The sequence below is a fragment of the Streptomyces sp. NPDC058289 genome, from assembly GCF_042880975.1.
GTDB lineage: Bacteria > Actinomycetota > Actinomycetes > Streptomycetales > Streptomycetaceae > Streptomyces > Streptomyces stoeckheimensis.
The window spans coordinates 1-107227 of the sequence record NZ_JBHVYI010000020.1 but is presented as its reverse complement, the minus strand read 5'-3'; the positions used below and the strand labels follow the sequence as shown (position 1 = coordinate 107227).

The following is a 107227-nucleotide window of genomic DNA, read 5'->3' as shown; positions in this document are numbered from 1 at the left end:
CGCTTCCCGTTCGAACTGACCAAGAGCGGCGTCCTGGAATCGATGAAGGGCATCAAGCCCGAGGAGATCGTCGGCGACTCCGTGATCATCGGCCGCCGCATCTACCCCGTGAAGCAGGTCGGCCAGGTCCTCACCCGCCAGGATCGCCGCGACTTCAGCGTCGGCGAAGTCCTCCGGGCCATGACCCAACTCGGCTTCACCTGCCGCGGACTCCCCCGGGCCGCCGTGCCCGCGGCCACCCTCAGTCCGATCCAGCAGGCATCCGCGATGCTCGGCGTCCCGATGGCGGTCTGACCGACCGGACCGGCGCGAGCCGACACCCGAACAGCGAGAAGGGCCCGACCGGCATGCCGGTCGGGCCCTTCGGCGTACGCAGGGCCTCCTACGTGGCCGCCCGGTCAGTGGCGCCGATTACCTCCCTCTCAGCCACAGGAAAATCTATCTTGGCTGGAGTAGACATTGAGCAGTGGCGTGGCTATGATTTCTCTCATACCAGAGAGACGGCAGGGCCCGGCAGAGACGAACTGCCGGGCAGCGGTACCCGCAGTACACGTAGTAGTCAGTGAGAGCAGCACCCAGAAGGCAAGCAGTTGATCACTGAGGGAAGAACGGAGGATCCGAGCACCATCGGGATCGCCCGGGTAGAAGTCTGAGCCCGGGTACCGCAGGACATCGACAGTGAGGTGATCTCCGGTCAAGCAACCGCGATCCCCGCATTCCCGGCAGCATCTCGGCCGGGTCGGCGGAAACACGAGGTCGGCGCAGTATCAGGGCCGGCAGATGGTGTATTAGTTCCTTCGGGGCCCTGGTGCCATAGGCGCCAGGGCCCCTCCACGCGTTCCATGAGAGAGGTGCAATGACAGCAGACGATTCGTTCGGCCGGCTTGACGACGACGACTACCCCGCCTACACGATGGGCCGGGCCGCAGAGATGCTCGGCACCACGCAGGGTTTCCTCCGTGCACTCGGCGAAGCCCGCCTCATCACCCCGCTCCGATCCGCCGGCGGCCACCGCCGCTACTCCCGCTACCAGCTGCGCATCGCCGCCCGCGCGCGCGAGCTCGTCGACCAGGGAACTCCCATCGAGTCCGCCTGCCGCATCATCATCCTCGAAGACCAACTCGAAGAAGCACAGCGCATCAACGCCGAATACCGCCGCGCCGCCGGATCGTCCGCGCCGCCGACTTCGACCTGAGCCGAAGTGCCCGTCCGGGCCGGCGGCCGTGCGACCTCGAAGCACTTCGGAGCTACGCCGCCCGCTGTTCCGGCTTCGAGACCGGTTCGAGGTCCGCCCCGGCTTCAGTACTGCGCGGCCCGGTAAGGGCTGTGCAGGCCTGCCGCCCGGCCGGTTCACCCGCGCGGCAGGCGCAGGACCCTGCTCGGGGTACGTCACCGGAGTCGTGTGCTTACGCGGTGGGAACCGGGGCACCCGGATGGGACCGTACAGGCCGGGGATGCCGATGGCCCGGCATCCCGGGTAGCCGAGGACGAGGAGACGAGCCGTGAGCGGTGTGTGGACGTACGCGCAGGAGAGTGGCTACACGTCGCAGCAGTCACTGGCGGGTTTCACCGTGGAGGCCACGGACGGTGTGATCGGCCATGTGGACCGCCAGCAGGACCAGCCCGGCAGGCAGCACCTGGTGGTCGACACCGGCGTGTGGGTGTTCGGCAAGAGCGTCCTGATCCCGGCCGGCGCCGTCACCGCCATCGACACGGACGCGCGAACGGTGAAGGTCTCGGGCACGCAAGAAGAGATCAAAGCAGCCCCTCGGTTCACCACGGACAGCGAGACGGCCGACGACGGATACCTGTCCGCGGTCGGCGACTACTACGTCGCCCTCCGGCGTCCGCTCGCGCCCTGATCCCACCGATCACCGGTTCTCGCGAACAAGGCCGCTCACTCCGGGTCGGGCCGCCGTCCAGACGCGCCGCCCGCCTCTTTCCGACCACTCTGTGAGAGACGACGCTCGCCATGAAGAACTTCCTGGCCGTGGAACGCGCGCTGCGCACCGCTGCCCCGCACGACCTTCTCCGAACGGTTCGCTGCGCGCTCGTCACGCACTACGAGGCCCTCGAAGTCGACCTCCTGATGGCGGACTACAGCTTGAGCGTCCTGCAGCAGGTCACCGCCCTGCCGGACACCGCGGAGCCGCTGCCTCTCCAAGCCACTGCGGAGGGCCGGGCTTTCGGCAGCCAGGAGCCGTACGGCCAGTACTCGGCCCGGGGCAATGCCGTGGACCTCCACCTGCCGGTGACCGTACGGGGTGACCGGCTCGGGATCCTCACGGTGCGCATGCCGGATCACCTGTGCACGCCGGAAGTCGTCGGGGAGCTGACGGACATCGCGGAACTGCTGGGCCACGAGATCATCGTCGCGGAGCGGGACACCGATCTCTATCTGCGGGCCCGGCGGGCGAGCCGGCTGACGCTGGCAGCCGAGATGCAGTGGCAGTTGCTGCCGGGGCGGGCGTGCGCTCGACCGGAGTACGCCATCGGAGCACAGCTCGAGCCCGCGTACGACATCCACGGCGACAACTTCGACTGGTCCACCACCGCCGAAACCCTCACCATGACCGTCACCAACGGCATGGGGCAGGGGATCCAGGCCTCGCTCCTGACCAACCTCGCCATCAACGCCCTGCGCAACGCCCGAAGGGCCGGGGTCGACATCGCCGATCAGGCCGCGCTGGCGGACCAGGCGGTCTTCGGGCAGTACCAGGGCCGGGAGTACGTCTCGACCCTCCTGCTGTGCCTGGAACTGTCCACGGGCCACGGCCAGGTCGTGGATGCCGGATCACCCCAACTGTGGCGGTACCGGGAGAGATCCGTGGAGAGGATCCACTTCGAGGAACAGCTCCCTTTGGGAATGTTCGAGGAGTCGCACTACGCGGTGCAGCGCTTCGACGCGCTCCCGGGGGACCGTTTGATCTTCGTCAGTGACGGCGTCTACGGGGCCGCGGGCCAGGGCGGCGTGGCCTACGGGGAGCGGGCACTGGCCCGGGCCATCCACGCGACCGGTCTCCTGCCGGCCGCGGCGGTGCCGCGGGCGATCCTGGAGGAGTTGACCGCGTACCGTGACACCGCCGCCGAAGACGATGCGCTGGTCACCTGCCTGGACTGGTTCGGCCGACCCCGGGCTTAGGTCGTCTCTTTCGGATCCTGTCGGTCAGGCCCGCGCGACGGACCGTCCTTCCGGGGCGAAGTCGTGGGACCCACGGGGGATACTTTCGCCTCAGAGGGCAGACGCGACGCATCCCTTTCGGGCGACGGGCCGTCACCGGCGGTTCGGCGTGGAGGGAACGCACCTGCCCATGGGGGAGTGACGGCCGGCATGGACCGCGCGGGACCCGAGGACCGACTTTCCGCCACGGCGCGGGAGGTCGCGCAGGCCGCGACGGGCCTGGTCGATCTCTGGGACCGCACCGCCCAAGCCGCCTCCCCCCGGTTGTCAGATCTGCAGCTGCGGGCCTTGACGGCCACGCGCCGCCACCCCGGCATCAACCTGACCCGGCTGGCCGAAGAGGTCGGGGCGCGAGCGCCCGCCGCCAGCAGGCTGTGTGACCGACTCGAGGCCGCGGGGCTGCTGCACCGCCGGCGGAGCGAGGACGATCGGCGCGAGGTCGGCTTGGTTCTGACGCGCCACGGGCACGAGGCGATCGACGAGCTGCACGAGCGACGCTTCCAGGCACTGCGTCAGGTGTTGGGGGACATGCCCCCCGATCGCCGCCGGTGCTTGCTGGAGGGCCTGCGCGCCTTCACCCGAGCCACGGGCACCCCGCCCGGAACATGGACCGGATGAACGCCGGCCGGGCTCGTGGAGCTCAGGCGGTGTCGGGCAGGTTCTCCTCGCCACCCTGGACCTCGCCGAGCCCGATACGGGTCTCGGCCGCGTCGCGGAAGGCGGCCAGGCCCTCGGCCAGGGAGCGCCGGTCCCGGGGCGACATCCGCAGAAGTACTTCGGCTGCCTTGTGGGTGCGCAGGGACCGGGTGTCCGCCAAGACCGCGTGTCCGCCCCGGCTCAGGGTCAGCTCGACTTCCCGCCGGTTGTTCCTGCCGCGGGAGCGCTGCAACAGGCCTGCCGCTTCCAGTCGGTCGCACAGACGGCTGACTGCGGGCGGTGCCGATCCGAGTGCTTCTCCGAGGTCACGCAGGTTTATCCCGGACCGCCGCTCGATCACGGTCAGGGCGCGCAGTTGCGACGGTGGGACCGGCCCCACGGCGGTTTCCCGAATCGGGTGCCACAAGACTTCGAGCAGCTCCGCGACAGCACAGGCGTCAACAGCCGCCTGCTCATCGGCGAGGGAGTGGACGGCTCGGGGCATCTCACCACTCTGTCAGCCGGGAGCCCGTTTGTCAGGCGCCACTGCATACCGACGAGCCCGGCGGGTACGCCTTCGCGAGCAGTGCGGGGGAAGCCGTGTGCAAGCTGTGTGCATGCTGTGGGGGAAGGGGGCAGGAGAGGGGTGCGGTTGTCACGCGGAGGGCACGTGGAGGATAGTTGCCGCAGGGCAACTATCTTCTTCGATGTGATGGGGTGAGGGGTTCGCGCAGCGGACCTTCAGTATGTGGTGAATACCACCGAGGCGATTTCAGACCCTTCCGTGGCCGGTGGCCCGTGGGGTGAGGCGCCCTATCCGGTGCTCGTGACGGACGACCATTCGGTCCTGCTGTTCGTCAACGAGGCGGCCGGCCTGATCTTCCCCCGTGCCCGCCCCGGCTCGTCCATGGCGGACGCGGTACCCGCCTGGCTCTCCTCGGCCCGTGCGCGGCCGGCCGGCGCCGGCATTCCCACCGTGCAGGGCCCGGTCGACGACCGCGTGTACGAGGCCCACCCGACGGTGCGCGAGGACGACACGGTGGTGTGGTGGCTGGTCGACGACACCGACCACCGGCTGGCCCGCGAAGCACTGCGGGTGGAGCGCGAACGTACGGCGTTCCTGACCGAGGCGTCGAACCTGCTGCTGTCGTCGCTGAACCTGGAGCGGTGCATGGACGTCACCGCGCGCATGGCAGCGGAACACCTCGGGGACGCGGCCCTGGTGATCGCTCCGTCCCGGGGCCGCGAGCTGCCGGTGGTGACGTGCCTGCGCGGCGGGTCCCCCTCGTCGTCCCGCATCGGCGCCGACCCCGACCAGGTCCCCGGACTGGGAGAGGCGCTTCAGGGGTTCCCTCCCGTCCCCTCCCGCTGGATCGACCCCGCCACCGCGCCCGCCTGGCTGATCCCCGACGGATTCGGCGCCGTGGGGTCCATCGTCATCACTCCCCTGCCCGGGCACGGTGTCCCCGCAGGGGCCCTGGTCCTGCTCCGCGGTATCGGATCCAACCGGTTCAGCACGGAGGAAGAGGTGTTCGCCCGGCTGTTCGCCGCGCGTGCAGGCGCCGCGATGTCGGCCGCCCGCCTCTACGCCGAACAGACCTCCATCACCGACGTCCTGATGCGCGAGCTCCTGCCGCCCTTGCTGCACCAGGTCTCCGGCGTGGACTACGCGGGCGGCTACCGCCCCTCCAAGAAACACGAGCGGATCGGCGGAGACTTCTACGACGTCCACCCCGCGTCCGAGGACGGCGACGCGTCGCTGGTCGTCCTCGGAGACGTGTGCGGCAAGGGCCTGGAAGCCGCCGTGATGACCGGGAAGATCCGCAACACGCTCCACGCGCTGCTCCCGATAGCGCAGGACCACCAGCGGATCCTGAGCCTGCTGAACACCTCGCTCCTCAACTCCCACAACACCCGCTTCGCCACCCTGGTCCTCGCCTCCGCGATGCGGGAAGGCAACACCGTGCGCCTACGGCTCACCAGTGCCGGCCACCCCGCACCGCTGATCCTGCGCTCCGACGGCCGGGTCGAGGAGGCACCGACCAAGGGCACCCTGGTCGGCGCGCTCCCCCAGGTCACCGCCGAAACCGTGCAGGTGACCCTGGCGCCGGGCGAGACCTGCGTCCTCTACACGGACGGGATCATCGAGGCGCGCGGCGGCCCGATGGGCGGTACGCAGTTCGGTGAGGAACGGCTGTTCCGGGCACTGTCCGAGTGTGTGGGCATGCCCGGCGAGGCGGTGGTGGAGCGGGTGCAGATGCTCGCGTCCCAGTGGGTGGGGACCGGCAGCCACGACGACATGGCCGTCGTCGTGATCTCCGCCCCCCTCTCCAACCACCTCAGCGCGGTGGACGGCCATACGCGGGGCAGGTTCACCGCATGAGCATCGATACGGTGCGGATCCCCGCACTCGGACTCCTGACGGACCACCTGTGGGATGCCGCTCTGCGCGGCGACGAAGCGGCCGCGACCTCAGCGGTGTGCAGGGCGCTGGACGAGGGCCTGGACGCGGAGGCCGCCCTGCTCGATGTGATCGCTCCCGTTCAGGGACGGGTAGGCGGGGAATGGGCGGCCAACCGCATCACCGTCGCCCAGGAACACGCCGCGACCGCCATCAACGAGCGGGCAGTGGCCGCGGTCGCCCAGCACCCGGCGGCCCGCACGACACCCACACGCGGCCGGATCACGGTGGCCTGCGTCGACGGCGAATGGCACGCCCTGCCCGCCCGGCTCCTGGCCGAGGTGTTGAAACTGCGGGGCTGGCGCGTGGACTATCTCGGCGCCCAGGTCCCCACTCCCCACCTCATCGCACACATCCACTCCACCGGCCCGGACCTCGTGGCGCTCTCCAGCTCGATTCCCACCCGCCTGCCCACCGCGCACGCCACGATCACCGCCTGCCAGGCCGCCGGGACCCCCGTCCTGGTCGGCGGCGCCGCCTTCGGCCCCGACGGCAGGTATGCCCGTCTGCTCAAGGCGGACTCCTGGGCACCCGACGCCCGCAGGGCGGCGCAGGACCTTGCCCTTCGTCCGCTGCCCCGCATCCGGCCCGACCACCATGCCATCGACGACCTGCCCCACCTGGCCGACCAGGAGTACACCGTGGTCGCCCGCACCCGACCCCAGCTCGTACGAGCGGCGTTCGACAGGCTGGAGGAGGCCTTTCCGGCGATGCGCGGCTACGGCGAGACCCAGCGCGAGCGCACGGCCGAAGACCTCTCCCACATCGTGGAGTTCCTCGCCACCGCCCTCTACATCGACGACGAGGAGGTCTTCACCCGCTTCCTCCAGTGGACCGCCGGCATCCTGACCGCCCGCGGCGTCCCCGCCCAGTCCCTGCCCCCCGTGCTGGAGATCCTCGGCCGGGAACTGAAGGACTTCCCCCGGGCGGGCGCGATCCTCCGCGCCGGCCGCGCCTGTCTGACCAGTGTCCCCTTCCCCGCCGCCAGGACCTCCGCATGAACTTCGTACCCCCGCGCCCGCTCCGGCTGACGTACGTCGACACGGACGACACCGTACGCATCGAGCTGCACGGCGACTTCGACCACGCCTGCGCCGACGGCCTCCTGGACGGCGTGATGCGGCTGCTGGCCGACCGCAGCGACCTGAGGAACCTCCACCTGCACTGCGGGAACATCACCGCAGTCGACTCCACCGGCCTGGCGACCCTGCTGATGATCCGACGGCACACCGACACGGCCGGGGTGCGCCTGCACCTCGTCGACAGGACCGCCCGCCTGGACCGCATGCTCCGGCTCACCGGAACCCTCGAGCACCTCACGGACACGAGCGACAGCACCACCTCCGGTGCCGCCCAGGAACAGACCACGGCCGCGCAGGAAGCGATCCCGGCCCGCTCCGGCGGTTCGGACGCCACCTGACGGCTGCCGCCTCGGCGATGCGACAGGCACTCCACCACACACGCGTAGAGGTCCAGCGACGGGGTTGCCTCCGGACTCACGGAGGCGAAGGGGAGGTCCTTTTGCCGAGGGGGTCTGGGGCCGGGTCGCCGGAGAGGCGGACCGTGCTGAGGATGCGCATGACCAGGTCGTCGCGTACGGCTCCCTGGACGCCCGACCGGCCGTAGAAGTCCCAGGCGACGAAGTCGCCCTTGGAATTCTTGAAGCCGAAGGCGATCGCCCAGCCGTCCCCCGCGCACTTGTGGTCCTTCTTGGCGCCCTCGGTGCGGGCCTTCACGTAACTCCCCTTGACCCCGGCCTTGGTTGTGTAGGCCACCGGCTTGTCCCACTTGACGGCCTCCTTGTCCGGGGATGCGAACGCGGAGTACGCCCAGGCCGTCGCCGTCTTCTCGGCGACCTCGTCGGTGGTCTTTGCGCCGTCGGCACCCTTGGTACCGGTGGACGCGAGCGCGATGTCGTTGACGTAGCCGTCGCCGTTGGCATCCAGACTGCACCACTTCTTCTTGAAGAAGGCGGGCGCGGTGTGCCCGATCACCGGCTTGTCGGGGTCCTTGTCGTCCGAGAAGCCGCTGAAGATCTGCGGCTCCAGGACTTCCCAGTCCGGCGGCACGTCGAAGGCGGTGCCGTGCGCCGGATTCACCACGACCTTCCAGCCCTTGACCGTCGACTTCACGGCGCCCGGGGCGCCCGAGGACACGGAGCCGGACGGGGAACCGGAGGCGGGTGCAGGGGAAGCCGGCCCCCCGGCGCCGTCCGCCCTGTCGCCGTCCCGGAAGAGGACCGCGGCGGTCACCGCGACGGCCACCCCCGCAGCCACCGTCACCGATATCGCCACGACGGCCTTGCGCCGGGGCGCGGAACGCGGCGCCGGTCCGGGAGGCGGAGTCGGCGCGCCGGACGGGTACTGCTGGTGCGTACCGGGCGTGGCGCCCTGCCAAGGTTGGCCGAATGCGCCAGGTCCGTAGGGGCCGGTCTGGGCGCCCTGCTGTCCGGGAACCGGCTGCCGGTAGGGGTTTTGCCCCGCGTTCTGCCTGCTCTGGTCCCCATCGGGCGTCTGCTGTCCTGGCCACATGGCGCGCAACAATAGGGCGGTGGCCGCCGCTCGTCACGCTTCGAGGGCGGGGAGGGCGCGGATCCGGCCACCCTTCCCGCCGGGGTCCCGCGACCTACTTCCCGAAGGACAGCAGGGAGTGGTCCACCTTCTTCGACTCCGGGCTGCGTACGGTCCCGTTGAGCAGGAAGACGCGTCCCTCGACCCAGGCCAGCCGGACGCTGGAGGTGTAGAAGGCGGATTCGGGCCCCTTGGCGACCGTCGGGCTCTGCAGGAATATCTGGGGCAGGCCTCCGCCCGTCGGGATGGCCGCCATCGCCGCGGACAGGCCCTTGTCCGTGTCGACGTAGACGACGACCTTCCCCTCCTCGATGGCCAGCGGGAACATGACGCGGCCGTCGGGGCCCGTCGTGCGCCACTTCACCTGACCGGTGTTGAGGTCGACCGCGATCACCTCGTCGGGCTTGTCGACGTCCAGCGGGTACTTGGTATCGGGTGTGCCGCCCGCGATGTAGAGGGTGTCCGCGTCGGCCACCGCCGCGTTGCAGTCGTGCAGGTCGCCGCTGCCGCTGCCCCAGCCGTTGCACCGCTTGCTGACCCCGAAGGCGGCATTGGTCTGCGAACGGACCTTGCCGTCGGCGGCGAAGGCCGTGATGTTCCAGACCTTCTCCTGCGTGTTGTAGGTGCTGACGACGAGCGGGTCCACGGACAGGATCTGGCCGAGGTTCGAGCCCTTCGCGTACTGGTGGCTCCACTTGGCAGCGCCGGTCGCCGGGTCGATCTCCTCGATCACCGACTGACGGTCGGCCGAGTCCTGGCCGAAGCAGTCGCGTACGAGCATCAGCCTGGCGGCGCCGCCGCCGACCGTCGCAGGGGTGCAGCCGGTGCTCGGCGTACCGAAGAGTTTGTGCCCGTCGGTGACCGAGAAACCGCTCACGACCGCGGCACGCGCCACCGCGACGGTGTCCCCTGAGATGGCCAGCCGCAACTCGTCAGCCTGGTCGAAGGCCTTCTCCTTCGGTATCTCCAGCTTCCAGCCCGCCTGGCCCGTGGCGAGGTCGACCTGCTGGAGGTGGGTGCACTGGGAGGTCGCGCTGTCCTTCTCGCGGACCCCGACGACGATCTTCCCGTTCGGGCCGGGACTCTCCGGGACCCCGCACAGCGGCGTGGCGAGGGGAAGCTTCCACTTCTCCTTGCCGTCGGTCGCGGTGTAGGCGGTGACCTCCTTGAACATCGCCTTGATCACGGCGTCCCCCACCCGCCAGGGGCCGTGCTGTGAGGCACCGGAGCCGGCCAGTTCGGTCCGGTTCGACAGCAGCCAGACCCTGCCCTCGCCCGGCTGGATCCCGGCGTTGGGGTCGAAGACGAACGGGGGGCCGCCGGGGCCCTGGCCGTCTCCCTGGTCCACGGACGCGGACGGGGCGGGGGCGGCGGAGTCGCCGTCCCCGGCGTCGCCGGAGCCGTCGCGCAGGAGGATGTACGAGCCGCCGCCGAGGGCGAGCAGGGCCGCGACCAGGGCCGCCACCAGCACGCCGGTCCTGCCCCGCAGGCCGCGGCGGGGCGGGCGCACGAAGTCCGCTGCCTGCAGCGGCGGTTGCGCGTACGGATTGCCCGGTGCGGGCCCCGATCCGGGCTGTGGCGTCCGGTAGACCGAGCCGTAGCCCGGCTGGACTGCCTGCGGTTGCCGATCAGGGCCCGGCAGTTCGTCGAAGTCGCGACGGGTCATGGGGTCAGTGTGGCTGGCGGGACGGCCGAACCGGGATACTTTTTTAGGCTACTTCCCGTCACCGTGCCCGGTTCCGGCCCTAGTTCCCCAGCGCCTGTACCCGCCGGGTGCAGGCGTGCTCACCCAAGTCGGCAGCGTCTCCCTCGCGCACGCCGCGTTCGGGCTCACCCTCTCAAGCGTGGTTGACCGGAAGGACGTCCGGGGAGAGGGCTCCGGCCTGGGCCGAGGCGCTCGTCATGCGGCGGCGGTGGTGGCAGAGGACCTCGTAGCCGATCTCCTCCGCCGGGCGGTTCACGTCACCGACGACTACCTGCTCGCCCTCGACCACCATCTCACCACCCACCGTGCGGGCGTTGTGCGTGGCGCGGGCGCCGCACCAGCACAGGGCCTCCACCTGGAGCTGCTCCAGACGGTCCGCCAGCTCGATCAGGCGCTGGGAGCCGGGGAAGAGCTTCGTACGGAAGTCCGTGGTGATGCCGAACGCGAAGACGTCCATGTCCAGGTCGTCCACGATCCGGGCCAACTGGTCGATCTGCTCGGGGGCCAGGAACTGCGCCTCGTCCACGATCACGTAGTCGGCCTTGCCGCCCTTGGTGAGCTGGGCCACCACGTACGCGTACAGGTCCATGCCCTCCGGAGCCTCCACCGCCTCCGTCACCAAACCGAGGCGGGACGAGAGCTTGCCTTCCCCCGCCCGGTCGTCACGGGTGAAGATCACGTCCGTCAGGCACGGGCCCGGAGGGCGGTCCCGATCACCCTTACCTCAGCCGGGCCGGTACTCGGCCCAGGTCTTGGGCGTCTCAGAGATCCTGACAGCCGTGAGCTCGGGGATTCGTTCCGTCCAGAGGTCGTAGATCCATACGGCAAGATTCTCTGCCGAGGGCGAGGCACCCCCCCCCATCGCCTCATTCAAGTGACGGTGGTCGAGGGTCTCATCCATCCATTTCTTGAACGCATCGAGATCCCGGTAATCCCGCACGAAACCCGCCTCCGTGAGGTCCTCCCGGCGGGCGCAGAGCTCGAGAACCACGACGTAGTTGTGCCCATGCATGCGGGCGCAGGGGTGCCAGCTCGGCAGTCGGTCGAGAACGTGGCTGGCCGAGAAGTGAAACTCCTTGGTGATCGTCAGCATGGCCACCCCAGTCTGCCCACGAGCGGCGGAACTCCCCCCGGCATGAGTGCTTCGCGCATCACCGATCGACCTCGCCGTCACCGAGAATGGCGCGGTTGAGCGATACGCCGGCCAGGAAACGCTCCCGCATCGCGTCATCGGCGATCAGGTCCGCCTTGCGAAGGACTGCGCCCCTGGCACGGTCGAGCAGTGCCCGCGCCTCGTCCTCGGATCCGCGCGCCGAGAGGACGAGCGCCGAGTGGTAGAGAACCTCCTCGGTCCGCAGCGCGGGCATGTCCCCGACCTCGTCCAAGATCCGGAGAGCCTCCCGCGCATGCTCCTCGGCCCCCTCCACGTCGCCCTTGCGCACCAGGATCCGACTGCGCAGGGAATGAGCGGCAATCTCACTCCGCACCATGCCGCTGCGCCGCGTCTCGACACATGTGGCGACCGCCAGCCGTTCCGCCGCGTCGAGGTGCTCCCCGTACTCGCCCGCATCGTCGAGCAGCACTTCCGCATAGAGGTTGCGCACGATGGGGACCAGGTTGGCCAGCCACGTCCGCTCGGTTTCCGCCCAGGCCTCGGCGATCAGGCGACGGCTCTCGACCGGGTCTTCCGAACGCTGCGCGACGATGCGGGCGAGAAGTGCGGCATTGTAGGCGTGCCAGGCACTGTCACCGCCGCGGTCCGCCTCGAAATCGAGAGCCTCGCGCAGGGCCTCCTCTGCCTTCCCGTAGTCCCCGAGGCCCACATGCACCTGGGCGAGATAGTTGAGCGCTATGGGCAGCTCCGCCTTCAACGGCTCGTCGCGCAACCGCGCGACACACCGGGTCAGCCTCGTCAGCGCCTCGATCAAGTGCCCACTGTCGAAGAGGGTGATGCCGAGCTGCATCTCTCCCAGGTTGCGGGCGTGCTGCAGGACCGGCTCCCCGCTGCCGCCAAGGCGCGGGTCCGAGGCGTACATGCGTTCCGCCTCCCGGAGCTGCGCCAGGCCGTCGGCAAGCCTGCGCTTGGAGACCTGCCGGCCGTATTCGACACGGGCCACGAAGAGGGCGACCGGGTCCCCGTGCTCCTCGGCCAGTTCCACGGCAGCAGCCAGCTTGACCAGTGAAGGTACGAGTCCCTGCGTGGCGAGGAGGGTCTTGCCGCGCAGCAGCGTTGCACGGATGGCCAGTTCCGGCTCCGCGCATCGCCTCGCCGCAGCCTCCGCCTCAGCCGCCAGGTCATCGATGTCGGGTCCGCCCGCAGGCCGGCTCTGTCCTCGCCAGCGCACCTCGGTCAGCGAGAGAAGCAACTCCACGGCCTGTACGAAACGCCGGTCCCGGCCCTCGGTGCCCGTCGGTAGATCCCGGGTGGCTTTGATCACCTCTTCACAGTGCCGCTCGGCCTCGGCGAAGGACAACCCTTCCGTGGCCGCGTCGCGAGCAAGCGCGAAATGGGCGTCGGCCGACGCAGCGAGACAGGCAGGGCCGCCCTGTCTCAGGTGACGTGCGATCTCCAGCCGCCGCTCCAGCGAGGTGGCCTCCGGTCGCGCCTGGCTGAGCGCCACCGCGATGCGTGCGTGTCGCGACCGCATCTGTTCGGCGCTCTGTTGTGCGTAGACAACGCTCCACAGCGCGCGGTGCTCGAAGCGGTAGCAGTCCGCTGCCTCCCAGCGCGCCCACGCGGGAGGCTCCTCGGGGACGAGCAGGCGGTGGTCCCGGGCGATCAGCCGCAGCCGCTCCATCACAACGTCATGAGACAGACCCGTGACCGCCGCGACCGTGCCCGACAGGAACACGTCCCCTTGGGCGGCTCCGGTGACAAGCAGAGCCCGGTCCTGCTCGGTCAGCGTGCGCAAACGCTCCTCCACCACCCTCGAGAGGGTGGGCGGCAGGGCCACATCGGCCCCATGGCCGGGGCTCCACTCGTCCAGGCAGAGCGTCACGAAGATGGCATGGCCACCTGTCAGCTCCGCCAGCCGGTGCGAGAGGGCGGGCGGAGCCGCCGGGTGCCGCTGCGCGACGAGTTCGGCGATCGCGTCCTGTGGCAGTCCCCTCATCGTCCTGCGTCGTAGCAGCCCCTCACTGGCCCAGCGGTGCAGCAACGACTCGACCTTGGATTCACGGCCGTCCGCGTACGCTCCATCGCTCGTGTGACTGAGTACGACGGCGAGCTGCTCCTGCGGCAGTTTGCGCAGAAGCAGGTCGAGGACGAACTGGCTGCTCTCGTCGATGTGCTGGATGTCGTCGATCACGAGCACGGTCGGCGGGCCCTGCCTGACCACCTCCAGCAGGCCGTCCACGATCCGGAGCGCCGCCGCATGCCGAAATGGCAACAGGCTGTCGAAGGGCATCGACCCGGAATCGAGAGAGGCCTCGGTGATCTCCCGTCCCAGGGTGAACACCGCCCCGAGTCCGGGGACGATCGCGGACAGCACCTCCGGTGCCGATCGGACCACCCCCTGCCCGGTGGCGCCGAGCATCCTCCTGAAGACGCCGCGCCGCTTGGGTTCCTGCTCCTCTCCGAGCTTCAGGAGCAGATCGAGCACCGGCCCGTACATCAGGTCCGGTCCGATTCCGGGTTGGCACCTGGTGGACACGATCCGGTACCTCGCGGGGCCCGGCGACACGACGGCCTCGGCCTCGAACGCCCTCAGCAGAGCGGACTTACCCATTCCTGACACACTGTCGAAAGCAAGGGCCTGGCCGCCTCGCCCCTCCGCAAGCGCCGCCAGGACCGAGCGCAGTTCCGTCATGTGCTCAACGCGATCGACGAATCCGATCGGCACTACGCGTCCCCCGTCTCATCGCTTTCACGGAGCTTCCCAGCCCACATCGGCACGCGCCGCCAACGGTAGATCATCCGGGTTCGGCCTGCCCACGACTCGGCGAGATCAGTTCATCCAGATGGTGCTGTCACCTCGCCGTCACCATGCCCGCTGCTTCAGTACAACTGCACGAACAACGTGCCGACTCTCGACAAAGGGCTGGACGGAGTCGAGGTATCAGCCGCACCGAAGACCGGACCGGGTGACATCCCGTACAAGGAGCTCGGGGTGACTCCGGATGCGAAGAAGGTCGTACAGAGCTACGACGACATCATCAAGGACCTGGAACAACGCGGGCCGGATGCGCGCAGCGTCGTTGCCATCTCCCGCCATGGCGGGATCGGCCACGTCTTCAACGCTGTGAACACTCCTCACGGAGTGGTCTTCCTGGATGGCCAAACCGGAACTCTGGCCAGGTTGGAGACATTCAACGTCAGCGAAATCGCTCATGTCCCCTATCGCTAGCACTGTCAGGAACCAGAGATGCTCACGTTGAACGGGGCCGTGGAAGCGGCACGCCCCTACCTTGCACAGGCATTCGCCCACGAGCCATGGGCAGTCGTCGTACAGCCACAACTGAGCGAGGAACACGACCTGGCCTGGATCATCAGGTACGACACGCAGCAGAGCATCGACACCCTCGGCAGGGCGGCCGGCCCTCTCACGAGGGTGGTCCTGGTCCCCAAGGACGGCTCTCCGGTGCGCTTTCCCCCCTCCCACCTCCCCCTGGATGAGTATTTCGCCTACGTCCGGCACGGTGGCTGGGACACCGGCGGCCTGGCGAGGACAGTGCGTGCCGAGCCGTGGCAGATGGCCCTGCAATGGCTGCTCACCACCTACCGCGGCCTGGTCGAACTGGCGAGCATCGAACCGGTGGCCGAGGATGCCGGCACGTGGCTGTTCGCGTGTCAGGTGATCGAGCAGCCCGGATATCCACGGACCCCGACGCTGGCCGCTTCCGTGGTGGTGCCCAAGGACCTTGGGGTGCCGTTCCATCCGGCGGCCGATGATCCTTGGGGCGATGCTGCGGAATACACGCGGAACCAGGTGGAGCGTGATCCGGAGAGGCAGGCGCTGCGACTGAACTCACGTGGCTGCGTGGTCACGGTGGCCGCTGCGATCGCGGGCCGGCCGTCGTCCCCGCTGCCATGGCAGCCGGCTCACGAGGCGCCGGGGTGGTGGCAACTGCTGCTACGGCGCTACTTCCCAACGGCGGACCAGCTGCGGTGCGCCGACTGGGACGAGGTCATCGCGCAGGCCGAGAAGTCCGGACCCGGCACGCAGGGCGTGGTGTGGGTGCGGCGGGCGATCCGCGGGACCGAGGTCAGCGGCCACCTTGTGTACGCGCACAACAACAACGGAACCGTGGTGTTCCTGGATGGAATGACCGGTGGTCTGGCTCGACTGGACACGGTCGGACTGCGTGAGCTGGTCTTCGCCCGAGTGAAGACCGGAGTTCCCCGGACGGCCAAGGGGCCCGAGGAGCCGTTCCTGCTGCCCAACTCCGACCCCTGGGGGTTCCTCGACGCCTGGAACCGGGGCGAGGCGATGGGTCCGACACCCGCCTCCGGGGACGCCGACTGGTTCGCCCCGACGATGGCGAAGCTGGGCCCGGTCCTGGAGGTCAGTGAATTCTCGACCATCACTGAGTCCGTACGGGCCCTCGCCGCACTACATGTCGGCGGACGGGCGCTCGTGTGGGTACGGCGCCAGGATGACCGCGGGCGCGAATCCACCGGGCTGCTCCTCACAGGGCTACACACGCACGCCGGACATGTGGGCCTCATCGACGGATCGGCCAATGAGCTGCGAAGCCTGGACACGTTCGGGGAATCCGGCGTGCGCGTGATCCGCTATCGCTGACGCCGGCAAGTGCGCGCCCTGCGTACCGCGCTGGGACCCGGGGACGAAGCCGTAGTGTCTCAGGCGTGGTTGACCGGGAGGACGTCCGGGGAGAGGGCGCCGGCGTGGGCCGCGGCCGAGGTCATGCGCTTGCGGTGGTGGCGGCGGCACAGGACCTCGTAGCCGATCTCCCCCGCCGGGCGGTTCACGTCACCGACCACCACCTGGGCGCCTTCGACCACCATCTCCCCGCCCACCGTGCGGGCGTTGTGCGTGGCACGGGCGCCGCACCAGCACAGGGCCTCCACCTGGAGCTGTTCCAGGCGGTCCGCCAGTTCGATCAGGCGCTGGGAGCCGGGGAAGAGTTTGGTGCGGAAGTCTGTGGTGATGCCGAAGGCGAAGACGTCCATGTCGAGGTCGTCGACGATGCGGGCCAGCTGGTCGATCTGGTCGGGGGCGAGGAACTGGGCCTCGTCCACGATCACGTAGTCCACCCTGCCGCCCGCCGAGAGCTGGGCCACCAGGTACGCGTAGAGGTCCATGCCCTCCGGTGCCTCCACCGCCTCCGTCACCAGGCCGAGGCGGGATGAGAGCTTGCCCTCCCCCGCCCGGTCGTCACGGGTGAAGATCACGCCCTGCAGGCCCCGCGCATCGCGGTTGTGGGCGATCTGGAGCGCCAGCGTGCTCTTTCCGCAGTCCATCGTTCCGGAGAAGAACACCAGCTCGGGCATGGGGAGTACAGCGCCTTTCGAAGGGAGGGTGAGGGGAGGCGGCGGGAGCGTCAGGAGCGGATTTCGAGCAGCGGGACGAGCTGCTCGGCCGGGGTCATCGAGCCGTGCATGCCCGCGAGGGCCGACTCGTTGGGCTCGGCCCGCGAGGCGGTGATCGCCACGTCGGCCTGGGCGGCCGCGATCACGTCGCCGATGCGGCCGAGGACCCGCTCGTCGCATTCGCCCGGTGCCCCGAACCAGCCCAGTTCCAGGGCTTCCGCGCGGCTCGCGACCCAGAAGCGGTCACCGAGCACCTCGCGCCAGACGGTCAGCACGTCGGCCTCGGCGCCCGGTACGGCGTACACGTGCCGGGCCCGGCCCTCGCCGCCCAGCAGGGCGACGCCCGCGCCGAGTTCCCAGTCGTCGTCGTAGTCGATGCGGGAGTCCTCGTCGAAGGGGACGTCCACCATGCCGTGGTCGGCGGTCACGTACAGCGCGGTGCGCGGGGGCAGTTGCTCGGCGAGCCGCTGCACCAGCCGGTCGACGTACATGAGCTGGCCGCGCCAGGCGTCGGAGTCGACGCCGTGCCGGTGGCCGGCCCCGTCGAGCTCGCTGTAGTACGTGTACACGAGCGAACGGTCGCCGGCCGCGAGCCGCTCGGCCGCGAGGTCCATGCGCTCCTCGCCGGTCATCCGGCCGAGGAAGGTGCCGCCGCTCAGCGCGACCTTCGTGAGCGGGGTGGTCTGGAACGCGGGCGAGGACACCTGCGCCGTGGCCACCCCGGCCGCGTCCGCCTGCTGGAAGACGGTCGGGTACGGCTGCCAGGGCTTGGGCGGGGTCCACGGGTGCCAGCGGAGCTGGTTCATCAGTTCGCCGGTGGCCGGGTTGCGCACGGTGTAGCCGGGCAGGCCGTGCCGCGCGGGCGGCAGGCCGGTGCCGACGGAGGCCAGCGAGGTGGCGGTGGTCGCCGGGAAGCCCGCCGTGATCGGGCGGCCGGTGCCGCCGCGCGAGCTGCCGAGCAGGGAGGTGAGGTACGGGGCCTCGTCCGGGTGGGCCTTGATCTGCTCCCAGCCCATGCCGTCGACCAGGAACACGCAGTTCCGGTCGGCCGGGGTCAGCTCGGCGATCGAGGCCTCGAAGCCGGGTACGCCCTGGCCGGCCACGAGGGTGGGCAGCAGATCGGCGAGCGAGCCGGTGCCGTAGTGCGGCACCGGGGCGCCGGCCAGGTCCAGCAGCTCAGGCTCGTCCTGCCAGCTCTGCGCGGCGGAGTACGCCATCAGCGGGCGGGGGTGGAGGTCGCTGCCGTGGCCTCGGAGAGTGCCTGCGCAAAGACCAGGGTCTGGCGGACCGCCTCGGGACCGTCGCCGGCCTCGCTGACGCGCAGGCTGAGGTCGTCGGCGGTGGAGTTGCCGGTGTAGCCGTGGTCGGCGTCGCAGTTGGCGTCGCCGCAGGCGGCGGGCTCCAGGTCGATGCGCGAGACCGCGCCCCAGCCGATGGTCAGGACGACCTCGCGGGGCAGGGTGCCCGGGGTGTAGGACTCCGGGTTGGCGACGACGCGGCTGAGCACCACGGAGGAGATGGTGGCCAGCTTGACCGACTCGGTGGAGGTGGTCGCGTACGGCGACGGGGAACCGGCGTCGGCGGCCTGCTCGTCGGTGTGGCTGACGATGAAGCGGTTGCCGGTCAGGACCAGCACGGTGACGTGCCGGCGCACCTCGTTGGAGTCGAAGGTCGTCTCCTGGTGGACCAGGTACGACGAAATCGGCTCGCCGCCCACCGCGGCCTCCACGGCCTCGGCCACGAGGGCCGGGTAGTAGCCGCTGCGCTCGATCGCCGTGCGCAGCCCCTGGGTCGTCGTACCGGATTTCGCCATGAGGTCCATCCTAAGGCCCGTACGGGCCACCCCGGCCGCCCCGGACCTCAGTAGCTGGGCAGGGTCCGCGGGCCGAGGTCGCCGCGGGCGGGCGGGTGGGCGACGCGGACCGTCGCGCTGAGCACGGACAGCCCCTCGGTGGCGACGACGACGGGCTCCAGGGCGACACCGACCACCTCGGGATGGTCGTCGACGAGGCGGGAGAGGCGCAGGAGCAGTTCCTCCAGGGCGGGGGTGTCCACGGGGTCGCTGCCGCGCCAGCCGAAGAGCAGCGGGGCGGTGCGGATCGAGCGGATCAGGCTCGCCGCGTCCTTGTCCGTGGCGGGAACCAGCCGGTGGGCGGTGTCGCCGAGGAGTTCGGAGGCGACCCCGGAGAGCCCGAAGGACAGGACGGCGCCGGCAGCGGGGTCGATGACGGAGCGGATGACGGTGTCGACGCCCCGCGGGACCATCGACTGGACCACGGGGAGCAGCTCCTGCGGTTTGCCCAGCGCGTGGGTGAGCTCCTCGTACGAGCGGCGCAGCTCGGCCTCGGTGGTGAGGTCGAGGCGGACCCCGCCGAGGTCGGCGCGGTGGCGCAGGTGCGGGGCGGTGGTCTTGAGGGCGACGGGGTAGCCGAGGACCCGGGCGGCGCGGACCGCGGCGTCGGCGCTGGGGGCCGGGAGCGTGGAGAGCACCCGGATCCCGTACCGGGCGAGCAGCTCGCGGCCATCGGGGTCGTCAAGGGTGGCCACCTGCTCCTCCCCTACGCCGGCCAGCAGGCGGGAGAGCTGCCCGGCGGCCCCGCTCTCGTCGATGTCCTCGAACTCGGGCACCTGCCCGACCTCGGCGACGCCCCGGCGCCACTGCCCGTACCGGACGGCTTCGGCGACGGCCTTGACGGCCCGCTCGGCTGCGGGGTAGCTCGGGATCCGGGCGGTTCCGGGAGCGGGCACGGCCGCGCTCCCCGCACCGTCGGAGGCCGGCTCCGGCCGGAAGGGCGTCGCCGCGGTGGCGGGCACGGCGTCGGAGGCGGGCACGGCGTCGGAGGCGGGCCGGGAGGCAGCCCCGCCCCCGTGTCCGCCGTCGGGCCCCGCTTCGGAGGCGGACCCGGAGCCCAGGGCCGCCAGGGCCGTCGCGGGCGTCGGCAGCGTCGCGGGCAGCGCGTCGGCGAGGACCGTAGCGGCGGTCGGCGCCGTGGCCGCCGAGAGCGCCTCCGCGAGGGCGCCGAGCTCCACGTGGACCACGGCCACCGGCTTGCCGGGGTGCGCGGCGGCGGCCGCCCGCAGGGCCTCCGCCAGATCGTCGGCGAGCGCGTGCTCGCTCACCCAGGGGATCGCGGTGACGACGACGGCGTCGGTGTCCGGCGAGGCCAGCGCGGCGGAGACTGCCGTGCGGAAGTCCTCCGGCGAGGCGGCCGTGGTCAGGTCGAGCGGCGGCAGCGGCCGCAGCCCCTCGGTCAGGCAGGCGTCGTAGGTGAGCACCCCGAGCGATTCGGAGTTGCCGAGGATGGCCACCCGCGGCCCGGCCGGTACGGGCTGCGAGGCCAGCAGCAGGCCGACGTCCACCAGCTCGGTGACCGTGTCGACCCGGATGACGCCGGCCTGCCGCAGCAGCTCCGAGACCGTCGCCTCGGGCAGTCGGGTGCCGGGGACCACGTGTCCGGCGGGGGTGTGCCGGCCTCCCTTGGCGACGACCACGGGCTTGACGGCCGCGGTGCGCCGGGCGAGCCGGGTGAACTTCCTCGGGTTGCCCAGGGTCTCCAGGTACATGAGCGCGACGTCGGTCGCCTCGTCGTCGTACCAGTACTGGAGGATGTCGTTGCCGGAGACGTCGGCCCGGTTTCCGGCGGAGACGAAGGAGGACAGCCCCTCCCCGCGCCGCAGCAGCCCGGAGAGCAGCGCGATGCCGATCGCCCCGGACTGGGTGAAGAGGCCGACCCTTCCCCGCGCGGGGGCCGGAGCGGGGGCCAGAGAGGCGTTCAGCTCCACCTCGGGGGCCGTGTTGATCACCCCGAAGGCGTTCGGTCCGATCAGCCGCATCCCGTACGAGCGCACCTGGCGCACCAGTTCGCGCTGGCGGGCCATGCCCTCGGCCCCGCTCTCCCCGTATCCGGCGGACAGTACGACCAGCCCCTGCACCCCGTGTTCGCCGCAGGCCGCCACCGCGTCCGGGACCCGGTCCGCCGGGACCGCGATGACGGCGAGGTCGACCGGGGCGCCGACGGCGTCGAGCGTCGGGTAGGCCCGTACGCCGTCGAGCAGATCGCGGGTGACTGCCTCGTTGACGGCGTAGAGGTGGCCGTGGAAGCCGCTGTCGCGCAGGTTGCGCAGGGCCGCCGCGCCCACGCCCGCGAGGGAGCGGCTGACTCCGATCACCGCCACGGAGCCGGGGGACAGCAGCCGCTGAACGGAGCGGGCCTCGGCGCGCTGTTCGCGGGCTCGCTGGACGGCGAGGGACTCGGCGGTCGGTTCGAGGTCGAGGGTGAGGTGGACGGAGCCGTCTTCGAAGCTGCGCTTCTGCTGGTAGCCGGCGTCGGTGAACACCTTGATCATTTTGCTGTTGGCGGGCAGCACCTCGGCCGCGAAGCGGCGGATCCCGCGCTCGCGGGCCACCGCGCCGATGTGTTCGAGCAGGGCGGAGGCGACTCCGCGTCCCTGGTGGGCGTCCTGGACGAGGAAGGCGACCTCGGCCTCGTCGGAGGGCCCGGTGGCCGAGCGGCCGTCGGCGCCGATCCGGTCGTAGCGGACGGTGGCGATGAACTCGCCGCCGATCGTCGCGGCGAGGCCGACCCGGTCCACGTAGTCGTGGTGCGTGAAGCGGTGCACGTCGCGGTCGGAGAGCCGGGGATAGGGAGCGAAGAAGCGGTAGTACTTGGACTCGTCCGAGACCTGCTCGTAGAAGCTGACCAGCCGGCCCGCGTCGTCGGTGGTGATGGGCCGGATCCGGGCGGTGCCGCCGTCCCGAAGGACGACGTCGGCTTCCCAGTGGTCCGGGTACGAGGGGTCGGACTCGGTCGTCATGGGGTCACCTTAAGGCTCGAACGCTTCGATTGGCCTGGGCGCGGCGCATCGGGCAAGCTGGCTCGAATCAGGGCAAGCTGGGGTAGGTCGAATGGCGGGGAAGACGGGCCGAAGGTCGGTTCGACCATTCCGGACGCCGTGAGAGACTGGTCTAGACAACCGTAAGAACCTGAAGGGCATCACCATGGCAGAGCGCCGCGTCAACGTCGGCTGGGCCGAGGGCCTGCACGCTCGTCCCGCCTCGATCTTCGTCCGCGCGACGACCGCTTCCGGCGTCCCGGTGACCATCGCGAAGGCCGGCGGCGACCCCGTCAACGCCGCCTCCATGCTGGCGGTCCTGGGCCTGGGCGCCCAGGGCGGCGAGGAGATCGTCCTCTCGTCCGAGGCCGACGGCGCCGAGGCTGCACTGGACCGCCTCGCGAAGCTGGTCGCCGAGGGTCTCGAGGAGCTCCCCGAGACCGTCTGACCCCTTCGGGTTCGACCCGCAGGACTTGCCGGACTTGTACGGCGAAGCCGTTGCCCCCGACCACCACGGTCGAGGGCAACGGCTTCGCTGCTTTCCGCTCGGGATCCCGGCCGGCGCGGCGACGCACGGGCCGGGACGAGGCCCGACCGAGGCTGGGACGGAGATCGGCGGAGATCGGCGGGGGGATCGGCGCGGATCGGACGGGGCCCGGACCGGCTCGGCCGGAAATGCGCCGACCAGCTCGGCCGGAAATGCGCGCACCGCCATTCCGGCGCACTCCATTCCGGCGTCCGGAATTCCCGCCATAAAAGCCGCGCGGGGCGCCGGGCACGCGGGCCGAATTAACCGGCCCGGATATCCCCCCTTTGTATACGGCGTTTGTTAATGCGGAACGCTTGCCGTGTTTACGGCAGGTTGCAAAGTCCTCACGCGCATCCGGTGCGCGCCCGCCGCCCGGTCCACGTGCGCCGCGGTCAGCGCCCGGGCCCGCTCGGCGTCGCCCCGGGCCACCGCGTCCACGATCGCGCCGTGCTCCGCCCAGGACTCCACGGGCCGCACCGGGGCCTCCACCACGTACATCCAGGCCACCTTGTGACGCATCTGGGTGAGCAGCGCGATGAGCCCGGGACTGCCCGAGGCCTGGGAGAGCGTCTCGTGGAACCAGCCGCCCAGGGAGCGCAGATCCTCCCCCTGGCCCCTCCTGGCCCGCTCCTGGCCCAGCCTGACCAGGCCGCGCAGCACCTTGAGGTGGGCCTCGCTGCGCCGCCGGGCCGCCCGGGCGGCCGCGAGGGGCTCCAGGAGCATCCGCAGCTCCAGGAGGTCGGCAGCCTCCTGCTCGGTCGGCTCGGCCACGCAGGCACCCGCGTGCCGGCGGGTGGTCACGAACCCCTCGGACTCCAGCGTGCGCAGCGCCTCGCGCACCGGGACGCGCGAGACCCCGTACCGGCGGGCCAGCACCTCCTCGGTCAGCCGGGCGCCGGGCCCGAACACCCCGGAGACGATGTCGTCGCGGACCGCTGTGCATACCGTGTGCGCGGGAATACGCAAGACCGGACCTCCGCCTTTTTCGTATGGCTGTGCGCGTTGCGACTCTATTGCAACACACGATAATTTCCGAGGACGGCCGGAAATACGAAACATTCACACACCGCGAAGCACGAAGTACGACGAAGGCCCCGACTCTGAGAGCCGGGGCCTTCGCGGAAGACGTGTGGTGCGGAGCGCAGCGGGTCAGACGTTGACGCCGTGCGAGCGCAGGTACGTGACCGGGTTGATGTCCGAACCGTAGTCGGCGCCGGTGCGGGCCTCGAAGTGCAGGTGCGGGCCGCTGGAGTTGCCCGTGGAGCCCGACAGGCCGATCTTCTGGCCCGGGGTGACCTGCTGGCCGACGGAGACGCTCAGCGAGGACATGTGGCCGTACTGGGTGTACGTGCCGTCGGCGTGCTTGATGACGACGTTGTTGCCGTACGCACCGCCGTAGCCCGCCTCGACCACGGTGCCGAGGCCCACGGCGTGCACCTCGGTGCCGGAGGCGGCGTGGAAGTCGATGCCCGTGTGGCTGCCGGAGGACCACATGCCGCCACCCGCGTGGTACTGGGTGCTGACGTAGGTGTCGTCGAGCGGGGACACGAAGGTGTTGAGGCGCTTGCGCTCCTCTTCGCGGGCGGCGCGCTCGGCGGCCTCGCGGTCGGCCTTGGCCTGGGCTTCGGCCTTCGCCTTGGCCTCGGCGGCCCGCTGCTTGGCGTCGGCCTCGGCCTGCGCCTTGGCGGCGGCGGCCTCGGCGGCCCGCTGCTGGGACTGGGCCTGGGCCTCGACGTCACCGGCGAGCTCGTCGGCCACCACGATGGTGTTGAGGGTGCCGGTGTCCTCGATGGAGGGGGACTGGTCCGCGGCGAACGCGGGACCGGCCAGGGAGCCGACGACACCAGTGGTGGCGAGGGCGGCTATGCCGGCATATCCGGCGGTCTTGCGGCTCAGACGACTCGAACCACGGTGCTTGCCGGCAACGCGACTGCCAAACGCCATGAAGGGGCTGATCCTTTCCTTCCCTCTCGCCTACCGGGTTAGCTGACGGGTTCGGAGCAGGAAGGTCTCCTACGGGCCCCCTCTTGCGAGGCGGTCCGATTCACCCCAGGGACACAAGTGGGTCCCCGGCTCCCCAGGCTCGCGCCTGACGGGGACTCGGCGATCGCTGTCCGGTGCCGCGGACGCGGCGGTTACAACTGACGAACAGCACGGCCGACGCTAGGCGGATCATCAGTCAATCGCCAAACAGACACGCCCTTTTGTTGCGTACGCCACACCACATACAAGCAACCACACCACTAAAGGGACATCGAGCCCAAAAAGGGCCCTGGTGGACAATCCACCAGGGCCCCTTGAACAGCGGGCCAGTTGACGGCCCGCCGGAGATCAACTGACGATCAGTTGGTGACCACGGTCACTGCGCCGATCCCGAGGGCCCGCACCGGCTCCTCGATCTGCGAGGCGTCGCCGACCAGGACCGTGACCAGACGGTCCACCGGGAAGGCGTTGACGACCGCCGAAGTGGCCTCCACCGTCCCGGTTTCGGCCAGCCGCGCGTACAACTGCGCCTGGTAGTCGTCCGGCAGCTCCTGCTCGACCTGGTCGGCGAGGGTGCCCGCGACGGAGGCGGCCGTCTCGAACTTCAGCGGGGCCACCCCCACCAAGTTCTGCACGGCCACGTCCCGTTCGGCGTCGGTCAGGCCGCCCTCCGCGAGGGTGCGCAGCACCGTCCAGAGGTCGTCCAGGGCCGGGCCGGTGTTGGGGGTGTCCACCGAGCCGCTGATGGCGAGCATCGAGGCGCCCTTGCCGTCGGCGGTGGAGCGCAGCACCTGGCCGAAGGCGCGCACGCCGTACGTGTACCCCTTCTCCTCGCGCAGCACCTTGTCCAGCCGGGAGGTGAGCGTGCCGCCCAGGCAGTACGTACCGAGCACCTGGGGCGCCCAGACCCGGTCGTGCCGGTCCGCCCCGATGCGGCCGATCAGCAGCTGCGTCTGGACCGCGCCGGGCCGGTCCACGATGACCACGCGGCCCGTGTCGTCCGCGGTGATCGGCGGAACCGGGCGCGGGGCGGTGGTGTCGCCGGTCCACGCGCCCAGGGTGTCGGCCAGGACGGCGTCCAGGTCGATGCCGGTCAGGTCGCCGACGACCACCGCGGTGGCGGTCGCGGGGCGCACGTGGGCCTCGTAGAAGGCCCGTACGGCCGCGGAGTCGATGCGGGCGACCGTCTCCTCGGTGCCCTGGCGCGGGCGGGACATCCGCAGGGTGGCCGGGAAGAGCTCCTTGGAGAGCTGCTTGGCGGCGCGGCGCTGCGGGTTGGCGCTCTCGTGCGGGATCTCGTCGAGCCTGTTGCGCACCAGGCGGTCGACCTCGGCGTCGGCGAAGGCCGGCGCGCGCAGCGCCTCGGCGACCAGGCCCAGCGCCTTGTGCAGGCGGGAGGCCGGGACCTCCAGGGAGACCCGCAGGCCGGGGTGGTCGGCGTGCGCGTCGAGGGTGGCGCCGCAGCGCTCCAGCTCGGCGGCGAACTCCTCGGCGGAGCGCTTGTCGGTGCCCTCGGACAGGGCGCGCACCATGATCGTGGCCACGCCGTCGAGGCCCTCGGGCTCCGCGTCGAGCGGGGCGGCGAGGTTGATCTCGACCGCGACCACCTGCTGGCCCGGGCGGTGGCAGCGCAGCAGGGTCAGGCCGTTGGCCAGTACCCCGCGCTCGGGGGCCGGGAAGGCCCACGGCTGCGGCTCGCCGGCCTCGGGGCGCGGGTGGAAGGTCATCGTGACGGCTGCGGTGTCGGCTGCGGTGTCGCTCACTGCTCCGCCCCCTCGTTCTCGTCGCTCGCGTCGGTCTCTTCGATGTCATCGGCTGCGTTGGCTTCGAGCGGCTCGTAGACGAGCACCGCCCGGTTGTCGGGGCGCAGTCGGGCCGCGGCCACGGCCTGCACCTCCTCGGCGGTGACGTCGAGGACGCGCTGGACGGCGGTCAGGGCGAGCTGCGGGTCGCCGAACAGCACCGCGAAGCGGCACAGTTCGTCGGCGCGGCCGGCCACCGTGCTCAGCCGGTCCAGCCATTCGCGCTCCAGCTGGGCCTGCGCGCGCTCCATCTCCTCGGCCGTCGGGCCCTCGGCGGCGAACCGCGCGAGCTCCTCGTCCACGGCCGCCTCGATGGCGGGCACCTCGACGCCGCTGGAGGTCTTGACGTCCAGCCAGCCCAGCGAGGGTGCGCCGGCGAGGCGCAGCATGCCGAAGCCGGCCGCGACGGCGCTCTGGTCGCGGCGCACCAGGCGGTTGTGGAGCCGGGAGGACTCTCCGCTGCCCAGGACGGTCAGCGCCACGTCGGCGGCGTCGCACTCGCGGGTGCCGTCGTGCGGGAGGCGGTAGGCCGCCATCAGTGCGCGGGCGGGAACCTCCTCGACGACCTCCTCGCGCAGCTGCTCGCCCATGATCTCGGGCAGCGAGCCGTCACGCGGCGGCTGCTTGCCGTCGTGGCCGGGGATGGTGCCGAAGTACTTCTCGACCCAGGCGAGCGTCTTCTCGGGGTCGATGTCGCCGACGACCGAGAGCACCGCGTTGTTGGGCGCGTAGTACGTACGGAAGAACGCGCGCGCGTCCTCCAGGGACGCGGCGTCCAGATCGGCCATGGAACCGATCGGGGTGTGGTGGTACGGGTGGCCCTCCGGGTAGGCCAGGGCCGTCAGCTTCTCGAAGGCCGTGCCGTACGGGACGTTGTCGTACCGCTGGCGGCGCTCGTTCTTGACGACGTCGCGCTGGTTCTCCATGGACTCGTCGTCCAGGGCGGCCAGCAGCGAGCCCATCCGGTCCGCTTCCAGCCACAGCGCGAGCTCCAGCTGGTGGGTCGGCATCGTCTCGAAGTAGTTGGTCCGCTCGAAGCTGGTGGTCCCGTTGAGGGAGCCGCCGGCGCCCTGGACCAGTTCGAAGTGGCCGTTGCCGGAGACGTTCTTCGAGCCCTGGAACATCAGGTGCTCGAAGAGGTGAGCCAGGCCCGTACGTCCCTTGACTTCGTGGCGCGAGCCGACGTCGTACCAAAGGCAGACCGCGGCGACCGGGGTCAGGTGGTCCTCGGACAGCACCACGCGCAGGCCGTTGGCCAGCCGGTGCTCGGTCGCTGTGAGGCCGCCGGAGCCGGCGTGAGCTGTGGCCGTGTGACCCATGGGCATGTGGTCCCTTCGATCGCGATGCAGAGATTCCTGTCAGACCTGCCACTGTATGCAAGCGTGTCGGGAGACGGAGAAGTTCCCGGCCCAGTCCTGGGTCGGAGTCGGCGTTGTCGGTGCCTCGGGCCACAATGGTCCGCGTCACCCCTGTCCGAAACCGCCCGCCCCCCGTCCCAGCCCCACCCCGTGAGAGCTCAGCTCATCCCTATTCTTGGTTAAGGAGCCGCGCAGCGATGGCCCGCCGCAGCACGAAGACCCCGCCGCCGGAGGATTTCGAGGAGAAGATCCTCGACATCGACGTCGTCGACGAAATGCAGGGCTCCTTCCTCGAGTACGCGTACTCGGTGATCTACTCCCGCGCCCTGCCCGACGCCCGCGACGGCATGAAGCCGGTGCACCGGCGCATCGTCTACCAGATGAACGAGATGGGCCTGCGCCCCGACCGCGGCTACGTGAAGTGCGCCCGGGTCGTCGGCGAAGTCATGGGCAAGCTGCACCCGCACGGCGACGCGTCGATCTACGACGCCCTCGTGCGCATGGCGCAGCCCTTCTCCATGCGGCTCCCGCTGGTCGACGGCCACGGCAACTTCGGCTCGCTCGGCAACGACGACCCGCCCGCCGCGATGCGGTACACCGAGTCGAAGATGGCCGACGCCGCCTCGCTGATGACGGACGGGATCGACGAGAACACCGTCGACTTCGCCGCGAACTACGACGGCCAGGAGCGCGAACCGGTCGTCCTTCCGGCCGCGTACCCGAACCTGCTGGTCAACGGCGCGTCCGGGATCGCGGTGGGCATGGCCACCAACATGGCCCCGCACAACCTCGGCGAGGTCATCGCGGCCGCCCGCCACCTGATCCGCTACCCCGAGGCGGACCTGGACGCGCTGATGCGCTTCGTACCGGGTCCCGACCTGCCCACCGGTGGCCGGATCGTCGGCCTCGCGGGCATCAAGGACGCCTACGAGAACGGCCGCGGCACCTTCAAGATCCGCGCCACGGTGGCCCTGGAGGACGTGACCCCGCGCCGCAAGGGGCTGGTCGTCACCGAACTGCCCTTCACGGTCGGTCCCGAGAAGGTCATCGCGAAGATCAAGGACCTGGTCGGCTCGAAGAAGCTCCAGGGCATCGCGGACGTCAAGGACCTCACGGACCGCTCGCACGGCCTGCGCCTGGTCATCGAGATCAAGAACGGCTTCCACCCCGAGGCCGTGCTGGAGCAGCTGTACAAGCTGACGCCGATGGAGGAGACCTTCGGCATCAACAACGTCGCGCTGGTCGACGGGCAGCCGCTGACGCTGGGCCTCAAGGAGCTGCTGGAGGTCTACCTCGACCACCGCTTCGAGGTCGTCCGCCGGCGCAGCGAGTTCCGCCGCGGCAAGCGGCGCGACCGGCTGCACCTCGTCGAGGGCCTGCTCGTGGCGCTCCTCGACATCGACGAGGTCATCCGGATCATCCGGGACAGCGACAACTCCGCGCAGGCCAAGGAGCGCCTGATGGAGCGCTTCTCGCTGAGCGAGATCCAGACCCAGTACATCCTGGACACCCCGCTGCGCCGGCTCACCCGCTTCGACCGGATCGAGCTGGAGTCCGAGCGCGACCGGCTGGCCGGCGAGATCGACGAGCTGACCGGGATCCTGGACTCCGACAACGAACTGCGCAAGCTGGTCTCGGCGGAACTGGCCGCGGTGTCGAAGAAGTTCGGCACGGAGCGTCGTACGGTGCTGCTGGAGTCGGCGGGAACGCCGGTCGCGGCGGTCCCGCTCGAGGTCGAGGACACCCCGTGCCGGGTGCTGCTGTCCTCCACCGGGCTGCTGGCCCGTACGCCGAACGCCGAGCCGCTTCCCGAGGAAGAGGGCGGCGCGCGCGCCAAGCACGACCTGATCGTCTCGCAGGTCGCGGCGACCGCGCGGGCGGACATCGGCGTGGTCACCTCGTACGGTCGGCTGCTGCGGCTGTCGGTGATCGACCTGCCGCAACTGCCCGACACCCACGCCGCGCCGAACCTGGCGGGCGGGGCCCCGGTCTCGGAGTTCCTCTCCGGACTGGAGGCGGACGAGACGGTCGTCTGCCTGACCTCGCTGGACGAGTCGGGGCAGGGCCTCGCGCTCGGCACCGAGCAGGGCGTGGTCAAGCGGGTCGTGCCGGACTATCCGGCCAACAAGGACGAGCTCGAGGTCATCACCCTCAAGGACGGTGACCGGGTCATCGGGGCGGTCGAGCTGCGCACGGGCGAGGAGGACCTCGTCTTCATCACCGACGACGCCCAGCTGCTGCGCTACCCGGCGGGCCAGGTCCGCCCGCAGGGCCGCCCCGCGGGCGGTATGGCGGGCATCAAGCTCGCGGACGGCGCCAAGGTGATCCACTTCTCGGCGGTGGACCCGGCGCGCGAGGCCGTGGTGTTCACGGTGGCGGGCTCGCACGGGACGCTGGACGACTCGATGCAGTCCGGGAAGCTGACCCCGTTCGACCAGTACCCGCGCAAGGGCCGGGCCACCGGCGGCGTGCGCTGCCAGCGCTTCCTGAAGGGCGAGGACGTGCTGCTGCTGGCCTGGGCGGGCGGTTCTCCGGTCCGCGCAGCGGCGGCGAACGGCACTCCGGCCCTGCTGCCGTCCGTCGACCCGCGCCGGGACGGCTCGGGCACGGCCCTGCCGGCCGTGGTCGCGGCGCTGGCGGGTGCGGCGCTGTAGGAAGTCCGTAGGCAGTTCGCGATCATTCGGGTGGTACGTCCGAGGGACGTACCACCCGAATGGCGACTAGTGTTTTCCCTCTTGGCACTGTCGGGTGGGGCGGGGAGACACAGAACTGATGAGTCGTCGGTCGGGCGGATTGATCAGTGACTGGGCCGAGGCCCAGCGCCGGACGCAGCAGACGCAGCTGATCCAGCAGCGCGAGGCGGAACGCCGGCAGCGGACGTACGAACGGGACGTGGCCCGGGGTCAGCGCGAGCAGCAGGCCGCCTACAAACAGCACCGCGAGGCCCGGGCCCGGCGGGCGACCGAGCAGCTCGATGCCCGGGTCGCGGCCCTGCAAGGGCTGTTGGCCGCGGGCTGCCGGGCCCCGGCGTTCCGGCTGGCCGGCCTGGTCAGGCCCGAGCGGCTCGACCCCTTCGATCCGGGGACCCTGGCGCACCCCGTTCCGCTGCCGCAACTGCACCACTTCCAGCAGCAGAGCAGCGGCTGGACCCTGGGCTCGAACCGGCGGGCGCAGGCGGAGCGGGAGGCGCACGCCCGGTACACGCAGGCCTGGCAGGCGGCGCAGGCCGCGGAGGCGCAGCGGCAGCAGCAGCTGGCGGCGTACCGGCAGCAGTACGACCGCTGGGCGGCGGAGCAGCTCGCCGGGATCCGCGGGCACAACGGCGGGCTCACCGAGCTGGCCGGGGCGCTGCGCGCGGGCGACGCGGAGGCCGCGGTGGAGTACTTCTCGGCGGCCCTGTACGCCTCGGCCGGCTGGCCGGAGAACCTGCCGCGACAGGTGTCGGCGGCCTACGACCCGGCGCGCCGCCAGCTGGTGCTGGACTGGGAGCTGCCCGGCTACGAGGTGGTGCCGGAGGCCAAGTCGGTGCGGTACGTGCCGAGCACGGACCAGGACAAGGAGACGGCCCGCCCTGCCACGCAACGGCGGGCGATCTACCGGGACCTGCTGGCACAGTGCGTGCTGCTGGTGGTGCGCGATCTGTACGCGGCCGACGAGTTCGACGTACTGGAGTCCGTCGTCGTCAACGGTTTCGTGGACGCCCACGATCCGGTGACGGGGCGGGAAGCACAGCTCGTACTCGCCTCGGTTTCGGCGGCCCGGTCGGCTTTCACCGGGCTGCGGCTGGAGCTGGTGAGCGCGGTGGACTGTCTGGTGGAGGGGCTGGGCGGGCAGTTGTCCGCACGGCCGGACCAGCCCGCCGCCGTGCGCGCGGAGCGTCGGCCCGGTGAGGTGGGCGGCATCGTCAGTCACGGAGGGCACGCGGGCCGCGACGAGGACGAGCCGGACCTCTTCGCGATGGACCCGATCGCCTTCGAGAACCTGGTCGCCGAGCTGTTCCGGGCGATGGGCATGGAGGCGGTGACCACCCAGCGCTCGGGCGACGGCGGGGTGGACATCGAGGCGAACGATCCGTCCCCGATCACGGGCGGTCGGATCGTGGTGCAGGTCAAGCGCTACCGCAACACCGTGTCACCGACGGCGGTCCGGGATCTCTACGGCACGGTGCAGGACAAGGGGGCGAACAAGGGGGTGCTGGTCACCACCGCGACCTTCGGCCCCACGTCGTACACCTTCGCCGACGGCAAACCGCTGGAGCTGGTTCACGGGGCCGCACTCGTGGAGCTGCTGCACCGGCACGGACTGCGCGGCCGTCTCGGCCCGGGCACGGCGCCTTCGGTCCCGGCCCAGCGGACGGCCGAGCCCGAGCCCGCCGCGGACCACAACGTGCTCGGCATGTCCTGGGCGGGGTCGGTCGCGCTGGACGTGTGCGCGCTGGTCTGCGAGGGCAGCCGGGTGCTGAGCGAGGACCACTTCGTGTTCTTCAACAACCCGAACTCCCCGGACGGTTCGGTACGGACCCACGCGCACGCGGCACCCGACAAGGCAGCGCTGCTGGTCGCCTTCGACGCGTTGCCGCAGCGGTCCGACCGGCTGGTCCTCGTCGCCGCGATCGACCCCGAGGTCAATCCGCACGCCGATCTGGCCGGCTTCACCGACGCCCGGATCCGGCTGCTGGGGCCGGGCGGCGAGGAGCTGGGCCGCCTGGAGGTCTCCGACGGCCGCGCGGGCGAAACCGCCCTGGTCCTCGGCTCCTTCCGGCGCCGCCCGGGCGGCGACTGGGACTTCGTCCTCGGCGGCAAGGGCTACCCGGGCGGCTTGGAACCCCTCCTCGGCGACTTCGGCATCGAGGTCGCCTGACTCCGTGCGGGGCGGCCCCTAGAAGTCTTCGGGATCGGGATGGGCCTCCGGGTCCGGGTCGGATTCCGGAGCCGGACCCGCCGGACCCGCCGGGCGGTGTACGTAGCGCAGGACGCCCCACATGCTCTCCGGGGTCGCGTGCCACGGCTCCGGTTCGCGGCAGCTCTCCAGCTCGCGGAGCAGGGCGGGGCCGTCGGTGCCCGAGCCGATCAGGACGAGCTGCGTCAGGCGCGGCTCGCCCCGGCCCCAGGGGTGCGGGGCGAAGCGGAGGAAGCGGCCGACCGCGTGGACCTCGTAGCGCTCCTCGTGGCCGGGGACGCCGAAGTAGACGGAGCCCTTGATCCGGTAGAGGCCGGCCGGGCGGCGGTCGAGGAACTCGATGAATCGGCGCGGGCCGAGGGCCTGCTCGGACTCGAACTCCGTGCTCTCGTAGGCCGCGTGGACGTGGTCCGCGTGATCATCGCCTTCGTGGTCGCCGTCGTGGTCGTGTGCCTGGGCCAGCAGGTCCTCGAAGGACAGCTGGCCGCGCGTCTCGGTCCACGGGCGGCGGTCGAAGAGCAGCTCCGGATCGATCCGCCCGTGGTCCGCGCCGACGACCGGGATGCCCGGTGCGCAGAGCGCGGCGAGCGCGGCCTCGATCCGGGTGCGTTCGGCGGCGTCGATCCGGTCGGTCTTGTTGAGCACCACCAGGTCGGCGACGGCCAGGTGCCGGTCGGTCTCGGGGTGCCTGGCCCGGGTCGCGTCGAACTCCGCGGCGTCGACGATCTGCACCATGCCGCCGTACCGGACGGCCGGGTTCTCGTTGGCGACGAGCATCCGGACCATCTCCTGGGGCTCCGCCAGCCCGCTCGCCTCGATGACGATCACGTCGATGCGGTGGACGGGGTCGGCGAGCTTCTCCAGGTAGGCGTCCAGCTCGCTTCCGTCCACGGCGCAGCACAGGCAGCCGCCGCCGAGGGAGACCATCGAGTCCCCGACCTGGCCGGCCACCGACATCGCGTCGACCTCGATGGAGCCGAAGTCGTTGACGACGACCCCGATCCGGGTGCCACCCCGGTTGCCGAGGAGGTGGTTGAGGACGGTCGTCTTGCCGGATCCGAGGAATCCGGAGAGGACGATGACGGGGATGCTGTTCACCCGGTCGATGGTAGCCAGCGTCAGCCGAGGTCGGGCACCGGCTGGGGCGGGGTCGGGCCGGTGTAGCGGGCTGCCGGCCGGATGATCTTCGAGTCGGCGGCCTGCTCCAGGACGTTCGCGCTCCAGCCGACCACGCGGGCCGCGCAGAAGGTCGGCGTGAACATCTCGCGCGGCAGCCCGCACAGCTCCATGACCACGCCCGCGTAGAACTCCACGTTGGTGTGCAGCTCCCGGCCCGGCTTGAGCTCGGCGAGGATCTCTTCGACGTGCCGCTCGACCTCCACGGCGAAGTCCGCGAGCGGGCCGCCGAACTGCAGGGCGATCCCGCGCAGCATCCGCGAGCGCGGGTCCTCGGTGCGGTAGACGGGGTGTCCGAAGCCCATGATCCGGTCGCCCGCGAGGACCCGCTCGCGGATCCACGGATCGATCCGGTCCGCCGTGCCGATGGCGTCGAGGGTGTCCAGGGCCCGGCTGGGGGCGCCGCCGTGCAGCGGGCCGGAGAGCGCGCCGATCGCCCCGGTGAGGCAGGCCGCGACGTCGGCGCCGGTGGAGGCGATGACGCGGGCGGTGAAGGTGGAGGCGTTGAAGCCGTGGTCGATCGTGGAGATCAGGTACCGCTCCACCGCGCGGGCCCTGACCGGTTCGGGTTCCCGTCCGGTCAGCATGTAGAGGTAGTTGGCCGCGTACGGGAGGTCGCTCCGCGGTTCCACCGGCTCCAGCCCCTGGCCGAGCCGGTACAGGGCGGTGAGCAGGGTCGGTACGGCGGCGCAGGCGGCCAGCGCGTCGGCGGCCCGGCGTTCGGGGGTCAGGTCGTAGACCGGGCGGAAGCCTGCGGAGGCGCCGAGCAGGGAGAGCGCCGTGCGCAGCCCGGAGAGCGGGCCGGACAGGGCGGTGGCGCGGGCCAGGGCGGGCAGGGCGTCCCGGACCTCGGCGGGGAGCCGGCGCAGCGGGGCGATCTCGGCGGTGAAGGCGGCCCGTTCGGCGGCGTCGGCCGGAAGCGCGCCGCGGAACATCAGGTGCCACACGTCCTCGAAGGTGCGGCTCTCGGCGAGCTCGACGGCCGAGTACTGGCGGTAGTGGTAGAAGCCCTCACGGCCTCGGACGTCACCGAGCTCTGTCTCGGTGACCACGACTCCCGCGAGTCCGCGGGGGCTTTCGGCGGGTGCGACGGTGGTGTTCATGGATCGACCATCCATGATGGACTTAATCACTGTCAATATTGATTCACTCAACATATGTAGGGTGTGCGTCATGAACGACGAGCCCGGTGAGCGAAGGATCGGCACCCAGGAAGCGGCCCGGCTGCTGGGGGTGAAGCCCGCGACCGTGTACGCGTACGTCAGCCGCGGCCAGCTCACGAGCCGCCGCGACCCGGTCGGACGCTCCAGCAGTTTCGACGCCCGCGAGGTGGAGGCCCTGGCCCGGCGCAGCCGGCGCGAGGCGGCGGGGCCCTCCGGTTCCGCCGCCTCCGCCGGGGAGCTCTCCGTACGCACCGCGCTCACCCTCATCGAGTCCGACCGGTACTTCTTCCGTGGCGTGGACGCCGTGGAACTGGCCTCGCGGTACCGCTACGAGGAGGTCGCCGAGTGGCTCTGGACGGGGACCCTGGTGCACGGGGCCCGGTTCACCGCTCCCCCGGAGTCGCTCGCCGCGGCCCGCCGGGCGGTCGCCGCGCTCCCCGAGCACAGCGGTCCGATCGACCGGCTGCGGGTGGCCGTCGCCGCCGCGGCGGTCGCGGACCCGCTGCGCTTCGACCTGTCCGCGCCGTCCGTACTGGGCTCCGCGCGCTCCTTGATCCCCACCCTGGTCGGCGCCCTGCCCGAGGTGGGCCCGGCGCAGTGGGGCGGGGACGGCCGCCTCTCCCGGCAGCTGTGGCCCCGGCTCTCGGCCCTGGACCCCGACCCGGACGCGCTGGCCGTCCTGGACCTGGCCCTGGCCCTGCTGACGGACCACGACCTGGCCGCCTCGACCCTGGCCGTACGGGTGGCCGCGTCGGCGCGCGCGCATCCGTACGCGGTGGTCTCGGCCGGGCTCGGCGCGCTCGAAGGCCCCCTGCACGGAGCGGCCGGGCGACTCGCGCACCGGATGCTGGTGGAGGTGCTGGAGCGGGGCGGCGCGGCTCCGGTGGTGGCGGAGTACCTGCGGGCCGGGCGCAGGGTGCCCGGGCTCGGGCACCGGCTGTACGCGGCCGAGGATCCGCGGGCGACGGCACTGTTCGCACGGCTGGAGCCGCTGGCGCAGGCCGGTCCGGCGCTGGGCGCGGCGCGCGAGGTGGCCGGGGTGATGGCCCGGCACGGCGGCGGCCTGTACCCCAACGTGGACCTGGCGCTGGCGGTGCTGACGGTCTCCTGCGGGATGGCCCCGGAGGCCGGAGAGACGGTCTTCGCAGTGGCCCGTACGGCCGGGTGGATCGCGCACGCGTTGGAGGAGTACGAGGAGCGCCCGCTGCGGATGCGACCGAGCGGGCAGTACCACGGACCCCGCCCGCCACAGCCGTTGCCGTGACGGACGGGGGTGCCCGGGCTCAGCCGGCGTAGGCCTCGAACTCGCCGAGCTGCCCGGCCGGCCAGCCGGTGTTCCCGGTGAAGGCCAGCCGCAGATGGCGCAGGTTCGTACCGGCGGGAAGGGTGATGGTCACCTTGTTCCCGCTCGCCGGGTCGAAGACGTAGCCGGCGGGGGCGACGACGGTGGTGAAGCCCGAGCCGTCGGAGCTGCCGAGGACGGACAGGGTCTGGGTCCTGGCCCCCCAGGCGGCCGGCGGCGGAAGCTTCAGGACCAGGCGGCGGACCGGGGTGGCGGCCCCGAGGTCGACCGTGAGTGACTGCGGGAAGGCGTTGTTGAGGCTCTCCCAGTAGCTGTTCGCGTCTCCGTCGACGGCCCTGGCCGCGTCATAGCCCTGGGTGTGCGAGGACTCGGTGACCGGCCGGCCCTGGGCCAGGTTGCGGGTGGGGTCCGGGGTCGGCGTCGGGGTCGGGGTGGGCGTAGGCGTAGGCGTGGGGCTCGGTGTGGGCGTAGGCGTGGGGCTCGGCGTAGGCGTGGCGCTGGGGCTCGGGGTCGGGCTCGGGGGCGGGGTCGGTTCCGGTCCCGGCTGGTCGGTCGCCGGAGGGAACGGCCCGCAATAGGTGTTCGGCAGCTTGGTGTTCCAGCCGGAGTTCCCGCTGCCCTGCGTCAGCTTCAGCTGCGCGCCCAGGCAGCTGTAGACCGGCTCGGTGAAGCCGATCCTGGTGGCCCTGACGTTGCTCATGGACAGTTCGGCCGGATCGTTGAACTGGAGAGCGAACGTGCCGGTCTTGTCGATGGTGATGTTGTCGAAGTGCACGCCCTTCGTGCTGCCGGACACGAAGTGGATGGCGGCGTAGGAGCTGTCCAGGATGTCGCTGTCGGTCACGTTGATCGCGGCCTTGTCGATGGAGCTCGACCGGCTGTCGAACCAGACGGCGCCGATCGGGAAGTTCCACCCGTAGTCGGTGTTCCCGGTCCGGATCAGGGTGTTGCGGGCCAGCGTGAAGGTGCCCGAGACGTCCGTCCCCTGGCCGGGGGTGACCCCGGGGTAGCGGTTGCCGACGTGCAGGCCGCCGCCGTTGGACAGGGTCTCGGCGGCCACGTTGTCGGTGACGCTGATGTCCTTGCCGCCGTAGATCGCGATGTTGTTGGCGAGGATCGGCAGGACGACGGTGTTGTGGCTGAAGGAGTTGGCGACGTTGTTCTTGGTGTCCGCCCACATGGCGAGGCCGTCGTCGCCCAGGTTGCGCAGGAAGGTGTTCTCCACGGAGGAGCGGGTGACGCCCCAGTGGAAGTTCACCCCGTCCGCCGTCTGGTCGAGGATCCGGCTGTTCCTGATGTGGAAGTTGTCCATCGGGCCGTCCATCCAGGCCCCGACCTTGGTCCGCTGCATCCACACGTTGTCGACGACGGAGTCGCTCATGGCCCCGCCGATGGCGTTGACCTGGTCGTCGTCGATGCGGTCGGCGATCTCGCCGATGATCGCGAAGTCCTTCAGCGTGACGTTCCTGCTCGGCCCGCCGCTCTCGTGCGGGCGGATCTGTCCGCCGTATCCGCCGCCCTGTACGTACTTCCCGTAGATCCCGGCCGCGCGGCTGCGGTCGGTGGGATGGCGCCCGGTGAGGACGGAGTACCAGGGTCCGGCCCCGCGCAATGTCACCTTGTCCACCACCACGTGATCGGTGAGCTTGAAGGTGCCCTGCGGGATCCACACCTCCTTCACCTGGGCCGCACCGGCGTCCACCGCCTGCTGGAAGGCGGCGGTGGAGTCGGCGGAGCCGTTCGGATCGGCCCCGAAATCGGTGACCGACAGCGAGCCGGCCGGCCGCGTCCCGGGCGGCGCGACCTCCTCGAAGTCGGCGAGGTCCACGACCGCCCACGGGGTGGCGCCCAGGGAGGAGAGCGTGAGGCGGACTTTGGAGCCCGCCGGGAGGGTCTTCCCGAAGAGGGTGCGGGTCTCCTCGTAGAAGTGGTGCGGCTTGTCGCCGTTCGGCTGGTTGGTGAAGGGGTAGCTGCCGTAGAACCAGCTGTACTTGGAGGTGAAGTCCAGGTCCTTCAGCTTGGCCCCGTCCAGCTTCAGCTCCACGGGTGCGCTGATCCCCGTGCCGGCCGCGTTGTCCGGTACGGAATAGCGCACGCTCATCGCGTTCGCGGGTTTGGTCAGCGTGAACTCGACGTACTCCCCCGCCGCGTCCAGCCGTACGGCGCTGCGCCCGGAGGCCTCGGCGGGCAGGCTCGTGTAGGTCCGGTCGGGCCCGATCACCGATCCGTTGGTGGCCGCCCGCTCCGCCTCCTGCTCGGTGAAGGGCACGGTCGCCCCGCGCCCCGGGACGTCCAGCGGGGACAGGACGGCCGGGGCCGCCGTGGCGGTGGGGGCCGCCACCAGCGGGAGGGCGGTGGCCGCCCCGAGGACGGCGGTGGCGGCCAGCGCGGCGAGCAGCGCTTTGGCCGGCCTCCCGCGTGCTGCGATGCGTGCTGCTGCGCTCATGACGGTGGGACCTCTCCATGCGGTACGGGGGTGTGCACGGGCGGCTCTACGAGGTGGGGCGCGGGAAGCAGGTGGTACCGGCGGTCCGGCTGCGGCGTCAGGTCCGCAGCCAGACCGCCGTGTCCTGCCCGAGCAGCCCCTCCGCATCCAGCGCGGAACTGCTCAGCAGGAGGCTCGCGTGGGCCGGCAGCGGGACCGGCTCCGAGGACAGGTTGGCCACGCAGACCAGCCCGTCGGGGCGGCCGAAGGCGAGCACTCCGGGCGGCGCGGGCAGCCACTCCAGCGATCCGCCGCCGAAGCCGGCCGCGGCCCGGCGCAGTCCGAGGGCCGTCCGGTAGAGGGTGAGCATCGAGTCCGGGTCCCCGGCCTGCCGGTCCGCGGCGTACGTCGCCCAGTCCGCGGGCTGGGGCAGCCAGGGCTCGTTCCACGGCTCGTCGGTCCACGGCAGCGGGACCCGGCACCCGTCCCGGCCGGGGTCGGTGCCGCCGGAGCGGAAGTGCATGGGGTCCTGGATGCGGCCGAGCGGGATCTCGGCCTCCGGAAGCCCCAGTTCCTCGCCCTGGTAGACGTAGACGGCTCCGGGGAGGGCGAGGGTGAGCAGCGCGGCTGCGCGGGCCCGCCGGGTGCCGAGGGCCAGGTCCGCGGGGGTCCCGAAGGCCTTGGTGGCGAAGTCGAAGCCGGTGTCGGCGCGTCCGTAGCGGGTGACCGTACGGGTCACGTCGTGGTTGCACAGCACCCAGGTGGCCGGGGCTCCGACGGGGGCGTGCTCGGCGAGGGTCTCCTCGATGGAGGTGCGCAGCCGGCCGGCGTCCCACGGGCAGCTGAGGAAGGAGAAGTTGAAGGCGGTGTGGAGCTCGTCGGGGCGCAGGTACCGGGCGAACCGCTCGGAGTCCGGCAGCCAGACCTCGCCGACGAAGATGGCCCCGTACTCGTCGGCGATGGCCCGCCAGGAGCGGTAGACGGTGTGCAGGTCGTCGCGGTCGATGTACGGGTGCACCTCGCCTGGCCAGGGCTCGGGCGAGCGGCCCGCCAGGTCGGGCAGGGCCGGGTCCTTGGCGAGCAGGGCCGCGGAGTCGATCCGTACGCCGGACACTCCGCGCTCGAACCAGAACCGCAGGACTTCCTCGTGCTCCCGGCGGACGGCGGGGTGGTCCCAGTTGAGGTCGGGCTGCTCGGGGGTGAAGAGGTGCAGGTACCACTCCCCGTCCGGTACCTGCGTCCAGGTGGCGGCGCCGTTGAACTGCGAGGGCCAGTCCCCCGGCGGCAGTTCGCCGTGTTCCCCGCGGCCCGGGCGGAAGTGGAAGAGCTCCCGCTCGGGGCTGCCGGGGCCGGCTGCGAGGGCGGCCTTGAACCAGGCGTGCTGGTCGGACACGTGGTTCGGGACGATGTCGACAATGGTGCGGATGCCCAGTTCACGGGCCTCCGCGATGAGCTTCTCGGCCTCGGCGAGGGTGCCGAAGGCGGGATCGATGGTTCGGTAGTCGGCGACGTCGTAGCCGCCGTCGGCGAGCGGGGAGAGGTACCAGGGGGTGAACCACAGGGCGTCGACGCCCAGTTCGGCGAGGTAGGGGAGGCGGGCGCGGACGCCCACGAGGTCACCGGTGCCGTCCCCGTCGCCGTCGGCGAAGCTCCGTACGTACACCTGGTAGATGGCGGCCGAGCGCCACCAGTCGGCGGCGTTTTCGGGCAGGGGAAAGTCAGCCACGGAGGGGTCCTTTCACGGCGTTCTTTTCACAGGGGGCGACCGGGCACGGCGGCGGTGCGGGGTGGTTCTCACCCCTTGAGGGAGCCTGCCGTCAGGCCGCTCATGATGTTGCGCTGGAAGATCAGGAAGATGATGAGCGTGGGCGCCGAGGCCATCGCGAGCGCGGCGACGAGATGGTTCTCGGGCACTCCCCTGGCGAGTGAGTAGATGCCGACGTTGAGCGTCTGCAGGGCCGGGTCGGGGAGGGTGAGCATGGGCCAGAGGAAGTCTTTCCAGACCCCGACGATGGCGAAGATCGACACGACGCCGAGGACGGGCCGGGACATCGGCAGGACCACGGAGCGCAGGATGCGCAGGGAGGAGGCTCCGTCGATGGCGGCGGCATCGAGGATCTCACCGGGGATGGAGTCGAAGAATCGTTTCAGAAGGAAGATGTTGAAGGCGTTCGTGACCGAGGGCAGCCAGATCACCCAGGGCGTGTTGAGCAGGTTCCGCTCGATGAGCGGCATGTCCAGGACCGTGAGGTACTGCGGTACGACGAGGACGGTGGCCGGGATCATCAGCGTTGCCAGCATCATGCCGAGGACGGCCTTGCCGAAGACCGGGCGGAGCTTGGACAGCGAGTAGGCGGCGGCCACGTCGAGGACGAGTTGGAAGGCCAGGGCGCCGAAGGCGTAGTAGAGGGTGTTGAACAGCAGCTTGGCGAGGTCCATGACCTTCCAGGCCGCCGAGTAGTTCTCGGCGTGCAGGGAGTCCGGGACCACGGTCGGCGGGACCTGGGTGAACTCCGCGGTGCTCTTGAGGCCGTTGGCGACCATCCAGTAGAGGGGCCCGAGGAAGACGACCGTGAAGCCGATCACGACCACGGCCAGGACGGTCCAGTAGACGATCTTGCCTCGGGGGCGGCCGAGTTGGGCCGGCGATATCAGCGTGCGCTCCGACATGTGAGTGCTCCCGTCAGTTCTCGTTGTCGCGGCTCAGCCGGACGTACACGGCGGAGAAGCCGGCGAGCAGGACGAGCAGGCACAGGCCCAGGGCCGCGGCGCCGCCGTACTGGTTGAAACTGAAGGCGTACTGGTAGATGAGGACGACGACGGTGGTGGTCGACCCTTCGGGGCCGGCGCCGCCGGTGAGCATGAACGGTTCGACGAACACCTGCATCGTCGCGATGATCTGCATGAGCAGCATCAGCGAGAGGATGAGCTTGGTCTGCGGGATCGTGACGTGCCAGATCTTGCGCAGCACCCCGGCTCCGTCGAGTTCCGCCGCTTCGTAGAGCTCGCCGGGGATGCCCTGGAGGGCCGCCAGGTAGATCAGGGTCGCGCCGCCCATGTTCATCCACGTGGAAGCGATGACGACGGAGAGCATCGCGGTATCGGTGGATTGCAGCCAGTCTTGCGCCGGCAGGTGCAGGAATTCCAGAATCCTGTTGAAGACCCCGTAACCGGGGTCGTAGAAGTACTTGAAGAGCAGGATCGAGGCGACCGGCGGCATCATCACCGGGAGGTAGACCAGCAGGCGCAAGTAACCCTGTGCGTGCCGGAATTCGTTGAGCACGATCGAGACCGCGAACGGGACGGCGAAGCCGAGTACCAGCGCGAGCCCGCTGAAGAGCAGGGTGTTGCGCCAGGCCTGCCAGAACGCCGGGTCGTTGAAGACGTAGCGGAAATTGTCCCAGCCGACCCAGTGGACGGCTCCGCCCTCGGTCTTCTGGAAGGCCAGCAGGAACTCCCGGACCATCGGGTACCAGGAGAAGAAGGAGAAGCAGAGGACGGCGCCGACCAGAAAGCCGTGGGCCGAGAGGTTCCGCTTGAACGCCCGGACGAATTCCTCGCGAGAGGTACCGGGCAGGGTGGGAGCCGACATCGCCGCTCGCTCCTTGGTGGGTGGGTCGTCGCCATCGATGTACGGGGTACGGGGCCTGCGGGCGGGTCCGGGCCGGGGAGGCCGCCCGGACCCGCGCCCTGGGACCGCTACTGGTTGGCCAGTACCTGGTTGACGGCCTTCTCGGCCTCCGCGAGGAGCTGCGCCGAGTCGGCGTCCTTGTTGGTCAGGACTCCCGACATCACCTTGTCGAGGACCTTGTAGACCTCCTGGGCCTTCGCCGGCTCGGCCTTGCCGGCCACCGGGTTGTCCAGGAAGGGCTTGAAGTTGACGACCGGCATGGTGGCGTTGGCGGCCTTCAGCTCGTCGTCCTTGGCCTTGCTGGCACCGGTGAAGAAGGCGGGCTGCGGAAGCCCGACCGGCAGGCCGTCGGCCTTGGAACGGTCGTACTGGAACTGCCCCTTGCCGACCGCGAGCGTCTTGAAGTTCAGCCAGGCGATGGCGGCCTTGACCTTGTCCGGCGAGCTGCCCTTCTTGATCATGTAGCCGTTGCCGCCGGCCAGCGTCGCGGCGCCGCCGGGGATGGGGCCCATGCCGAAGTTCTCGTACTTGCCGGAGAGCTGCTGCACCATGTAGGTGATGTCGTCGGGCGCGGCGAGGAACATGCCGAGCTTGTCCGAGGCCATCTGCTTCTGCAGGTCACCCCACTTGAGCAGCTGGGTCTTGCCCATGCTGTCGTCCTCCCAGCGCATGGCGTGGAGGTTGTCGACGATTCGCGCGCCGGTCGGGTTGTTGAAGGCCGCCTTGCCGTCGGCTCCGACGACGTCGCCGCCCATGCCGTACATGGCGGCCGTGAAGTGCCAGCCGCCGGTGTTCTCGACGCTGTACTCGCCGTAGCCGGCGGTGCCGTTGCCGAGCGCCGCGATCTTCTTGGCGGCCGCGCGGACCTCGTCCCAGGTGCGCGGGGGCTGGTCGGGGTTGAGGCCCGCCTGCTGGAAGAGCTTGCGGTTGATCAGCAGGCCCATCGTGTAGTTGCTGGTGGGCAGCCCGTAGAGCTTGCCGTCCTGCTTGAGGGTGTTGACGACGTTCTTGTCGATGTCGCCGAAGCCCGGGATCGACTGGGCCGTGACGTAGGAGGAGATGTCCTCGGCGCCGTCGTTGTCCAGCACCTGCTTGAGATCGGTGAAGTAGGCGTAGAAGACGTCCGGCTGGGACTTGGCCTTGAGCATCGCGGTGAACCGCGGGGGCTCCAGGCACTGGCCGGGGGTGGAGCGGCCGTCGATCGTGACGTTCGGGTAGGTCTTGTTGAACTCCGCCACGTCCTCCTTCCACTGCTTGAGCTCGGCGGCCTTCGCCGCCGGCGGCATGCAGTCGATGGAGAGGGTGACCTTGGTCTTCGGGTCGAGCGGCGCGGAGGCGTCCGTGGAACCGCCGGACGGCTGGTTCTTGGTGTCGTCCCCGCTGCTGCTCGTGCCGCAGGCCGCGAGGGCGGTGACGGCGAGCGCCGAGACGAGGGCGGTCGCGGTGGTGCGGCGGATGTTGGTTCTCATCGGTGGTCCCCTTCGAACATCGAGCAGGAGGCGTGGGGCGTGTAAGGAGGCGAGCGCGGCACACTCAATCACCACCGACAGATGAACGCAATATCTCGCGCAGATTTCGCAAGAGATTGGCAGGAGAGCGCCGGGCGGCTCGGGGAGTGAACGCAAAACAGGGCCCCGAAACGTCAGCGAGACGTTTCGGGGCCCTGTGGCCGAGGGTCGAGCTCGGTGGAGCCGGGCGGGGCGTTACTCCGGACGGGGGCGCGGGGCCTGCCCGGTGGAGCCCCGCACGACGAGCTCGGGCTCGAAGAGCAGTTCGCCGGGCTGTACGGCGGCCCCCTGGATCTGCGCGGTGAGCAGCTCCACGGCCGCCCTGCCCATGGCCTCGATGGGCTGGCGGACGGTGGTCAGCGGGGGTTCGGTGCAGTTCATGAAGGCCGAGTCGTCGTACCCGACGACGGAGACCTGGCCGGGCACGTCCAGCCCGCGCCGGCGGGCCGCCCTGATGGCCCCCAGGGCCAGCGGGTCGCTCGCGCAGATGATGCCGGTCACCCCGCGGTCCAGCAGCCTCGACGTGGCCGCGTGGCCGCCCTCGAGGGAGAACAGCGCCCGCTCCACGTGCGCGGCGGGCAGCTCGGTGCCGGCCGCCGCCGCGACCGCCTGGGCGGCCACCAGCTTGCGCAGGGAGGGGATGTGGTCGGGCGGGCCCAGCACCAGCCCGATGCGCTCGTGACCGAGGGAGGCCAAGTGGCGCCAGGCCTGTTCGACCGCGACGGCGTCGTCGCAGGAGACGCACGGGAAGCCGAGGTCCTCTATCGAGGCGTTGATGAGCACCACCGGGACCTTGCGGTCGTGGAGCAGCCGGTAGTGCTCGTGCGGGGCGTCGGCCTGCGCGAAGAGCCCGCCGGCGAAGACGACGCCGGAGACCTGCTGCTGGAGCAGGAGCTCGACGTAGTCGGCCTCGGAGACCCCGCCGGTGGTCTGCGTGCAGAGCACCGGGGTCAGCCCCTGCTGGGCCAGCGCGCCGCCGATCACCTCGGCGAAGGCGGGGAAGATCGGGTTCTGGAGTTCCGGCAGGACCAGGCCGACCAGCCGGGCGCGTTCGCCGCGCAGCTGGGTGGGGCGTTCGTAGCCGAGGACGTCCAGTGCGGTGAGCACGGACTGGCGGGTTGTCTCCGAGACGCCCGGCTTGCCGTTGAGCACCCGGCTGACCGTTGCCTCGCTGACCCCCACCTTCTTCGCCACTTGAGCAAGTCGTCGCGTCATGAGCGCAAGAGTAGCGCAAACAATGCAAGTTCCTTGCAGTTCGATTACGGCCAGTTTGGCCCATCGGAAACCGGCGCGGAACCCCCCGCGTCCCACCGGCCCCGGCGGGCTTCCGAGCCGCGAGCGGCGGGACACCCCGAAGGGATGCCCCGCCACCCTCGCTTCCCGGTGGTCGCCCGCTACGGCAGCTGGTTGATCTTGAACGTCGAGGTCGTGTTCCGCACGTCCACGGCGTTGTCGCTCATCCTCAGGTTCTGGATGGTGACCTCACCCACCGCAGGTCCTTGTCCCGCCTCGGGCATCTCGTTCGCCCAGAGGCCGAACCCTGACTTGGCGTCGAAGGCGTCACCGCTCTTCTTCGCCCCGGTGATGGTGATGTCCTTCAGAATGGTGTCCTTGATGGGATTGACCGGCTGGCCGCCGACGTACTGCGTCTGGAACATGATTCCGCTGTAGGTCGGATCGACGATGTCCACGTTGTTGATGCGGATTCCCTGGAACACCTTGGAAGCCGAGAAGATCCAGATTCCGGGGAAGGTCTGCGCCCCCCAGAAATGGCCTCCGACCCGGACGATCGAGATGTTCTCGAAGAGCGTCGGGTCGGTCCCGAATCCGTTCATCGGATACCCGAAGTCCAGCGAGCTGATGGTGATGCCCGAGTAGACGAGGATGTCGGCGATGTAGATGTTGCGGAAGGTGTTGTTGAAGCCGCCGTAGACGGCGACACCGGCCGCGCGCCAGGTCAGGATGGCGCTCAGGTTCTCGTAGACGTTGTTCTTCATGTCCGCGCCGCCCGCGTCGATGGCGGAGAACAGCGCGAAGCTGTCGTCACCCGTGGAACGCGCCTCGATGTTGGCCACGAGGTTGTCCGTGCTGCCGTTGGTCATGTTGATGCCGTCGGCGAAGGTGTCCCGGATCCGCGAGTTCTTGATCGTGATCCGGTCGGTGTTGGCGCCCCAGTAGAGGCACACCTGGTGTTCGTTCCAGATGTTGTCGATGGTCATGTCGGTCACGTTGGAGAAGTCGAAGACCTTGCCCGGACCGTCGATGCGCGAGGTGTAGTTGCCGAAGTAGGCGAACCCCGTGAAGGACGAGCCCTTGGCGGTGCCCTCCGCGCGCCATCCGTTATCGGTGTTGTCCTGCGAGGACGGGGCGTGGAAGCGGGTGAACCACGGCCCGGCGCCGACGACCTGGACGGCCTTTCCGTACACCTGGAACTTGCTCGCCGTGTCGTAGTCGCCGGGCGGCAGGTAGACGCCCACGAGCTTGCCCGTGGTGTCCATGCGGACCTTGTCCAGGGCGTTCTGCACGTCCTGGTGGGTGAAGCCGGCGGGCACCGTGTAGGTGGCCGGGTCGGGGTTGGGGATCACCGTGGCCTGTTCCAGGCTCACGAAGTCGATCGCGTAGGTCGTGGTGTTCGCCGCGTCCTTCTGGAGGCGGACCTTGCTGCCCGGCGGGACGGTCTCGCCGAGGAGGATGTTCGCCTCGTCGTAGATGTGCCGCGGGGCTCCGGCGCTCGGGGCGTTGCCCGGGCCGGCCTCGGCCCCGTAGAGCCAGGCGTACTTCGAGGTCAGCGGCAGGGCCTTCTTGAGGACGCCGTTGACGTAGACGTTGATGGTGGCGTCGATGCCGCCGCCGCCCGGGGCGTCCGGGATGGAGAAGCGGGTGACCAGGGTGTTGGTCGCGGCCCGGGTGGTGAACTCGACGTACTCGCCCGTCGCGTCCAGGTTCACGGCCTTGCGGCCCGAGGCCTCGCCGGCGATGTCTCCGACGGTCCGGTTGGGGCCGACGACGCCTGCTCCGCCGCCGACCACGCCGTCCTCCGCCTCGTAGGTGTCGAAGGGCATGTTCGCCCCGCGGCCGACGAAGAAGGGCTTGGTGGAGGTGTTGTTGCCGCGCTTGACCGGCAGTTCGTTGGCATCGTCGGCGAGGACCACCTTGACGGTGTACTTGCCGTTGGCCGCCGTCCAGGTGCCGAGCGCGATCGGCGGCGAGGAGGCACCGGCCGCGAGTGCGCCGCTGAAGGATCCCGTCAGCGTACGGATGGTGGCGCCGCCCGCGTCCTGGAGCGTGAGGGTGACGTTGTGGGTGCCCGCGGCGGCGGCCACGGTGCCCTGGTTCTTCACCGTGACGGAGAAGCCCACGGACTGGCCGGCGGACGGGGCGCTCGGTGACCACCCGACGGACGAGGCCACCAGGTCCGAGCTGTCGACCGGGCGGACCACCAGCGGGGAGCCGGTGAGGCTGTTGTTGGTGTCGTTCTGCTCGACGACCGTGTTCGCCTCGTCGACGATCGCGCTCAGCGGGTAGCTGCCCGCGTCGCGCGGGCCGATGGCGGCCGTGACGGTGGCCGAGGCACCTGCGGCCAGCGCGGGCACGGTGGCGGAGGCGATCTTCGAACCGCCGAGCTGGAAGGAGACGGTGGTCGCCGGCGCCGGGGCCGGGCCGCTGTTCTTGACGGTGGCGGACAGGGTGACGGAGTCCGACTCCACCGGAGCGGCCGGGCTCGCGCTCACCGCGGTGACCTGGAGGTCCGGGTTGGGCGCCGCGACGCCGATGACCTGGAACTCGGCGATCTGGCCGTTGGAGGACCCGGTGTTGGAGGTGAAGCGCAGCTGAACGTCCGCGACCCGGGCGTTCACCGGGATGGTGACGGTGTTGGAGCCGGAGGCCGGGTTGAAGACGTAGTCCTTGGCGGCCACCAGGCCGGTGACGCCCGAGGCGCTCTGCTCGCGGCCGAGCACCTGGATGTTCTGGGTGCGGGTGCCCCAGCTGCTGTCCGGGTTGAGCTTGAGGACCAGGCGGTCGACATCGGCGTTGGCGCCGAGCTTGACGGTCAGGGTGCTCGGGTAGGCGCCGCCGGCCCCCTCCCAGTAGGTGGAGGTGCTGTTGTCGTTGGCGTTCTCCGCGACGAAGGTGTGGATCACGGAGGAGCCCTCGATGGGCTTGCCGACCGCCAGGTTGGAGCCGCCTCCGCCGCCGCTACCGTTGCGCGTCACGGAGTTGCTGTCGCCGGAGCGGTTGCCCGCTGCGTCCTTGGCCCGGACGAAGTAGCTCACCGTGGCGGTGGCGGGCTGGGTGTCGGTGTAGGTGGTGGCGCTGCCCGCGACGGTCGTGAGCAGCACGTTGTTGGCGAAGACCTCGTAGCCGGTGACGCCGACGTTGTCGGTGGAGGCCTGCCAGTTCAGCTTGATCTGGCCGGCGGCCGGCTCGGTGAAGGTCAGGGCCCCCGGGGCGGTCGGGGCCTGGGTGTCACCGGTGTCACCGGCGCGGGTGACGCTGTTGCTGTTCGCCGACTGGTTGCCGGCCGCGTCCTTGGCCCGGACGTAGTAGGTCACGCTCGCGGAGGCGGGCTGGGTGTCGGTGTAGGTGGTGACGTTGCCGGCGACGCTGGTGCGCAGCTGGTTGTTGGCGTAGACCTCGTACCCGGTGACACCCGTGTTGTCCGTGGCGGCGTTCCAGGTGAGCTTGATCTGGCCCGTTGCGGGCTCGGTGTAGGCGAGCGCCGTCGGGGCGGTCGGGGCCTGGGTGTCTCCGGTCGTCGGGCCGTAGATCTCCAGCTCGGAGAGCTGCCCGCCGGGCTGTACGGAGTTGGACGCTATCCACACCCGTACGTAGCGGGCGGTGGTGGCGTCGAAGGTGATGCTGACCGTGTTGGCGCCGGCGGCGTTGAACTCGTACCCCTTGGACGCCGTCAGGTCGGTGTAGTCCGTGCCGTTCGCACTGCTCTGGATCTTGAGGGTCTGGGTGCGGGCGCCCCAGTTCTCGGGGAGCTTGAGGACCACGCGGTCCACGCGCACGGAGGAGCCCAGGTCGGCCTGGAGCCACTGGGGCATGGCGTTGTTGACGCTCTCCCAGTAGCTGGCGGTGTTGCCGTCATTGGCGTTGCCCGGCACGTAGACCTGGGTGTTGCTGCTCGCGGTGAGCGTCTTGCCGAGGGCCAGGTTGGTCCCGGACTCGCCGGGGGCGCGGACCTCCAGCTCGGAGAGCTGTGCGGCCTGCCAGCCGGTGTTCGCGGTGATGTCGATGCGCACGTACCGGGCCTGGGTGGCCGGGAAGCCGATGGTGACCACGTTTCCGGCGCCCTGGCCGAAGGTGTAGGTCGCCGAGCTCACCAGGGTGCTGAAGCTGGTGCCGTCGGCGCTGCCCTGGACGGACAGGGTCTGGTTGCGGCTCTCCCAGGAGGCGGGGAGCTTGAGCACCACTTGGTCGACGCGGGTGGTGGCTCCGAGGTCGGTCTGCACCCATTGCGGGAAGGTGCTGCCGGCGCTCTCCCAGTACGAGGACTGGTTGCCGTCGGTGACGTTGCCGGCCGCGTAGGCGCCGTTGGTACTGCTCGCCGTGGCGGGCCTGCCCGCCGAGACGCTCGGTCCGCCGGCGGCCACGGCGGTCAGAGCGGGCCAGCCCAGCATCAGCAGGGCCGTGCTGATCAAGGCGGCCAGGGTCCGCCATCTCCAGTTGTGCCTTCTCATATGTCCTCGTCCCTCGACATGAACTTTCTGAACCATGGGAGATAGGAATTTGCGGTGTGCGGTGCGAGAGTTGCAGAGCTTTGGCGAGTCGTCTACATCCCTGACCGCACTTTTATGCGGTCATCGCTTGCGCAAGCTGGGCGCAAATAACGCAAGCCATTTGCGTGAGGGGGAGAAATTCCGCTTACGCCCGAACCGGCCTACGGTTCGTACTCATGCGGTCCCTGCAGTTCCTCCACACGAGCGCCCGGCGCCTCGGGCTGCCCAGACGGGCCGCCTCCCAGATCCTGCTGACCCAGCTGGCCATCGCCGCCGGGGTCCTCGCCCTGGCCACCGGCCTCTTCCTGGCCCCACTGAGCGCGCAGCTCGACGACCAGGCCATGCGGCGCGCCCTGGCCATCGCCCAGAGCGCCGCCGCCGACCCCTCCCTGGCCGCCGGCCTCGTCGGCTCGGCTCCCTCGCCGGACAGCCCGGTGCAGGCCTCCGCGGAGCGGATCCGCTCGGCCACGGGCGCCGAGTACGTGGTGGTCCTGGACCTGGCCGGAATCCGCCGCTCACACCCGAGCCCCGACCGCATCGGGCGGCCCGTATCCACCGACCCCGGCGAGGTCCTGGCCGGCCGCGAGGTCATGGAGATCGACGAGGGCACCTTGGGCCGCTCGGCGCGCGGCAAGGTCCCCCTGCTCGCCGCCGACGGGGAGATCGTCGGAGCCGTGTCGGTCGGCATCGCCTACGACAGCGTCCAGGGCCGCCTGCTCGGCGCCATCCCGGGCCTGCTCGCGTACGCCGGCGGCGCCCTCGCGGCGGGCGCCCTCGCCGCCTACCTGCTCTCGCGCAGGATCCACCGGCAGACCCGCGACCTGGCCTTCTCCGATATCGCGGGGCTGCTCGCCGAACGCGAGGCGATGCTGCACTCCATCCGCGAAGGCGTGATCGCCCTCGACCGGGGCGGCCGGGTACGGCTGGTCAACGACGAGGCGGCCCGGCTCCTGGGCCTCGCACCCGAAGCCGCCGGCGCCGCCACGGGCCGCGCCCTGGACGAGGTGCTCGGCGCGGGCCGCACCACGGACGTCCTCACCGGCCGGGTCACCGGCCGCGACCTGCTCACCGTCCAGGGCGCCCGGGTCCTGGTCGCCAACCGGATGCCCACCGAGGACGGCGGAGCCGTGGCCACCCTGCGCGACCGCACCGAGCTGGAGCACCTGGGCCGCGAGCTCGACTCCACCAAGGGCCTGATCGACGCCCTGCGCGCCCAGGACCACGAGCACGCCAACCGGCTCCACACCCTCCTCGGCCTGCTGGAACTGGGCCTGTACGAGGAAGCCGTCGAGTTCGTCACGGAAGTGGTCGGGGTGCACCGCAGCACCGCCGAGCAGGTCACCGAGAAGGTGCACGACCCCCTGCTCGCCGCCCTGCTGATGGGCAAGGCCACCATCGCGGCGGAGCGCGGGGTCCCCCTGCGGCTGGCCGGCTCCGCGCTGCTGCCCGACCGCCTCGTCGACCCGGGAGGCCTGGTCACCATCCTCGGCAACCTGGTCGACAACGCGCTGGACGCCGCGGTCGGCTCGTCCGCGCCGCTGGTCGAGGTCGACATCCGCGCGGACGGCCGCACGGCGGTCCTGTCGGTGCGTGACAGCGGCCCCGGCGTCCCGGTGGAGCGCCGCGAGGAGATCTTCACCGAGGGCTGGTCGACCAAGCAGCCCCAGGCCGGCGCCCACCGCGGACGCGGTCTCGGCCTCGCCCTGGTACGGCGCCTGGCCGAACGGCAGGGCGGCACGGTTCGGGCCGGCGAGGCGCCGGACGGAGGGGCGGAATTCTCCGTCGTCCTCCCGGAGGCCCTGCGATGAGCACCTTCGACGCATCCGGCGGCTTCCATGCACCCAGTGCATCCGGCGCATCCAGCGCTTTTGACGTACTGGTCGTCGACGACGACCTGCGTGTCGCCCGGATCAACGCGGCCTACGTGGCCAAGGTGCCCGGCTTCCGCGTGTCGGCCCAGGCCCATTCGGCGGCGCAGGCGCTGGCGCTCCTGGACTCCCGCCCCGTGGACCTGATCCTCCTCGACCACTACCTCCCGGACGAGAACGGCCTCGACCTGGTCCGGCGCCTGCGCGAGCGCGGCCACCACACCGACGTGATCATGGTGACGGCCGCCCGCGACCTGGCCACCGTCCAGGCCGCGATGCGCCTCGGCGCCCTCCAGTACCTGGTCAAGCCCTTCACCTTCGCGGGACTGCGCACCCGCCTGGAGGCCTACGGGGCCCTGCGCCGCACCCTGGACACCGGCGGCGAGGCCGAACAGGCGGAGGTGGACCGGATCTTCGGCGCCCTCGCCGCGGCCGGCGCCGATGCCCCGAGCGACCTCCCCAAGGGCCACTCCCCCACCACCGCCGACCTGGTCCGCGGGATCCTGCGCGCGGCCGAGGGCCCGCTCTCCACCCAGCAGATCGCCGACCGCGCGGGCATCAGCCGCCAGACCGCCCAGCGCTACCTCAAGCTCCTCGACCGCGCCGGCCGCGTCGTCCTCGCCCTCCGGTACGGCGAAACGGGCCGCCCGGAACACCGCTACGCCTGGCGTCCGCCCACGACCGGCTGACGCCGGTCGGCGGCCGGTCCCGCTCCCCCGCCAGTCGGGCCCTACACCGCCCCGGCGCCCGTCAGAGCGCGGACCTCGGTCTCCGCGTGCCGCCGCTCGTCCGGCTCCTCCGCCGAGGTCACGGTGCCCAGCCAGCCCGCCAGGAAGCCCAGCGGAATGGACACGATGCCCGGGTTCTGGAGCGGGAAGAGCTGGAAGTCCACGCCCGGGAACAGGGATTCGGGGCTGCCGGAGACCACGGGGGACAAGGCCACCAGCAGCACGGCCGGGAGCAGCCCCCCGTACACCGACCAGACGGCGCCCCGCGTGGTGAACCCGCGCCAGAACAGCGAGTACAGGAGCACCGGCAGGTTCGCCGAGGCCGCCACCGCGAAGGCCAGACCCACCAGGAAGGCCACGTTCAGGTCCTGGGCGAGCAGACCGAGCGCGATCGCCACCGCCCCGATCCCGACCGCCGCCACTCTGGCCACCGCCACCTCGCTGCGCTGACGGGCGTGGCGGCGCTTGAGCGAGGCGTACAGGTCGTGCGCGACGGAGGCCGACGAGGCGAGGGTGATCCCCGCGACCACCGCGAGGATGGTCGCGAAGGCGATGGCCGCCACGAAGGCGAACAGCACCGCGCCGCCGGTCGAGTCGGCCCCGCCGCCCAGGAAGGCCGCGAGCAGCGGCACCGCGGTGTTCCCCGAGGCGTTGGAGGCCCTGACCTCCTCCGGCCCGAGCAACGCCGCCGCGCCGAAGCCGAGCACGATGGTCATCAGGTAGAAGCCGCCGATCAGCCCGATCGCCCACACCACCGACCGGCGGGCCGCCCGCGCCGTGGGCACGGTGTAGAAGCGCGACAGGATGTGCGGCAGCCCGGCCGTCCCCAGGACCAGGGCGAGACCGAGGCTCATGAAGTCGAAGCGGGCCGTCCAGTCGCCTCCGTACTTGAGCCCGGGGCCCAGGAACCGGTCGCCGTGCCCGCTGCGCTCGGCGGCGCTGCTGAGCAGCTGGTCGAAGTTCCCGTGGAAGCGCAGCAGCACGAGCACCGTCAGGGTGATCGCCCCGCCCATCAGCAGCACGGCCTTGACGATCTGGATCCAGGTGGTGGCCCGCATGCCGCCGAAGGACACGTAGATCACCATGAGCGCACCGACCCCGATGACGGTCAACGTCCGTGCGGCGCGGCCCGAATCGGCGAGCAGCAGGCCCACGAGGCTGCCGGCGCCGACCATCTGCGCGACGAGGTACAGGACGGAGACGACCACCGACGAGGTCCCGGCGGCGATCCGCACCGGCCGCTCGCTCATCCGCGCGGCGACCACGTCGGCGAGGGTGAACCGGCCGCAGTTGCGGACGAGTTCGGCGACGAGGAACAGGACGACCAGCCAGGCGACGAGGAAGCCGACCGAGTACAGCAGGCCGTCGTAGCCGAACAGGGCGATGAGGCCGGAGATGCCGAGGAAGGAGGCGGCGGACATGTAGTCGCCGGCGATGGCGAAACCGTTCTCCATCGGGGAGAACAGGCGCCCGCCCGCGTAGAACTCCTCTGCCGAACCGTGCCGGTTGCGGCTCACCCAGGTGGTGATGCCCAGGGTGACGGCGATGAAGACGCTGAACAGGAGCAGCGCCAGGGTCTGGTGTTCGGTGGTCACCGGCCCGCCCCCCGTGCGTGGGTGCGCTCCCCGGCGTCCGCCCGGCGGACCTGCTCCTGCTCGAAGACCGTCCACCGCAGGTCCAGCGCCGCGCGGTCGCGCCGCAGCCGGGCGTGGCGGGCGTAGGCCCAGGTCAGCAGGAAGGTGCTGAGGAACTGGCCGAGGCCCGCGAGCAGGGCCACGTTGACGGATCCGAACACCGGCCGGGCCATCATGCCGGGCGCCGTGGTCGCGGCGATCACGTAGGCGACGTACCAGAGGAAGAAGCCGACGGTGGCGGGGACGACGAACCTCCGGTAGCGGCCGCGCACCTCCTGGAAGGCGGCGCTGCGCTGCACTTCGAGGTAGATGTCGGACGCCGCGCGCACGGGCGCGCCACCTGGGGAGGAGCTCGGCGGTGACGTTTCCGCTCCACCGCCCGCGGCTCCGCCGGGCCCCTCGCCTACGCCGGCACCCTCGCCCTCGCCCCAACCGACGGCCAGCGCGTCGTACCAGGGGTCGTCCAGCCGGATCGTTCCGGCATCACGACCTTCGTGCTTGTCCACCGAACTCTCCTTGTCCGCCGCCGCAGTGGCCGCGTGCCCACAAGGATGTGCGGGAGGAACGGTTTCCGGACTGGTGTCCCGGTGCTCTTCACTCCATCAGGTGATGGAGTGAAGAGCACCGGTGTGCCAGGGCCGAGGAAGTGCCACCGGAGGTCCCCCGGTGGCTCCGGGTCCGGTCAGGCGTCGATCCGCGACCGGTCCAGGGTGGCAGCGGAGCTGGTGATGAACTCCTTGCGCGGAGCCACCTCGTTGCCCATGAGCAGGTCGAACACCGACTCGGCCGAGTCCAGGTCGCCGATGTTGATCCGGCGCAGGGTGCGGAAACGGGGATCCATGGTGGTCTCCGCCAGCTGGTCGGCATCCATCTCGCCGAGGCCCTTGTAGCGCTGGATCGAGTCCTTGTACCGGATGTTCTTGCGCTGGTACTCGAGCAGGGTCTGGCGCAGCTCGTTGTCCGAGTACGTGTAGACGTACTTGTCCTGGCCCTTCTTCGGCTGGACGAGCTCGATCCGGTGCAGCGGCGGCACCGCGGCGAAGACCCGGCCCGCCTCGACCATCGGGCGCATGTAGCGCTGGAAGAGCGTGAGCAGCAGGCAGCGGATGTGCGCGCCGTCCACATCGGCGTCCACGAGCAGGACGATCTTCCCGTACCGGGCGGCGTCGATGTCGAAGGTCCGGCCCGAGCCGGCTCCTATGACCTGGATGATCGCCCCGCACTCGGCGTTCTTGAGCATGTCCGAGACCGAGGACTTCTGGACGTTGAGGATCTTGCCCCGGATGGGCAGCAGCGCCTGGAACTCGGAGTTCCGGGCGAGCTTGGCCGTACCGAGCGCCGAGTCCCCCTCGACGATGAAGAGCTCGCTGCGCTCCACGTCGTCGCTGCGGCAGTCGGCCAGCTTGGCGGGCAGCGAGGAGGACTCCAGCGCGGTCTTGCGGCGCTGCGCCTCCTTGTGCTGACGGGCCGCGATCCTGGTGCGGGCGGCGGCGACGATCTTCTCCATCACGGAGCGCGCCTGCTGCTTGTCGTCCCGCTTGGTGGAGGTCAGGAAGGCCTTGAGCTCCTTGGCGACGACGGCCGCGACGATCCGGGTGGCCGCCGAGGTGCCGAGCACCTCCTTGGTCTGCCCCTCGAACTGCGGCTCGGCGAGACGGACGGTGACGACCGCCGTCATGCCCTCCATCGCGTCGTCCTTGACCACGTCGTCCTCGGCGACGCGCAGCAGCTTCGCGGAGCGCAGCACCTCGTTCACGGTCTTGGTGACCGAGCGCTCGAAGCCGGAGATGTGGGTGCCGCCCTTGGGGGTGGCGATGATGTTCACGAACGACTTCACGTTCGTCTCGTACCCCGTGCCCCAGCGCAGGGCGATGTCCACGCCGAGCTCACGGGTGACCTCGGTGGGGGTCATGTGGCCGCGGTCGTCGAGGACCGGGACGGTCTCCTTGAAGATGCCGGTGCCGGTCAGGCGCAGGACGTCGCAGGCCGCCTTGTCCTGGGCGAGGTACTCGCAGAACTCGCTGATGCCCCCGTCGAAGCGGAAGGTCTCCTCGGTCTTGCCGGCCCCTTCCAGGGCCCGCTCGTCGCGGACCACGATGGTCAGGCCGGGCACGAGGAAGGCCGTCTGGCGGGCACGCTGGTAGAGCGTGTCCAGCGTGAGCTTGGCGTCCTTGAGGAAGATCTGCCGGTCGGCCCAGTAGCGGATCCGGGTGCCGGTCTTGCCCTTGGCGATCCGCTTGCCCTTGCGCAGGCCGTTGGCGGGGTCGAAGGGGCTGTCGGGGCCCTGCTCGGTGAACATGCCGGGGACGCCGCGGCGGAAGCTGATGGCCTGCGTCGCGCTGCCCCGGTCGACCTCCACGTCCAGACGCGCCGAGAGCGCGTTGACTACGGAGGCGCCGACGCCGTGCAGGCCGCCGGAGGCCGCGTACGACCCGCCGCCGAACTTGCCGCCGGCGTGCAGCTTGGTCATGACGACCTCGACGCCGGAGAGGCCGGTCTTGGGCTCGATGTCGACGGGGATGCCGCGACCGTTGTCGCGGACCTCCACGGAGGAGTCCTCGTGGAGGATCACCTCGATGTGGTCGCAGTAGCCGCCCAGGGCCTCATCGACGGAATTGTCGATGATCTCCCAGAGGCAGTGCATGAGGCCCCGGCTGTCGGTGGAGCCGATATACATGCCGGGGCGCTTGCGGACGGCCTCGAGGCCCTCGAGGACGAGCAGGTGCCGCGCGGTGTAGTTGGAGCCGTCCCGGTCTGCTCCGGTCAGCAGTGCGCTGGAAGGCACGGACGTGTCGGCGGTCACGCAGTTCGCTCCTCGCTGAATTCTTTTTCTGGCCCGGTCGGGCGCAGTGGTGGCTCGGTTGCCGCTGGAAGGGTACCGAGGCCTGGTAGAGCCGATGCAACGCCACCCCAGCCCCTTCGTCAGCCTAGTGCAGCTCCGTACGCATGTTCGATCCCCCGTGGGAGTGAAGCAAACATCACGTTCCCTTCCGCGCATGAACCATTTAGTGTTCGGGCACGTCCTCATGCACAACCGGCACTCAGCCGGAGAGGGCAGAACTGCGACAAGCGAACGACCTGACAACGCGAAACCGTAAAGCAACGCAATACGGCTCCTTCGCCGCCAACCGGCAACAGCCGGCCAGCTTCGGAAGGAAGTTTCGAGGAAAAGCCGCGAGCGGGAACGTTTTCGGCCTGGTTGGATGTTGACCCTGGTACGACAGCTCGTCGAGCTAGAGAAGAGGCGACGTGACTACTGTTCTGACACCCGCGACCCCGCTGACGGCCGCTGACCGATGCGACCGTTGCGGCGCCCAGGCATATCTGCGCGTCGTCCTGCTGAGCGGCGGTGAACTGCTCTTCTGCGCCCACCACGGACGCAAGTTCGAGCCGGAACTCAAGAAGATCGCCGCGGAAATACAGGATGAGACCGAGCGGCTTACGTCCGCTCCGGCGGCCAGTGCCGCCGAACCCGAGGACCGCTGACACAAGGCCTACACCTCGCATCCGACGAGCCAGGACCGGCGATGCCGGTCGACGGGCGGTACCTCTGCGACCCAGAGGGACCGCCCGTCCTCATGCCCGGACGCGGTTCAGCGCCCCGGCGCCGGCCGGTCCCCCGCCGCGAGGCCCCTCCCGGGCCCCTGAGCGGGGCGTACGCCCACCCCCAGCCCTCCGCGGGCACCAGGACGGCCCAGTTCCCTCCGGGCCGCCTCCGGGCCGCTGGCGGAGTTGGTGGAGTCGGCGACGAAACCGATCAGCGGTGCGATCCGGGTGTACACCCCCGGACTGTCCGCCCGCCCGCAGCCGCGCCCCCAGGACACCAGCCCGATCAGCCGGCCCCGGGCCACCAGAGGACCGCCGCTGTCCCCCTGGCAGGCGTCCTTGCCGCCGTCCCGGTCCCCCGCGCACACCATGGAGTCGGCCCGGTACTGACCGTCGGCGTCTCCCGGGTAGGCCCGCCCGCACACCTCGTCCGCCAGCACCGTCACCCTGGCGGCCCGCAGCGCGTAGGCGTAGTCGCCGAAGCCGCTGGTGTCGCCCCAGCCGTATACGGCGGCCTCGGTGCCGGCGCCGTACGCCGGATGCCCGAGGTCGGCCATCGGCAGCACGTTCTGCGCGGCCACGGCTTCGGCCAGCTCCAGGACCGCCAGGTCGCCGGCATTGCTGCCCGGGTCGTAGGCCGGGTTCACCCGGGCGGAACGCACCGCGATCTCGCGGCCCTCGCCCGCGCGCAGCTCCGTACGCCCGGTGATCACCCGGAAATCGCGGACGGAGTCGACCGGGCCGCCCAACACCTGGCGCCCCAGGCAGTGGGCCGCGGTCACCACCTTGGTCGGGCTGACGAGGACGCCCCCGCAGAACTGCCCGCCGCGCGTACCCCCGAACCGGTCACGGCTCGCGAGGGCCACGACCCAGGGGGCATCGGCCACCTTCACCGGCGTTCCGCCGATCACCACGCTGTCCGCGGCGGCTCGCGGCGCCTGGGAGAGCGGCGCCGCCGCCGCTCCCGCCGCCAGGGTCAGCGCTCCCGCCAGGACACGGGCAAAGGGACGACGCATGAGGCCTCCTGACTCCGAGTGTGCATGACTCCACTCAGAGTGGGACGCCCGGTGGCCGTGCGCACCCGCGCGACCACCGGCGACGACCTGCGGCGAACCCCTCGCCGCGCCCCGGTCCGGATCCGGCCGGCTCAGTCGAGGTAGTCGCGCAGCACCTGGGACCGGGACGGGTGACGGAGCTTCGACATGGTCTTCGACTCGATCTGGCGGATGCGCTCGCGGGTGACCCCGTAGACCTTGCCGATCTCGTCGAGGGTCTTCGGCTGGCCGTCCGTGAGGCCGAAGCGCATCGAAACCACGCCCGCCTCGCGCTCGCTCAGCGTGTCGAGAACCGAGTGCAGCTGCTCCTGCAGGAGCGTGAAACTCACGGCATCGGCCGGTACGACCGCTTCGGAGTCCTCGATGAGGTCGCCGAACTCGCTGTCGCCGTCCTCGCCGAGCGGGGTGTGCAGGGAGATCGGCTCGCGGCCGTACTTCTGGACCTCGATGACCTTCTCGGGGGTCATGTCGAGTTCCTTGGCCAGCTCCTCCGGGGTGGGCTCGCGGCCCAGGTCCTGGAGCATCTGGCGCTGGACGCGGGCCAGCTTGTTGATGACCTCGACCATGTGCACCGGGATGCGGATGGTGCGGGCCTGGTCGGCCATGGCCCGGGTGATCGCCTGCCGGATCCACCAGGTGGCGTACGTGGAGAACTTGTAGCCCTTGGTGTAGTCGAACTTCTCCACGGCGCGGATCAGACCCAGGTTGCCCTCCTGGATCAGGTCCAGGAAGAGCATGCCGCGGCCGGTGTAGCGCTTGGCGAGGGAGACCACGAGGCGGAGGTTGGCCTCCAGCAGGTGGTTCTTGGCCCGGCGGCCGTCCTCGGCGATGATCTCCAGCTCGCGCTTGAGCTTGGGCGCCAGCTTGTCGGAGTTGGCGAGCTTGTCCTCGCCGAAGAGTCCGGCCTCGATGCGCTTGGCGAGCTCGACCTCCTGCTCGGCGTTGAGGAGGGGGACCTTGCCGATCTGCTTGAGGTAGTCCTTGACGGGGTCGGCGGTGGCGCCGGCCACGGCGACCTGCTGGGCCGGGGCGTCGTCCTCGTCGTCCGAGATGACGAAGCCCTTGCTCTCGGCGCCCTCCTCCTCGTCCTCGGACTCGGCCTTGGCGGCTCCGGGACCGTCTTCCGCGGACTCCTCGTCGCCCGCTTCGTCGGCGTCCTTCTTGGCGGCGGTCTTCTTCGCCGCCGTCTTCTTCGCCGCGGTCTTCTTGGCGGGCGCGGCCTTCTTGGCCGCCGTCTTCTTCGCCGCGGTCTTCTTGGCGGCGGGCTCGGTCGCGGTCCCCTCCGCGAGGGCGTCGGCGTCGACGAGCCCCGGTTCCGCCGCCTCGGTCACCGTGTCGGGTTCGGCCACGGCGGGCGCGGCCGCCGTCCTGGCCGCCGCCTTCTTGGCGACGGGCTCGGTGGCCGTCCGCTTGACGGGGCTCTTCGCTGCGACGCTCTTGCGGGTGGTGCGCTTGGGCGACTCCGCGGCACTGACCATCAGCGTCACACCCTCTTCCTCGAGGATCTGGTTGAGGCTGCGCAGAACATTCTTCCACTGGGTCGCAGGAATCTGGTCAGCCTCGAAGGCCCGACGCACGTCATCGCCGGCGATCTGCCCCTCGGCCTTGCCCCGCTCGATGAGCGCCATCACAGACTCGGAATCGGCGATCTCCGGCGGGAGCGTACGGGATGTGCTGGCCGACACGAACAACCTCTCGGAACGATGGAAACGGCTTCCGACCCCGGCCTGGTGGTGCTGGACCGGAGCCGACGACCACCGACTGGGGATGGGCCGGGGGCGCGGGCAGGGGCCGGGGAGCTGCACAGCATCCCCAAGGGCTGCTGTCTTCCCTCCGTCGGCCATCACCTCTTAGGTCATCGCGTGACCTCGCGGAGCGTTACGCCCAATCTTCGTGGCCCGAGTCACACCCCGTTTGATGCCATGCCGGTCATACCGTGATTTCTGCACGTCCGGTCTGCCCGAACACGCCCCGTTTCGCGGGCCGGACGACTCCCCGGATTCGGCCTCCCGGCGGCCGCGGACCGGAGCCGGGAACCGACCGGGGCGCTCAGAACCCCGGCGGGGAGCCGGACTCCACTGCCGCCGGACCCTCCCCGGACTCCGTCCTGGGGTGCCGCCGGGGACCGGCGGCCCATCGACACGCCCGCGCCGTGCGCTGCGGCCCGTCAGTGCTCGCGCGGGGCGGGGACCACGCGCTCGACCTCCGGATGCACCGTCAGGAGCTGGCGCATGGAGTTCTCCGCGCCCAACGCGTCACCGGCGGCCAGGGCCTCGACCATGCGCGCGTGGTGCGCGACGCAGGTCTCGCTGGGGCGGTCGCAGGAGGTGACGGGACTGCCGGACACCTGCAGGGCGGCGGAGACGATGCCGGAGAGGTGCTCCAGCATGCGGTTGGCCGCGGCCTGGATGAGCAGGGCGTGGAACTCGTTGTCCGCACGCGCGAAGGTGATCGAATCACCTTGCCCGAGAGCGTGTCCCATGATCTCGACCATGTCGGCGAGGCGCTGCTGGATCTCCGGCCGGCCGTGGCCGGCGGCGAGGCGGGCGGCGAGCGGTTCGATGGTCCAGCGGAGCTCGCCCAGCTCACGGCGCTGGTCGTCGCGCTGCGGGCCGAAGGCGCGCCACTCGATGATGTCGGGGTCGAGCAGGTTCCAGTCGGCGACCGGGCGGACCCGGGTGCCGACGTTGGGGCGGGCGCTGACGAGGCCCTTGGCCTCGAGGACGCGCAGGGATTCGCGGACGACGGTGCGGGAGACCTCGAAACGCTGCCCGATCTCCTCGGGGACCAGCGGGCGGTCCGCACCGAGGTCGCCGGAAACGATCATCTGGCCGAGCTGCTGGACGAGTTGGCCGTGCAGTCCGCGGCCGCGGCTGCCTGCGGCGCGGCGGCCGACCCGGCTCAACTCGACGTCGGATCCGTCCCAGTGGGGCACTCCCACCCGGTCGGCCCCCGAGGCCTCCGGGTAGGGGTAGCGGTCGAGTTCGCCCGCGCCGGCGAGGCCGGAATCGGCATGGCGGGCGGCGGTCATCATGGTGTGCGCAAGGGTACTCACGAATCCTTTGTCGGCCGTGTCTCGGCGACCCTTGAGGTCTTTGGTGAAAAGCACACGAAAGGGTGATCGGTGCCACCTACGCAATTGACGACTTATCGTAAAAAACCGGGCCTTTTGCGGGGAGTTGCGGTCCGCCGGGCCTGATGTGGACCACAACGGTCCCGTTGGGTCCGGACCGGCACCGGAACGATCACCAACGATCCCTCACAAACGGACGCGGCCGCGCAGTCCTGTGAACCCATAGGCGCACAACAGGACCATCAGCGACAACACCAGCGCGGTGCCGACCGGTTGGGCCATCACCCGGATCGCCCCGAGGACCACCCGGTCCGCCTCCGGCGGCCACTGCGCCCAGGCCAGGCCGCGCAGCCGCTCCGCGAGTCCGGCGACCGGGTACGCGGACGGGCCGTCCAGGGCCTTGCGCACCAGCGGTACGACCATGACCGGTACGGCGAGCACCGCGGCCAGACCGGCGGAAGCGGACCGGAAGACCCCGGAGGCCAGGACTCCGGACCAGGCGCAGCCGATGAGCAGCCCCGCCCAACTCGCGGCCGGGGAGACCCACTCCGCGGGCGTACGGAGCGGCCCGCTGCCGAACACCAGCGTCAGGGCGGCGGCGTCCGCGGTCACGGCGAGGGCGCCGAGCAGCAGCGCCAGGGCGGCGCTGACGCCGAGTTTCGCCGTGAGCAGCCCGAGTCGGCGCGGGACCGTGCCGCGGTCGGCGGCGAGCGCGGGGTAGCGGTACTCCTCGCCGAAGGCCAGGGCTCCGAGCAGTCCGGCCCCGAGCGCCGCGGGCGGCAGCGGGAGCAACTCCGGCCAGGCGGCGAGCAACCGGTTCTGCGGGGTGTGGCCGAACCGGGCCAGCACCAGCGCGGTGACGACGGAGACGGCGACGACGAAGGCGGCGGTGAGCACGGGAGTGGCGGTGCCGAAGGTCCGGTGCAGCTCGTAGCGCAGGGGCCGCAGCGGGCCGCCGAGCCGGCGCACGGCCGAGGCGGGCCCACTCGATCGGGCGGGGCGGGCGGAGCGTCCGGAGCGGGGCCGGTCGCCGCCACCTGCTCCGGACGCGGCCGGCGTTCCGTCGGCGGCCGCGGCCGGAGCCCCGGATCCGGCGTGGTCCCGGGCGCGCGGCAGCGACGGCTGCGCTCCCGCGTCGCCGGTCTCGTCGGCGAGCTGGTGGACCAGCACACCGTGCCGGAAGGCGGCCTCGCCGACCTCGGCACAGTTGCTGCCGTAGACGGACAGCCGGCTGCCGCTCTCCTCCACGATCTCCACCGTGCGCTGGGCGGCCCGCGCCTCCCGGCCCAGTACGTCGGCCAGCCGGGCGGCGTGCGGGGTGCGTACGGCGACCCGCGGCCTGAGCCTGGTCCGGGCGAACTCGGCGGCGTCCTGGTCGGCGACGAGCCGGCCCGACTCGATGCTCACCACCCGGTCCGCGCTGCGGGCGGCCTCCTTCGCGTCGTCGGTGGTGAAGAGCACCGCGCCGCCGAGGGAGGCGTGGCCCCGCAGCAGCCCGTGCAGCCAGCTCCGTTCACGGGGCGAGAGCCCGGCGGCGGGCTCGTCGAGGAGGAGCGTGCAGGGGTCGGCGAGCAGGGCGGCGGCCAGCGCGACCCTGCGCTCCATGCCGAGCGAGAGCGAGCCGAGCCGCTGGTCGCGCAGTCCCGCGACGCCGACGACCTCCAGCATGGCGTCGGCCCGCGCGGCCGGCACGCCGGCCGCGGCGCAGAGCATCCGCAGCTGGCCGCGCACGGTCCGCGAGGGGTTGCCGGGGAGATCGCCGAGGAGCACGCCGACTTCGCGGCCCGGATGCGGGATCCGGTGCAGGGGGCGCCCGCGGAAGTAGGTGACTCCGCGGCCCGGTTCGAGTTCGAGCATGAGCCGCAGCGCGGTGGTCTTGCCCGAGCCGGGCTCGCCGAGCAGTGCGGTCACGCTCCCGGGGCGGGCCTCGAAGGTGAGGTCGTCCACGAGGGGCGGTTGGTTTCGGCGGGGGGTGCTGGTGAGTCCGATGGCCTGGAGCATCGCTTCTCTCGCGGGGGGTGAGACCGCTCTGCGGCAGGGTGAATACCGCTAACAAGATAACGCGATATGTCCGATTTAAGGCGCAGGCTGTCGCACGTCTCGCCCGTGTCGGCGCCGGAGCCGTCGCCCACGGCCGTGCGAGCCCGGATACCGGCCGGGCCACCGGCTCGGGTGGCCCGGGGGTGGTGTGGGGCGCCCGTGCGTCAGACTTCCGGGCGCAGCATCGGCGGGTTGAGCAGGGTGGCCCCGCCGGCCCGGAACAGCTGGGCGGGACGGCCGCCCTGACGCGTCGTCGTGCCCCCGGCCGGGACCAGGAACCCGGGGGTGCCGGTGACCTTGCGGTGGAAGTTGCGGGGGTCTAGGGCGACTCCCCAGACCGCTTCGTAGACCCGGCGCAGCTCGCCGACGGTGAACTCGGGCGGGCAGAAGGCGGTGGCCAGCGAGGAATACTCGATCTTCGAGCGGGCCCGCTCGACCCCGTCGGCGAGGATCTGCTCGTGGTCGAAGGCGAGTCCGGCGCCGGTCTGGCCGTCCGTGGACAGGAGCTCGTCGACGGGGGCCCAGCGCGCGCTGTTGGCATCGCCGCCGGCCCGGGGGGCGGGCAGATCCGGAGCCAGCACCAGATGCGCGACGCTGACCACGCGCATGCGCGGATCCCGCTTCGGATCACCATAGGTGGCCAGCTGTTCGAGGTGCGCCCCGTTGCCCACGTCCGGAGCGGCCGGGTCATGGGCGCAGAGGCCGGTCTCCTCGGACAGTTCGCGGGCCGCGGCCGCCGACAGGTCCTCGTCCCCGCGGACGAAGCCGCCGGGCAGCGCCCAGCGTCCCTGGAACGGCTGCTCACCCCGTCGGATGACCAACGCGCAGAGCGCATGGCGCCGCACGGTGAGCACGACCAGGTCGACGGTGACGGCGAAGGGCGGAAAGGCCGACGGGTCGTAGGGCGACATGACGCGATCATAGTCGTCTGCCTGACGATAAACAGAGCTTTGGGGATCTTCGGACCCGGGAACCGGAAGCCCCGGCCCGATGCGGCCCGATCGGCGGGGCGCCTCCTACCCGCCCAGTTGCAGTGCATCGGCGGCCTCCTCCACCATGCCCAGGCCCAGCCGGCTGATCCGGACGGCGAAGGGTTCCCCCGAAACCCGCAGCCCGGAGAGGCGGAGCCCGCCGAGCGGAGCACCGGGGAGCGGTACGAGGGCGACCGTGCCGGCGGGGGCGTCCGGACGGATACCGGCCAGCGCGGTCAGGACGTGGATCCCCGCGGCGGCCGCGACCGCCGCCGGCCGGCAGGCCGCCGGATGCGGGAGCGGAGCGCTGCCCTCGGTGCGCTGCTCGGCCGCGTACATCTCCGGGAGGCGGTACCCGAAGCCCTCCGCCGCGTCCAGCAGGCCCCGGAGCAGGCCGGTGGCCTCCTTCTCGAAGCCCGCCTGGGCCAGACCGGCCACGGCGACCGCGCTCTCGTACGGCCGCACCGCGCCCGAGCGGTACCCGAACGGGTTGTGCCCCGGCTCGCGGACCCCCATGCTGCGCAGCCCCCAACCGGAATCCATCGCGGGGGCTCCCAGCAGCCGAGCCAGCTGCTCGGTGCGGACCCGGTCGAGCAGCCCGCGCGCGAGCCGGCCGCCGCCGGGCAGTCCGGTGTCCAGCAGGTGGGCGGCGGCCCCCGTCAGCCGGGGCAGGGGCCGCCCGTCGGGGTGCAGGGCCGCCGCGGGCCGGCCGCCGTCCGGGCCGTCGACCCAGAAGCGGGCTGCGAACCGCTCCCGCAGCGCGGCCGCCCGGTCCCGCCACTCCTCGGCTCCGGGCCGCCCGCACCCGGTGAGCAGGTCGGCCCCGAGGAGCAGGGCGCGATGGGCGTGGGCCTGGGTTTCACAGCGCCGGGGTCCCGGATCGGGATCGGCCAGGAAGCCGTCCTCCCCGAAGGCGCCCCGGATCCACTCCAGGCACCGCTCGGCGGCGGGGAGCAGCTGGGCCACCTCCGCCTCGGGCATCCCCCAGAGCCGGGCTTCGGCGAGCACCGCGGGGAAGGCGAGCGTCGCCTCGGTCCCGGTGCACCCCGGGGGCAACTGCGGCCCGGCCCCCCTGAGCGGCCCCGGGATCTTCCCCGCGTCGGCGCCCCGACCTCCGGTCTGGGTCCGGGCCAGGATCCGCAGGGTCGCGGCTGCCAGTCCGGTGCCGAGCGGGAGCGCCATGCGGGCGGCCCACAGGGACTCCGCCGGGGCCAACCCGAGCCGCCACGGCACTCCGGCCGCCGCATAGCTGTCGGCCGGCTGCTTCGGGTCCCTGAGCAGGAGGGCGCCCAGGTCCTGCACGCTCGTGCGCAGCCATGCCTCGGCCCGCGGGTCGTCGCCCTCCGCGCGGGCGTCGTCGGACAGCGGATTGGCCACCTGTCCTGCGGGGGCCCGGGCCCCTCGGTCCCGGGTGGTCCGCAACTCGATGGTGCGGGACTCGCCGGGGCGCAGTTCGAGCTGCCAGCGCAGCAGCCCGGCCGAGGCCAGCGCGTCGTCCGGAGGCGGCTCGGCCGCGGTGACGGCCTGGGCCTCGCCGTTGGTCCAGCGCAGCCCGGCGGCGTGCACGGCTGCGGGCAGCTCGGGCCCGACCCGGCCGGCGGCCACGTCGGCCAGCTCCGCCAGATCGGTGCCGAGCGAGACCTCGACCGGGATCCGCAGGGGCCGGCCGGTGAAGCTGCGCAGGGTGATCCGCTCGGTGCCGTCGGCGTGCCGGATCCGCTCGACTCCGACGTCGGGATCGGGCCCGGGCTCCGCTCCGGTGCGGACGGTCGCGGTGAAGGAGGCCCGGTCGGCGCCGAGGCTGCGGCCCTGGACCGCGACCGGGTCCCGGTCGGCGACGCGCAGCACGCAACGGGACAGCAGCCTTAGCCCGGCGCGGTAGATCCCGTCGACCCCCCGCCCGGTGAGCTGGCCGTGCTCGGGCGAGATGACCAGGCACGGCGCGGAGACGCAGATGACCGCACCGTGCACGGGCGGCAGGTCGGCCCTGCGGGAGGGGGCTACGCGGGCAGGGGGTACGGGGTGAGACATGGGTCGCCTTGTCTGCGCTCCGGGTGGGTCGGCTGGGCGGCGGCGCGGCCGGATCCCCACCTCCCCCCAGCGCAACGCCCCCGCCCCCGCCCGGGTCACGGGCCCCGGTGGGGGCTGCGCCCGGCGGAGCACCGGCCTTCGCGGGGGCGGCCGCCGCAGGACCGCTCGTGCCCCTTCCCGCAGCCACCCCCGGAGCACGGCCCCGCAGCCCTCACCCCGACCACGCACCCGGCCCACGCAGCCGCCTCCACCCCGACCACGGACCCGCTCCCGCACCCGCACCCGCCTGCGGTCCGCAACCCGGCCCGAGCCCCGGCCCGAATCCTGACCCATATTCCGGCCCATGTCCCGGCCCATGTCCCGGTCCGAACCCCGGCCCACATCCCGGCCCGAATCCCGGCCCGCGACCCGGCCGCGGCACCGGCCCCCGCCCCAGCCCCACCCGCGCTTCACTGCTCGCTCCCCGCCGTGCTCCCGGACTCCCGGCGGCTGCTCGTCCTGCCCGTCCCGCCCGGGCGGGCGGGCGGCCTGGTGACGGAGCCCGCCCGCCGGGTTCCTGCGGGCAGGCGACCCCGGCGCGGCTCCCGGCGCCGCCGCTCCTCCCGCAGGCACTCCCGCAGCCCCTCCGGGTCGATCCCCTCGTTGCAGGCATGGTGGAGCAGCTGCGCGAAGCGATACCCGTCGTCCGCCCGCAGGGCCAGCCCCAGGGCGATCCTGGCCGTCGGCTCGTCCCCGGTGGACCAGGAGACCCAGCCCGCCAGGGTGAGGGGAGCCGCCGCGTGCTCCCCGTAGGCCCCGACGCAGCGCCTGGCCAGGGCGCGCCAGAGCCGCAGGGCGGGGGCCGCCTCCTCGCCCTCCATCCACTCGGCGGCGATGTCGCGGATCTCGCGGTCCTGGAGTCCGAGGATCAACGAGGCGGCCTCGTCGTGGCCCAGCAGCCCGTCGTCCCAGGCATCGGCTCCGGGGCCGCCTTCGGACGGCGGCGCGAGGGTCATGCGCTGGATCAGCGCGCGGGCGAGCAGGACGGTCTCGGCCCCCACCTCCTCCCGGGTGGCCCCGTCGAGGATCTTCGGCACCAGCGCGACGGCCGCCCGGTCCAGGGCCCCCTCCATCTCGCCGGCCACCGTCCCGCGCAGCGGTGTCAGCCTGCGCTCGATCTCCCGGAGGGAGCCGCGCACCTGGAGTCCCGCGTACGTGGCCGCGGCCGCCATCACCGAGGTGCCCGGCGCGGCCAGCGCAGTGCCCTCGGCGGGGCAGCACCGCCCGTCCGGGCAGCAGTAGGACCAGTACCGCCCGGCGGAGAGGCACAGGGCCTCCAGTACGGGCACGTCCAGGGCCCCGCAGGCCAGCCGGATCCGCTGGGCGAGCGGGCGCAGCCTGGTCATCACCCGCTGCGCGCTGTCGCCGCGCTGCGGGTCCTGGCAGAGGAAGACGATGATGCCGTCGGGCCTGGATCCGCGTCGCACGCTGCCGCGGATCAGACAGTCGGCGACCTGCCGGGCGGTGTCCTCCCACTCCTCGGGGGCTGCGGGAATGCCCACACGGAGCCGGCCGCCGAAGCGGCCGGCCTCCCCGTGGACGGCGACCATGACGAGGGAGTCGCTCGGATGGAAGCCGAGCATGTAGGGCAGCGCGTCGGCCAGTTCGGCCGGACTGCGCAGGGTGATCCGGGATGCGTCGACGCCTCCGGACGAGCCGGTGGGCGAGGGGGACGAGGGGGACGAGGGGTCGGACGGGGTGCGTGCCGCTTCGTGGTTGTTGTTCGTCATGTCCCGAAGGTCCCGTGTCCGACCGGATCCGGAAACCCCTGTGGATAACTCCACGACAGCAGGGAGCCGGCGGCGCCGTGGGGCACCGCCGGCAGCCTGCTGTTCGCGACGACCTGCCGGCGCGACAACCTGTTAGCGCGGCTCGTAGACCCGCTTGTGCCCGAACAGCCCGGCCAGCCGGTACGGCCCGGTGGTTTCCCTCGGCGCGGGGTGGTCTCCGCCGTCGACCGGAAAGGCCTGCTCGTGGCGTTCCCGGTAGTCGGCGTAACCGATGTCCCGGCGCCGGGCGATCGCCTCGCGGTGCTGCTCGGACCGCAGGTGCGAGCGGTAGCCCGGTACGGGGATTCCGGCGAAGAACTCGGCGACGCTGCCGGACCCGTAGCTGAGCAGGCCGATGGGCCGGCCGGTCAGATCGTCGGCGTTGTCGAGCAGCGCGGCCAGCCCGAGGTACACGGATGCGGTGTAGCTGTTGCCGATGTCCTCGTTGTAGGCCGTCGTCTGGCCGACGGCGCGGATGACCTCGGCCTCGTCGACTTCCCGCCCGCAGCTCTCGAGCAGGGCCCGGTGAGCCTTGTAGGCCATCTTCGTGAACGGCTGGTGGTAGCAGAACGCCGCGAACTCCTGGAACGCACGGCCGCCTTGCTCGGTGTAGTCCTTCCACGCACCGTCCATCGCCTGCAGGTAGGCGGAGACGGATTCCTTCCCGTCGACCAGGGCGGTGCTGAGATAGTTCGGCCGCCAGAAGTCCATGATGTCGGCGGTGAACACCCCCGACGGTTCCTCGATGCGCACCAGAGCGGGGTCCGCACTGATCAGCATGGCCACCGCCGCGGCCCCCTGGGTGGCCTCGCCCGGCTTGTCCAGCTCGTACTTCGATACGTCACTGGCGATCACGAGGACCTGCTGCGAGGGATCGCGGTGGACGAGGCCGATGGCGAACTGCAGGGCCGCGGTCCCGCCGTAGCAGGCCTGCTTGAGCTCGACGACGCGGGTGGCGGAGGGCATCGACAGCAGCGAGTGCACGTGGATGCCGGCCGCCTTCGCCTGGTCGACGGACGACTCCGTGGCGAAGACGACCGTACGGATCCGGTCGGCGCCGTGCCGGGCGAGGATGGGGGCGGCAGCGGCGGCCCCCATCGTCACGATGTCCTCATCGGCGGCGGTCACGCTCATCGAACGCTGGCCGATGCCCACGTGGTACTTGCCCAGCTCGGTGCCGTTGTGGGCGGCGAGTGTCTCGTGGGTCAGGACGAGCTGGCCCGTGGCGAAGGAAAGGTCGTGGATTCCGACCGAGAGGTCCCTGGGCATCTCTACCGTCCGATCTTCGTGGTCGAGTTCGTGCGCTCCAGTGCGACGTGCGCCCGCATGAGTTCGCCCGGATTGGTCTGCGCCGCCATGAGGGAGAGCTCACCGCACAGCACCGTCGCCGCGATCATGACCGCGAGCCGCCGTGCGTTCTCGCCGGGCTCGCGCTCCTCGCGGCAGCCCAGGCGCGTCAGGTTCTCCTCGACGAAGTCGAGTCCCTTTCCGTTGCCGACCGTTCCGACGATCAGGTTCGGCAGGGTGCAGGAGAAGTACAGGTCGCCGTCCCGGTCCTCGGCCACGGTCACGCCCTGGGAGCCTTCGACGATGTTGGCCGCGTCCTGGCCCGTCGCCAGGTAGAACCCGAGCAGCATGTTCGCGTAATGGGCGTTGGCCGATCGGATTCCGCCGGCGAGCAGGGTGCCGATCAGGTTCTTGCGCACGTTCAGCTCGGCTATTGCGGCGGCCGAGGTGTGCAGCACGTCGCGGACGATCTCGCGCGGGACGAGCAGTTCGGTGACCACGTTCTTGCCACGGCCGAGGATGCCGTTGATCGCGGTCGCCTTCTTGTCGGTGCAGTAGTTCGCGGAGATCGAGCCGTACTCGATCCCCGGAATGGCACCGAGGATGTGCTTCAGGAGCGCGTCCGCGGCCAGCGTCGCCATGTTGTGCCCGGAGGCGTCGCCGGTGCTGAACTCGAACCGCAGGAAGAGCAGGTTGGCCACGATCTCGTGGCGGAACCCGATCAGTTCGACGAAGCGGCCGCAGGTGCGGACGACGGCGCGCAGCTCGTCGAACCGGGCGTCGACCTCGAGCGCCGCCAGGTACGCGGTCTGCGCGTCCTTGGCCGTGACGAGCACCGAGCGCGTCATCCGCTCGTCGATGAGGGTGGCGACGATGCCCTGCTCGACCAGCCTGGAGATCTTCGCCCCGCGGTTGACGGAGGGCCACAGGGGCGACTCGTACGTGGCGAGCGGGACCTCTGTCTCGACGTTCGCGACGTTCCCCGAGATCCTCAGGGGGCCTACCCATTTCATGGGAACGCCGGCGACCGCGTGCGTGTCGTTCATCGGATGTCTCCAACCGTTTCGTGAGCGGTGTCGTGGGAGCGGGAGCGGGTGGCCAGCCGGCGGGTGTCGATCCCCCGGTCGGCGCAGAACGCGCGCAGGTCGCCGTGGACGAGTACGTCGCACCGGCTCAGATCGGCCGGGGTGCGCGCGCCCAGCGCGGTCATCAGGGCTTCCACCTGGTCGAGCCAGCTGGTGATCTGCGTGATCAGGGCGGACGGGCCGCCGTCGAGAACGGTCCGCAGGAATCCTCCGGACACGCCTACGGCGGCGGCGCCGAGCGCCAGTCCGCGCACCACGTCGAGCGGGTTGCGGACCCCGCCGGATGCCAGCACCGGGATGGCGGCGTTCTGGGAGTCCAGCAGGCAGGCGGGGGCGGACTGGCCCCAGCCGTTGAGGTAGGCGTAGTCGGCGTGCTTGCGCCGGTCGTTCTCGATGCGCGCGAAGTCCGTGCCGCCGCGGCCGGCGACGTCGGCCACGCGCACGCCCATGTCGCTCAGCGCCGATATGGTTTCGCGGCTCAGCCCGAAGCCGACTTCCTTCACGATCACCGGTACGTCGGGTCCGACTCCGTCCGCGATCTTCTCGATCTGCGGTCCCCAGGAGGAGAAGGAGCGGTCTCCCTCCGGCATGACCGTTTCCTGGATGACGTTGAGGTGGATCTGCAGGGCGTCCGCCTGCAACAGGTCCACGGCCCGCCGGGCCTTCTCCACGGAGGCGTTGGCGTTGATGTTCGCCATGACGAACCCGTCCGGGTTCTCGCTGCGCAGCACGCTGAAGGTGTCGGCCACGGCCTCGTCGGCGAAGTACGCGCTCATGGAGCCGGTCGCGATGGGCACGCCGGTCTCCCGGGCGGCGATCGCCAGATCCCGGTTGATCGCGCCGGTCCTCGCGCTGCCGCCGGTCATCGCGTTGATGTACAGCGGCACCTTCCATTCCATGCCGCCGAACCGCGTGACCAGCGACGCGTCGGAGCGGTCGATGCCGGCCAGGGCGTGGTGGACGAAGGACACCTCGTCGAACTGGTTGTGTCCGCCCAGGTGGCGTTGTTGCTCGGCGGCGAACCGCACGTGGTCGTCCTTGCGCTCAGCGATCATGCTGCGCTCCCTTTCGTCGACTGGAGATGAATCGGCACGGGGAGCACCCCTGCGGCGGCCCATCCCTTCCGCAGCTGCGAGATCTGCTCTTCCTCCGTGGCGTCCAGCAGCGCGATGCCGCAGTCGCCGCCCCCGGCACCCGACGGTTTCCCCGCGCCGCCGACGGTCTCGGCGGCATCGCACAGCGCGGTCAATGTGGTGGTGAAGATTCCGAGCCGGACCTCTTCGTCCAGTTCGGCGAGCATCCGGCGGGCGCCCCGGACCTGCCGGAGCAACTCGGGGCCGTCGCCCCGCTCGAGTGCGTCGACCGAGGCGCGCACACACGTGTCGCTGCGTTCCACGAAGCTCCGTTGGGACGCGCTGCCCTGCCACGCGCGCCGTCCGAGGGTCCCGACCAGGGAAGCGGTGCTGGCCGGCCGGCCGGTCCAGCCCACTTCGACCGCCAGGCCGGCGGGCGACGGCAGCCGTCGCAGCCCGAACCCCGGCCACGGCGTACGGAGCGACTGCTCGATGCCCCGGCGCTGCACCAGGTCGAGTACGGCGGCCCGATCGGGCGCGTGGTACTCGATCCACCCGCCCCATACGCTCGCGGCGAGATCCCCGCCGGAGGAACGGGCGTCGAGCCGCGCCGTCGCGAGCATCGCGAGCCGGAACCGCTCCTCGTGCGACAGCTCCACGCCGTAGTACGCGGCCACCGCGGACACCGAGGCGACCGTCACCGCGCCGCTCGATCCCAGGCCGAGCTTGGTTCCCTCGTGGTGCAGGCCACTGCTGATCGAAAGGCGGACGGGTGGTGCGGACAGTCCCTGCTCGGCCAGCAGCGCGTCGACCACTTCGATCGCCGACACCACGTGGGTGAGACCGTCCCGCACCCGCTGTTCGTCGTCCGCGCCGAGTGCGGCGAGCCCGCCGTCACCCCGGCGCAGTCGCGCCCCTCCCGGGCAGAGGTCGGAATCGATCTCTACGTCGGCGACGCGGCCGCCGCCGCCGTGGGCTGCCGATACGGTGACGCCGACCTGCCGGTCGACGGCTGCGAGGATCGCCGGGTGGCCCGGCTGCACCACCGCGTACTCGCCGACGATGAACAGTTTGCCCGGCGCGTGCCGGGTCACGGTTCTCGTACCGGTCACCGCTCGTCCGCCGTCCGCAGCCGTGCTCCCGGCCCGCGCCGGGCGGTGAGCACCGAGCATCCGGGGGCGGCCGCGAGCAGCGTTTCGGCGACCCGGGGCGCCGCCTCGGGGTGGCAGAGCACCTTGACGTTCGGCCCGGCGTCCATGGTCGCGTAGGCCGCCACGCCGTCCTTGCGGAGCTGCAGGACGCCGTCGAGTACGGCCACCGTGGCGGGTGACAGGTAGCGCACCGCCGGCCGCGCGGCCAGCATGGTCGCGTGCATGCCGAGGGCGTTGCGCTCCGCGATCTCCCCCACCGCTTCGAGGTCGCCGCGGAGCAGCGCCGCGCGCATGTCGGTCAGGTCGCCCTTGCTCGACGTCGCCCAGGCTTGGTAGAGCGGCGAGGTCTCGACGGTCCGGCGCATCGCCGCCCGGCTGGACACGGCCTTGGGGCCGGCGTTGACCAGGGCGACCACCAGGGCGGGGTCGAAGTCGGGGAGGGGCACCGGCTCGGCGTAGGAGCTGAGGTCCGCGGCCTCGCCGACGCCCTGGCCCGCGTGGCACAGGGCGAAGCCGCCGAATATCGACCGGGAGGCCGACGCGGAGCCGCGCCGGGCGAGGCGGGAGAGCGCGGTCGGGTCGAGGTCCAGCCCGTACGCGGCGGTGGCGGCCACGGCCAGGGCGGCGAACCCGCTCGCCGATGAGGCCAGTCCCGCCCCGGTGGGGACGGCGTTGCGGGTGTCGACGGCGGCCCGTTCGGTGCGCCCGGCCCATTCCCGTACCAGGTCCAGGAAGAGGACGACGCGCCGGCGCGGCTCACCCTCCGCGGGCCTTCCGTCGAGGATGACGCTGTCGGCCTGCGCCTCGGGGTCGAGCCGGACGGTGGTGTTCGTCGGGAAGACGTCCAGGGTCATCGACAGGCTGTCGACGTACGGGATGACGAGTCGCTCGTCGCGCTTGCCCCAGTACTTGATCAGCGCGATGTTGGGATGGGCGACGGCGGTCGACCCGTGGCCGAGTAGGCCCTCCTGCGGCCCCGTCGGTCCTGTCAGCTCCGCGAATTCCGCCTGTTCCGCATGCTCCGCCAGTCCCAAGTTGTGGTCAATCGTCATGGTTTGCAAACCTTCCCATCGGGACTATCCAGGTACGGACGGCGCCGGCTTCGTGGAGGCTCCGCACGGTCGCCTCTGCCTGGCGCGGCTCTGCGGCCAGCGCGATCACGCAGCCGCCCAGCCCGCCGCCGCTGATCTTGGCGCCCAGGCTGCCGGCCGCGAGAGCGGCGTCGACCAGCCCGTCGATCCGGTCCGTACTGAGCCCCAACTCGTGCAGCAGCCTGTGGTTTTCTGTCATGCGCGCGCCGAAGTCGCTCGTTCGGCCGTGCGCGAGGTCTCGTGCGGCGGCGCGGGTCAGGCGCGAGGCGCCGCGGATGAAGTCGGCCTGCGTTTCTGCGCTGCGCTCGAACTTCCGCCACAGCAGCTCGACCGCTTCCTTGGTACTGCCACTGACCCCGCTGTCCGCGAGGACGAACAGCCCGTCGAACGCGTAGGGCAGACCCTCATCGGCGTCGCCGTCAGTCCGCTCGGGGGGATGGGCGGCGGAATGCCCAGGGGCGTACCCCGGCATGGCGACGGGCAGTTCCCGGGCAGCGCCGGAGCGGAAGAGGAGGGGAGACGTCGCGCCGGTGGCGAGCGCGTCGATGCCGCTCGACCTGCCGTGCGCCACCTTCTCCGAAGCCTGCACGAGATCGAACACCTCGCGGGCGTCCAGCCGGCGGTCGAAGAGGTCCGCCAGGGCCAGCACGGCCGCCCGGGCGCAGGCGGCGCTGGAGCCCAACCCACGGCCCTGCGGGATCGCGCAGTCGATGACCACGTCGACACACACGTGACCGTCGACACCCGCGATCGCCTTGAAGTCCGGGAGCAGGCACCGCAGGCCGTCCGCGGCAAGCGGCGTGACCACCCCGGACCCCGGACCCGCCATGGCGAAGGAGATCCCGTCCGCGCCTTCGTCGGAACACCGCAAACGCCTGGCGGTCGCGGTCACCGACAATTGCGGAACCGGAATGGCAAGCGCCGGAGCGCCGTAAACGACGGCGTGCTCGCCGAGCAGAATGGCCTTTGCGTGAGCTCGCCCCCATCCGATCCGGCCGTCCTCGAGGTCCATATCACCTGCGGAGACGGCACGGTCGGCGAAAGTCTGCGCATTCGTCAGTGTCATCATCGAGCTCGCTGCGTAGCTTTGATCGCCATCGCGGCGAGCTGATCTTTTGCGGGGGCGGTGGCGCTGCTGGATTCCAGTACGCCCATGGCCCGGTCGGTCCGGTGCGCGATCTGGCGCTCGATCTGATCCACGGCGCCGACATGGACGAAGATGTCCCGCAGGGCGTCGATCTCGTTCTCGGAGAGATCGGTTCCTATCTTCTCCCTGAGGAACCTCGCCGCCTCCGGATCGCATTCATCCGCTTGCTTGAGCGCCGTCGCGAGCAGCACCGTTCGCTTTCCCTCTCGAAGGTCGTCGCCCGAGGGCTTTCCCGTCACGGTCGGGTCGCCGAACACGCCCAGGAGGTCGTCCCGGAGCTGGAACGCGATCCCGATGTCCGCCCCGAACTCCCCGTAGGCAGCGACGAGGTCCGCCCCCGCGCCGGCGATCGCGGCACCGAATTGCAGCGGTCGCTCCACCGTGTAGGAGGCCGTCTTGTACTGGTTGACGCGCAGGGCCGCGTCGACGCTCTCGTCGTCGCTCGCCTGGTTGATCACGTCGAGCAGCTGGCCGTACAGGACCTCCGAGCGCACCGCGGACCACACCGGCCCGACCCGGGCCTGCGCTTTTGCCGACAGCCCCGATGCGCGGACCATGACGTCGGACCACGTCTGGGCCAAGTCCCCGACCAGGATGGCGGTTCCGGTACCGAAGGCCTCGGGGTCGCCGGAGAAGCGCCGGGTCCGATGCCGTGCGGCCAGGGCCACGTGTGCGGCGGGACGACCGCGGCGGGTGTCGGACGCATCGATGATGTCGTCGTGTATCAGGGCCGACGCGTGCAGCAGTTCGAGCCCCGCGCAGGCGGTCAGCACCGCTGTGGCGCCCGGATCGTCCTGGTCTCCGCCGGCACCGATCCAGCCCAGCCAGGCGAAGACCGGCCGGACACGCTTTCCGCCGTGCAGAACGTAGTTCTCCAGCTCGGCGACCACGGCCGCGAAGTCCTGGCCGAGCGCGTCGGCTTCGGCTCGGCGCTGGCCGAAGAAGTCACTGATCACGGCGTCGATGGCAGTCGTATCGACGGCTGTCCCGAGATAACTGACGGTCATGCTCTCATCTCCCGGTCGAGGTGACGGTCGCTCTCATAATCAATCTCGTACTTGCACTCACATGTGCACGAATTCATCGAGATCACGTCACTCGAATCCGGGCCGTCAGCACTTTCCGAATACACATGGGCCTCGCCGAGATCTGCAGAAGCCCATCCATGGCCCTAAGCCACCCCATACGTGATCAGCATGCTTCGATGTTATCCACGAGGCGTCAACTTGCCCACTACTCAACCGAGTAGTGCCACTAGTAGGAGTGGGGTTCGCACGGTCAGGATCCCACCCAACCGAGTGAGACATTCTGCGTCGGGAAAATACGGGAGCATGTCGTGTCACGATGAGCCGACTGCTCGACTGATGGTCCGGACAACACAGGTGCGGTCATGAATCCATTGACGGGCCGTGAACACGCGCTCTCCACGCCGGGCAGTCATTCGAACCGCCCCCTCACCACGGGAGTCACCATCCGATCCATCCGATCCATCGGAATACTCGGTACCGGCGCGTACCTCCCACCGACCGAAGTCTCCAACGACGAGATCGCCGAACGGGCCGGGGTCACGGACGAATGGATCGTCCGCAAGACCGGCATTCGGAGCCGGCGCCGGGCGGATCCCGGTCAGGCCACTTCCGACCTCGCCGCGGCGGCTGCCGTCCGGGCTCTCGAACAAGCGGGTGTCGGCCCCGAGGAGCTCGCGTACATCGTCGTTGCCACGTCCACGCCCGATCACCCGCAGCCGTCCACGGCGAGCATCGTCCAGCACCGGCTCGGGGCGGTGAACGCGGCGGCCTTCGACCTGAACGCGGTGTGCAGCGGTTTCGTGTACGCGCTGACGGTCGCCGAGCGGATGCTCTGTACCGAGCCGGGCGAACGCTACGGACTGGTCATCGGCGCGGACATCTACTCCCGGATCCTCGACTACTCCGACCGCCGGACCGCCATTCTGTTCGGTGACGGCGCCGGGGCCGTCGTCCTCGGCCCGGCCCCGAACGACCGCGGCATATTCGCCACTTCGCTGCTCACCCGGGGCGACCAGCACGAGCTGATCAGCGTGCCGGCCGGCGGCAGCCGGACCCCGACCAGCGTCCGGACGCTGGACGAGGGCCTGCAGTACTTCCGGATGGACGGCCGACGGGTCCGCGAGTTCGTGCAGGACAACCTGCCCGGGGCCGTCGGAGACCTGCTGGCCGGCGTGGGGCTGGACCCGCGCGAGGTACGCCACGTCGTCGCCCACCAGGCGAACGCGGTGATGCTCCGGGAGGTCTGGCCCTCGCTCGGACTGCCCGAGGCCAGCTTCCACCTGGCCCTGGAGTCCTACGGCAACACCGGCGCGGCCTCCGTACCCATCACCCTCGACCTCGCCCACCGCGACGGATCCCTCGCCGACGGAGACGTGGTCCTGCTCACCGGCTTCGGCGGCGGCATGTCGGTGGGCTCGGCCCTGACCCGCTGGCTGCCCACCCGACACGCGGGGCCGGCCCGGAATCCTGCCTACGCCGCGGCCCCCGTGCAGTCGAGGTGAGAGCCCGAGTTCTACTCGGCTTCGATCGAATAGATGGCGGCCCTACTCGAATAGCTCGCGGCTCCGCGCGCCAGTTCGACGCGGGTGTTGATGTTCAGCTTCCGGTAGATCTTCCTGAGGTGGTAATTCACCGTGTGCGCCGACAGGTGGACCCGTTTCGCGATCTGCTGGTTCGTCATCCCCGCGCTCACCAGATACGCGATGCGCCGCTCCGTGTCGGAAAGACCGGACCAGCACGCGGAATTGAGCGGTGACGTCACTTCTTCGGTCTTCACCTGCGAAGGATCGGCCTTCGCACCGTAGATCTTGGCGAGTTCCTCCGTGGCGAGTGCGACCGAGAGCGGGTCCGGCGACTGCGCGATGATGCGCGACAGTACGGCCGGATCGCCACTCACCAAGGCGTTCGCATGCAGGGCACTGAGGCCGAGCACGGAAATGCCGGGGTTGTCGCCCGCGAGGCCGTCCACCGTTTCGAGAACGCTGTTCTTGAGGTCGGTGTCACCGACGTCCAGCGCAAGGCGGACCAGGAACGCGGCGGCAGCCGGATCCTCGATGTACAGGCTCCGCTGCGTCGGCAGGTGGCTGTATTTGTCGGCGAACAGCTCGACGGCCGCCCTCGGACCCTCCCTCTTTACCGCGATGCGCACGTCCGTCCAGGCGTACTGCGGAGAGTAGAGGACCGCCTGATCCGTCTCGAACTCGCCCTGCACCCGATTCAAGTACTCGGTCGCCGCCGGTAGATCCCCCTTGTAGAGGAGGATGGTGCTGAGCACCGAGTACGCAAGGGGCCGGAGCATGGGAACCGCGTCCCGGTCGACCGCGGTGGTCGCCAGCTCCGCTTGGCGGCGGGCATCTCCGACGCGTCCCGCCTGGAGGAACAGCCGGGCCCGCATCGCCGCGGGCGCGGCGTCCCAGACGCGGGTGCCCAGTTCGTGCAGGCCGGCTTCCGCCTCGTTGATCAGCGACTCGGCCTTGTCGAATTCGCGCAGGTTCGCGAGCTTCCCGGCCAGCGCCAGCCGGAAGTGAAGGCGCCACACGGGATCCACGCCGTCGCTGTACCGCACCGCGGCCCGGCCCAGGCTGAGCCCCTCACCCAACTCCCCCGCACGCCAGCGGGCGTTGGAGAGCGCCGTCAGCGCCATCAGCCCGGCAACGTCACCCGGCCCGGCTCCCTGTTCCCTCAAGATCCTGGCGGAGCGCTTCTCCGCCTCTTCCATGCCGAGCAGGGAGTACCCCAGGATCACGGAGGCTTCCGCATCGAGCCGGGCGGAAGCCGAACTCGTGGAGCCGGAGAGAACGCGCTCCGCCGTGCGGATTCCGGCTGTCGCCTTGCCGTCCATGATCAGGCCGTGGGACTTCGAGTAGACCTCGCCCGAGTGGACCTCGCCCGAATCGCCCGCGGCCTCTCGGGGCGGGTCGGCCGGACGGTCGGCCATCCACAGCGGGTGCCCGGCCACCCAGAACTGCCGGTCAAGCGACTGCGCGTGCCTCCTGGAGTGGCCCATCGCCTCGCGCTGCAACGCACCCCGAGCGGGAGCGGGAATCGACTCGATGACCCCCGTCAGGAGGAAATCGCTCTGGAATACGAGTTGATGTTCCGCCGCGACGACGAAACCCGAGGAAATCGCTTCATCCAAGGACGAAAGCAGGCTGGCCGCGGATTTGTCCAGCATTCTGGAAACGTCCTCCAGCATGAAGGACCTGCCCAAGACCGCCCCGACCTTGAGGAATCGCTGACAGTCCGTGCTGAGATCACCGAGCAGTCGCTTCACGAACGCCACCACACGGCCCGGGACCCTGCGTTCCGTCAGCCCGACCGTTCCGCCGTGCTCCTTTACGAGCCCTTCCTCCACGAGTCCGGTCGCGCATTCGGCAAGCAATCGAGAGTTTCCGCCGGCATCGGCCGTGAAGTCGAGCAATCCTTGATCCGGCTCACCCCCGAGGATGTCCCGCAGGATCTGTTCGCCCACGATGTCTTCAGGCTGGGCCGGTATGACACCGTTGACCATGGCCTTCAGACTGCGACTCTCCATGAGCAATTTCATTGCCATGACCCCGGCTTACCCCCGTATATAGTCCGGCGCCCAAGAACGGCCCGTCGGCATTGTCGGCACAGAAGGCTCGACCCTCCTGCGAGGATCCTACGAAGCCCGGTCCGTTCTTGACTTGGCAAACGGTTGCCACGGACTCCCGTATTAACGGGCTCTACACCTGCCCGGCGGCCGGGGGTGGCCGCCGGGCAGGTCCGGCCCTACGAGGCTGCGGGCGCCGGGGTCTCTCAGCCCGCCAGGGCAAGGGTCAGGGGGAGCACCATGTCGGCCCCGCTCTGGCGCAGGAGGCGTGCGCCCACGGCCAGGGTCCAGCCGGAATCGGCGTAGTCGTCGACGAGCAGGACCGGCCCGGGGGTGGCGGCCAGGGCGGCGGCGAGTTCGTCGGGGACGGCGAACGAGGCGGCCAGGGCGCGCAGCCGCTGGGCGGAGTTGCTGCGGTGCGCGCCGTACTCGCCGGCCTGCGGGGTGTAGGCGAGGCTGCCCAGCAGCGGGAGCCGGCCGACACGGGCCAGCCCCTCGGCGAGCGAGCCCACCAGCTGCGGGCGGGAGCGGGAGGGCACGGCCACGATCCCCACGGGCCGGGCCATCGCACCACCGGCCCAGCCGCCCGGCGAACGGGCCCAGTCGGCCACCACCGTCACCACGGCCGCCAGCACGTCGCCCGGAACCGGGCCGTCCGCGGCCTGCTCCGACAGGAGCGGGCGCAGCCGGTTGCCCCAGCCGATGTCCGACAGCCGGCCCAGCGCGCGTCCCGTGGCCGCCTGCTGGCCCACGGGGATGCGGCCCTTCAGGTCGACGCCGACCGCGGGCATGCCCGAGGGCCACATGCGTCGGGGCTCGACCTCGACCCCCGGGCGGTCCAGCTCACCGGTCGCCTCGTCGAGGGCACCGTGGGACACGGCGGGGTCGAGCCAGGGTCCGGCGCAGGAGTCGCAGCGGCCGCAGGGGGTCGCCTTCTCGTCGTCGAGCTGCCGCTGCAGGAACTCCATCCGGCACCCCGTGGTCGCCACGTAGTCCCGCATGGCCTGCTGCTCGGCCTGCCGCTGCCGGGCCACCCACTCGTACCGCTGCGCGTCGTAGGCCCACGGCTGCCCGGTGGAGGTCCAGCCGCCCTTCACGCGCTTGACCGCACCGTCCACGTCCAGGACCTTGAGCATCGTCTCCAGCCGCGACCGCCGAAGATCCACCAGCGGCTCCAGCGCCGGCAGCGACAGCGGACGGCCCGCCTGCTCCAGCACGTCCAGGGTCCGCCGGACCTGCTCCTCGGGCGGGAAGCCGACCGAAGCGAAGTACGCCCAGATCGCCTCGTCCTCCCGCCCCGGCAGCAGCAGCACGTCGGCGTGGTCCACGCCGCGCCCCGCGCGGCCCACCTGCTGGTAGTAGGCGATCGGGGACGAGGGTGAGCCCAGGTGCACCACGAACCCCAGGTCCGGCTTGTCGAAGCCCATGCCCAGCGCGGAGGTCGCCACCAGCGCCTTCACCCGGTTCGCGAGCAGGTCCTCCTCGGCCTGCAGCCGATCGGCGTTCTCCGTCTTCCCCGTGTAGGAGGCCACCGGATACCCGCGCTGCCGCAGGAACGCCGCGACCTCCTCGGCGGCCGCCACCGTCAGCGTGTAGATGATCCCCGAGCCCGGCAGGTCCCCCAGCCGCTCCCCCAGCCACGCCAGCCGGTGCGCCGCGTTCGGCAGCTCCAGTACGCCCAGCCGCAGGCTCTCCCGGTCGAGCGGGCCGCGCAGGACCAGAGCGCCCCCGCCTCCCGTGCCCAGCTGCTCGGCCACGTCCGCAGTGACCCGTGCGTTGGCCGTCGCGGTGGTCGCGAGCACGGGCACGCCGGGGGCGAGCTCGGCGAGCATGGTGCGCAGCCGGCGGTAGTCGGGGCGGAAGTCGTGCCCCCAGTCGGAGATGCAGTGGGCCTCGTCGACCACCAGCAGGCCGGTCGTGGCCGCGAGCTTGGGCAGCACCTGCTCCCGGAAGTCCACCGAGTTGAGGCGCTCCGGGCTCACGAGGAGCACGTCGGTCTCGCCCCGCTCGACCTCCCCGTAGATCGTCTCCCACTCCTCCGGGTTGGCCGAGTTGATCGTCCGCGCCTGGATCCCGGCCCGCGCCGCGGCATCGACCTGGTTGCGCATCAGCGCCAGGAGCGGCGAGATGATCACCGTCGGGCCCGCGCCGCGGCGGCGCAGCAGAGCCGTCGCCACGAAGTACACGGCCGACTTGCCCCACCCCGTGCGCTGCACCACCAGCGCCCGCCGGCGCTCCTCCACCAGGGCCGACACCGCCTGCCACTGGTCCTCCCGCAGCCGCGCCGAGCCCCCCGGGGCACCGACCAGCTCAGCGAGGATGGCATCGGCTTCAGCGCGGAGCTCCAGGTTGTCCATGCCCCCATGCAACCCGATGCCTAGGACAATCGGCCAATTCACCCAGCGTGACGTGCGGCCCACCACCCGTCCGCCTCGCCGCGCGACCCCTGCGCCGGACCGGCCGCCGAGGAGGTGTTTCCCCTGGTGCGTGCGCTCCGGCCCTGACCGAATGAGTCATCTTCGGCGTGGCGGGGCAAGGATATGAACGGCATACCGGCGAATTCCGGTCCGCGGCTCCAATTGCTCGTTGCCGCATGCTCACGGGCCACGCGAGAATTGTCTTGCTCCCGCTCGGCTCGACGGCGCTCTCCTGGGCCGCGCCGCGGCGCGCCCGCACTCCAGCTGTGCCCGTACGCGGGCGTGTACCCGAAGGGAGGACCGTGACCTTCGGATTCACCCCGCCCTCGACCACGTCCCTGACCATGGCCGCCGGCGGCGCCGGCCGGCACGGCAGACTGTTGGAACCCTCCGAGTGGACGGCGTCGGGTATCCCCCTGCTGCGCAATCCGCGCGAGGTCGTCAGCGGACTGCATTCACGACACAGTCCCGGCCCGTCCACGGCGGTGATCGCCGTGCTCGGGCCCGAGGAGCGGCTCGTGGCCAGCGCCTCCTTCGTGCAGCGCTCCACCGCGGTCGACGGCTGGGAGTACCGCAACGCCCTGCTCTCCCGGCTGCGCCGGGTCATTCCGCACGACCTGCGGCGACGGACCCCGGTACGGACCGCCGTGCTGCTGTTCTGCCGCGACGGCGACGAGCGCTGGACCGAGGAGGACGGGGCCTGGATGTGGGGGCTGCGGGACGCCTGCACCCTGCACGGGCTGCGCTGCGGGGCGTACATCACGCTGACCCGGGGCGGCTGGCAGGTGCTGGGCGAAGGCCGCGGCGGCCGGAGCCCCAGCTCGGAGTCCCGGCCGGAGCGCCTCGGCGATGTGCCGTCCGAGTTCGCGCCGCTCTCCCTGCGCAGCGGCGGCGGAGCCACGGAGGCCCTGCGCCGCACCGCCGCACGCTGAGTCCGTACCGCCGCACGCACGGCCCGGCCCGGCCCGTCGGACGCACGGAGCGCGCAGGGCCGCGTACCCGGGAACGACCAACGGCCGTACACCCGGAACGGGCGTACGGCTGGTCAGGCCTCGGACTTCGGCAGGGCCGGCCATCGGCCCGCCCCGCCCCTCGACGGTGCGGGAGTACGGGGCGTCAGACGCCCGCGCCCAGCACGGAGTTGATCTGCTGCGGCTCGCCGCACACGATGAGGAGCGCACCGGCTCGCGCGAGCGCGTCCGGCAGGGCTCCGGCGGCCGCCTCGACGGATCCGCCGTTGGCCGCGAAGACCACGACGGGACGGCCGGCCGCGCGCTGCACCTGCGCCGCGTCCGCGTAGAAGACGTCGTCCCCGGCATCGTGCAGGGCCCAGTACGCGGCCTCGCCGAAGGACAGCTCGTGCGCGGCCCACGGGTGCGGGTCGCCGGTGGTGAGCACCAGGATGTCACCGGGCGCCCGCCCGGTGTCGAGCAACAGGTCCACGGCCTCTTCGGCCGCGTCCAGCGCACCCTCGGCGGATGCCGGGATCAGTTGGACCTGCGGGACGGCCGCCGAGACCGAAGGTGCGGTGGCGGCTACGGGAACGGGGGTGGCCTGCGGTTTCCGCGGGGCGGGCGGCGCGGGCCGGGGTGCGGGACGCGGGCCGGGTACGGGGCGGGGGGTCTGCGCGCTGCGGCTCGCGGCCGGCGTGACGCGGGGACCCTGGGCACTCTCGTGAATCTGAGGCTCCTCGGGGGCGGGGGTGAGAGGCATGAGCTGATATTCATCAAACACCGGTGCGAAACGTACCGGTTGGTGGCACGTGTGTGCGATCAGAAATCGAAGCCGAGTTGGCCTCCGTTTTCCAGTTCCATCGATTCCTCGCTGCGGCGCACCTTCTTGAGGTGGCTCCAGCGGGGCAGCGCGTCGAGGTAGGACCAGGAGAGCCGGTGGTACGCCGTCGGACCCTGCTCCTCCAGTGCCGCCCGGTGCACGGGCGAGGGATATCCGGCGTTGGCGGCGAAAGCGAAGTCCTGGATTCCGCCGCCCTGTTCGCCGATCTCGGCCATCATCCGGTCGCGCCGGACCTTGGCGATCACCGAGGCCGCGGCGACGGCGACGCAGGACTGGTCGCCCTTGATCACCGTCCGGACCTGCCAGGGTGCACCGAGGTAGTCGTGCTTGCCGTCGAGTATCACCGCGTCGGGCCGCACGGGCAGCGCCTCCAGGGCGCGCACCGCGGCGAGGCGCAGGGCGGCGGTCATCCCGAGCTCGTCGATCTCCTCGGGGGACGAGTGGCCCAGGGCGTAGGCCGTGACCCAGTCCTCCAGGACGCCGACGAGCGCGTCACGGCGCTTGACGGTGAGCAGTTTGGAGTCGGTGAGTCCCGCGGGCGGCCGGCGCAGGCCGGTGATCGCCGCGCAGACGGTGACGGGACCGGCCCAGGCCCCTCGTCCGACTTCGTCGACCCCGGCGATGACCTTGGCGCCGGTGGTCGCTCGGAGGGAGCGTTCGACGGTGTGAGTGGGTGCTTCGTACGGCATGGCGCCAGCAAGGTTACGCCGCCCCGGGCCGCCTGCACACCCCGCCCCCTCCCCGCCGCGCCGCCGCCCCCTCCCGGCCGCGCCCCGGTCACCTCGGCGCCGCGCCACCCGCCCCGCCCCGTCTCACACCCTGAGCAGCGGGACCATCACCCCGTCGATCATCTCGGCGATTTCCGTGTCCACCCATTCGCTCCCGCACACCTTCGCGCGGTACATCATCAGCGCGGGGATGACCTCGACGAGCAGCGGACCGGTCGCGTCCGACCGGACGTCCCCCCGCTCGATTCCACGTCGCACCAGCTCGCCGATCAACCCGTGTGCCGGTTCGTACAGGCCGGCCCGGACCAGGTCGCGGAAGCGCTCCGCATGGGTGTGATCGCACTCGTGAAGCACCGTCCTCAGCGCCTGCCCGGCCCGCGACCGCATGACGTCCCGCATCCGCACGCACAGCGCGAACAGGTCCTCGCGCGCCGACCCCAGGTCCGGGATCCGGCCGAGCGGCGGCAGCCGCGTCCGCAGCGCCTCGGCCACCAGGTCCGCCTTCGAGGGCCAGCGGCGGTACAGCGCGGCCTTGCCCGTCTGCGCTCCCGAGGCGACGCCCTCCATCGTGAGGGCGTTCCAGCCCGTGGTGCTCAGCTGCTCCAACGCGGCGTCGAGAATCGCCCGTTCGAGTTCGGGTCCGCGCCTGCGCCCCGGGGTCGCCGCCGGCCGGCGTGAACCCACCACTCCCGTTACCTCCGACCGGCTCATGCGTCCGTCGCACGGATTTTCAGTCTTAGTGAACGCTTGCGTTCACTAAGACTGTCTCCCTACCGTGGAACCGCCGTGAACGATTGCGTTCACTATTGCACTTGGGGGGACCCACAGTGACAACTCCTCAGCTCTCCACACTCCGGATACCGGCCGCGGCCCGCCGAGGGGGGCGCCCGGGAGTGGCGCTCACCGTCATCGCCGCCTGCCAGCTCATGGTCGTCCTCGACGCGACGATCGTGAACATCGCACTCCCGCACATCCAGACCGACCTGGCCATCTCCACCACCGACCTGTCCTGGGTGATCAGCGCCTACACGCTCGCCTTCGGCGGTCTGCTGCTGCTCGGCGGCCGCGCCGGCGACATCTTGGGCCGCCGCCGCGTCTTCCTGACCGGCATCCTGCTCTTCACCCTGGCCTCCTTGCTCGGCGGATTCGCCGAGGAGTCCTGGCAGTTGCTCGCCGCCCGCGCCCTCCAGGGCGTCGGCGGCGCCATCGCCTCGCCGACCTCCCTCGCCCTGATCACCACGACCTTCGCCGAGGGGCCCGCCCGCAACCGCGCCTTCGGCGTGTTCGCCGCCGTCTCGGCGGGCGGCGGCGCCATCGGCCTGCTGGCCGGCGGCATGCTCACCGAGTGGCTCGACTGGCGCTGGGTCTTCTTCGTCAACGTGCCGATCGGGCTGCTGATCGCCTTCCTGACCCCGCTCTACATCAACGAGTCCGAGCGCCACCCCGGCCGCTTCGACATCGCCGGAGCGCTCACCTCCACCGGTGGCATGACCGCGCTCGTCTACGGGTTCATCCGCGCTTCCCAGGACGGCTGGCGCGACGGCGTGACCATCGGCTCGTTCGGCGTGGCCGTCCTCCTGCTCGCGGCCTTCGTGCTCGTCGAGTCCCGGGCAGCCGATCCGATCACCCCGCTGCGCATGTTCGCCGCGCGCAACCGCACCGGCACCTACGTGATCATGCTCAGCCTGGCCGCCGCGATGTTCGGCATGTTCTTCTTCATCGTCCAGTTCGTGCAGAACGTGCTGGGCTTCTCCCCGATCAGGTCCGGCATCGGCTTCCTGCCCATCACGGCCGCCATCATCATCGCCGCCGGACTTTCGCAGCGCCTCCTGCCGCGTTTCGGCCCCAAGCCGTTCATGGTCACCGGGTCCGCCCTCACCGGCGCCGGCCTGACCTGGCTGTCCTTCATCGAGACCGACACTTCCTACCTCTCCGGGGTACTGGGCCCGATGCTGCTGTTCGGCTTCGGCATGGGCCTCAACTTCGTCACCCTCACCCTCACCGCCGTCTCCGGAGTGGCCCCGCAGGAAGCGGGCGCGGCCTCCGGACTGCTCAACGCGAGCCAGCAGGTCGGCGGCTCGCTCGGACTGTCCATCCTGGTCACCGTCTTCGGCACCGCCGGCCGCAACGAGGCCGCCCGACAGGTCCCGGACTTCCAAGCGCACGCCGGCCAGGGACAACTGGAGGCGTTCCTGCAGACGGGCCGGCTGCCCGACCCCTGGGGAGACCTCGTCCTCACCCGGGGCATCGCCACCGCCTTCATCGCCGCCGTGGTCATGGCGGGGATCGCGCTCCTCACCGCGCTGCTGGTGATCCGCGTGCGCGCGAGCGACCTGGAGGCCCTGAACGGAGCCTCCGCGAAGGCCGGTCCGGCCGCCTGAGCACGCAGCCCCGTACGGCACGCAGTCCCGTACGAGGGGCCCGGCGCGGGAAACTTCCGCGCCGGGCCCCTCGCCTGCCCGGGCCGTCGCTTCCGGCCTAGTACTCGATCCGGCTCCCGAAGGTCCCCAGGCCCTTGCACTGCTCGTACGAGGCGCTCACCTCGCGCTCGCTCAGGATCTCCCGGGCCCGGCGCTCCCCCAGGCTCGTCGCGTACCAGGGCCTCCGGCCCGCCGCCGCCAGCTCCCTGGCGATCCCGCGCAGGGCGCAGGAGCGCTGGGGCTCGGGCAACCGGTCCAGGGCGGGTACCGCGTCCGCCGACAGCGACTGGAAGTAGGCCAGGTCGATCTTGCCGTCCTGTTCGTACCGCGTGACGTTGCCCTCCGCGATCACCCTGTCCGGGGACATCAGCCCGAAGACCAGTACGGCGGCCACGGCGCTCCCCGCGACCGCGCGGGGCAGCCAGCGGGCGCCGAACAGCCCGCCGACCATGATCAGTACGATGACCAGCCCGAGCCACAGCTCCACACCGGCCACCGACAGGCGCAGCCTGGTCAGCCCGTACGCGTCCACGTACAGGTCCATGCGGCGCAGCGCCGAGGCGACGACCACGAGGGTGAGCGCGCAGAGCGTGCCGAGCACGACGCGCACCAACCGCCGGTCGCCGGCTCCGTCGCGCGGGGCCCAGCGCAGGGCGAGCGCGATGACGGCGAGGGTGAGCAGGGTGGCCCAGAGCAGCTGCCAGAAGCCCTGGCGCGCGTACGCGGCGTAGGTGAGGCCGGTGGCCTCCAGGACCTTGCGGTAGCCGCCGAAGAGGACGGTGAGCTGGACGGCGTTGAACGCGGCGAAGAGCAGGTTCAGCACGATGAGCGGAAGGGCCCACTCCACCCGCGAGCGCGCCTTCCCCGGGCGCACCTCGATCCGGTCCCAGCGGGAGGGGGCGGCGGCCGCGCGGGCGACGGCGATCGCGACGAGGAGGCCCACGGCGAAGAGCAGGAAGCGGACCGGGCCGCCCATGCCGCTGACGTCGGGGGTCAGCCCGCTCAGCAGGTCGGCGAACGCGGCGTCGGCGGAGGCGAACAGGGTGCCGAAGAGCGCCAGCAGGACCACGGCCACCACGACGGCCTTCGCCACCGGCAGCCAGCGCTCCCGGCGCCCTTCGCCGCGCGAGCGCAGGCCGCTCCAGACCCAACGCACCCCGAGGACGGTGGAGTCCAGGAGACCGACCGGGCCGAGCAGGATGCCGGGCCAACTGCGGCTGCCGTGCAGGGCCAGGGCGCCCGTCAGGAGGGCCGCGAACAGGGCCGTCACGGCCGGCCAGGCGGAGGCGCGCAGGGCGGGCACGGCGAGCAGCGCGAGACAGCCGAGCGCCCAGAGCGCGGTCCAGGGGCGCAGCGTGCGGCCGGCCCCACGGGCGGCCGCGCAGGCGGCGACGAGCGCCGGCAGGACCGCGAGGAGCAGACCCGGGCCCAGCCCCTCGCCGAGGAGCAGGGAGACGGCGATGCCGGAGGCGAGCACGGCGCCCAGCACGACGGCCGGTACCGGTCCGACGGCGGCCGGGCGCGCGGCCTCGGCCCAGGCGAGCGGGGCCATCGACCAGGCGCCGGAGGCGGCGCGCTCCTTGCGCACCTGGTGGGCCTGCCAGGCCTTGGGATCCCACCCGGGCGGCGCGGGTGGCGTGGGCGCGGGTGGCGCGGGCGCGGCTGGTGCGGGCGCGCCTGGTGCGGACCCTGCGTCGGCCCCCGTGCCCGCGGCGTCCGCCGTCTCGGCGTTGTCCGCGCCGGTGTTCCCTGCTGACATCGGGTTCCCCTCCCCTGTCGGCCTCCCCGGCCGACAGGCGGGGGTGGCGAAGCCGACAGGGTAGGCCGGTCAGATGCAGTTTTGAACAGGCTCAAAAGATGCCTGTGGCAGGACCGTGACAAACGGAGGGGTACGAACCGGCACGGACCGCCGCTACCGCGCCACCCTGCTACTCCGCCGACTCCGGCAGCCAGGCCGGCAGTGCCTCGGTCCGGGCCAGCCAGGCCTGCGGCAGCACCGCGTCCCCGCGTGCGCCCAGCACTCCGCCGACGATCGCGCAGGTGGTGTCCACGTCTCCGCCGACCTGGGCGGTGGTCCAGAAGGCCCGCTCGTAGTCGTCCAGGCCCCGCGCCGCCGACCACAGGGCGAACGGCACCGTGTCGTGCGCGCTGGTGCGCCGGCCGCAGCCCAGTACGGCGGCGACGGTGGTCGCGTCGCCGTAGTCGAGCATGTCGCGCGCCCGCCGCACCCCGGCGCCCACCGCGCTCCGCGGAACGAGCGCGATCACCCCGTCCAGCAGGTCGGCGGCCTTCGGCGGCCCGGCCGGATCGGCCGCCAGCGCGGCCGCGGCGGCCACGGCCATCGCGCCGCACACCGCTTCGCGGTGCTGGTGGGTGGTGTAGGCGGAGATCTCCGCCTGGTGGGTGGCCTGCTCCGGGTCGTCGGCGTACCAGGCGCCCAGCGGGGCGACCCGCATGGCCGCGCCGTTACCCCAGGAACCCTGCCCGTTGAACAGTTCCGCGGCGAGCGTGCGCCAGTCCGCGCCCTCGCGGATCAGGCGCAGCATCCGGTTCACGGCGGGACCGTAGCCGCGGTCGAAGTCGTGGTGGTGGGCGAAGGAGGCGGCCAGCGCGTCCTGGTCCACCCGGCCGTGCCCGGCGAGCACGGCCACCACCGAGCAGGCCATCTCGGTGTCGTCGGTCCACTGCCACGGATCGCTGCCGCCGGGCAGCTCGCGCCGCTTGAGCAGCGGGTAGTTCACGGGGACGAAGTACTGGGAACCCAGTGCGTCGCCCAGGGCCAGCCCCCGGAGGCTGGCCATGGCGCGTGCGTAGCGCCCTTCGGGAGAGGAGTCAGAGGTCATCGCGCGTCACTCTAGCCGTCCAGGTCGTAAGGCTCGGGTGTGGTCCACCGCTCAAACGGGCGGTCCATCCGGTACCGGCCGTCGGAGCCCAGCAGGAGCACCCGGTACTCACCGTTCCCCGGGTTGGAGAGGGCCTCGAACTCGGCAACGGACCAGTGGAACCAGCGCATGCAGAACAGCCTCATCGTCAGGCCGTGCGTCACGAGCAGCACGTTCTCGGGATGGTCCGGGGCCTCGAAGCTGCGGTAGAGGCTCTCCAGGAAGGCCCCGACCCGGTCGTACACGTCCGCGCCCGACTCCCCTTGCGCGAAGCGGTAGAAGAAGTGCCCGTACGCGTCCCGGTAGGCCTTCTGCAGCCGTACGTCCTCCCGCTCCTGCCAGTTCCCCCAGTCCTGCTCGCGCAGCCTCGGCTCCTCGCGCATCCGTACGCGCGTCGGGTCCAGGCGCAGCTCGCGGAAGGTCTGCAGGGTCCGGCGGTACGGGGAGACGTACGCGCTGACGTGCTCGTCCCCGAAGAGCTCGCGCAGGCGCACGCCGGCCTCCGCCGCCTGCTCGCGCCCGGTGCGGGTCAGCCGGAGGGCGTGGTCGGGCTCCCGCTCGTACAACGTGTCATCGGCATTGCCTTCCGATTCCCCGTGCCGGACAAGGACGATGCGCCGTGGTCGAACCATTCCACGACCCTATTCGGCCACCGCCGGGCACATCGACCGGGCTCGCCGGTCGGGCCGGCGGCGACCATACAGTCGGGTCGTCAGACAGGCCCGGTCACACCGTCCAGGACGGTTCGAGGTCGACGACGTCCCCGGTGAGGGCCTCCACGTCGGCCTGGATCTGGGCGCGCAGCGACAGCCTTTCGACGCGCTCCTGCCGGTACTTGCCGTGTTCGGCCGCCGCGTGCCACATCGACAGCACCAGGAACTCGCGGCCGGGAGCCTCGCCGAAGAGGCCCCGGACCATGCCGGGCGAGCCCGCCATGGCCGGGTTCCAGACCTTCTCCTGCATGAGCGCGAAATGGTCCACGCGACCTTCCCGCACCCGGGTGTGGGCGACCCGGACGACGTCAGCGTCGGTGAAGCGCGGTTCGAAGCCGGTCTTCACGTCGAAGCGGTGGTCGAAGAGCGTGACCCGCGCGTCGGTGTAGGTGCCGTTCTGCGAAGCGGCCAGCCGGTCGTAGGAGCGGGCCATGAAGGAGTCGTAGAAGGAACGGCTCTCCCAGAAGGTGAAGACGTGCGCCACCCCCTGCCGGCCCCGGCTCCAGCCGCCGCCCTGCCCCCGGAATCCGGGTTCGCCGGGCAGCCCCGCCCATTTGCGCTGCCCGCGCTCGAACCCGCGTCGGTCCGTCACCGTGCAGCGAATCCACTTGACCAGCACTGCGCCATCGTACGGGCCCGGCGGGGCCCGGGTCAGTCCTCGGCGCGGTACATCCGAAGGAGTTCCGCCTCGTCCCGCTCGGACAGCCGAAGCCCGAACTCCCGCCCGAGCAGGGCGAGCAGCTCCCCGGCCGGCACCTCCCGCCGCTCGGTCCGCCCGTCGGGGAGCAGGCGCGACAGCTCCCGCCCTACGAGGGCCAGGCGCTCGGAGTCGCCCTGCCGCTGGACGACCACCCGGCCGACGAAGGCGGAGCGGGGGTGCGAGGAGCTGTAGTGGTTCAGCACCACGTAGTCGACGGGGTGGTAGGGCTGCGGGGAGAAGGCGTACAGGTCCCTCCAGACGCCCTCGCGGGGCACGCACAGCACGCGGACCCCGTCCGCTTCCTCCCGGACGCGGAACACCCACTCCCCCTGGCGCACTTCGGCGCCGGGGCGCGCCAACGGCACGGGCTCCCGCGGCCCCTGCCAGCCGAACCCGGCGTCGCAGAGCCACGGTTCCCCCTCGACGGTGACGACGAGCACGGCGTGCGTCACCGCGGTCAGGGCGTCCCCCCGGGAGCGGTTGCGGGCGCCGCGCCCGGAGACCTCGAAGCCGATCCGCTCCAGGGCGGCGGCCAGCAGGGTGTTCTGCTCGTAGCAGTAGCCGCCGCGGCGGTCGTGCACGAGCTTGTCCTCGACCGTCTTGACGTCCAGCCCGACGGGGCGGCCGAACAGCACGTCCAGGCTCTCGAAGGTGATCGCACCGGTGTGCGCCCGGTGCACTGCCTTCAACGTCGCCAGGTCCGGCCGGAGTTCCCCGCCGCTCCAGCCGATCCTCGCCAGATAGGCGTCCAGGTCCAGCTCGTCACCGTTCCACATGGCTTCCCCGCTCCGTCCGTCCCGAGATCCCCGGGCGCCCCGGTGGTGGCGCCCCACCCAATGATCGGCAACGTGAGCGGACACGAAAAAGCGGGGACCGGCACATGCCGGTCCCCGCCCTGTTCGGCTACTCGGTGGCAGCCCTCAGCCGTATCAGCTGCAGCCGCTGGTGGAGCCGCAGCCCTCGCAGATGTAGCAGGAGCCGGCGCGCTGCATCTTCGTACCGCAGGAGAAGCACAGCGGGGCGTCGGCGGAGACGCCGAGCTGCATCTCGACCAGTTCGGCGCTGGAGTGCGCCGTCTTGGGGGCCGGGGCCGGGACGACCGCGACCGGCTTGGTGGCCGGGACGGTCTGGACCGCGGCGAGCGGGGCCGCCTGGGTCAGGGACTCCGTGTCGAGCTCCTCGTCGAGGGGCTCGTAGGAACCGGTGTCCAGGTGGCGCTGACGCTCCTCGGCGGAGTGGATGCCGAGGGCCGAGCGGGTCTCGAAGGGCAGGAAGTCGAGCGCCACGCGACGGAAGATGTAGTCGACGATCGACTGCGCCATCCGCACGTCCGGGTCGTCCGTCATGCCGGCCGGCTCGAAGCGCATGTTCGTGAACTTCGCGACGTACGTCTCCAGCGGGACGCCGTACTGCAGACCGACCGAAACGGCGATCGAGAAGGCGTCCATCATGCCCGCGAGGGTCGAACCCTGCTTGGACATCTTCAGGAAGACCTCGCCGAGACCGTCGTCCGGGTAGGAGTTCGCGGTCATGTAGCCCTCGGCGCCACCGACCGTGAAGGAGGTGGTGATCCCCGGGCGGCCCTTCGGGAGGCGCTTGCGGACCGGGCGGTACTCGATGATCTTCTCGACGGCCGTCCGGATGGTGTCCTCCGCCTTGGCGGTGACCTCCTCCTTCTCCTCTTCCTTCTTCTTCGCGGAGAGGGGCTGGCCGACCTTGCAGTTGTCGCGGTAGATCGCGAGCGCCTTGACGCCCAGCTTCCACGCCTCGAAGTAGATCTCCTCGATCTCCTCGACGGTCGCCGTCTCCGGCATGTTGACCGTCTTCGAGATCGCGCCGGAGATCCAGGGCTGGATCGCGGCCATCATGCGCACGTGGCCCATCGCGGAGATGGAACGCTCGCCCATCGCGCAGTCGAAGACCGAGTAGTGCTCCTGCTTCAGGCCCGGGGCGTCGACGACCACGCCGTGCTCGGCGATGTGGGCGACGATCGCCTCGATCTGCTCTTCCTGGTAGCCCATGCGGCGCAGGGCCTGCGGAACGGTGCCGTTGACGATCTGCATCGAGCCGCCGCCGACGAGCTTCTTGAACTTGACCAGGGCCAGGTCCGGCTCGACACCGGTGGTGTCACAGGACATCGCGAGACCGATGGTGCCGGTCGGCGCGAGGACGGAGGCCTGCGAGTTGCGGAAGCCGTTCTTCTCGCCGAGGCGGATCACGTCCTGCCAGGCCTCGGTGGCCGCGGCCCAGATGACGTTGTCCAGGTCCTCGGTGCGCGGCGCGACGGCGTTGGCGTCGGCGTGCTGCTTCATGACGCGCTTGTGCGACTCGGCGTTGCGGGCGTAGCCGTCGTACGGGCCGACGATCGCGGCCAGCTCGGCGGAGCGCTTGTACGCGGTACCGGTCATCAGCGAGGTGATCGACGCGGCGAGGGTGCGGCCGCCGTCGGAGTCGTACGCGTGGCCGGTGGCCATCAGCAGGGCGCCGAGGTTGGCGTAGCCGATGCCCAGCTGGCGGAAGGCGCGGGTGTTCTCGCCGATCTTCTGCGTCGGGAAGTCCGCGAAGCAGATGGAGATGTCCATCGCGGTGATGACCAGCTCGACGACCTTGGAGAAGCGCTCGGCGTCGAAGGACTGGTTGCCCTTGCCGTCGTCGTCGAGGAACTTCATCAGGTTCAGCGAGGCGAGGTTGCAGGACGTGTTGTCCAGGTGCATGTACTCGCTGCACGGGTTGGACGCGGTGATGCGGCCGGACTCGGGGCAGGTGTGCCAGTTGTTGATCACACCGTCGTACTGGATGCCCGGGTCGGCACAGGCCCACGCGGCCTCGGCGAGCTTGCGGAAGAGCGACTTGGCGTCGACCGTCTCGATGACCTCGCCGGTCATGCGGGCGCGCAGGCCGAACTCGGTGCCGTTCTCGACGGCCGTCATGAACTCGTCGTTCACGCGGACGGAGTTGTTGGCGTTCTGGTACTGGACGGACGTGATGTCGTCGCCGCCCAGGTCCATGTCGAAGCCCGCGTCGCGCAGGGCGCGGATCTTCTCCTCTTCCTTCACCTTGGTCGCGATGAAGTCCTCGACGTCCGGGTGGTCCACGTCCAGGACGACCATCTTGGCCGCCCGGCGGGTGGCGCCGCCCGACTTGATCGTTCCGGCGGACGCGTCGGCGCCGCGCATGAAGGAGACCGGGCCGGAGGCGTTGCCGCCGGAGGAGAGGAGCTCCTTGGAGGAGCGGATGCGGGAGAGGTTCAGGCCGGCGCCGGAGCCGCCCTTGAAGATCATGCCCTCTTCCTTGTACCAGTCGAGGATCGACTCCATGGAGTCGTCGACGGCCAGGATGAAGCAGGCGGAGACCTGCTGCGGCTGGGGCGTGCCGACGTTGAACCACACCGGCGAGTTGAAGCTGAAGATCTGGTGCAGGAGCGCGTAGGTCAGCTCGTGCTCGAAGATCTCCGCGTCGGCGGGCGACGTGAAGTAGTCGAAGTCCTCGCCGGCCTTCGTGTACGTCTTCACGATCCGGTCGATGAGCTGCTTCAGACCGGTCTCGCGCTGCGGGGTGCCGACCGCACCGCGGAAGTACTTGCTGGTGACGATGTTGACCGCGTTCACCGACCAGAAGTCGGGGAACTCGACGCCGTACTGCTCGAAGTTGACCGAGCCGTCGCGCCAGTTGGTCATGACGACGTCGCGGCGCGCCCAGGTCACCTCGTCGTACGGGTGCACGCCCGGGGTGGTGTGGATGCGCTCGATACGCAGGCCGCTCTTGGCAGTCTTGGTGCCCTTGGCGCGGGAACCTCGTGCCGAGCTGCTCGCCGTCTCTGTCATGCCGTTCCTCCCAATGCGGGCAAAACGCCCTAAAGTGCCAGCGCTATTCCGCGGCACGGTGCTGTGTGTCTTGTATCTACGTCTTCTTCGCCAGACCCACCGGCCGTTCCACGACGCACGCACGGCGCGGAACGGGCCGTCCGGTCAGTCGGCGGCGGAGGCGGGCACGGGGACCGGAGCGGTCCCACCGGGCTCGCACTCTTGGGGGTGAGGCCGCGGCACGCGGAGTTCCGCGATGGCGGTCTCGAAGTCTTCGAGTGTGTCGAACGCCTTGTAAACGGACGCGAACCGGAGGTACGCGACCAGATCGAGCTCCTGCAACGGGCCGAGTATGGCCAGACCCACGTCGTGGGTGGTCAGCTCGGCGCTCCCGGTGGCGCGCAGCGCCTCCTCGACCCGCTGGCCGAGTTTGGCGAGGGCGTCCTCGGTGACCGGCCGCCCCTGGCACGCCTTGCGCACGCCCGAGATGACCTTGGTACGACTGAAGGGTTCGGTCACCCCGCTGCGCTTGATCACCATCAGTGAGGCCGTCTCCACCGTCGTGAAGCGACGGGAGCAGTCGGGGCACTGGCGGCGCCGGCGGATCGACGTGCCGTCGTCGGTGGTGCGACTGTCGACGACACGGCTGTCGGGGTGCCTGCAGAAGGGGCAGTGCATGGTTCCCTCACCCTCCTCTTGGCACGACTGAATCACCTCGTGAGACCCCTGAACGGCAGAGTCGAAGCTCTGTCGGAGGCTCTCGAAGCAGCCACAAGCATATGCGATGTCGGGGACCCCGGCAGACCGAGGACCACAACTTCTGGGTGGCAGCGCTCATCCAACCACTAGATCTTGGGTTGTGCTGGATTTACACCGCTCCGCGTGTCGCGGCGTCCGATGGCCGGATAACAGGCCCCGCGGTGCCACACTGGGCGCAGACCCGGACGGTGGCGACCCGACCCGGAAGGGTACCGTAAGCAGTGGCTCCGCAGCCGAACCCCCGTTCGGTCCGGATGGCCCGTCGGCGGTCTATACACCTCACGAAGTGACCACGGTGGGTGATCTCCGATTTTTCACTCGAACGTGTGTTTGGCGCAACCTTTCGAAAGCAACTACCGTTGTCCAGCTAGGGAGAACATTTCGAGAGGGGCCGACGTGACCACCACCGCAGACAGTGCCACCATCACTGCCCAGAACCGCTCCCAGAGCCGACTCGAGCCGGTGCATGCCATGAATGACGCAAGTCTGAACCCGGAGGCGGAGCCCGTACGCCCCGCACGCTCGCTGCCAGGGCGACCTCCAGGCATCCGCGCCGACAGCTCCGGGCTCACGGACCGGCAGCGGAGGGTCATCGAGGTCATTCGCGACTCGGTGCAGCGGCGCGGTTACCCGCCGTCGATGCGGGAGATCGGCCAGGCGGTCGGCCTGTCCAGCACCTCGTCGGTCGCGCACCAGCTGATGGCCCTGGAGCGCAAGGGCTTCCTGCGCCGCGACCCCCACCGCCCCCGGGCGTACGAGGTGCGCGGTTCCGACCAGCCCAGCTCGCAGCCCACGGACACCACGGGCAAGCCCGCGGCCTCGTACGTGCCCCTGGTCGGCCGTATCGCGGCCGGTGGCCCGATCCTGGCCGAGGAGTCGGTGGAGGACGTGTTCCCCCTCCCCCGCCAGCTCGTGGGTGACGGAGAGCTGTTCTGCCTCAAGGTCGTCGGCGACTCGATGATCGAGGCCGCCATCTGTGACGGCGACTGGGTCACGGTCCGTCGCCAGCCCGTCGCGGAGAACGGCGACATCGTCGCCGCCATGCTGGACGGCGAGGCCACGGTCAAGCGCTTCAAGCGCGAGGACGGCCACGTCTGGCTGCTCCCGCACAACGCCGCCTACCAGCCGATCCCCGGCGACGAGGCCACCATCCTCGGCAAGGTCGTGGCGGTCCTGCGCCGGGTCTGACGCCCGGCGCCCTCATCCAGCTCCGGGACCTACTGCGCCGGTCCCGGAGCTGCTTTGTGTGTTCTGGGCCTTCGCCCTACTTGTCCTCGGCCTGCGCCGCGGCGTCGATCGCAGCGAGCGAGCGGCGGACCTGATTGCGGTCCGTGGTGTACCAGAAGTCCGGCAGCGTGGCCCGCAGGAAGCTCCCGTACCGGGCCGTGGCCAGCCGGGGGTCCAGGACCGCCACGACGCCCTTGTCTCCGGTGGCCCGTACGAGCCGGCCCGCACCCTGGGCCATGAGCAGTGCCGCGTGCGTCGCCGCGACGGACATGAAGCCGTTTCCGCCGCGCTCCTCGACCGCCTTCTGCCGGGCGCTCATGAGCGGGTCGTCGGGGCGCGGGAACGGGATCCTGTCCATGATCACCAACTGGCAGCTGGGCCCCGGAACGTCCACGCCCTGCCACAGCGACAGGGTCCCGAACAGGCAGGTCTTCGGGTCTGCGGCGAAGGCCTTGATCAGCTCGCCGAGGGTCTCCTCGCCCTGGAGCAGGATCGGATTGTCGAGCCGGCCGCGCAGCTCCTCGGCGGCGGCCTTCGCCCCGCGCATGGAGGAGAACAGGCCGAGGGTGCGGCCGCCCGCCGCCTCGATCAGCTCCGCGAGCTCGTCCATCATGTCGCCGCGGGTGCCCTCGCGCCCGGGGGTGGCCAGGTGCTTGGCGACGTAGAGGATGCCCTGCTTGGGGTAGTCGAAGGGCGAGCCGACGTCGAGGCCCTTCCACTGCGGCACGTCCTCGCCCTCGACGCCCTCCGGGGACAGGCCCATCGACGCCGCGACCCCGTTGAAGTCGCCGCCGAGCTTGAGGGTCGCGGAGGTCAGGACCACCGAGCGGTCCGCGAACAGCTTCTCCCGCAGCAAGCCGGACACCGACAGCGGAGCCACCCGGAGGGTGGCACCGAAGCGGTCGTGGCGTTCGTACCAGACCACGTCGTACTCGGAGCCGGCCGTGATCCGCTCGGCCACTCCGTGCACGCTCTCCACCGCGGCGAGCGCCTGCTTGCGGACGGCGTCCTCGTCGTGGACCGACTTGTCCCGCGTGTTGCCGATCGCCGAGATCACGCTGCGCGAGGCGTCCCGCAGGGCCATCAGCGCGTAGCCGAGGTCCTCGGGGATCTCCTCGAGCCGGCCGGGGAGAGCCAGCTCCATGACCCGCTCGAAGGTCTCCGACGCGGTCTGCAGGGAATCGGCGGTCTTCTCGTCGACCAGCTTCGACGCACGCTTCACGGCGCGGTTGACCTGACCCGGGGTGAGCTCTCCCGTGGCGACCCCGGTCACCCGGGACACCAGCTCGTGGGCCTCGTCGACGATCAGCACCTCGTGCTGCGGGAGGACCGGGGCGCCCTCGATGGCGTCGATGGCGAGGAGCGCGTGGTTGGTGACGACCACGTCCGCGAGCTTGGCCCGCTCGCGGGCGGCCTCCGCGAAGCACTCGGCGCCGTACGCGCATTTCGTCGCGCCCAGGCATTCGCGGGAGGAGACGGAGATCTGCGCCCAGGCCTTGTCGGAGACGCCCGGGGTGAGGTCGTCGCGGTCGCCCGTCTCGGTCTCGTCCGCCCAGTCGCGCAGCCGCAGCAGGTCCTGGCCGAGCTTGCTGGTCGGGGTGGCCGCCTCGAACTGATCGAAGAGGCCCTCCTCCTCGTCCTGCGGGGCGCCCTCGTGCAGACGGTGCAGGCACAGGTAGTTGGAGCGGCCCTTGAGCATGGCGAACTGCGGGCGGCGGCGGAGCTGCGGATGCAGCGCCTCCACCGTCCGGGGCAGGTCGCGCTCGACGAGCTGGCGCTGGAGGGCCAGCGTCGCCGTGGCCACGACCACGCGCTCGCCGTGCGCGAGGGCCGGCACCAGGTAGCCCAGGGACTTACCGGTACCGGTACCGGCCTGGATGAGGCGGTGGGAACTGTCGTCGATCGCTTCGGCGACGGCTTCGGCCATGGCCACCTGGCCGGGGCGCTCCGTGCCGCCGACGGCGGAGACGGCGGCGTGCAGCAGGTCGGGGAGGGAGGGCTTCGTCATAGCAGTGCCAACCCTACGGGGCTCCGCCGACAGTGACCGCACCGGCGAGCGGTCATGACCGGTGGAGGGGGTTCGGCACGGTGCCGTGGCGCACGGCGTGCGGGCGGTCGGGCCGGTCGCGGTAGCCGTCCTCGTAGAGACGGTTCCTGTTCAGGCAGAGCCGCACGATGCGTTCACCGAGGAGGTCGAAGAGCTCGTAGCGCTCCTTGAGCTCCGGGAAACGGGCCTGGTGGCGCAGGATCTCCGCCCGCACGAGGGACCAGAACGTGTCCTCCGGAACCCCGAGCCGGTCCTCGCAGAGGGCGGAGAGGTAGCGGAAGACGCCGACGAAGAGCCCCGAGTGGATGAACTGGGGCAGGAAGTCCGCGGGCTCGGTGAGCAGGACCGCCCGGACTTCGTCCGGCATGGCCGCCAGCTCGGGCAGCGGTTCGGCGCTGATGTTGACGTCGTCCACGAAGTCCTTGACCGCGAGCCGGACCGGGACGTCGTGCTCGTCGAAGATCACGACGGTGTTCTCTCCGTGCGGGGAGAAGACGGTGCCGTAGCGGTAGAGGAAGCGGAGCAGTGGCGGCAGCAGGGCGGCGAAGAGCCGCTGGAGCCAGACCGTGGGCGTCAGACCGGAACGGGCGACGAGCTCGGCTGTGAAGGAACGGCCTCGGGGATCGGTGTGCAGGAGAGAGGAGAAGGTGCGGGCCCGCTCGCCGGGGGCGAGGTGCCGGGTCAGCGGCTCGCGCCAGATCGCGCCGAGGAGCTCCTTGTACTGGTACGGGACTTCGGGGAGCGCGTCGTAGACGGGGTGGCGGACCGTGACGGAGGCGACCTCGCCGAGCAGGATCACTCCGCATTCCTCGCGGAGGAAGGGGTCTCCGTCGCGCAGGAAGTGGATCCAGGCGGTGACGGCGGGCGCCGCGAGGGCCAGGTCCGAGGGCAGGCCGCGCCAGACCATGGTGTTGAGGACGGAGAGCGGCAGTTTGACGCTGTGGCGGTCGGGGCGGGTGAGGTTGAGGAAGGTGCGGATCGACTGCTGGGGAAGGCGGAGGTCGGGGTCGGCGGGGAGCGGGACCAGGGTGCCGGCGGCGAGGGCCGGAGCGAAGAGGGGCAGGAGGACCTCGTCCCACTGCCAGGGGTGGACGGGGAGGTAGAGGTAGCCGAGCGGGTCGAGGCCGCGGTCGCGCAGGGTCCGGTCGAAGAGGGCGCGGGTCACGGGGTCGAGCTCGGCGGAGTAGAGGCGGGCAGGGTCTTCCAGACCGGCGGTCCCCCGGTAGTGCGCGAGGGAGGTGTGGGCGGCGAGCCAGGGCAGGCGCTGGGCGGTGCGGGCCTCGGGCGCCCAGGCGGCGGTGTCGGAGGCCGAGAGTCCGATCCGCCCCTTGTTGAGGACGAGCCAGGGGTGGCCGGTCTGGTGACCTTCGAGGGCCGCGTAGTCGAGGTCGGCGAGGACGTCCGCGGTGAGCGCGGTGTGATCGATGCGGGCGTCGGCCGCGAGCGTGGCGCTGAGCTCGCGGACGAGGTGGCCGAGGGTGGCACCGTCGAGGCCGAGGAGGGTGCGCGCGCGGATGAGGAAGGCGTACGGGTCCCCGAAGGCGGTCGGCGACCCGGAGGCGGTCGGCGACCCGGAGGACGCGGGCTGCGGGGTGAGCGTGATCGTGTCGGGGGTGACGTGCCAGCTGCCGTACGAGCGGCGGCGGGCCCGGAAGCCGAGGCTGCTGCCGTCGTCGAGGGTCAGCGTCCAGGCGTCGCCGGAGGCGGCCGGGGCGGGGACCGGGGTGATGATCTCCTCGTACGCGAACTCGCCGAGCATCTTGGCGAGCAGCCGGCGGGCGGCGAACTCCCAGGTGGGACGGTTCAGTTCGGGCGGTGTGCACGGGTGCTTTGGCGACGGGGGCAGGGTGTCCGAGAAGTGGGGACCTGGGGAGTCGGGGGCTGCGGGGAAATTCTGCACGGGACTCCTCAAGATCGGGAATTTTGCTGCGTGGCGCAGAGTTTTCGAGGTGAGATGTGCGGGAAGTGAAGAGATGTACGGAACTGCGGGAACTGCGGGAACTGCGGGAACTGCGGGAACTGCGGGAACTGCGGGAACTGCGGGATGGCGGGCGGGGTGGGCGGGGGCGGCACTCAGAGGAGATTGCGCAGCGCCCGCTCGCGGATCATCAGGGCGGCTCGCTTGCCGGGCAGTTCGATCTCGGCGGGGCAGCGGAAGCCGGAGTTCAGGAAGGCTGACACGGAGGGGGTGTTGCGGATGTCCGGTTCGGCGATGACGCGCATGCAGCGGGGGCGGTTGTCGAACACCAGGTCGGCGACGGCGCGCAGGAGCGCGGTGCCCAGACCTCGGCCGCGGTTCGTGCCGTCTCCGATGAGCAGGTGGATACCCGTGTCGTGGGGCCGCGCCGGGTAGTACGCGGAAAGCGGGTCGAGGTCGGCCCGGTAGATCTCCCAGTAGCTCATCGGTGTGCCGTCGAGGAGGCCGAGGCACGGGATGCTGCGACTGTCCCCGTCCAACTGCGTCCACACGTGGGCGGCGGTGACGGCGGCCGGGCCGGCCAGTTCCCAATAGGCGTCCACCTGCGGGTCGTTCATCCAGCCGGTGAGCAGCTCCAGGTCGCGGTCGAGCCGTACCGGTTCGAGGCGGAAGACGCCGGACCTCGTCGTGACGCCGCCCCAGGCCGCCGGGGAGTCGAGCAGATCGGCTTCGGCGAGCTGGGGCAGCGACTCGGCGCTGAGACGCGGCGCGGGGGTGCGGAACACCTCCATGTGGAGCACATCGGTGCGGGCCACATCGGTGAGGACCACTCCGGTGTGGAAGTCGGTGGAGGGCATCGGGGCTCTTCTCCGTTTCGGTGCTGACGCGTCAATCGTGAAGGGGGTTGGCGATGGTGACGTAGACGGACTGGGTGTCGACGGGGCCGACGAGCTCGTCCAGGCCTCCGAGTCGGGTGAGCAGGTTCGCCTTGCAGCGCAGGGTGGGCGAGTCGAGCAGCTTCTCGGGGAGCGGGCCCAGGCCCCTGGCCTTGCCGAGGAAACGACGGAAGGCGGCCAGCAGGATGCGTTCGTCGGCGAGCCGCTGGGATCCCAAGGCTCCGATGAGACCGAGCACGTTGTTGATGCCGAGGTAGTAGGCGAAGCGTTCGTCGGTGACGGCGTCGGAGACGAAGGTGTCGCTCGTGGCGCCGATTCCGGGGAGCCGGCGCTCGAGTTCCGCGCGGCGGGATTCGCGGAAGTAGTAGCCCTGGTTGTCGCGGTAGCGGCCGCCGACCGGCCAGCCGGCCGGGTCGAGGAGCACCAGAGTGTTCTGCTGGTGCGCTTCGAGGGCGATGCCGGCGAGCGCGTCGAAGGCGAGGACCGGCAGGACGACGTGTTCGAGGTAGCGCAGGAACCACTCGGCGGCGACGGCGGAGGTCGTCCGCCCTGTGGTGGCGGCGAGCCGCGAGACGGTCTCGGCGAGCCGGGAGCTCATGCCGGTCCGCCCGGGCCACGGGCGAGGTGCGGTGAGCGCGGCGATGCAGGGGGCGTCGTCGCCCGGTCGGAAGGGGTTGTGCCGGAGCACGACGTCGAGCCCGGGGACGGGTGCGCCGTCCGGGGCGTCGACGGCGACCCACGCGGGATCGCGGACGATGTCGAAGCCGGGGTGGGCGGACTGCCACCGCTCGGCGAGTCCGGTGCGGAGCAGCCGGTGCACCTCGATGCCGCGGTGGAGTTCCTTGCGGAGGTTCTCCCGACGGGAGTTGGTGATGCGCAGGCCGAGGGAGAGCTTGAGCATCGCGGGGGCGCCGGGCTGGTGGACGGTGCGGATGGAGGAGGTCGGATACCAGGGGGCGCCGTACGGGCCCAGGTCGTGCAGGAGTCCCGCGTCGCGGAGGGCGGCGACCGCGGGGCGTTGGAGCAGGTCTCGGGCCTGCCAGGGGTGAAGGGGAAGGGGGGTGGCGCCGTCGGGCACCGGGAGCCCGGGGGCGAGGCGGCCCAGGAGCCGGGCGGCCGAGACCGGGCGGCCGCGTTCGGTCCAGGCGGAGTCGGTGGCGAGGACGGCGGGTGCGACCGCCACCCAGTGCAGGGGGAAGGAGCCGTGCAGTTCGGGTGAGTAGCGGCGCACTTCGGCTTCGGAGAGCCCTTCGCGGCTCTTCGGGGTCGGGTGCAGCGGGTGGCCGAGGAGGAGCGACTGTTCGGCAGTGAGGAACCGGTCCGCGGCGACGGGGTCGGGTGCGGCCGGGCGTTGGCGGCGGTCGGTGATGAACTCGGCGGTCCGGTGCACCGAGTCGGCGACCCGCCCGACGAGGTCGGCGCCGCCGGGGGCGTTTCCGGGGGTGCTTTCGCCTTCGCGGGAGATCAGCGCCGCGAGGGTGACCGCGTCCACGGCTGGGGCGTCGGCGGTGACGCCTTCGATGCGGGCCGGGCCGAAGCGGTGCCAGCCGGCTGCGGACCAGTAGCGGACGGCGACGAGCAGGGCGGCGCCCGATGCGGGGAGGGGGATGCGAAGGACGGGCCCGGCGGGCTGTTCGAGTCCGGTCTCGCGGACCCAGCAGCGCAGCAGGTTCTCCACCGAGGCGGCCTCGGCGGCGACCCTGGGGTCGGGGTGGTCCAACGGGTCGGCCGCTCCCGCGCGGGGTCGGGCGGTGCCGTCCTTCTGCCGTGGCACCGCGGCGGGTGACTGCGGCTCGGCCGTCGGCCAGGGCATGCCCGCCGCAGGCATGCTCGGAAGCCCACCGGCAGGACCGGTGGAGCCGTCACCCGTCGGCGCCGCTGCCGTGGCCCGCTCCTCCGCTTCGGCTGCGCCGCGTCGTGGGGCCATCGCGTCCTGGGCAGCGACGGGCGTGCCGGTGGGCCCCGAGACCGAAGGGGCAGACACAGAAGGCCCCTTGGGCACCGCCGTGCCCTGTCCCCTCGAGGGCAGCTCGTCCGAACGCCCGGGGCCCGACGGTGCCGGGTCGGCCGCGGAGCCGGGTCCGCTCGCCGCTCCCAAAACCTCCGCCCCGGGCCACCCCGCGAGGGCATCCGCGGAGCCCCCGACCGGCAGCCCCTCAGCCAGTCCTGCCGGACCAGCGTCGGCCGCAGCCCCGGAAGCCGACTGCGAAGCCACGGCCGAAGGCACACCGCCCAAGGCCCCACTGAGAGCCGTCCCTCCGGGCCCCGCCAAAGCACCGGCCAACGGCGGCCACACGATGACACCGGTCGAAGACCCACCGGCCACGGCCGCATCGGTGGCGAGGAGAGGGGACCCGTCCGCCGCAGCGAGGAGCGGCGGCCACGCGGTGGGAGGAGACGTCGACCCACCGGACACAGCCGGATCGGCGGCGGGCCGAGGGGACTCGTCCGCCGCAGCAAGCAACGGCGGCCACGCGGTAGGCGGCGCCGACGACCCACCAGACACGGCCGGATCAGCGGCGGGCCGAGGGGACGCGTCCGCCGTAGCAAACAGGGGCGGCCACACGGTGGGCGGCGCCGTCGACCCAGGGGACACAGCCGCATCGTCGGCGGGCCGAGGCGAACCGTCCGCCGCAGCAAGCAACGGCGGCCACGCAGTAGGCGGCGCGGACGACCCACCGGACACGGCCGGATCAGCGGCGGGCCGAGGGGACCCGTCCGCCGCAGCAAGCAACGGCCTTGCGGTGGGAGGGGGCGTCGGTCCAGCGGCATCCGGCGGATCGGCGGCGGGCTGGGGAGAACGTTCCGCCGAAGCGGGTGTCGGCTGCCATGCGGGGGCGGCGGACGGAGGCTCGCTGCTCAGGGCCGCGGGCGAAGCGGGCGACTCAGGTCGAGTCGCAGCAGCCGGAGGTGTCGGGGCCGGCGTGCCGTCCGAGGGGAGGGAGGGGTTGGGTGGCGCCGCAGCAGCCGTTACAGCCCAGGCCGCGCTGGCTGACGGCTGCCCGGGCGGGGCCCCTGGGACGGCCGGGGCCGGGCTCGGACCGGGAGCCGTGGGTTCGGTACCGGAATGCTCCCCCAGCCGGGTCGGCAGGTTCCCGGCGGAGGCCGTCAGCGACGGTGAGGGCCGCTCGTCCGGAGGCGGCGTCAGCCCGACGCCGAGGGTCGGGCCCGACGGCGGCGTAGGTACGGATCCGAGGATCGGGGCTGTCAACGACATGGGCACCGATCCGATGGGCGGGGTCGACGGCGGCATGGGCACCGATCCGAGAGTCGGGGTTGACGGCGGCGTAGACACGTCTGGGCCTACGGGAGCTGGCGCCGGCGCGCTTTCGGCGACGGACCGGGCCCCCGGGGCGGGGGCCGGCTGCGGCTGGAGCCCTGCGGGGGCGCTCGGAAGCAGCGAGGGGCGTTGCCCGTCCACAGCAGCCGAACCGTGGGCGGCCCCTGGGGGTGCACCGATCGTGGGCGGTCCTCCGGGAGGAGTGACTGACGCAGTCGAGCGGGGCCCTGCCTCGTCCGGAGTCGGCCGGGGCGAGGAACCGACGGGGAGAGGTGTGGTGGGTGCGTGCCCGTACCCGAGGGCAGGGGAAGAGCCCGGGGCGTCCGGAGAGGGAACCGGACCGCCCCCTACGCCGGATGGCGTGCCCGGGGCCGGGGCCGACATCGCCGATGGCGCGGCGGGCACCGGCAGCGGCGCAGCCGCAGCAAGGGGGAACCGTGACGCATCGGCCTGCACCGACAGCGGCGGCGCTGGGCAAGCCGATGAGGAGAGCGGATCAGCGGGCATCGGTGACGGAGGAACTGACTGAGCCGGAGCCAGCAGGGGCTGTGGCGCATCGTCAGGTGCCGAGGCGGGCGGCACAGAAGCAGCCGACGGAAGCGGCGAACCCAGCCGATCGGCGGGCGCCGACAGTGGCAGCGCGGGGGCAGGCGAAGAGTCCGGCGACAGGGGAACGGACTCAGCCGAAGCGAGCAGTGACCGTGGCGGACCGGCGGGCGGCGCAGCGGCGGGCGTAGGGAGCGGCGAACCCAGCCGATCGGAAGACACCGGTGGCGGAGGGGCCGGGGCAGACGGAGAGTCCGGCGACACCAGCGGATCAGCGTGCATCGGCACCGGCGGCGCGGGCTCACTCGGAGCGAGTGGGGGCCGCAGCGGATCGGCGGCCACCGACGCGGAAGGAACAGAAGCCGCCGGAGGGGCGGGGGCGGGCCGGAAGTCGGTAGAGGCCACTGGATCAACGGGCATCGCAACCGGCGGCGCGGGCTCGGCCGGAGCCACCGGGGACCGTAGCGGAGTGGTGAGCACCGGCGCCGGGGTGGACGCGGCCCGAGGTTGCGGAGACGCCTGCGAAGTGGTGAGCGGAGGGGGCGGGGTGGCAGCGGCCCGAGGTTGCGGGGACCCCAGCGGAGCCGGGGGCGGCGGCGTGGTGGCAGCGGTCGGACTCTGCGGTGGTTGTGGGGGGTTGGCGGGTGGCTGCGCGGAGGCGGGCGGCGTCAAGCTGGGCCCCAAGGGGGCGAGCAGCGGGGCCGACGGCACCGCGGGCGTGACCGGGTGAAGGCTGGAGCCCACAGTTGCGGACGCCGAAACCGTGGACGGGGCCGACGGGAGGCCGGAGTCCAAGGCGCCGGGCGGCGGGACCGGGGACGCGGCCGAAGGGCGGGTGGGATCCGAGGCGCCGGGCAGCAGCGCGGTGGGGGGCGACAGCGGAAGGGCCGGGTCCAACACTACGGGCGCCGAGACCGGCGGCACCGTGGACGGAGCCGACGGGTGGGTGGGGTCCGAGGTGCCGGGTGGTGGCACCGTGGGGGTCGCCGACCGCAGGGCGGAGTCCAAGGCGCCGGGCGGCGGGACAGGGGGAACGTTGGGGCCCAGGACTGCGGGCAGCGGCACCGTGGACGGGGCCGGCGGGAGGGCGGGGTCCCCCACTGCGAACGGCAGCACCGTGGGCGCGACCGGGGACACCGCGGCGGCCGCCGACGGAAAGGTGGGACCCGAGGCACCGGGCAGCAGCGCGGTGGGGGTTGTCGGCGGGACGGTCGGGCCCCCCGCTACGGGCGGCAGCACCGTGGGCGGGACCGGGGACACCGTGGCGGCGGACGACGGAAACGTGGAACCCGAGGCGCCCGACGACAGCACCGTCGGGGTCGAAGGCGGGACGGTCGGGTCCCCCGCTACGGACGGCAACACCGTCGGGGTCGAAGGCGGGACGGTCGGGCCCCCCGCTACGGACGGCAGCACCGTGGGCGGGACCGGGGACACCGTGGCGGCGGACGACGGAAACGTGGAACCCGAGGCACCCGACGTGACCACCGGCGCGGTCGACGTCGTGCCGGTCGGGCCCCCCGGTGAG

Annotated in this window: 77 protein-coding genes, 1 pseudogene and 1 riboswitch; of the genes and pseudogenes, 22 read left to right on the top strand and 56 right to left on the bottom strand. The window is 71.3% G+C overall.

All coding sequences use genetic code 11. From position 1 onward, the window contains the following. The 5 genes from ACFVX6_RS13265 to ACFVX6_RS13245 all read left to right on the top strand — a co-directional run. Positions 1–294, top strand: a 294-nt coding sequence (locus ACFVX6_RS13265; protein WP_389690823.1) for an SCO5918 family protein, incomplete at its 5' end; no start/stop codon positions are given. Positions 295–856: 562 nt separating this feature from the next. Beyond that, on the top strand, positions 857–1195 hold the full coding sequence (locus tag ACFVX6_RS13260; RefSeq protein WP_389690821.1) for a MerR family transcriptional regulator: 339 nt from the start codon (positions 857–859) through the stop codon (positions 1193–1195). A 307-nt stretch (positions 1196–1502) separates the two neighbouring features. After that, positions 1503–1862: a PRC-barrel domain containing protein gene (locus tag ACFVX6_RS13255; protein WP_389690819.1), complete on the top strand. Its 360-nt coding sequence runs from the start codon at positions 1503–1505 to the stop codon at positions 1860–1862. Positions 1863–1972: 110 nt separating this feature from the next. Further along, complete coding sequence (locus ACFVX6_RS13250; RefSeq protein ID WP_389690817.1) at positions 1973–3142, top strand: PP2C family protein-serine/threonine phosphatase; 1170 nt, start codon at positions 1973–1975, stop codon at positions 3140–3142. Between the two features lie 189 nt (positions 3143–3331). Further along, positions 3332–3799, top strand: a complete 468-nt coding sequence (locus ACFVX6_RS13245) for a MarR family winged helix-turn-helix transcriptional regulator (protein ID WP_389690815.1) — start codon at positions 3332–3334, stop codon at positions 3797–3799. Between the two features lie 22 nt (positions 3800–3821). Here the strand turns inward: ACFVX6_RS13245 and ACFVX6_RS13240 are convergent, their stop codons facing one another. Further along, on the bottom strand, positions 3822–4322 hold the full coding sequence (locus tag ACFVX6_RS13240) for a MarR family winged helix-turn-helix transcriptional regulator (RefSeq protein WP_389690813.1): 501 nt from the start codon (positions 4320–4322) through the stop codon (positions 3822–3824). A gap of 315 nt (positions 4323–4637) precedes the next feature. On the opposite strand from ACFVX6_RS13240, the gene ACFVX6_RS13235 reads away from it, so the two are divergent. The 3 genes from ACFVX6_RS13235 to ACFVX6_RS13225 are packed head-to-tail and all read left to right on the top strand — an operon-like array spanning position 4638 to position 7698. Continuing rightward, a complete protein-coding gene (locus tag ACFVX6_RS13235; RefSeq protein ID WP_389690811.1) occupies positions 4638–6200 on the top strand; it encodes a PP2C family protein-serine/threonine phosphatase in 1563 nt (520 codons plus the stop codon). Continuing rightward, a complete protein-coding gene (locus ACFVX6_RS13230) occupies positions 6197–7279 on the top strand; it encodes a B12-binding domain-containing protein (protein WP_389690809.1) in 1083 nt (360 codons plus the stop codon). Before ACFVX6_RS13235 ends, ACFVX6_RS13230 begins: the two co-directional genes overlap by 4 nt. Beyond that, entirely contained in the window at positions 7276–7698 is a 423-nt protein-coding gene (locus ACFVX6_RS13225; protein ID WP_389690807.1) for an STAS domain-containing protein, read from the top strand. The genes ACFVX6_RS13230 and ACFVX6_RS13225 overlap by 4 nt, the downstream gene beginning before the upstream one ends. 76 nt (positions 7699–7774) lie before the next feature. On the opposite strand, the gene ACFVX6_RS13220 is transcribed toward ACFVX6_RS13225, so the two are convergent. From ACFVX6_RS13220 to ACFVX6_RS13200, 5 genes and pseudogenes are all read right to left on the bottom strand, one after another. Further along, positions 7775–8572: a hypothetical protein gene (locus ACFVX6_RS13220; protein ID WP_389690805.1), complete on the bottom strand. Its 798-nt coding sequence runs from the start codon at positions 8570–8572 to the stop codon at positions 7775–7777. A 331-nt stretch (positions 8573–8903) separates the two neighbouring features. Then, positions 8904–10514 (bottom strand): PQQ-binding-like beta-propeller repeat protein, encoded by a 1611-nt coding sequence (locus ACFVX6_RS13215; protein WP_389690803.1) that lies wholly within the window; start codon positions 10512–10514, stop codon positions 8904–8906. Between the two features lie 172 nt (positions 10515–10686). Continuing rightward, a pseudogene (locus ACFVX6_RS13210) lies at positions 10687–11241 on the bottom strand (thymidine kinase); the annotation flags it as partial. A 36-nt stretch (positions 11242–11277) separates the two neighbouring features. Beyond that, the gene (locus tag ACFVX6_RS13205; RefSeq protein ID WP_389690801.1) at positions 11278–11646 is read right to left on the bottom strand and encodes a 6-pyruvoyl tetrahydropterin synthase family protein; all 369 of its coding nucleotides are present in this window, start codon (positions 11644–11646) and stop codon (positions 11278–11280) included. Between the two features lie 58 nt (positions 11647–11704). Beyond that, entirely contained in the window at positions 11705–14395 is a 2691-nt protein-coding gene (locus ACFVX6_RS13200; protein WP_389690799.1) for an AAA family ATPase, read from the bottom strand. A gap of 69 nt (positions 14396–14464) precedes the next feature. Between ACFVX6_RS13200 and ACFVX6_RS13195 the strand changes: the two genes are divergently transcribed. Beyond that, entirely contained in the window at positions 14465–14899 is a 435-nt protein-coding gene (locus ACFVX6_RS13195; protein WP_389690833.1) for a toxin glutamine deamidase domain-containing protein, read from the top strand. 18 nt (positions 14900–14917) lie between these two features. Beyond that, positions 14918–16297 carry a toxin glutamine deamidase domain-containing protein gene (locus ACFVX6_RS13190; RefSeq protein ID WP_389690797.1) on the top strand — a complete coding sequence of 460 codons (1380 nt, stop codon included), beginning with the start codon at positions 14918–14920 and terminating at the stop codon, positions 16295–16297. A gap of 59 nt (positions 16298–16356) precedes the next feature. On the opposite strand, the gene ACFVX6_RS13185 is transcribed toward ACFVX6_RS13190, so the two are convergent. The 4 genes from ACFVX6_RS13185 to ACFVX6_RS13170 are packed head-to-tail and all read right to left on the bottom strand — an operon-like array spanning position 16357 to position 21861. Beyond that, positions 16357–17007, bottom strand: coding sequence for a thymidine kinase (locus ACFVX6_RS13185; protein ID WP_389690795.1), 651 nt, complete (start codon positions 17005–17007; stop codon positions 16357–16359). Positions 17008–17057: 50 nt separating this feature from the next. Next, complete coding sequence (locus ACFVX6_RS13180; RefSeq protein WP_389690793.1) at positions 17058–18263, bottom strand: alkaline phosphatase family protein; 1206 nt, start codon at positions 18261–18263, stop codon at positions 17058–17060. Further along, complete coding sequence (locus tag ACFVX6_RS13175; protein ID WP_389690791.1) at positions 18263–18859, bottom strand: DUF5998 family protein; 597 nt, start codon at positions 18857–18859, stop codon at positions 18263–18265. The genes ACFVX6_RS13180 and ACFVX6_RS13175 overlap by 1 nt, the downstream gene beginning before the upstream one ends. Before the next feature lie 47 nt (positions 18860–18906). Next, positions 18907–21861 carry a GNAT family N-acetyltransferase gene (locus tag ACFVX6_RS13170; RefSeq protein WP_389690789.1) on the bottom strand — a complete coding sequence of 985 codons (2955 nt, stop codon included), beginning with the start codon at positions 21859–21861 and terminating at the stop codon, positions 18907–18909. Between the two features lie 184 nt (positions 21862–22045). Here ACFVX6_RS13170 and ACFVX6_RS13165 point away from each other — a divergent pair, with 184 nt between their 5' ends. Beyond that, the gene (locus ACFVX6_RS13165; protein WP_250746483.1) at positions 22046–22327 is read left to right on the top strand and encodes an HPr family phosphocarrier protein; all 282 of its coding nucleotides are present in this window, start codon (positions 22046–22048) and stop codon (positions 22325–22327) included. A 381-nt stretch (positions 22328–22708) separates the two neighbouring features. On the opposite strand, the gene ACFVX6_RS13160 is transcribed toward ACFVX6_RS13165, so the two are convergent. From ACFVX6_RS13160 to ACFVX6_RS13145, 4 genes are all read right to left on the bottom strand, one after another. Beyond that, positions 22709–23374 (bottom strand): GntR family transcriptional regulator, encoded by a 666-nt coding sequence (locus ACFVX6_RS13160; RefSeq protein ID WP_389690787.1) that lies wholly within the window; start codon positions 23372–23374, stop codon positions 22709–22711. A 183-nt stretch (positions 23375–23557) separates the two neighbouring features. Further along, positions 23558–24352 carry a M23 family metallopeptidase gene (locus ACFVX6_RS13155; RefSeq protein WP_389690785.1) on the bottom strand — a complete coding sequence of 265 codons (795 nt, stop codon included), beginning with the start codon at positions 24350–24352 and terminating at the stop codon, positions 23558–23560. A gap of 12 nt (positions 24353–24364) precedes the next feature. Next, positions 24365–24524, bottom strand: a riboswitch (cyclic di-AMP (ydaO/yuaA leader). Between the two features lie 226 nt (positions 24525–24750). Next, on the bottom strand, positions 24751–26118 hold the full coding sequence (locus ACFVX6_RS13150; protein ID WP_389690831.1) for a M16 family metallopeptidase: 1368 nt from the start codon (positions 26116–26118) through the stop codon (positions 24751–24753). 32 nt (positions 26119–26150) lie between these two features. Beyond that, positions 26151–27518 carry a M16 family metallopeptidase gene (locus ACFVX6_RS13145; protein ID WP_389690783.1) on the bottom strand — a complete coding sequence of 456 codons (1368 nt, stop codon included), beginning with the start codon at positions 27516–27518 and terminating at the stop codon, positions 26151–26153. Positions 27519–27748: 230 nt separating this feature from the next. Between ACFVX6_RS13145 and ACFVX6_RS13140 the strand changes: the two genes are divergently transcribed. Together ACFVX6_RS13140 and ACFVX6_RS13135 are read left to right on the top strand one after the other, a co-directional pair. Further along, on the top strand, positions 27749–30205 hold the full coding sequence (locus tag ACFVX6_RS13140; protein ID WP_389690781.1) for a DNA topoisomerase (ATP-hydrolyzing) subunit A: 2457 nt from the start codon (positions 27749–27751) through the stop codon (positions 30203–30205). Between the two features lie 118 nt (positions 30206–30323). Further along, positions 30324–32411 carry a restriction endonuclease gene (locus ACFVX6_RS13135; RefSeq protein WP_389690779.1) on the top strand — a complete coding sequence of 696 codons (2088 nt, stop codon included), beginning with the start codon at positions 30324–30326 and terminating at the stop codon, positions 32409–32411. 18 nt (positions 32412–32429) lie between these two features. On the opposite strand, the gene ACFVX6_RS13130 is transcribed toward ACFVX6_RS13135, so the two are convergent. Next, a complete protein-coding gene (locus tag ACFVX6_RS13130; protein ID WP_389690829.1) occupies positions 32430–33557 on the bottom strand; it encodes a CobW family GTP-binding protein in 1128 nt (375 codons plus the stop codon). An 11-nt stretch (positions 33558–33568) separates the two neighbouring features. Beyond that, entirely contained in the window at positions 33569–34744 is a 1176-nt protein-coding gene (locus tag ACFVX6_RS13125) for a citrate synthase (protein ID WP_389690777.1), read from the bottom strand. Positions 34745–34799: 55 nt separating this feature from the next. Between ACFVX6_RS13125 and ACFVX6_RS13120 the strand changes: the two genes are divergently transcribed. Then, the gene (locus tag ACFVX6_RS13120) at positions 34800–36053 is read left to right on the top strand and encodes a citrate synthase (protein WP_389690775.1); all 1254 of its coding nucleotides are present in this window, start codon (positions 34800–34802) and stop codon (positions 36051–36053) included. Positions 36054–36072: 19 nt separating this feature from the next. Here the strand turns inward: ACFVX6_RS13120 and ACFVX6_RS13115 are convergent, their stop codons facing one another. The 7 genes from ACFVX6_RS13115 to ACFVX6_RS13085 all read right to left on the bottom strand — a co-directional run bounded on the left by ACFVX6_RS13115 (position 36073) and on the right by ACFVX6_RS13085 (position 49343). Then, positions 36073–38538: a discoidin domain-containing protein gene (locus ACFVX6_RS13115; RefSeq protein ID WP_389690773.1), complete on the bottom strand. Its 2466-nt coding sequence runs from the start codon at positions 38536–38538 to the stop codon at positions 36073–36075. Positions 38539–38635: 97 nt separating this feature from the next. Beyond that, positions 38636–40243, bottom strand: a complete 1608-nt coding sequence (locus ACFVX6_RS13110) for a glycoside hydrolase family 13 protein (protein WP_389690771.1) — start codon at positions 40241–40243, stop codon at positions 38636–38638. Positions 40244–40311: 68 nt separating this feature from the next. Beyond that, a complete protein-coding gene (locus ACFVX6_RS13105; RefSeq protein WP_389690769.1) occupies positions 40312–41187 on the bottom strand; it encodes a carbohydrate ABC transporter permease in 876 nt (291 codons plus the stop codon). A 13-nt stretch (positions 41188–41200) separates the two neighbouring features. Next, positions 41201–42109, bottom strand: a complete 909-nt coding sequence (locus ACFVX6_RS13100) for a carbohydrate ABC transporter permease (RefSeq protein WP_389690767.1) — start codon at positions 42107–42109, stop codon at positions 41201–41203. Positions 42110–42216: 107 nt separating this feature from the next. After that, positions 42217–43617, bottom strand: a complete 1401-nt coding sequence (locus ACFVX6_RS13095; protein ID WP_389690765.1) for an ABC transporter substrate-binding protein — start codon at positions 43615–43617, stop codon at positions 42217–42219. A 234-nt stretch (positions 43618–43851) separates the two neighbouring features. Further along, complete coding sequence (locus ACFVX6_RS13090) at positions 43852–44871, bottom strand: LacI family DNA-binding transcriptional regulator (RefSeq protein ID WP_389690763.1); 1020 nt, start codon at positions 44869–44871, stop codon at positions 43852–43854. 179 nt (positions 44872–45050) lie between these two features. Continuing rightward, positions 45051–49343 (bottom strand): discoidin domain-containing protein, encoded by a 4293-nt coding sequence (locus ACFVX6_RS13085; RefSeq protein ID WP_389690761.1) that lies wholly within the window; start codon positions 49341–49343, stop codon positions 45051–45053. Positions 49344–49558: 215 nt separating this feature from the next. Between ACFVX6_RS13085 and ACFVX6_RS13080 the strand changes: the two genes are divergently transcribed. After that, positions 49559–51190, top strand: a complete 1632-nt coding sequence (locus ACFVX6_RS13080; protein WP_389690759.1) for an ATP-binding protein — start codon at positions 49559–49561, stop codon at positions 51188–51190. Beyond that, a complete protein-coding gene (locus tag ACFVX6_RS13075; protein ID WP_389690757.1) occupies positions 51187–51939 on the top strand; it encodes a response regulator in 753 nt (250 codons plus the stop codon). Before ACFVX6_RS13080 ends, ACFVX6_RS13075 begins: the two co-directional genes overlap by 4 nt. A gap of 41 nt (positions 51940–51980) precedes the next feature. Here ACFVX6_RS13075 and ACFVX6_RS13070 read toward each other — a convergent pair whose 3' ends face one another. The 3 genes from ACFVX6_RS13070 to ACFVX6_RS13060 all read right to left on the bottom strand — a co-directional run bounded on the left by ACFVX6_RS13070 (position 51981) and on the right by ACFVX6_RS13060 (position 56415). Next, positions 51981–53573, bottom strand: a complete 1593-nt coding sequence (locus tag ACFVX6_RS13070; protein WP_389690755.1) for a cation acetate symporter — start codon at positions 53571–53573, stop codon at positions 51981–51983. Beyond that, positions 53570–54118, bottom strand: a complete 549-nt coding sequence (locus ACFVX6_RS13065) for a DUF485 domain-containing protein (protein WP_389690753.1) — start codon at positions 54116–54118, stop codon at positions 53570–53572. Before ACFVX6_RS13065 ends, ACFVX6_RS13070 begins: the two co-directional genes overlap by 4 nt. Before the next feature lie 176 nt (positions 54119–54294). Next, positions 54295–56415 carry a type IIA DNA topoisomerase subunit B gene (locus ACFVX6_RS13060; protein ID WP_250746547.1) on the bottom strand — a complete coding sequence of 707 codons (2121 nt, stop codon included), beginning with the start codon at positions 56413–56415 and terminating at the stop codon, positions 54295–54297. Positions 56416–56861: 446 nt separating this feature from the next. On the opposite strand from ACFVX6_RS13060, the gene ACFVX6_RS13055 reads away from it, so the two are divergent. Next, complete coding sequence (locus tag ACFVX6_RS13055; protein ID WP_112449103.1) at positions 56862–57098, top strand: hypothetical protein; 237 nt, start codon at positions 56862–56864, stop codon at positions 57096–57098. A gap of 107 nt (positions 57099–57205) precedes the next feature. Here ACFVX6_RS13055 and ACFVX6_RS13050 read toward each other — a convergent pair whose 3' ends face one another. The 14 genes from ACFVX6_RS13050 to ACFVX6_RS12985 form a co-directional block, all read right to left on the bottom strand. Further along, positions 57206–58174, bottom strand: coding sequence for a serine protease (locus ACFVX6_RS13050; protein WP_389690751.1), 969 nt, complete (start codon positions 58172–58174; stop codon positions 57206–57208). A 131-nt stretch (positions 58175–58305) separates the two neighbouring features. Next, on the bottom strand, positions 58306–59904 hold the full coding sequence (locus ACFVX6_RS13045) for an RNA polymerase sigma factor (RefSeq protein ID WP_389690749.1): 1599 nt from the start codon (positions 59902–59904) through the stop codon (positions 58306–58308). Between the two features lie 476 nt (positions 59905–60380). Further along, a complete protein-coding gene (locus ACFVX6_RS13040; protein WP_389690747.1) occupies positions 60381–61322 on the bottom strand; it encodes a FadR/GntR family transcriptional regulator in 942 nt (313 codons plus the stop codon). Positions 61323–61472: 150 nt separating this feature from the next. Then, positions 61473–63287, bottom strand: a complete 1815-nt coding sequence (locus ACFVX6_RS13035) for an ATP-binding cassette domain-containing protein (protein WP_389690745.1) — start codon at positions 63285–63287, stop codon at positions 61473–61475. Between the two features lie 203 nt (positions 63288–63490). After that, positions 63491–64237 (bottom strand): NUDIX domain-containing protein, encoded by a 747-nt coding sequence (locus tag ACFVX6_RS13030; RefSeq protein ID WP_250748883.1) that lies wholly within the window; start codon positions 64235–64237, stop codon positions 63491–63493. Positions 64238–64342: 105 nt separating this feature from the next. Continuing rightward, positions 64343–66328 carry a glycogen debranching N-terminal domain-containing protein gene (locus ACFVX6_RS13025; protein ID WP_389690742.1) on the bottom strand — a complete coding sequence of 662 codons (1986 nt, stop codon included), beginning with the start codon at positions 66326–66328 and terminating at the stop codon, positions 64343–64345. 449 nt (positions 66329–66777) lie between these two features. Next, positions 66778–68097: a DUF4192 domain-containing protein gene (locus ACFVX6_RS13020; RefSeq protein WP_389690740.1), complete on the bottom strand. Its 1320-nt coding sequence runs from the start codon at positions 68095–68097 to the stop codon at positions 66778–66780. A gap of 132 nt (positions 68098–68229) precedes the next feature. Continuing rightward, positions 68230–69405: a hydroxymethylglutaryl-CoA synthase gene (locus ACFVX6_RS13015; RefSeq protein WP_389690738.1), complete on the bottom strand. Its 1176-nt coding sequence runs from the start codon at positions 69403–69405 to the stop codon at positions 68230–68232. 2 nt (positions 69406–69407) lie between these two features. Next, positions 69408–70469, bottom strand: coding sequence for a hydroxymethylglutaryl-CoA reductase (locus ACFVX6_RS13010; protein ID WP_389690736.1), 1062 nt, complete (start codon positions 70467–70469; stop codon positions 69408–69410). Then, positions 70466–71563 carry a type 2 isopentenyl-diphosphate Delta-isomerase gene (fni, locus tag ACFVX6_RS13005; RefSeq protein WP_389690734.1) on the bottom strand — a complete coding sequence of 366 codons (1098 nt, stop codon included), beginning with the start codon at positions 71561–71563 and terminating at the stop codon, positions 70466–70468. The genes ACFVX6_RS13010 and fni overlap by 4 nt, the downstream gene beginning before the upstream one ends. Further along, positions 71560–72693 (bottom strand): phosphomevalonate kinase, encoded by a 1134-nt coding sequence (locus ACFVX6_RS13000; RefSeq protein WP_389690732.1) that lies wholly within the window; start codon positions 72691–72693, stop codon positions 71560–71562. Before ACFVX6_RS13000 ends, fni begins: the two co-directional genes overlap by 4 nt. Next, on the bottom strand, positions 72690–73784 hold the full coding sequence (gene mvaD, locus ACFVX6_RS12995; protein WP_389690730.1) for a diphosphomevalonate decarboxylase: 1095 nt from the start codon (positions 73782–73784) through the stop codon (positions 72690–72692). Before mvaD ends, ACFVX6_RS13000 begins: the two co-directional genes overlap by 4 nt. Further along, positions 73774–74892: a mevalonate kinase gene (gene mvk / locus ACFVX6_RS12990; RefSeq protein WP_389690728.1), complete on the bottom strand. Its 1119-nt coding sequence runs from the start codon at positions 74890–74892 to the stop codon at positions 73774–73776. Before mvk ends, mvaD begins: the two co-directional genes overlap by 11 nt. Continuing rightward, positions 74889–75977 (bottom strand): polyprenyl synthetase family protein, encoded by a 1089-nt coding sequence (locus ACFVX6_RS12985; RefSeq protein ID WP_389690726.1) that lies wholly within the window; start codon positions 75975–75977, stop codon positions 74889–74891. Before ACFVX6_RS12985 ends, mvk begins: the two co-directional genes overlap by 4 nt. A 383-nt stretch (positions 75978–76360) precedes the next feature. Between ACFVX6_RS12985 and ACFVX6_RS12980 the strand changes: the two genes are divergently transcribed. Continuing rightward, the gene (locus ACFVX6_RS12980; protein ID WP_389690724.1) at positions 76361–77500 is read left to right on the top strand and encodes a 3-oxoacyl-ACP synthase III family protein; all 1140 of its coding nucleotides are present in this window, start codon (positions 76361–76363) and stop codon (positions 77498–77500) included. Positions 77501–77511: 11 nt separating this feature from the next. On the opposite strand, the gene ACFVX6_RS12975 is transcribed toward ACFVX6_RS12980, so the two are convergent. Next, the gene (locus ACFVX6_RS12975; RefSeq protein WP_389690722.1) at positions 77512–79551 is read right to left on the bottom strand and encodes a LuxR C-terminal-related transcriptional regulator; all 2040 of its coding nucleotides are present in this window, start codon (positions 79549–79551) and stop codon (positions 77512–77514) included. 227 nt (positions 79552–79778) lie between these two features. Beyond that, a complete protein-coding gene (locus tag ACFVX6_RS12970) occupies positions 79779–81929 on the bottom strand; it encodes a RecQ family ATP-dependent DNA helicase (RefSeq protein WP_389690720.1) in 2151 nt (716 codons plus the stop codon). 362 nt (positions 81930–82291) lie between these two features. Between ACFVX6_RS12970 and ACFVX6_RS12965 the strand changes: the two genes are divergently transcribed. Beyond that, positions 82292–82921 carry a hypothetical protein gene (locus ACFVX6_RS12965; protein ID WP_389690718.1) on the top strand — a complete coding sequence of 210 codons (630 nt, stop codon included), beginning with the start codon at positions 82292–82294 and terminating at the stop codon, positions 82919–82921. Positions 82922–83105: 184 nt separating this feature from the next. Here the strand turns inward: ACFVX6_RS12965 and ACFVX6_RS12960 are convergent, their stop codons facing one another. The 3 genes from ACFVX6_RS12960 to ACFVX6_RS12950 form a co-directional block, all read right to left on the bottom strand. Beyond that, positions 83106–83702, bottom strand: coding sequence for a hypothetical protein (locus tag ACFVX6_RS12960; RefSeq protein ID WP_389690716.1), 597 nt, complete (start codon positions 83700–83702; stop codon positions 83106–83108). Positions 83703–83761: 59 nt separating this feature from the next. Continuing rightward, positions 83762–84472 carry a ribonuclease HII gene (locus ACFVX6_RS12955; protein WP_389690714.1) on the bottom strand — a complete coding sequence of 237 codons (711 nt, stop codon included), beginning with the start codon at positions 84470–84472 and terminating at the stop codon, positions 83762–83764. Positions 84473–84595: 123 nt separating this feature from the next. Next, entirely contained in the window at positions 84596–85198 is a 603-nt protein-coding gene (locus ACFVX6_RS12950) for a TetR/AcrR family transcriptional regulator (RefSeq protein WP_389690712.1), read from the bottom strand. A 140-nt stretch (positions 85199–85338) separates the two neighbouring features. Between ACFVX6_RS12950 and ACFVX6_RS12945 the strand changes: the two genes are divergently transcribed. After that, positions 85339–86892 (top strand): MFS transporter, encoded by a 1554-nt coding sequence (locus ACFVX6_RS12945; protein ID WP_389690710.1) that lies wholly within the window; start codon positions 85339–85341, stop codon positions 86890–86892. Between the two features lie 97 nt (positions 86893–86989). On the opposite strand, the gene ACFVX6_RS12940 is transcribed toward ACFVX6_RS12945, so the two are convergent. The 7 genes from ACFVX6_RS12940 to nrdR form a co-directional block, all read right to left on the bottom strand. After that, on the bottom strand, positions 86990–88690 hold the full coding sequence (locus tag ACFVX6_RS12940; RefSeq protein ID WP_389690708.1) for a DUF4173 domain-containing protein: 1701 nt from the start codon (positions 88688–88690) through the stop codon (positions 86990–86992). A 169-nt stretch (positions 88691–88859) separates the two neighbouring features. Further along, complete coding sequence (locus tag ACFVX6_RS12935; RefSeq protein WP_389690706.1) at positions 88860–89774, bottom strand: ADP-ribosylglycohydrolase family protein; 915 nt, start codon at positions 89772–89774, stop codon at positions 88860–88862. 11 nt (positions 89775–89785) lie between these two features. Beyond that, entirely contained in the window at positions 89786–90445 is a 660-nt protein-coding gene (locus ACFVX6_RS12930; protein ID WP_389690704.1) for a histidine phosphatase family protein, read from the bottom strand. A 94-nt stretch (positions 90446–90539) separates the two neighbouring features. Then, positions 90540–91145 (bottom strand): YdbC family protein, encoded by a 606-nt coding sequence (locus ACFVX6_RS12925; protein WP_389690702.1) that lies wholly within the window; start codon positions 91143–91145, stop codon positions 90540–90542. A gap of 32 nt (positions 91146–91177) precedes the next feature. Beyond that, positions 91178–92002 carry an arylamine N-acetyltransferase gene (locus ACFVX6_RS12920; protein ID WP_389690700.1) on the bottom strand — a complete coding sequence of 275 codons (825 nt, stop codon included), beginning with the start codon at positions 92000–92002 and terminating at the stop codon, positions 91178–91180. A 153-nt stretch (positions 92003–92155) separates the two neighbouring features. Beyond that, positions 92156–95050 carry a vitamin B12-dependent ribonucleotide reductase gene (locus tag ACFVX6_RS12915; RefSeq protein WP_389690698.1) on the bottom strand — a complete coding sequence of 965 codons (2895 nt, stop codon included), beginning with the start codon at positions 95048–95050 and terminating at the stop codon, positions 92156–92158. 144 nt (positions 95051–95194) lie between these two features. Beyond that, complete coding sequence (gene nrdR / locus ACFVX6_RS12910) at positions 95195–95707, bottom strand: transcriptional regulator NrdR (protein WP_389690696.1); 513 nt, start codon at positions 95705–95707, stop codon at positions 95195–95197. A gap of 477 nt (positions 95708–96184) precedes the next feature. On the opposite strand from nrdR, the gene lexA reads away from it, so the two are divergent. Next, positions 96185–96976 carry a transcriptional repressor LexA gene (gene lexA / locus ACFVX6_RS12905; protein ID WP_214953278.1) on the top strand — a complete coding sequence of 264 codons (792 nt, stop codon included), beginning with the start codon at positions 96185–96187 and terminating at the stop codon, positions 96974–96976. Between the two features lie 76 nt (positions 96977–97052). Here lexA and ACFVX6_RS12900 read toward each other — a convergent pair whose 3' ends face one another. From ACFVX6_RS12900 to ACFVX6_RS12885, 4 genes are all read right to left on the bottom strand, one after another. Further along, positions 97053–99023, bottom strand: coding sequence for an ATP-dependent DNA helicase (locus ACFVX6_RS12900; RefSeq protein WP_389690694.1), 1971 nt, complete (start codon positions 99021–99023; stop codon positions 97053–97055). Positions 99024–99075: 52 nt separating this feature from the next. After that, positions 99076–100962, bottom strand: coding sequence for an IucA/IucC family protein (locus ACFVX6_RS12895; protein ID WP_389690692.1), 1887 nt, complete (start codon positions 100960–100962; stop codon positions 99076–99078). 173 nt (positions 100963–101135) lie between these two features. Further along, positions 101136–101771, bottom strand: coding sequence for a GNAT family N-acetyltransferase (locus ACFVX6_RS12890; protein ID WP_389690827.1), 636 nt, complete (start codon positions 101769–101771; stop codon positions 101136–101138). 97 nt (positions 101772–101868) lie between these two features. Then, a complete protein-coding gene (locus tag ACFVX6_RS12885) occupies positions 101869–103803 on the bottom strand; it encodes an IucA/IucC family protein (RefSeq protein WP_389690825.1) in 1935 nt (644 codons plus the stop codon). Between the two features lie 2662 nt (positions 103804–106465). On the opposite strand from ACFVX6_RS12885, the gene ACFVX6_RS12880 reads away from it, so the two are divergent. Then, positions 106466–107227 (top strand): hypothetical protein (locus tag ACFVX6_RS12880; protein WP_389690690.1); only part of this gene is annotated, 762 nt, incomplete at its 3' end.

Excerpts from the sequence above, each read along its gene's own strand:
- ACFVX6_RS13155 (WP_389690785.1), bottom strand. The coding sequence starts at position 24,352 with ATGGCGTTTGGCAGTCGCGTTGCCGGCAAGCACCGTGGTTCGAGTCGT.
- ACFVX6_RS13080 (WP_389690759.1), top strand. The coding sequence starts at position 49,559 with ATGCGGTCCCTGCAGTTCCTCCACACGAGCGCCCGGCGCCTCGGGCTG.
- ACFVX6_RS13135 (WP_389690779.1), top strand. The coding sequence starts at position 30,324 with ATGAGTCGTCGGTCGGGCGGATTGATCAGTGACTGGGCCGAGGCCCAG.
- ACFVX6_RS13075 (WP_389690757.1), top strand. The coding sequence starts at position 51,187 with ATGAGCACCTTCGACGCATCCGGCGGCTTCCATGCACCCAGTGCATCC.
- nrdR (WP_389690696.1), bottom strand. The coding sequence starts at position 95,707 with ATGCACTGCCCCTTCTGCAGGCACCCCGACAGCCGTGTCGTCGACAGT.
- ACFVX6_RS13150 (WP_389690831.1), bottom strand. The coding sequence starts at position 26,118 with ATGACCTTCCACCCGCGCCCCGAGGCCGGCGAGCCGCAGCCGTGGGCC.
- ACFVX6_RS13015 (WP_389690738.1), bottom strand. The coding sequence starts at position 69,405 with ATGCCCAGGGACCTCTCGGTCGGAATCCACGACCTTTCCTTCGCCACG.
- ACFVX6_RS12920 (WP_389690700.1), bottom strand. The coding sequence starts at position 92,002 with ATGTGGAACGGTGACGAGCTGGACCTGGACGCCTATCTGGCGAGGATC.
- ACFVX6_RS13180 (WP_389690793.1), bottom strand. The coding sequence starts at position 18,263 with ATGGCGTACTCCGCCGCGCAGAGCTGGCAGGACGAGCCTGAGCTGCTG.
- ACFVX6_RS13190 (WP_389690797.1), top strand. The coding sequence starts at position 14,918 with ATGCTCACGTTGAACGGGGCCGTGGAAGCGGCACGCCCCTACCTTGCA.
- ACFVX6_RS13250 (WP_389690817.1), top strand. The coding sequence starts at position 1,973 with ATGAAGAACTTCCTGGCCGTGGAACGCGCGCTGCGCACCGCTGCCCCG.
- fni (WP_389690734.1), bottom strand. The coding sequence starts at position 71,563 with ATGATCGCTGAGCGCAAGGACGACCACGTGCGGTTCGCCGCCGAGCAA.
- ACFVX6_RS12980 (WP_389690724.1), top strand. The coding sequence starts at position 76,361 with ATGAATCCATTGACGGGCCGTGAACACGCGCTCTCCACGCCGGGCAGT.
- ACFVX6_RS13240 (WP_389690813.1), bottom strand. The coding sequence starts at position 4,322 with ATGCCCCGAGCCGTCCACTCCCTCGCCGATGAGCAGGCGGCTGTTGAC.
- ACFVX6_RS12930 (WP_389690704.1), bottom strand. The coding sequence starts at position 90,445 with ATGGTTCGACCACGGCGCATCGTCCTTGTCCGGCACGGGGAATCGGAA.
- ACFVX6_RS13260 (WP_389690821.1), top strand. The coding sequence starts at position 857 with ATGACAGCAGACGATTCGTTCGGCCGGCTTGACGACGACGACTACCCC.
- ACFVX6_RS12975 (WP_389690722.1), bottom strand. The coding sequence starts at position 79,551 with ATGGCAATGAAATTGCTCATGGAGAGTCGCAGTCTGAAGGCCATGGTC.
- ACFVX6_RS13230 (WP_389690809.1), top strand. The coding sequence starts at position 6,197 with ATGAGCATCGATACGGTGCGGATCCCCGCACTCGGACTCCTGACGGAC.
- ACFVX6_RS13145 (WP_389690783.1), bottom strand. The coding sequence starts at position 27,518 with ATGCCCATGGGTCACACGGCCACAGCTCACGCCGGCTCCGGCGGCCTC.
- mvk (WP_389690728.1), bottom strand. The coding sequence starts at position 74,892 with ATGATGACACTGACGAATGCGCAGACTTTCGCCGACCGTGCCGTCTCC.
- ACFVX6_RS13140 (WP_389690781.1), top strand. The coding sequence starts at position 27,749 with ATGGCCCGCCGCAGCACGAAGACCCCGCCGCCGGAGGATTTCGAGGAG.
- ACFVX6_RS12915 (WP_389690698.1), bottom strand. The coding sequence starts at position 95,050 with ATGACAGAGACGGCGAGCAGCTCGGCACGAGGTTCCCGCGCCAAGGGC.
- ACFVX6_RS13100 (WP_389690767.1), bottom strand. The coding sequence starts at position 42,109 with ATGTCGGCTCCCACCCTGCCCGGTACCTCTCGCGAGGAATTCGTCCGG.
- ACFVX6_RS12885 (WP_389690825.1), bottom strand. The coding sequence starts at position 103,803 with ATGGCCCCACGACGCGGCGCAGCCGAAGCGGAGGAGCGGGCCACGGCA.
- ACFVX6_RS13095 (WP_389690765.1), bottom strand. The coding sequence starts at position 43,617 with ATGAGAACCAACATCCGCCGCACCACCGCGACCGCCCTCGTCTCGGCG.
- ACFVX6_RS13165 (WP_250746483.1), top strand. The coding sequence starts at position 22,046 with ATGGCAGAGCGCCGCGTCAACGTCGGCTGGGCCGAGGGCCTGCACGCT.
- ACFVX6_RS13125 (WP_389690777.1), bottom strand. The coding sequence starts at position 34,744 with ATGGATGGTCGATCCATGAACACCACCGTCGCACCCGCCGAAAGCCCC.
- ACFVX6_RS12960 (WP_389690716.1), bottom strand. The coding sequence starts at position 83,702 with ATGCCTCTCACCCCCGCCCCCGAGGAGCCTCAGATTCACGAGAGTGCC.
- ACFVX6_RS13245 (WP_389690815.1), top strand. The coding sequence starts at position 3,332 with ATGGACCGCGCGGGACCCGAGGACCGACTTTCCGCCACGGCGCGGGAG.
- ACFVX6_RS13050 (WP_389690751.1), bottom strand. The coding sequence starts at position 58,174 with ATGCGTCGTCCCTTTGCCCGTGTCCTGGCGGGAGCGCTGACCCTGGCG.
- ACFVX6_RS13175 (WP_389690791.1), bottom strand. The coding sequence starts at position 18,859 with ATGGCGAAATCCGGTACGACGACCCAGGGGCTGCGCACGGCGATCGAG.
- ACFVX6_RS13085 (WP_389690761.1), bottom strand. The coding sequence starts at position 49,343 with ATGAGAAGGCACAACTGGAGATGGCGGACCCTGGCCGCCTTGATCAGC.
- ACFVX6_RS13090 (WP_389690763.1), bottom strand. The coding sequence starts at position 44,871 with ATGACGCGACGACTTGCTCAAGTGGCGAAGAAGGTGGGGGTCAGCGAG.
- ACFVX6_RS13030 (WP_250748883.1), bottom strand. The coding sequence starts at position 64,237 with ATGTCGCCCTACGACCCGTCGGCCTTTCCGCCCTTCGCCGTCACCGTC.
- ACFVX6_RS13185 (WP_389690795.1), bottom strand. The coding sequence starts at position 17,007 with ATGCCCGAGCTGGTGTTCTTCTCCGGAACGATGGACTGCGGAAAGAGC.
- ACFVX6_RS13105 (WP_389690769.1), bottom strand. The coding sequence starts at position 41,187 with ATGTCGGAGCGCACGCTGATATCGCCGGCCCAACTCGGCCGCCCCCGA.
- ACFVX6_RS12940 (WP_389690708.1), bottom strand. The coding sequence starts at position 88,690 with ATGTCAGCAGGGAACACCGGCGCGGACAACGCCGAGACGGCGGACGCC.
- ACFVX6_RS12935 (WP_389690706.1), bottom strand. The coding sequence starts at position 89,774 with ATGACCTCTGACTCCTCTCCCGAAGGGCGCTACGCACGCGCCATGGCC.
- ACFVX6_RS13020 (WP_389690740.1), bottom strand. The coding sequence starts at position 68,097 with ATGACGAACAACAACCACGAAGCGGCACGCACCCCGTCCGACCCCTCG.
- ACFVX6_RS12900 (WP_389690694.1), bottom strand. The coding sequence starts at position 99,023 with ATGACGAAGCCCTCCCTCCCCGACCTGCTGCACGCCGCCGTCTCCGCC.
- ACFVX6_RS13205 (WP_389690801.1), bottom strand. The coding sequence starts at position 11,646 with ATGCTGACGATCACCAAGGAGTTTCACTTCTCGGCCAGCCACGTTCTC.
- ACFVX6_RS13035 (WP_389690745.1), bottom strand. The coding sequence starts at position 63,287 with ATGCTCCAGGCCATCGGACTCACCAGCACCCCCCGCCGAAACCAACCG.
- ACFVX6_RS13215 (WP_389690803.1), bottom strand. The coding sequence starts at position 10,514 with ATGACCCGTCGCGACTTCGACGAACTGCCGGGCCCTGATCGGCAACCG.
- ACFVX6_RS13025 (WP_389690742.1), bottom strand. The coding sequence starts at position 66,328 with ATGTCTCACCCCGTACCCCCTGCCCGCGTAGCCCCCTCCCGCAGGGCC.
- ACFVX6_RS12970 (WP_389690720.1), bottom strand. The coding sequence starts at position 81,929 with ATGGACAACCTGGAGCTCCGCGCTGAAGCCGATGCCATCCTCGCTGAG.
- ACFVX6_RS13170 (WP_389690789.1), bottom strand. The coding sequence starts at position 21,861 with ATGACGACCGAGTCCGACCCCTCGTACCCGGACCACTGGGAAGCCGAC.
- ACFVX6_RS12890 (WP_389690827.1), bottom strand. The coding sequence starts at position 101,771 with ATGGAGGTGTTCCGCACCCCCGCGCCGCGTCTCAGCGCCGAGTCGCTG.
- ACFVX6_RS13225 (WP_389690807.1), top strand. The coding sequence starts at position 7,276 with ATGAACTTCGTACCCCCGCGCCCGCTCCGGCTGACGTACGTCGACACG.
- mvaD (WP_389690730.1), bottom strand. The coding sequence starts at position 73,784 with ATGACGATTGACCACAACTTGGGACTGGCGGAGCATGCGGAACAGGCG.
- ACFVX6_RS12985 (WP_389690726.1), bottom strand. The coding sequence starts at position 75,977 with ATGACCGTCAGTTATCTCGGGACAGCCGTCGATACGACTGCCATCGAC.
- ACFVX6_RS13010 (WP_389690736.1), bottom strand. The coding sequence starts at position 70,469 with ATGAACGACACGCACGCGGTCGCCGGCGTTCCCATGAAATGGGTAGGC.
- ACFVX6_RS13115 (WP_389690773.1), bottom strand. The coding sequence starts at position 38,538 with ATGAGCGCAGCAGCACGCATCGCAGCACGCGGGAGGCCGGCCAAAGCG.
- ACFVX6_RS13120 (WP_389690775.1), top strand. The coding sequence starts at position 34,800 with ATGAACGACGAGCCCGGTGAGCGAAGGATCGGCACCCAGGAAGCGGCC.
- ACFVX6_RS12955 (WP_389690714.1), bottom strand. The coding sequence starts at position 84,472 with ATGCCGTACGAAGCACCCACTCACACCGTCGAACGCTCCCTCCGAGCG.